Source organism: Limnohabitans sp. INBF003 (assembly GCF_055396645.1).
Window position 1 is genome coordinate 2,319,576 of the sequence record NZ_AP029222.1, and the last position, 111,255, is coordinate 2,430,830.

Consider the following 111,255-nt stretch of genomic DNA (forward strand, 5'->3'; position numbering starts at 1 on the left):
CTGCTGCGCCAGTACATCAAGTACGCCGAGCGCAAAGGCTTCAAAGCCACCGTGGAAGACGAAACCCCGGGTGACACCGCAGGCATCAAGGGTGCCACCATCAAGATCGAAGGCGAATACGCTTTTGGCTTGCTGCGCACCGAAACCGGCGTGCACCGTTTGGTGCGCAAGAGCCCGTTTGACTCGTCGGGCGGTCGCCACACCTCGTTCGCCTCGCTGTTTGTGTACCCTGAGATTGATGATTCGATCGAGATCAACATCAACCCGGCCGATGTGCGCACCGACACCTTCCGTGCCAGCGGCGCGGGCGGCCAGCACATCAACAAGACCGACTCGGCGGTGCGCCTGACGCACATTCCCACCGGCATCGTGGTGCAGTGCCAGGACGGCCGCAGCCAGCACAGCAACCGCGATGTAGCATGGCAACGCCTGCGCTCGCGCCTGTATGACTTCGAGATGCGCAAGCGCCTCGAAGAGCAGCAAAAGCTGGAAGACACCAAGACCGATGTGGGCTGGGGTCACCAGATTCGCAGCTATGTGCTGGACAACAGCCGCATCAAGGATTTGCGCACCAACGTCGAAATCTCGGCCACCCAAAAGGTGCTCGATGGCGACTTGGATGCGTTCATCGAAGCCTCACTGAAACAAGGCCTCTGACCCGGTCAGACCTCAACCAAAACGGAGTTAGTGATGCGTGAAGGACAACCCACCGCGATTCAACGGGCGGCTTATGCCGCCCCGGCTTTCTGGATCGACACGGTCGATCTGACCTTTGATCTGGACCCAGCCAAAACCCGCGTGCTCAACAAGATGCGCCTGCGCCGCAACCCCGACGTGGCGGCCCAGCCCCTGCGCCTGGATGGCGAAGACCTCAATTTGGCACGCGTTCTGGTCAACGGCGGTGGCACCTCGTTCAAGATGGACGGGAACCAGCTGGTGCTTGAGAATTTGCCCGAAGGCACGGATGCCTTCGATCTGGAAATCTTCACCACCTGCAACCCCGAGAAGAACACCCAGTTGATGGGCCTGTACGTCAGCAACGACTCGTTCTTCACCCAGTGCGAGGCCGAGGGTTTTCGCCGCATCACCTACTTCCTGGACCGTCCGGACGTGATGGCCAGCTACACCGTCACGCTGCGTGCCGACAAGGCCAAGTACCCGGTGCTGCTGAGCAACGGCAACCTGGTCGAGCAAGGCGCGCTGGAAGACGGTCCCAACGGTCCGAGACATTTTGCCAAGTGGGTCGATCCGCACAAAAAGCCCTGCTATTTGTTCGCCCTGGTGGCGGGCCAGCTGGTCGCGCGCGAACAACGCATCACCAGCCGCAGCGGCACGGAGCATTTGCTGCAAGTGTTTGTGCGTCCGGGCGATCTGGACAAGACCGAACACGCGATGAACTCGCTCATGGCCAGCGTGGCCTGGGACGAAGCCCGCTTTGGCCTGCCGCTGGACCTGGAGCGCTTCATGATCGTCGCCACCAGCGACTTCAACATGGGCGCGATGGAAAACAAGGGCCTGAACATCTTCAACACCAAATACGTGTTGGCGAATCCGGCCACGGCCACTGACATGGATTTCGGCAACATCGAATCGGTCGTGGGCCACGAGTACTTCCACAACTGGACTGGCAACCGCATCACCTGCCGCGACTGGTTCCAGCTCTCGCTCAAAGAAGGCCTCACAGTCTTCCGCGACCAGGAGTTCAGCCAAGACATGGCCGGTGAGGCCAGTGCCCGCGCGGTCAAGCGCATCGAAGACGTGCGCGTGCTACGCACCGTGCAATTTGCCGAAGACGCAGGCCCCATGGCCCACCCGGTGCGCCCTGACAGCTATGTGGAAATCAACAACTTCTACACCGTCACCATCTACGAAAAAGGCTCCGAAGTCGTCCGCATGATGCAGACCCTGGTGGCCACGCCCACTGACAGCCTAGGTCGCGACGGTTTTGCCAAGGGCATGAAGCTCTACTTTGAGCGCCACGACGGCCAGGCCGTGACCTGCGATGACTTTGCGCAAGCGATTGCCGACGCCAACCCCGGCTCGGCATTGGCCCAAAACCTGGCCGCTTTCAAACACTGGTACAGCCAAGCGGGCACACCGCGCCTGCAAGCGCGTGGCATCTACAACGCGGCAGAACGCAGCTACACCCTCACGCTCAGCCAGAACTGTCCCGCGACACCCGACCAAACCAGCAAACAAGCCTTCGTGATCCCGGTCACGCTGGGCCTGCTCAGCCGCGAAGGCCAGGCACTGCCTTTGCAGTTGGCCGGGGCATCCGATGCGGTGCCACAACAAACCCTGGTGCTGACCGAAGCCAGTGCGAGCTACACCTTCGTCAACATCGACAGCGAACCCGTGCCTTCACTGCTGCGCGGTTTCAGCGCCCCGGTGGTGCTCGAAGACGGCCTGAACGCTGACGACCTGCTGATCTTGCTGGCCCATGACAACGACCCCTTCAACCAGTGGGAAGCTGGCCAGCGCCTGATGCTGCAAAGCGCCATCGACGCCATCCACCAGAACAAAGACCTGACGGGCCAGCTGGTGCTGTCCGACGCGCTGGTGGCTGCCTTGCGCAATGTGTTGCGCCACCCCACGCTGGACGCCGCATTCAAGGACTTGGCACTCACCTTGCCGTCCGAGAACTACATCGCCGACCAGCTGGACGTCGTAGACCCGCAACGCGTGCACGCCCTGCGCGAGAACATGCGTCTGCGACTGGCCACGGCCTTGCAAGCCGACTGGCAATGGGCTTGGGACGCGCACAAAAACAACGGCGCTTATTCGCCCGACGCAAAGTCAAGTGGCCGCCGCGCTCTGGCCGGTCTGGCCATGGGCATGCTGTGCATTGCCGCCGTGCACAGCGGTGACGCGGTGACGCCTGGCCGTGTGTACCAGCAGTTCAAGGACGCCAGCAACATGACCGATCGCTTCAACGCCTTGTCGGCGTTGGTGGTCAGCGGCCATGCACTGGCACAAGACGCGCTGGCCCTGTTCCACAAACTGTTCCAGCACGAAGCCCTGGTGATCGACAAGTGGTTTGCCTTGCAGGCCGGTGCCCCCGACCGCGCAGGCGATGTGCTGCCACGTGTGCGCCAACTCATGCAGCATGCCGACTTCAGCCTGCGCAACCCCAACCGCGCCCGCAGCCTGATCTTCAGCTATTGCAGCGCCAACCCGGCCGGCTTCCACCGCGCCGACGCAGCGGGCTATGTTTATTGGAGCGAGCAGGTGCTGGCCCTGGACGCCATCAACCCGCAAGTGGCCGCCCGCCTGGCGCGCGCCATGGACCGCTGGAGCCGCCTGGCCGAGCCTTACCGCAGTGCCGCCAAAGTCGCCATCGAACGCGTGGCCGCCAAAGCCGACCTGTCCAATGATGTGCGCGAAGTGATCAGCCGCGCCCTGAGCAGTCATTGACAGCCACTGACCGCCCCCCGAACCTGAGGAACGAACATGAGCAGCAAAATTTCCCTGTCCCGCTACCTGGTCGAGCAACAACGCGACAAAGGCCACATCCCGGCTGACCTGCGCTTGTTGCTGGAAGTGGTGGCCCGCGCCTGCAAAAGCATCAGCCATGCCGTGAACAAAGGCGCTTTGGGCGGTGTGTTGGGCAGCGCCGAGAGCGAAAACGTGCAAGGCGAAGTGCAAAAAAAGCTGGACATCATCGCCAACGAAGTGCTGCTCGAAGCCAACGAATGGGGTGGTCACCTGGCTGCCATGGCATCTGAAGAGATGGACAGCATCTACCTGGTGCCCAACCGTTACCCGCAAGGCGAATACCTGTTGCTGTTTGATCCCCTGGACGGCTCGTCGAACATCGACGTCAACGTCAGCATCGGCACCATCTTCAGCGTGCTCAAAAAGCCCGAGGGCAGCCAGGGTGTGACCGAGCAGGACTTCCTGCAGCCCGGCAAACAGCAAGTGGCTGCAGGCTACTGCGTGTACGGCCCACAAACCACGCTGGTGCTCACCGTGGGCGATGGCGTGGCCATGTTCACCCTGGACCGCGAGCAAGGCTCGTTTGTGCTCACGCAAGAAAACGTGCAAGTGCCCGCCGACACCAAAGAGTTCGCCATCAACATGAGCAACATGCGCCACTGGGACGAGCCCGTGCGCCGTTACATCGACGAATGTCTGCAAGGCAAGGAAGGGCCACGCGGCAAAGACTTCAACATGCGCTGGATCGCCAGCATGGTGGCCGACGTGCACCGCATCCTGACCCGAGGCGGCGTCTTCATGTACCCCTGGGACAAGCGCGAGCCGCACAAGCCCGGCAAGCTGCGCCTGATGTACGAAGCCAACCCCATGAGCTGGCTGATCGAACAAGCGGGAGGCGCTTCCACCAACGGCAAAGAGCGCATTCTCGATTTGCAACCCAGCCAGCTGCACGAGCGCGTGAGCGTGGTGCTGGGCTCCAAAAACGAAGTCGAGCGATTGACCCAGTACCACACCAAGGCTTAAGCGCCCAAGGCCCACTTTGTACGGCTTGGCCGTTCAAGAAGTCCAATCAAAAGGCCCCTGACACTGGCATGTCAGGGGCCTTTTGACATTCACGACGGCAAGCCCTTCGCTTGCACCTCGCCTTATTCGTCGCTGTCTGGCGGGAACCCATCTCCCACAGGCGCAGGTGCCGCAGCCACGGCAGGCTCCGAGACCACCGCACGCAATGTTTCACGCAACATTTTCTTCTCGGGCAAGCTCAGGGCGCGGGCAAGGCGCTGGCGCATGCGCAACAAGAGTTGACGGTCCACTTCCTGAGGAATGCCCCGGCTGATCTGCAGTGCATCGCGCAGGTCTTCGCGCAGGTCTTCGGGCTCATCGGCCCACCAAGCTGTGATGACTTCGTGCATCGACTTGCGCAGCTCTTCCACATCTTCCACGGCCAAGCCCATACCGGTGGGCATCTTTCCTTGCAGCATGTCCGCCAGTGCCTGGGAATTGACCACCACGCGGCGATCGCCTTGGGCCAGCAAACGGGCCCAACCTGGGTCGGTGCGCACCATTTGCGGCATGTTGCGCGCCGATTCATCGGCCAGCAAATGCACGCTCAAGCCGCTCAACTGGGCTTCGTCGATGGTGGCCAAAAAACGCTCGTCATCGCTGGCCACCAGCACATGGTCGCAGGCATGGTGTTCTGCCAATTGCTTCAGGTCATGACCCAGAGACCGGAGCAAGGATGCCCCGCCATCGGCATCGTGGGTTTGCACCAGACGCACAATCTGGTCGTCGATGATCAAGCCGTCAGAGCGGTCGCTGTACCAATAAATGCGGCGCAAGTCGACGTCGAGTCCAGCATGCTGCAGTGCTTGCGACAGCAGGCTGAGCAAGCCTTGGCGGTTCACCGACTCGCCCGTGGCCCCCACGGCGCCTTGTTGCGCCATCCAGATCAAAAATCGGCCATCGATCAGCGCCATGCAAGTGCCGGAGCGGTGTTCGCCAAAACGGCGGTCGGACGGGGTGCTTTGAGAAAAATAATCACGCTTCATGGTGTCAACCTAAATCGATAAGAAAAGTAGCGCTGCTAAAAAGTGCAGCATCGTCATTCTAAAGCGGCAGGCGTGTCTGTCGGTTATAAATACCGCCTGTGTCCAGTCCTTTGTCTTTTGACCCCCGCAATGTTCCAGTTTGGCGCATCGATGATGATATGCCGGCGGTGCCGAGTGCGCATTTGTTGCCTGATGCACTGAAAGCCCGATTCGCGCAGCCACCGCTCTGGCAACCCGAGGTCGAGCGGGAGCCCTCTTTTTCCACCCGTGCCCCCGCCCATGCTGCGGTTTTGGTGCCCATCGTGCTGCGTGGGCCTGATTTTTCGGAATCCACGGTTTTGCTCACCCAGCGGGCCGACCACATGTCCACCCATTCGGGCCAAATCGCTTTTCCCGGCGGCAAGGTTGATCCGCAAGACACCAACAGACACGCTACTGCACTGCGAGAGACCTACGAAGAAGTAGGCCTGCACCCTAGGCACGTGGAGATCATTGGCGAATTGCCTGTTTACGTGACGGGCACCGCCTTTTGGGTCACCCCCGTCATTGCCCTGGTTTCGCCTGACTTTGAACTGGCACCGAACGCCGATGAAGTGCAAGACGTTTTTGAGGTGCCTCTGGCCTATTTGATGAACCCGGCACACCACCGGCGGCACCAATTCGAGTGGCAAGGGGCCAGGCGAGAATGGTTTTCAATGCCTTACCAAGATTCCCGCGCCACCGCAAATGGCCGGCTCGACCCGGTGGAACGGTTCATTTGGGGCGCCACAGCCGCTATGCTTCGTAACTTCTATCGGTTTCTAGTGGTTCATCCCGCAAAATGAGAACACCATGAGTTTTTTCGCAATCCTGCTGGCCCTGGTTCTGGAGCAAGCCCGACCGCTTAGCCCGGTCAATTGGCTCTACACCACCGTGTCGCATTGGGTCGCTTGGGTTGCCCGCACGTTTGATGCAGGTGTCAGGCACCAGGCCTGGATCACTTGGGGCATCACGGTGATCGGCCCTGCGCTGTTGACCATGGCAGTGCACTGGTTGCTCGAGTTTGGTTTGGGCTGGGTGTTTGCCGTCGTCTGGAACGTGGCGCTGCTCTACGTCACCTTGGGTTTTCGGCAGTTCAGCCACCACTTCACAGCCATCCGAGAAGCCTTGGAAGACGGCCATGAAACCAAGGCCAGAGAACTGCTGGCCGAGTGGCAACAGGTCCAAGTGGGAAACATACCGCGCAGCGAAATCGTGCGCCACGTGATCGAGTACTCCATGATCGCCGCCCACAGGCATGTGTTCGGCGTGTTCTTTTGGTACGCGATTTTGTCCATCATTGGCTTGGGCCCTGTTGGCGCGGTGGTTTATCGCCTGACCGAGTTGGCGCAGCGCCGTTGGCAAGAGCCCACCGAAGAGGGTTCGGTGGTGAGTGAAGCGCTGCAATCGGTGGCCTCCAGGGCGTGGCAAGCCATGGACTGGCTGCCTTCGCGCATGACCGCTCTTGGATTCGCGATTGTGGGCAGCTTTGAAGATGCCATGGATGGCTGGCGCAACCATGCGCAAAATTTCCCGAACGACAACGATGGCGTGATTCTGGCGGCCACAGCCGGAGCCATCAACATCCGCCTGGGAGGCGCCCCATTGCAGGCCCCGACCGATGACGACGCAGAAAGCAAGGACACCGCAGGCGCAAGCAGCACCCCGGGCCGCACGCCCGAAGTGGCGCACTTTGCCCAGGTGGTGGGCTTGGTCTGGCGCACGGTGATCATGTGGCTGGTGCTGGTGGCCTTGCTCACCATGGCCAACCTGGTGGGCTGACCCCGGCCCCTCACCAGCGCTGCTGGCTCAACTCTTCAAACAACTGCGCGTAAATCCGGTGACGGCGCACGCTGATGCTGCCGGTTTGGTGCGCGTTCTCGACCTGGGCCAGCACGGCACAACCGGGTTCATGCAGGTGCGTGCAGTTGTAGAACTTGCAGCCCCCCACATGGGCTCGCAAATCGGGCATGCAGTCGGCCAAGCGGGTCGGCTCGATGTGGTGCAGGCCAAACTCCTGAAATCCGGGTGAGTCGATCAAGGCCGTTCTAGCGCTGCCCGCAGGGGCCGAATCGTCCAACGCAGGCACCCAATACCAGCGGGTGCTGGTGGTGGTGTGTTTGCCCGAGTTGAGGGCCAGCGAAATTTCGCCGGTCTCCACTTGGGCATCGGGCACCAAGCGGTTGATGAGTGTGCTTTTGCCACTGCCAGAGGGCCCCAGCACCAAGGTGGTCAGACCCTGCAACAACGCGCACAAAGCCTGCACACCGTCATCGGCCACCGGGCTGCGCGGGCTCAGGCTGATGGGCATCACGCTGTAGCCCATGGCGCGGTAAGGGGCCAGGCGCTCCCAAGCTTGGGCAAAGGGCTGCGCCAAGTCGCTTTTGTTGAGCGCGATGATGGGCGTGATGCGCTCGGCCTCTGCGGCGACCAAGGCACGGGACAGCTGGCTTTCCGAATACTCGGGGTCGGCTGCAATCAGGATCAGCACACGGTCCAGGTTGGCTGCAAAGGATTTGGTGCGGATTTCATCCTGGCGGTAAAACAGGTTGCGACGGTCCTGCAGCTTTTCGATGCTGCCCTCATCACCCGCGATTTGCCACAGCACCTGGTCACCCACCACCACCTGGTTCTTTTTGCCCCGAGGGTGGCAAATCAAGCGTCGGCCTTCGGGTGTCTCCACCAAGCAGTGGCGGCCATAGGTGGCCACCACCAGGCCTGGCTCCAGATCAGCCGCCAAAGGAATGGCCAAGCGTTGTTTGGGTTTACTCATGAAGTGTCATGTCGGCAACAAGGTGTCGGTTTGGGTAGCGGCATCAAAATCGAGGCGGCTCAGGCCTCGCACGTCGTGCGTGCGCCAACGCACGACACAGCGGCGGTAAGTCAGTACCAGCTCGGGGTGGTGGTTGAGCTTTTCGGACAACCAACCCACGCTGTTAACGAAGAGCAGTGCATGGCTGTGCTGGTCAAACACAAAGGTTTTTTCAATGGCGATGTGCTCGCCATCGCCCGACAAGGTCCAGCCAGTCACTTGGCTGAGCGCCATGACGACTTCGGTGGGTTGGAGGGCGCGGACTTCTGTCTGGGTCATGCCGTTTTCATCCTCAGCAAGCGCTCACTGGCCGGAGGGTGCGAATAGTAAAACTTCACATACATCGGGTCGGGCGTCAAAGTCGATGCGTTGTCCTGATACAGCTTGAGCAAGGCCGATGACAAGTCCTGGCCGGGGGTTTGAGAAACCGCATACGCATCGGCCTCAAACTCTTGTTGACGCGAACGCCATGACGCCACGGGGGCAAAGAACAAAGTGAACACAGGGGTCACCAGCATGAACAACACCAGCGCCAGCGCGTTGTTGCTGTCCGACAAACTGGGCATGACGCCGAGACCCGTGTAGAACCAGACCTGCTGGGCCAACCAGCCCAAGAGTGCCAGGCCCGCCAAGGTCATGGCGAAGCTTGTCGCCATCATCTTGACGATGTGCTTGTGCTTGAAGTGACCCAGTTCGTGGGCCAGCACCGCCTCCATTTCAGACGGGCTCAGTTGCTTGAGCAAGGTGTCAAAAAACACCACGCGTTTGCTGGCCCCAAAGCCAGTAAAGAAAGCATTCGAATGTGCAGAACGTCGGCTGCCGTCCATCACAAAAAAGCCTTTGGCCGTGAAGCCTGCGCGCTGCATCAGGGCCTGCACACGGCTCTTAAGTGACTCGCCTTCCAAGGGGGTGAACTTGTTGAACAGCGGCATGATCACATTGGGGGCGATGGCCATCAAGAACAGCTGCCACCCCACCAAAACGCCCCAAGCCCAAAGCCACCACCACGACCCACCGGCCTGCATCAACCACAGCACCACCCACAACAGCGGCATGCCCAGTGCCAGGCCCAAGACCAGCCCTTTGGCCATGTCCGCCAGCCAGAGTTTGGGCGTGATTTTGTTAAAGCCAAAACGCTGCTCCACGCCAAAGGTTTGCATCAGCGACAAGGGCAAGCCGATCAAACCACCCAGCAAGCTGAAACCCAACACCAAAGCGATTTGCTGTGCCATGCCCGGCCCCATCCAGTCCAGCAAAACCTGGTTCAGGGCATCCAGCCCACCCAGCAATGTCCAGCCCAGCAGCACGGCCGCATCGAGTGCGATGTCCATTTGCGACAAGCGGGCCTTGGCCAGGGTGTAGTCGGCCGCCTTTTGGTGGTCTGCCAGCGACACCGCATCGGCATAAGCCACGGGCACAGCACTGCGGTGAAGCGCCACATGCCTGACCTGGCGGGCATTGAGCCAGAACTTCAGGGCCACGTGCGCCAGCAAGGCCAACACGAGCGTCAGCGTCAAAGTGAGGGATGCATTCATGGGCGCAAAGTGTAGGGCAGATTGAAATCACGCTCCGGGCCATTGGCTTCAGCGACAATCACGGCATGTCTCAAGTCAATACCCCCTCCACCGCTGCCGAAGCGATTGAATTGCCCAAATCAGACCAGAATCTGGTCTGGATCGACTGCGAAATGACAGGCCTCGATCCGGAAAAAGAACGTTTGCTGGAAATCGCCGTCATCGTGACCGGCCCCCACCTGACACCGCGCATCGAAGGCCCGGTTTTGGTCATTCACCAAAGCGATGAACTGCTGAACAAAATGGACGCCTGGAACAAAGGCACGCATGGCAAAAGCGGTTTGATAGACAAAGTCAAAGCCTCCACCATCAGCGAGGCCGATGCCGAAGCAGAAATTCTCGCCTTCCTGAAGAAATACCTGCCCAAAAGCGCCTCGCCCTTGTGCGGCAACACCATCAGCCAGGACCGCCGCTTTCTGGTCAAGTTCATGCCCAAGCTGGAAGCGTTTTTTCACTACCGCAACCTCGACGTCAGCACCCTCAAGGAGCTGTCACGCCGCTGGAAGCCCGAGGTGTATTCGAGCTTCAAGAAGCAGCAAAAGCACACGGCCCTCGCCGATGTGCATGAATCCATCGATGAATTGGCGCATTACCGCGAGCATTTCATCCAATTGTGAATTTTTCAGGGAAAACCCTAGCGGTTTTTTCTGATCCATGCCATAATTCGCGGCTCGTTGCACATGAGTGTAGCGTTTCATACATCTCCCTTCACGCCTTGACCCAACGATAGGGTCACTCACAGCGGCCAGGCTCCACGCCCAGCGCCTCTCGCGAGCACCGTTTGATGGTTGATGTTTTTTCAACCTTGCGGTGCCTGCGGCCTAAGCAATACCTTGCGGCCGTTGTTCCGTGCGAGTTTTTTTACACACATGACTGACACTTTGAACACAGTGCAGGACGACTTGTCGCCTGCCGAAAACATTTCCATTTCCGCCGAATCGGCCCCCGTGACACCTGCGGCCAACCTGGCCACAGAAATCATGGTCGCAGCAGCCGCTGAAATCACCACCGAAGAAGTGGCTACCGAAGCCATTGCTGAAGTTGAAACCATCGCTGACGTGCCCAACGGTTTCGTCGAACTGGGCCTGGCCCCCGAACTGGTGCAAGCTGTGGCCGACCTGGGCTACACCCAGCCTACCGCCGTGCAACTGCGCGCCATTCCTTTGGCACTGCCCACTGCCGGTGGCTCCAAGGACGGCAAGTCCAATGGTTACACCGACCTGATGGTTTCCAGCCAGACTGGCAGCGGCAAAACCGCCGCCTTCTTGCTGCCCGTGCTGCACACCCTGATTCAGCAAATGGCCGAACAGGAAGCCGCTGAGCGCGCCGAGTTCGACCAAGCCTGTGCCGATGCCGTGGCCAAGGGCGAACCCGCCCCCAAGCGCGCCAAGCGCAAAGACCCGACCAACCCACGCAACTTCAAGGCTCCGACCCCTGGTGCCCTGATCCTGTGCCCTACCCGTGAATTGGCTCAACAGGTGGCGCAAGACGCCATCGAGCTGGTCAAGCACACACGCGGTCTGCGCGTGGCCAACGTGGTCGGCGGCATTCCTTACCAATTGCAAATTGCCAAACTGCAAAACGCCAATTTGGTCGTGGCCACACCCGGCCGCTTGCTCGACCTGCAACGCTCCATGCAAATCAAACTGGACCAAGTGCAGTTTTTGGTGGTGGACGAAGCCGACCGCATGCTCGACCTGGGCTTTTCGGACGACCTGGCCGACATCAACGACATGACCAGCCAGCGCCGCCAGACCATGATGTTCAGTGCAACTTTTGCACCGCGCATTCAGCAACTGGCCATGCGTGTGATGCACGACGGTGGTTCTTCGGTCCAGAAAATCCAGATCGACAACCCGCAAGAAAAGCACAACAACATCAAGCAAGTGCTGTTCTGGGCCGACAACGCCCAACACAAGCGCCAGATGCTCGACCACTGGTTGCGTGACGCCACCATTGACCAAGCCATCGTGTTCTCCAGCACCCAAATCGAGTGCGACGGCCTGGCCGCTGACCTGCAACAAGACGGCTTCTCGGCTGTGGCCCTGCATGGTGCTTTGAGCCAAGGCATGCGCAACCGCCGCCTGATGGCGCTGCGCAATGGCCAAGTCCAGATTTTGGTCGCTACCGACGTCGCAGCTCGCGGCATCGACGTGCCCACCATCACCCACGTGTTCAACTTCGGCTTGCCAATGAAGGCCGAAGACTACACCCACCGCATTGGCCGCACAGGCCGTGCCGGTCGCGATGGTTTGGCCGTGACCTTTGCCGAGATCCGTGACCGTCGCAAGATCGGTGACATCGAGTCCTACACACGCCAGCCCTTCAAGGCCGAAGTCATTCCAGGCCTCGAACCCAAAGTGCGCATGCCCGAAGCACGCAAGCCCATGAGCCGTGGCGGTGACCGCTTTGGTGGCGAACGCAACTACGCCAACGCAGGTGGTGGCTTCCGCGGTGGTCGTCCACCCGCTGGTGGTCGCGACTTTGGCGGCAACCGTGACCGCGATGGCGGTGGTTTCGACAACCGCGCACCCCGTGGCAACTTCCGCGACGAACAGCCCCGTTTTGAGCAGCGCAGCGAACCCCGCTTCGACCAGCGCAAAGAAGGTGGCCGTTTTGACGCCCCCCGTGGCGACAACCGCAATGACAACCGTGGTGGTGACCGCTTTGAGCAGCGTGCTGCACCGGCTCACCCTTGGGACCGCGGTGACAGCCGCCCTGCTCCACGTCAAGACGCTCGCCAGGATGGTCCGCGTCAAGGTGGTGGTCGTTGGGAAGAACGCGGCGGTGACAACCGCAACGCAGCTCGTCCAGCACCTCGCGGCGCTGGCGCTGCGGGTGACAAGTTTGGTCGTGGCCCCAAGCAGTTTGGTGCCAGCAACTTCAAACCCCACGCTGCAGCGGGCGAAGGCCCTGCAGGCAAACGTGGCGGTACCCGCGTGCTGAAAATCACACGCGGTTGATCGTAGCCCAGGGCTCAACCCTGGACTTCAAGAGCCCTGAAAAGGCCTTGCCCTCACCGGCAAGGCCTTTTTTCATGGCTTGAAGCCAAGATGGGTTGGCCAGTTCTGAACCGGCCATAAAAAAACCGCCCTGGGCGCAAACCCGGGCGGTTTTTCGCATGGCCGAAAAGGCTTTACGCTTTGACAGCAGGAGCTGCTTTGCGCTGTGGCAACTTTTCTTTGATACGTGCCGACTTGCCGCTGCGGTCACGCAGGTAGTACAGCTTGGCGCGGCGAACATCACCACGACGTTTGACTTCGATGCTGGCGATCACAGGGCTGTAGGTCTGGAACGTACGTTCCACGCCTTCGCCACTGGAGATCTTGCGCACGGTGAAGCCGCTGTTCAGACCACGGTTACGCTTGGCGATCACAACACCTTCGTAGGCTTGGACACGCTTGCGCGCACCTTCAACCACGTTGACGCTGACGATCACGGTGTCGCCGGGGGCAAATTCAGGAATCACTTTACCCAGACGGGCAATTTCTTCCTGTTCAAGAGTTTGAATCAAATTCATTTTTTGAACTCCGTCCGATCATGCCTCGCTACACAAGGGGCGTTCTGTGCTGTAAAGGCCATACAACAGGTGCATGACTGAGCCAAATCGCGGCGGGTAGAGGATCGAAAAGCCTTTGATTATAGCTTTTTGGAACCCGGTGTGGGATTTTCGATGCCTGCTGAGCCACGGAGCTCTTTCAGACAGGCCTCATCCTGGCGACTCAACTTGCCCGACAGACGGGCTTGCTCCAGCAATTCGGGCCGGTGCTGTGCAGTCAGGCGCAGGCTTTGTTCACGCCGCCAACGCGCAATGTGGGCATGATGGCCTGACATCAACTCAGCCGGAACGGCATGGTCCTGCCAGACCTCTGGGCGTGTGTAGTGCGGGCTGTCCAGCAAACCATCCAGTGCCGGGTTGAAGCTGTCCAACTGGTGGCTGCCTTCGTCATTGAGCACGCCTGGCTGCAAACGCGCCACGGCATCCAGCAAAGCCATGGCCGCAATTTCCCCGCCCGAAAGCACAAAGTCACCCAAGCTGATTTGCTGGTCCACATATTGGTCAATGAAGCGCTGGTCGACGCCTTCATAGCGACCACACAACAACACGGCCCCCGCGCTGTGCGACCACTGCTCGACCGCAGAATGGTTCAGGGTCTGCCCAATGGGAGAAAACAGCACCAGAGGGGCAGGGTTGACCTCCTGACGCTCGGCACGAATGGCCGTGAGGCATTTGAACAATGGCTCGGCCAGCATGACCATGCCGGGACCACCGCCAAAAGAGCGGTCATCAACCCGGCGGTAATTGCCTTCAGCGTGGTCGCGGGGGTTCCACAAACGCACATCGACCAAGCCACTTTCGTAAGCACGGCGCGTGATGCCACTGGTCAAAAGTGGCGCAAACAACTCGGGAAACAGGGTGATGATGTCAAAGCGCATGGGGATGGCCCTCCACGGCCGGGGGCCGCTCAGTAGTCGGGCTGCCAGTCAACCGTGATGCGCTTACTGGGCAAGTCAACCCCATCCACAAACGCCGCAACGAACGGAATCATGCGCTCAACAGGTTTACCGCCTTCGGTCTCAGGCGCGGCTTCGATGACCAGCACGGTTTGTGGCCCGGTGGACATCAGGTCCCGCACCTCACCCAAGTCAACGCCTTCGCGGTTGAGCACCTGCAGACCGATCAGATCGACCCAGTAATACTCGCCATCACCCGCAGTGGGGAAGCTTGAACGGGGCACAAAGATGCGTGCACCACGCAGTGCCTCGGCCGCATTGCGGTCGTTGAGGTCCTGGGCACAAGCGACCACCGTATTGGAATGGTCTTTGACTTCTTTGACGTTCAGCAGCAAAGGCTCGGTCCAGGCCTGTGGCAAAGACGCTGCGGCTGCGGCCTCGGTCGCGCGTTTGGGTTTCATGGGCCGATCGGGCGGCAACAAAAACCAGCGCTTGGAAGAAAAAAGCGCCTCGGGCGAGGCGCTGTGGGGCAAGACCTTGAACCAGCCTTTGATGCCCCAGGCATCGGCGATGCGCCCGATTTCGATGGCGTCAGCCGGCAGTGCGGCTGTTTCCAAAGTGGGACGCATGGCCAAGGCGAGCCGATCAGGCGGCTGCTTTGCCAGCTTGACGGATCAGACGTTCCACGGTGGGGGAAGCCTGGGCTCCAACGCTCTTCCAGTAGGTCAGACGGTCTTGTGCAATGCGCAGACCTTCTTCGCCACCTTTGGCTGTGGGGTTGTAGAAACCGATGCGCTCGAGGAAGCGACCATCGCGACGCACGCGCTTGTCAGCAACGACGATGTTGAAGAAAGGACGTGCTTTAGAGCCGCCGCGGTTCAAACGAATAACAACCATGATTTATCCTTGGGTGGTTGGGTATCTTCGGAACAAATGCCGAGACGCCCGGTATCCTTCAGCGTTTGAGACACGCAACTGGCCACCCGGCCAGTGACACACTGAAAAGCCCACCATTATACAACGGGAGCCCTGCCTTGCCTCTGATCCGCCCGAGCCGCGACGAAGATATCGCCGCCATCACCGCCATTTACCGCCACCACGTGCTCACGGGCACCGGCACTTTCGAGATCGATCCGCCTACAGAGGCCGACATGGCCAGCCGCCGAGCCGACGTGTTGGCCAAAGGACTGCCCTACTTGGTGGTCGAAGACGAAGGCCGCGTGATCGGTTTTGCCTATTGCAATTGGTTCAAGCCCCGTCCGGCCTATCGCTTTTCCGCCGAAGATTCGATCTACATGGCCCCAGACGTGCACCGCAAAGGCATGGGCAAGGCCCTGCTGGCCGAGTTGTGTGCTCAGGCAGAACGCGTTGGTGTGCGCAAATTTCTGGCCGTCATCGGCGACTCGGCCAACGCGGGCTCCATCGGCGTGCACACTTCATTGGGTTTCAGCCATGTGGGCGTTCTCAAGTCATGCGGTTGGAAGTTCGACCGCTGGCTCGACGTCGTGATGATGGAAAAGCCTTTGGGCGCTGGCGACAGCACCGCTCCGCAATAATCGGCACCATGAAAAACAAAACACTCGCGACTTGGTTGACCTTTTGGGGTGGCCCTTTGGGCCTGCACCGCTTTTACCTCAAAGGCTGGGGTGACACCTTGGGCTGGCTGCTGCCGCTGCCCACCGCGCTGGGCATTTACGGTTTTGAGCGCGTTAAAGCACTGGGGCTGGACGACCAGTTGAGCTGGCTGCTCATCCCGTTCCTGGGTTTCACCATTGCAGGCTGCGCCCTCAATGCCATCGTCTACGGGCTGATGTCTCCAGAAAAATGGAACGCCAGATTCAACCCGCAAGCCGAACCTGATGCAGTGCAAGGCCAGACCCACTGGAGCACCGTGATCGGCATCGCTACAGCCCTGCTGATTGGCACTGCCATTCTGATGTCCAGCCTGGCGTTCAGCTTTCAGCGCTATTTTGAATACCAGATTGAAGAAGCCCGTTTGATCAGCCAATGAAAAAAGCCGCCTGATTCAAATATCAGGCGGCTTTGATGACGAAGCCTCGTCAAATCAGCTCAGTGAGCCCCCGTGGGGTCATTCGAAGACCTGAAAACTGACCCAATAAGCGACTGCAGCCACAAAAGCGCTGGCAGGAATGGTCAAGACCCACGCCCAAATGATGTTGCCCGCCACGCCCCAGCGCACAGCGCTGGCACGTTGCGTCGAACCCACCCCCACAATGGCACCCGTGATGGTGTGCGTGGTGGAAACAGGAATGCCGAGCGCCGTCGCCAGGAACAAGGTCATGGCACCACCCGTCTCGGCACAAAACCCGCCGACCGGTTTGAGTTTGGTGATTTTTTGCCCCATGGTTTTCACAATGCGCCAGCCACCGAACATGGTGCCCAAGCCAATGGCCATGTAGCAACTGATGACCGTCCAGGTAGGGGGTGACTTGTCGGCCGTGCTGGCATAGCCTGTGGCAATCAACATCATCCAGATGATGCCGATGGTCTTTTGAGCATCGTTACCGCCATGGCCCAAACTGTATGCACCCGCAGAAACGAGCTGCAAACGACGGAACCATTTGTCCACCTTCGAAGGTCTGGAACGGCGGAAAATATGGGCCACCGCCACCATCATCAAAGAGCCCAGCAAGAACCCGAGCAAAGGTGAAACGAAGATGAAAGCCACTGTTTTCATGATGCCCGTGGACACCAAAGCCCCGGCACCGGCCTTCGCAATCACAGCGCCCACAATGCCGCCGATCAGGGCATGCGAAGAGCTGCTGGGAATGCCGTAGTACCAGGTGATGACGTTCCAGGTGATGGCCCCCACCAAAGCACCAAACACCACATGGGTGTCGACAATGCCAGGCTGAACAATGCCTTTGCCCACCGTGGCCGCCACACTGAGGTGGAAGATGAAAATGGCAACAAAGTTGAAGAAAGCGGCAAACACCACCGCTTGAGCCGGTTTGAGAACGCCCGTGGACACCACGGTCGCAATCGAGTTGGCGGCATCATGAAACCCGTTCATGAAGTCAAAAATCAACGCCAAGGCGACCAGCAAGATCACCACCCACAAGGCGGCTTGTACGGTTTCCATAGTCAGGACGTCCGGTTCTGGATCAAGAATTCTCGAGGACGATGCCCTCGATCTGGTTGGCCACGTCTTCACATTTGTCGGTGATCGTTTCCAACAGTTCGTAAATGGCCTTGAGCTTGATGATTTCGCGCACATCGGGTTCGTCACGGAACAGCTTGCTCATGGCGCTGCGCATCACGCGGTCAGCGTCCGACTCCAGGCGGTCGATTTCTTCGCAGGTCTTGAGTGCGGATTCGGCCACAGCAGGCTCACCGATGCGGGCCAGCAATTTGACGGCGTCTTGCACACGCTCACAGCAACGCACCGACAAATCGGTCAAACGGCTGATTTCTTCGGTCATGTGGCGCACGTCGTACAGCGCCATGGTTTCTGCGGAGTCCTGAATCAGATCGGCCACGTCGTCCATCAAGTTGATGAGGGCGTGGATTTGTTCACGGTCGATGGGGGTGATGAACGTGGTGTGGATCAGGCGGTTGACCTCTTGGGTCACGCGGTCTGCGGCGTGCTCGGCGTTGTCCACATCGCGGTTGTACTTTTCACGCAGGTGAACGTCGTTGTAATTGGCCACCAGGTTCGAGAAAGCCCGAGCCGCCTCCACAATGCGCTCTGCATGTTGGTTGAACAGTTCGAAGAAGTTGCCTTCTTTGGGCAGCAATTTGCCAAACAGCATGGTGAGCTCCTGATAATGAGAAAGTATTTAACGTGACAATTTTGTGACAGCGGCGAGTTTAACCGCTCAGTCTGCATTGGCCAGCGGAGAAATACTTACGCGCTTCGGAAAATGAAATAAACCGCCCCCACCATGCACAAAGCCGCCCACAGGTAATCCAGCTTGAACGGCTCTTTGAGGTAAAAAATCGCAAAGGGCACGAAAACGCTCAAGGTGATCACCTCTTGCATGATCTTGAGCTGGCCCACGCTGAATTGGGTGTGACCGATGCGGTTGGCAGGCACCTGGAACATGTATTCCAGCGAAGCGATGCCCCAGCTCACCAAGGCTGCCGCGTACCAAGGTGCCGTGGCCATATTCCGCAGGTGGCCATACCAGGCAAAAGTCATGAACACATTGCTGGCCAGCAAAAGCAAAATCGTCTGCAAGGAAATCGGCAGGCTGGTGAAAACCGTCATGGTGGGGGCTCCGGCAAAACACCGATGGACTGGCCTGACACGCGCGCCCAATCCTCAGTGGTCACGATGCTGGGCCACAAATCGGCCAAGGGGTACAGCACAAACGCCCGCTCACGCCAACGCGGGTGAGGCAAGGTCAAACGCGGGCTGTTCATCGTCGCCTGCCCATACATCAGCAAATCCAGGTCCAGTGTGCGTGGCGCGTTGACGTAGGGGCGCTCGCGCCCGGCCTGCTGTTCGATTGCCTGCAAGGCGTCCAGCAAAGCGGGCGCGCTCAAGCGGGTTTCGATTTGCGCGACCGCATTGATGAAGTCAGGCCCCTGGGCCTCAAAAGGTGCCGTGCGATAAAGCCGGGAACGCGCCAAGACACGCGTATCGGGCAGCCATGCCAACGCATCAAAGCTCTGCAACACCGTTTGCAGGGCGTTGCCCAAATTGGCCCCCAATGCCACATAAGCGGTCACGGGGTCTCGCAAGTTGGCCTCCATGAGCGGGAAGGCGCAGGCTTATTCAGCGCTGCCCGAATCCCCAGCCTGGTCGCCTGCTGCGCCGGGCTTGCGACGGCGGCGGCGGCGTTTTTTGGGCGCGCCATCATCGCCGGATTCGGGTGATGGGCTCACAGGCTGCGATGCAGCTGGGCCTGCCGCTTGCCGAGGCGCATCAGCGCCCTCAGGCCTTGGCGCACGGCGCACGCGGGGCTTGGCCGCTTGTGAGGCTTGTTGCTCGGCTTTGGCCGCCTGCACCAGGTCTTCGCGTTCCGAATCGCTGGCCATGCTGAACTCTTGCCACCAGTCGGCCAAGCGCACATCCACCTCTTCGATGTCGGCGCGCAAGCGCAAAAAGTCAAATCCGGCCCGAAAGCGCGGTTGCTCCACCAAGCCAAAGGGCGTGCTGCCCACACGCTTTTCAAAGCGCGGTTGCATCATCCAGATCTCGCGCATGTCTGCGGCCAGCTTGCCGCGCCCGGACACATCGCCAATGCGGGCGTCAAACACTTCGTCGATCGCGTCTTGCAAAGCGGGGTGCGGGTGCTCTTTGCGTGCCAGGCGCTTGGCCCAACCCTCACGCACATCGGCCCACAACACACAAGCCAGCAAAAAGCTCGGGGCGACGGGCTTGCCCTCGCCCACGCGGCGGTCGGTATCGGCCAAGGCCACTTGCACAAAAGCACTTTCAGCCCGCTCCACCACGACGTCGAGCAAGGGGTAAATGCCGGTGGCCAGTCCCAGTTTTTTCAGCTGCTCAATGGACGCCAAGGCATGCCCGGTTTGCAGCAGTTTGAGCATCTCGTCAAACAAGCGGCTTTGCGGCACATCGGCCAACAAGGTCGCAGACTGCGTCAGGGGTTTGGCGGTTTTGGCTTCGAGCTTGAAGCCCAAGGGGCTGAGCTTGGCGGCAAAACGCACCGCACGGATGATGCGCACCGGGTCTTCACGGTAACGCGCCACCGGGTCACCAATCATGCGCAACACACGCTTTTTGGCATCTGGGATGCCGCCGTGGTAGTCGACCACGATCTGCGACTCGGGGTCGTAGTACATGGCGTTGACAGTGAAATCACGGCGCGTGGCATCTTCGTCTTGCGGACCCCAGACGTTGTCGCGCAACACACGACCCGTCGAGTCGACCGCGTGGTGCATGCCTTCGAGCTGGCGCTTGCTGGTGCGCTCATTGCCTTTGACCTGCTCGGCTGCGGCATTGTCCAGGTGGGCGCGAAAGGTCGAGACCTCGATCACCTCGTTGTCACGGCCCCGGCCGTACACCACGTGCACGATGCGAAAGCGGCGACCGATGATGAATGCCCGGCGGAACAGGTTTTTGACCTGCTCGGGCGTGGCATCGGTGGCCACGTCAAAGTCTTTGGGCCGCAAGCCCAGCAGCAAGTCGCGCACAGCGCCACCCACGATGCAAGCCTCAAACCCGGCTTGCTGCAGGGTGCGCGTCACATTCACGGCGCGTTCGTCCACCAGGTTCGGGTCGATGCCATGCACCGATGCGGGCACTTCGGTGCGGCGGCCAAAATCTGGTTTGTTGCCTTGGGGCGATTTGCCCATCAGCTTGTTGATGAATTTTTTGATCATTCTTGAAAGAGTTCGAGGATGCGCCAGCCACGCTCTGTGGCCAGTTGACGCAACCGAGCGTCAGGGTTCGTTGCCACCGGATGGTGGGCTTTTTCCAAAAGAGGCAGGTCGTTCATGGAGTCCGAGTAGAAGGTCATCTCCACATCGCCCCAATCCAAGCCTTGCTGACTGAGCCACTGCGCGACCCGGATGACTTTACCTTCTCTGAATGAAGGGGTGCCTTGAATCTCGCCCGTGATCCAGCCTGTGGCATCGCGTTCGAGTTCCACGGCAATCAGCTCACTCACCCCGAAAGCTTGGGCAATCGGGCGGGTCACAAATTCGTTGGTGGCCGTCACGATCATGACCGTGTCACCTGCGTGCTGGTGCGATCGTACCAGCGCCAGCGCCTCGGGCGTGATGCGGGGCCGGATCACTTCGTCCATGTACCGCGCATGGGCCTGGGCTGCGGCCGTCGCACCCCGCTCGCGGGCGGCGCGGGTGGCAAAGCGCACGTAATCGTGAATGTCGAGTGTGCCCGCCTGGTAGTGGGCATAAAACTCGTCGTTGCGCTGGCTGAAAACGGCAGGGTCGTTCCAGCCCATTTCGGTCGTGAAAACACCCCAGGTATGGTCGGAATCCAGCGGCAACAGCGTGTGATCCAAATCGAACAACGCAAGTTTCATTCGTTCTCCAGCATGGCACGCACCAAGGGAATGGTCAGCGCGCGCTGCGTTTGCAAAGCATATTGATCCAGGTTGTCGAGCAATTGCATCAAGCTGCCCAGATCACGTGAAAAGCGGTTGAGCATGTAGGACATGACCTCGTCGCTCAAAAACAGGCCTCGGGCATCGGCCTCTTGGCGCAACACGGCTCGGCGCTCGGGCTCGTCCAGCACCTGTAGGGCGTTGATGTGCCCCCAGCCCAACCGGGTGCGCAAATCGTCGCGCAGTTTCAAATCGGCTGGCGGCAAAGCACCTGCGGCCAATACCCAGCGCGGCAAGCCCGTGCGAGGTGTCAGTGCGTTCACAAACCAGTTGAAGGCCGTGTGCTGCTGCTCGGTGTTGTACAGGTGCACATCGTCCATCAGCACCGCCGTCCAGTCGTCGTTGAACTCGGGTGGATTCAACGTGTAGGCATCCAGCCACCCGACTTGGGCGCCCTGCTCGCGGAGTGCGTGGTGAACCGCGTGCAACAAATGGGTTTTGCCTGAACCGTTCTCGCCCCAGAGGTAGCTGGGCACGGGCGAACGGCTGCTCGATGCCGTCCACAAACGCAAATGGTCCAATGCGGCCACATTGGGGCCTGCAAAAAAATTGTCCAGCGTGGGCGTTGACGCCAGGCCGATGTCCAAAGCCAGTTGCTTCATGCGGCGTCGGGCCCCTGTGCCGCACCCGCAGCAGCGCCAGAACCACTCTTTTGATACAGATCGCTTTGCAGGTATTGACCACGCAAACGGCGCAAGCCCACCAGCAAGACAGCGCTGGCAGGCAAGGCCATCAGCACACCCACAAAACCCAGCACCTGGCCAAATGCCATCAAGGCCAATATGACGGCCAATGGATGCAGGCCAATGCGCTCACCGACCAAGCGAGGCGTGAGCAAAAAACTCTCAATCAGCTGGCCCAGGCCAAACACGACCGCCACCATGACCAAGGCCTGAGAAGATGCAAACTGAAGCAGGCCCGCCAACAAGGCCAGCACCAAACCCAGGCCAAAACCCAGATACGGCACAAACACCGCCAAACCTGTGAAGACACCGATGGGCAAGGCCAGATCCAAGCCAAACAACCTCAAGCCCGCGGCATAAAACACCGCCAAAGCCAGCATGACCAGCAACTGGCCACGCAAATATTCGCCCAGCACCGAGTCGCTTTCCTGCATGAAGCTGTCAAAACCGGCACGCCAGGCAGGCGGCACCAATTCGAGGATGCTGTTCACCAGGCGTGCCCAGTCATTCAACAAATAAAACAAGGCCACGGGCACCAGCACCACATAACCCATCAAAGCCAATGCGGCATTGCCCCCCACCTTCAGTGAAGACATGAGCGGCGCCCACCAGTCTTCGCGGTTGGCCCCAAGGTAAGTGACCAACTGGGTTTTCAAATCACGCAAATCAAGGGAGATGTTCAGCCCCAATGGGCTCAACAAGGGGTTGAGCACATCGCCCAAGCGATCAAGCAACAAGGGCAATTGCTGCTGAAGCAAAGGCCACTCCCGAACCAGAACGGGCACCAACAACAACAAAATACCCAGCAGCGCCAAAATGGCAAAGGCTTCAACCAGCACAACGGCCAGCGCGCGAGGCAATCGGCCCTTGGCCAAAGCTTCCAGCCGAAGCACCAGCGGGTGCAGCACATAGGCCATGACGGCAGCAATCACGAAGGGTGCCAAGACCGGTGCCAGCAACCAGAAAACCAAGGCAGCGACCAAGGCCAAGCCAAGCCAGGCAGCCAGACGGGTCATCAAAAATGGGAGGGGTGCTTGCACGGTGGTCTCGTCTTTTGCGGCAGGTCAGCCGAAGCGGTCAGGGTCAACCCTTAAAATAGACCTTGATTTTAGTCTGCCAACCCGTTTATTGGCCCTCCACCCCCTATTTACATGCCCCATTTGGGCCAAAACCATGAGTCAAACTCCACTTTCCTACAAAGACGCAGGCGTCGACATCGTTGCAGGCGATGCCTTGGTCGAGCGCATCAAGCCATTGGCCAAGAAAACCATGCGCGAAGGCGTGCTGGCGGGTATCGGCGGTTTTGGCGCGCTGTTTGAAGTGCCCAAGCGCTACAAAGAACCGGTGCTGGTGAGCGGCACCGACGGTGTGGGCACCAAGCTGAAGCTGGCATTTGAATGGAACATGCACGACACGGTGGGGATCGACCTGGTGGCCATGAGTGTGAACGACGTGCTGGTGCAAGGCGCCGAGCCCCTGTTCTTCCTCGACTACTTTGCCTGCGGCAAGCTGGATGTGGACACGGCAGCCGCTGTGGTCGGCGGCATTGCCAAAGGCTGTGAGTTGTCGGGTTGTGCCCTGATCGGAGGCGAAACCGCCGAGATGCCTGGCATGTACCCCGCTGGCGAATACGACCTGGCCGGTTTTGCGGTCGGTGCGGTCGAAAAATCGAAAATCCTCACGGGCCAGAACGTCAAGGCCGGTGACGTGGTGCTGGGTTTGGCGTCGAGCGGCGTGCACTCCAACGGCTTCAGCCTGGTGCGCAAGTGCATTGAGCGCGCAGGCAGCAACGCCCCCGCCACACTGGACGGCAAACCTTTCAAGCAAGCCCTGATGGAGCCCACCCGCCTGTACGTGCTGAACGTTCTGGCTGCCTTGGCCAAGCACCCGAACACAGAAGGTGCCTCTGGCATCAAGGCACTGGCCCACATCACGGGCGGCGGTTTGCTCGAAAACATCCCCCGCGTGTTGCCCGAAGGCCTGGCCGCTCACCTGCAAAAAGGCAGCTGGCCCCAGACCGAGCTGTTCGCCTGGCTGCAAAAGACCGCCGGCATCGACGACACCGAGATGAACCGCACCTTCAACAACGGCATTGGCATGGTGGTGGTGGTGGATGCGGCTGATGCTGAGGCCTGCGCCCAAACCCTGCGCGCAGCGGGTGAGCAGGTGTACGTCATCGGCAAGATTGCCCCTCAGGGCAGCGGCGCTCAGGTCGTGGTCGCCTGAGACCGGCAACCCTCAGGTGCTTGAGAGTTCGCTGATGCGGTCTCTCAGCGCATCCTGATCGGGTGCCAAAGGCTCGGCTTGCAAATACATTTGCAAATCCTGCAAGGCCTCGTGCTTGCGCCCCAGCTCTGCCAAGACCAAACCACGGTCACGCCGCTCCGACCAGATCTCGGGCAAGAGCACAACCAATCTGTCGAGCACGCTCAGCATGCGTGGCCAGTCTTCTTGTGAGCGGAAGATTTCTTTCAAGTTGCGCAGCATGCGGGCCAACAAATCACGGGGGGGGCAGGGCTGCAAATAAAGGCCCAAAGGCGTTTCCCCATCGTCCAGATCGGCACCCGACGCGGCATCCATGGCATCACGATAAGGCCCCAAGCGCTCTGCCAGGTTGTCAACACCCAACGAGTCCCCGGTCAAGGGGTCCAGCACCACCAAGCCCCCCTGCAGCGTGACCTTGACCAAAAAATGGCCCGGAAATGAAACCCCTTGGGCATGCAAGCCAAGCCCTTGGGCCAACTCCAGCCAGATCACGGCCAGCGAAATCGGCAGGCCTCTTCGGGTGCGCAGCACTTCGTGCAAATAGCTGTTTTCCGGGGCGTAGTAATTGTTGGCATTGACACCGAAACCCATGTCTTTGTAAAAAACCTGGGTCAAGATGGCCAAGCGCGTCAGATCGTCTGCGTCCGCAGGCAAGCGGGCTTTGGCTTTTTTGAACAAGCGCGCCACATCGTCCAGCACATGCTGCACATCCAGATCAGGCTCTTCGTCTTGTGCCAGGCTGGCTGCGGCCTCCAGCAAGGGAAAATGCGCATCGCTTTGCACCAGACTGGCAAAGTATTCCAAGGGCGTCGGCGCAGCAAAGCTCAAGTTCATGAATCGACGCCTTCAACGCTTCAAAAATGCCTTCAGGCGCAAGCCCGTGACCCACAAAGCACCAAAAAACACCACAGCAGAGGCGGACATGACCAGCACCATCCACCCGATGCGCAAGCCCGCATTTTGCCGCAGCGCCACCCAAGGCAGCTCATGCGCAGCAAAGGCCAGCAGCAAGGTCAGCAGCCCCGTGGCCAGCACCACCTGCAACACAAAACGCAGCCAACCCGGCTGCGGCTTGTAACTGCCTCGGCGCAGCAAGCCCACCAACAGCCAGAGTGCATTGACCAAAGCCCCCAAACCGATCGACAGCGCCAGCCCGGCATGGGCCAGATACGGCACCAGCAACAGATTGAAGACTTGCGTCAAAACCAGCACAAACACCGCAATGCGAACCGGCGTGCGGATGTCCTGGCTGGCGTAATAGCCAGGTGCCAGCACCTTGATGGCCACCAACCCGAGCAAGCCCACGCCATAGCCAGTCAGGGCCAACGTGGTTTGCTGAACATCGCGGTCGGTGAACGCGCCATAGTGGTACAGCACCGACACCAGCGGCTGCGAAAACACCAACAAAGCCGCAGCACAGGGCAAGGTCAACAACAGGACCAGGCGCAAACCCCAATCGAGCATGGCGGCGTAGCGATCGCTGTCGCCTGTGGCTTTGGCTGCGGCCAGTTGCGGCATCAGCACGACGCCCAGCGCCACACCCAGCATGGCGGTGGGGAACTCCATCAAACGATCGGCATAGGTCAGCCAGCTGACGCTTCCCGGCGCCAGGTGCGAAGCAATTTGGGTGTTGATGAGCAAGGAAATTTGCGCCACACCCACACCCAGCAAGGCCGGTGCCATGAGGCGCAAGATGTTGCGTGTGGCCGGATTGGTCCAGGCTTTTTTGATCGCTGCGGGGCCCAGCCCCAAACGCGGCAACAAACCCAGACGGTGCAGTGCCGGAATTTGCACCGCCAGTTGCAGGAAGCCCCCCACCATGACCCCTGCGGGCAGCGCGTAAATGGCTTCAATCCCTTGACGGGCCAGCCAAGGCGACAAAAGCCAGGCGGCGGCAATCACACTCACGTTCAACAGCACCGGCGTGGCAGCTGGCACAGCAAAGCGTCGCCAGGTGTTCAGAACGCCCGCTGACAAAGCCACCATGGACATGAAGGCGATGTAGGGGAACATCCAGCGGGTCATGTTGACGGCAGAGGCGTAGCCCCGGGCGTCTTGCTGCAAACCGCTGGCCAAAGCCCAAACCAGCCAGGGTGACGCCAGCACACCCAAAATAGACACCAGCAGCACCGACCAGGCCAAGGCCGTGGCCACGCTGTCGATCACATCTTTGGTGGCTTCGTCACCGTACTGGGCACGGTTGGCGGCCAAAACAGGCACAAAAGCCTGGCTGAAAGCACCTTCAGCAAACAGCCGACGGAACAAATTGGGAATCCGGAAGGCCACATTGAAGGCATCGGTCAAGGCGCTGGCACCAAAGGCCGACGCAATGAGCAGCTCGCGCACCAAGCCCGTGACCCGGGAGGCCAGGGTGAAAATCGACACGACAGAGGCAGAACGTAGGAGGCTCACAGAGGGCGAGTGTAGCGGCCCTGAGCTTGGCAACGGTTCGCTTGAGGAGATAAATCTCCGGGGAAAGACCGCATATCTGCTAGAATGCTCGGTTCGCTGGACATCATCCTCAGACATTGAAAGAATTTATATATGGCATCCGCTAAACCAAAAAAGAAAAACCCCCGTCTTGCTTCCGGCCGTAAACGCGTCCGTCAAGATGTCAAAATCAACGCCGCGAACTCTTCGCTGCGCTCCAAATACCGCACTGCTGTGAAAAACGTCGAAAAAGCCGTTGCAGCTGGCGACAAGACCAAAGCCACAGAGTTGTTTGCCAAAATGCAAACCGTGGTGGACATCATTGCCGACAAGGGCATCTTCCACAAAAACAAGGCTGCTCGTGACAAGAGCCGTCTGAGCGCCAAAGTCAAGACTTTGGCTCTCGCCGCAGCCTGATCCGCTCCAACAGATCAACAGCCCGGCAGGGCCTAGCCCCTGCCGCCGTTTGAAACGGGTGCGCTGTCCGCGAAAACTGAACCGCCTTGGTGCAAACCTTGGCGGTTTTTTCATGGGCGCTCGGAATCCGCTGGGAGCAGGGCATTGGCGAGTTCCTCATGATTCGCTTCGCTCATAAAATCGTCACCCGCCAATGCCCTGCCCCCAGCTCAACAAGCTGAAAATAAAAAACCGCCCGAAGGCGGTGGGTCATGTGGTCTTATTTTTTGGGAGGTGGGTCGGGCAGCAGACAAGCTTCGGCCACTTGCAAGTGGTTGTCACGGGCGAAGTTCATCACGAAGTCCCAAGCCATCACGTCGTAGTCGCGCAGATCGTGGTGCACCACCACACATTTGACGTTGCCCATCGTGGTGGGAATGCACCAAGGCGAATAGCTCAGATGGCTGCCGGGTATCGCCCCGCCGGGGCGGAATTGGCTCATCACGCCTGCCAAGCGCTCAGCCCAGTCGCTAGGACGGAATGTCTTTCCGTCCTGAGTCAAACCCAGGATAAAGACTTCTTTGGCAGAGTTGGAGACCATCGGATAGAGGGGTTAGTCAAGGGAGCGCAGAGTTCGGGATCGCCGCCCTCTGGTTTACCCGGGTATTGTATCTTATATAAGACTTGAAACCTGCTTGTAACTTGGCAGCACACCCTGAACACCTTTCAAACTGGCTCGGTATTTCTGCCTCTAAAATCTGGTTTCAGCGGCCCTCTTCGTTGGGCCGATTTTTATTTCAGGAGTTCACGCATGTCCGCTTTCATTGAAGCCGCCTCACCGCACACCATGAACACCTATGGCCGACTGCCGATCGCACTCAGCCATGGTCAGGGGTGCCGAGTTTGGGACGTCAATGGCAAGGTGTATCTGGACGCGTTGGCTGGCATCGCAGTGAACACCCTGGGTCACAACCACCCCGACCTGGTGCCTGCCCTGCAAGACCAAATCGGCAAGATGATCCACAGCTGCAACTACTTCCATGTGCCCAACGCCGAAGTGCTGGCAGCCAAGTTGGTCGAGTTGTCGGGCATGACGAATGTGTTTTTCTGCTGCACAGGCCTCGAAGCCAACGAAGCAGCCATCAAACTGGCACGCAAATTCGGTCACGACAAGGGCATCGAGAAGCCCGAAATCGTGGTCTACGAAAAGGCCTTTCATGGCCGCAGCATTGCCACACTGAGCGCCACAGCGAATGAAAAGCTCAAAACCGGCTTTGGCCCCATGCTCGAAGGTTTTGTGCGCGTGCCGGTCAACGACATCGAAGCCCTGAAAAAAGCCACAGAAGGCAACCCCAACGTGGTGGCGGTGTTCATGGAGACCATTCAGGGCGAAGGCGGCGTCAACCCCATGCGCATCGAATACCTGAAACAAGTGCGCGCCCTGTGCGACCAGAAAGACTGGCTGATGATGATCGACGAGGTGCAGTGCGGCATGGGCCGTACCGGCAAATGGTTTGCCCACCAGTGGGCCGGTATCGTCCCTGACGTGATGCCACTGGCCAAAGGCCTGGGTTCGGGCGTGCCAATTGGCGCGGTGGTAGCGGGCCCCAAAGCCGCCAACATCTTCCAGCCCGGCAACCACGGCACCACTTTTGGCGGCAACCCGCTGGCCATGCGTGCAGGAGTCGAGACCATCCGCATCATGGAAAAAGACGGCCTCATGGCCAACGCAGCGCGGGTCGGCGACCATCTGCGCGGCGCCCTTGAAAAAGCCCTCGCTGGCGTTCAAGGCGTCAAGAAAATCCGTGGCCAAGGCCTGATGCTGGGCGTGGAACTTGACCGCCCCTGCGGCGCCATCTGGAGCCGCTCAGCCGAAGCGGGTCTGCTGCTCAGCGTCACCGCAGACAGCGTGATCCGTCTGGTGCCCCCGCTGATCATGACCGAGGCCGAAGCCGACGAAGTGGTGGCCATTCTGGCGCCCTTGATCAAGACCTTTTTGGCAGAAAAACCATGAGTGCATCCGCCCCAGTGCCCGTGCGGCATTATCTGCAGTTCACTGACCTGAGCGCCGACGAGTACACACACGTTTTGACACGTGCCGCCGAAATCAAGCGCAAGTTCAAGGCCTACGAAAAATACCACCCACTGGCTGACCGCACGTTGGCCATGATCTTTGAAAAAGCCAGCACCCGCACCCGCGTGAGCTTTGAAGCGGGCATGTACCAGCTCGGCGGCTCGGTGGTGCACCTGACCACCGGCGACAGCCAGCTGGGCCGTTCCGAGCCGATCGAAGACAGTGCCCGCGTCATCAGCCGCATGACCGACATCGTCATGATCCGCACCTATGGGCAAGACAAGATCGAGCGCTTTGCCTCGCACTCGCGTGTGCCGGTGATCAACGGCCTGACCAACGAATTCCACCCCTGCCAGATCCTGGCCGACCTGTTCACCCTGCTGGAGCACCGGGGTCTGGACGCCCAGGGCCAACCCGACCCGTCTTACCTGAAGGGCAAAGTGGTGGCCTGGGTGGGTGACGGCAACAACATGGCCAACACCTGGCTGCAGGCAGCCGAGTTGCTGGGGTTCACGGTGCACCTGAGCACACCCAGCGGCTACGAAGTGGACCAAGCCGTGGCCGGTTTGCGCAGTGCCGACAGCTACAAAATCTTCAAAGACCCCGAAGACGCCTGCCGTGGCGCCGACCTGGTCACCACCGACGTATGGACCAGCATGGGCTACGAGGCCGAGAACGAAGCGCGCAAAAAAGCCTTTGCCGATTGGTGCGTGGACGAAGCGATGATGAAAGTCGCCAAGCCCGATGCCCTGTTCATGCACTGTCTGCCCGCCCACCGAGGCGAAGAAGTCAGCGCCGAAGTCATCGACGGTCCGCAATCGGTCGTCTGGGACGAGGCCGAAAACCGCATGCATGTGCAAAAAGCACTGATGGAATTTTTGCTGCTCGGCCGTGTGAACGCCTGACCCGCATGAGCCAGTGCACCACCTGCGGCGCTTGCTGCGCCAGCTTCCGGGTGGATTTTTCGGTTTACGAATACGAAGAGGGCGGTGGCGATGTGCCCGTAGGCCTCGCTTCGCCCATCACCGAGCACACCTGCCGCATGCGCGGCACCGACCACAGCCCGCCCCGGTGCGCGGCGCTGTATGGCAAAACCGGCGAAAAAGCCATTTGCGGGATTTACGAATGGCGGCCCTCGCCTTGCCGTGAATTTGAAGAAGGCAGCCCGGCTTGCGAGCAAGCGCGCCGCCGCCATGGCCTGCCTGCGCTGAACGTCTAAAGTCTTTTTGATGGGTGTTGGAAATAACCGACACCATGGTTTTTTAGGGGGTGCTACCTTCGCACACCATGAAAAAACTTTGGGACATTTCTCCACCTGTCGATGCCAGCAGCCCGGTCTTTCCGGGTGACACGCCTTACACCCAGCAATGGGCCGCCACACTGTCTGACGCATGCCCCGTCAACGTGAGCGCCATCAGCCTGTCGCCCCATGTGGGCGCGCACGCCGATGCGCCGCTGCATTACGACCCGCAAGGCGCGGCTGTCGGCGCTTTGGACCTGACGCCCTTTCTGGGCCATTGCCGCGTGATCCACGCGCTGGACGCGGGGCCCTTGATCACCGTCGCGCATTTGCAGCACGCCCTGAACGAGGTGCCTGCGCGGGTGCTGGTGCGCACCTGCCGCCAGTTTCCAAGCCAACACTTCGACACCCAACTCACCGCCTTCCACCCGGACACCGTGCAACACCTGGCCGACTTGGGCGTGCAACTGATCGGCATCGACAGCGCCAGCATCGACCCGGCCGACAGCAAGCAGCTCCCCAGCCACCAGGTGATCCAGCAACGCGGCCTGCGCGTGCTGGAAAACCTGCTGCTCGACGACGTGCCCGAAGGCGATTACGAACTGATCGCCCTGCCCCTGAAACTGATGACCGCCGATGCCAGCCCGGTGCGTGCGGTTTTGCGCGAACTTTAAAAGCCTTTTGAAAGCCCCCCTCATGATGAGCCTCACCCCCACCTTGCAAGACTGCGAACTGCTGGACCTGCAAGACCCGCTGCGCAGTCTGCGCGAACAATTCGATTTGCCCGCTGGCGTGATCTACCTGGATGGCAACTCGCTGGGCGTGATGCCCAAAACCGCCCCAGCCCGCGTGGCCCACGCCGTCACCCAGGAATGGGGGCAAGACCTGATCCAAAGCTGGAACAGCGCAGGCTGGTTCACCCTGCCCCAGCGCGTGGGCGACAAAATCGCCCGCGTCATTGGTGCGAAAGCAGGCGAAGTGGTGGCGGCAGATAGCACCTCCATCAACCTGTTCAAAGTGCTGGCCGCCGCGCTGCACATGGCCGCCGCTGACCACCCAAACAAGAAGAAGATCGTCAGCGAACGCAGCAACTTTCCGACGGACCTTTACATCGCCGAAGCCCTGTGCAAAGAGCGCGGTTTCACCTTGCAACTGGTCGAAGCGGCAGACATTCCTGCCGCGCTGCAGGCCGACGTGGCGGTGCTGATGCTCACGCACGTCAACTACCGCACCGGGGCCATGCACGACATGCAGGCGGTGACGGCACAAGCCCACGCACAAGGCATCTTGACGGTGTGGGACCTGGCGCACAGCGCGGGTGCTGTGCCTGTGGACCTGAACGGCTCGGGTGCCGACTTTGCCGTGGGCTGCGGCTACAAATACCTCAACGGCGGCCCCGGTGCACCGGCTTTTGTGTGGGTGCACCCTCAACATACCGACCGCTTCTGGCAACCACTGGCCGGCTGGTGGGGCCACGCCGCACCGTTCGCCTTCACGCCCGACTACCAACCGGCCAAGGGCATCACGCGCTACCAGTGCGGCACGCAACCCATCTTGAGCCTCACGGCGCTCGACTGCGGTCTGGACACCATGCTGGCCGCCGAGCCCCTGGGCGGCATGGCGGCGCTGCGCCAAAAGTCACTGGCACTCACCGGCTTGTTCATGCAACTGGTGCGCACGCGCCTGCACGGCCATGGCTTTGGCATTGCCACCCCCACACAAGAAGCCCTGCGCGGTTCGCAAGTGAGCCTGACCCGTTCAGAAGGTGCCTACGCCATCGTGCAGGCCCTGATCGCGCGCGGCGTGATCGGTGACTTCCGTGCAGGCGATGGCGGGCAACACGCCGACATCCTGCGCTTTGGCTTCACGCCGCTGTACATCGGCTACGCCGACGTGTGGAACGCTGCCGAGCAGCTGTGCCAAGTCATGGCCAGCGGCGAATGGCAAGACGCCCGCTTTGCCCAAAAACACGCCGTGACCTGAAAGGCCCGCCATGAGTTCCTGCCCTTTCTCCTCCACCCCCAACACGACCCGCTCAGCCCAAGGCGAGCGCATCGTGCACGAAGAAAAAGCCCAACTCGACTTTGACGGTCGCATGAGCTACGGCGATTACCTGCAGCTCGACGCCATCCTGAACGCGCAACAACCGCTCTCGCCCGACCACAACGAGATGCTGTTCATCGTGCAGCACCAAACCAGCGAGCTGTGGATGAAGCTGATGCTGCACGAGCTGCAGGCGGCCATCCGCAACATCGCATCCGACGAACTGCCCGATGCCTTCAAAAAGCTCGCCCGCGTCAGCAAGATCATGGAACAACTGGTGCACGCCTGGGACGTGCTGGCCACCATGACACCGCCTGAGTACAGCGCCATCCGCCCCTACCTGGCGCAATCCAGCGGTTTTCAAAGCTGGCAATACCGCTGCATCGAGTTTTCGATGGGCAACAAGAATGCCGCCATGCTGCAACCGCACGCGCACCGCCCTGACCTGTCGGCCATCGTGCAGGCGGCCTACGAAGCGCCTTCGCTGTACGACGAATGCCTGCGCCTTTTGAAACGACGTGGCTTGGCCGTGCCCGACAGCCACACCCAGCGCGACTGGCGCCAGGCCTACCCCGCCAGCGACGCGGTGGAAAACGCCTGGCTCATGGTCTACCGCGACCCCAAGCAACACTGGGACTTGTACCAACTGGGCGAAGAGCTGACCGATCTGGAAGACGCTTTTCGCTTGTGGCGCTTTCGCCATGTGACCACGGTGGAACGCGTGATTGGCTTCAAACGGGGCACTGGGGGCACCGGCGGTGTGAGCTATCTGCGCAAAATGCTCGATGTGGTGCTCTTCCCCGAAATCTGGACGCTGCGCACGCAACTGTGAAGTGACTGACCCTGCACGGCGCAACAGGTGACAAACAAGTCCATTCATTTGCACTAACATGCCTGCTTCCATCACTGGGGAGACACCGTGCAACTGAACATCAACGGCGAAAGCCGCACCGCCAACGCCGACCCGAGCATGCCCTTGCTGTGGGTACTGCGCGATGAACTGAACCTCACGGGCACCAAATTCGGCTGCGGCGTGGCCGCTTGCGGGGCTTGCACGGTGCATGTGGACGGCCAGCCCGTGCGCTCTTGCGTGATGCCGGTGTCTGCGGCGGCGAATCAAAAAATCCGGACCATTGAATCCCTAGGCACGCCAGACAAACCCCACCCCCTGCAAGCGGCCTGGATCGCCGAGCAAGTGCCGCAATGCGGCTACTGCCAAAGCGGCATGCTGATGGCGGCTGCCACCCTGCTGGACAAAAACCCCAAGCCCTCAGACGCCGACATTGACGCGGCCATGACCAATTTGTGCCGCTGCGGCACTTACCAGCGCGTGCGTGCGGCCATTCACCGGGCTGCAAAAAGCATGCAATCTCCCGCCAACCAGAAAGGCGGTGCCGCATGAAACGCCGTACCTGGATCTTGAGCGCCCTGGGCGCAACCGGCGCACTGGTCGTTGGCTGGGGCGTGATGCCTGCCCGTTCGCGCATGGGCTCACCCGAGCTGATGCTCAAAACCGAAGGCGATGTGGCCCTGAACGGCTGGATCAAGATCGCCAAGGATGGCGGCGTTGTGCTGGCCATGCCCCGCAGCGAGATGGGCCAAGGCGTGCACACCGCGCTGGCCATGCTGGTGGCCGAAGAACTCGATGTGCCTCTGAACCGTGTGCGCCTGGAGCAAGCGGGCGCCGACAGCATTTACGGCAACGTCGCCATGCTGGTGGCCAGCCTGCCCTTTCACCCACTGGACAGCGAAGGCGAGCACAAACCCGTCAAGATCAAAATGGGCGAGTGGCTGGTGGGCAAGATCGCCCGCGAACTGGGCATCAACGCCACCGGGGGCTCTTCCACCATCGCCGACCTGTGGGACCCTCTGCGCATGGCGGCTGCCACTGCACGGGCCAGCCTGATGCAAGCTGCCGCTGCCGCGTGGCAAGTACCCGCCAACGACATCACCATCGCTGACGGCCTGATGAAGCACGTTTCAGGCAAGTCCGCACACTTCGGGGACATGGCCGCAGGCGCTGCAGGCGCCACGCCCCAGGGCATCAGCACCAAAGCCCGCCAGGACTGGAAGCTGATCGGCCAGTCCACCGCGCGCACCGACATCCCGAGCAAGGTCACAGGAAAAGCCCAATTTGGCCTGGATGTGCGCCTGCCCGGCATGTTGTTTGCCGCCGTGCGCATGAACCCTGTGCTGGGCGGCACGGCCACGTCCATGGACACGAAAGCCGCTTTGGCCATCGCCGGGGTGGAAAAAGTCGTGCCGCTGGACGCCTGGGGCGGCGGCACAGGTGGCCTGGCCGTGGTCGGCAAAAGCACCTGGCATGCCCGTCAGGGCGCCCAGGCGGTGCAAGTGCAGTGGCCCGCCACCGGCACCGGGGCTGATTTCGGCGCTGTAGACACCACCCGCATCCAGGCCGATTTGCTCAAGGCCTTGAACACCGAAAGCGGCTTCACCTTCCACGAACAAGGTGTGCCCACCCAGGCCGAAAAAGCCGCCGCCAACCGCATCGACGCGCTCTACCAAGCGCCCTATCTGGCCCACGCCACCATGGAGCCGATGAACTGCACCGCGCAAGTCAAGGACGGCCGGGTGGAGGTCTGGGTGCCCACCCAGGTGCCGCAAATGGCCTGCGCCATGGCGGCCAAAGTCGCGGGCGTGAAAGAAGACCAAGTCACTGTGCATGTGACGCTCTTGGGCGGGGGTTTTGGCCGCAGGCTCGAAGTCGACTTTGTCGGCCAGGCCGTGCAAGTGGCCATGGCCTGCCAAGGCGCACCGGTGCAGCTGAGCTGGTCGCGTGAAGAAGACATGGGGCATGACTTTTACCGCCCCATGCATTTGGCCAAATTCCAGGCTTCCTTGGACGACAAAGGCGAAGTCACCAGCCTGCGCATCAAGTCGGCGGGCGACGCCATCACCCCGCGCTGGATGGCCCGTGCTGCGCCCCATTTGTCCGGCCCCATCGACATGCCCGACAAAACCGCCTCGGAAGGCCTGTTCGATCTGCCCTATGGCTTTGCGAGCCAGCACATGAGCCATGTGGCCACCAAGTCCGGCGTGCCCGTGGGTTTTTGGCGCTCGGTGGGCCATTCACACAACGCCTTCTTCTCGGAAAGCTTCATCGACGAACTGGCCGTGGCCACGAAACAAGACCCATTGGCCTTTCGCCTGAACTGGCTAAAGGACGCACCGCGCTACGCCGCCGTGCTGAAACTCGCTGCCGACAAAGCGGGCTGGGGCAAGCCCTTGCCCGCTGGCCGTGCCCAAGGCATTGCGTTGCACGAATCGTTTGGCTCCATCACGGCGCAAGTCGCCGAGGTGTCGCTGGCCCAAGGTCAGATCCGCGTGCACCACGTGGTCTGCGCGATCGACTGCGGCACCGTGGTCAACCCGGGCACTGTGGCCCAGCAAGTGGAAAGCAGCGTGATCTACGGCCTGAGCGCCGCCCTCTTCGGCAAGATCGACATCGTGGCGGGCGTGGTGCAGCAAAGCAACTTTCCGAGCTACCCCTTGGTCACGCTCAGCCAGGCCCCGTTGGTGGAAACCCACATCGTGCCCAGCACCCGCCACCCCGCTGGCGTGGGCGAACCGGCGGTGCCGCCCGTGGCTCCAGCAGTGGGCAACGCCTTGTTTGCACTCACAGGCAAGCGGCTGAGGGCGTTGCCTTTGGTGGTTTGAGCAGCAAGCTTACAGCTGTGGGCCTTGGCCGTAGAGCCAAGGCACATCCATCAAGCGCTCGCCCATGAGCTGCATCGACAGGTTGCGGCCCATGGCCACCAAGCCTTGGGCGTGGAAGATTTGCCCATTGCGAATCGCCCGGGCTTGGACGCGGGCGTTGCGGGCCCAGCGCTGATCGGCATAGGTCTGCAAGCGCTGCGCCACGCTGCCCGTGCCTTGGGCCAGGCACTGCGCCAGCACCTGCGCGTCTTCGATCGCCATGCCTGCGCCCTGCGCCAGATAGGGTCGCATCGGATGCGCCGCATCGCCAAGCAAAGCCACCCGGCCTTGTGCCATCTGGCTGGCCGCGCTCACAGGGGCACGGTCGTGCAAGGCCCATTGCCGCCAAGACGAAATCGAGCCCAGACGCTCATGCAAATCTTGGCCCACTGCGTCTGAAACTGAACCCATGGCCTGCATCAGCGCTTGGGTATCGCCTGCAGCGTCCCAAGCATCGGTTTGCGTTGGTTTCTCGCCGTGCACGATGGCGATCACATTGAGCCATTCGCCGCCACGCACCGGGTAATGCACCACATGCAGGCGCGGCCCCATCCAGACCGTGACATCCTCCGTGCGCAAATGCGCTGGCAGATCAGCCTGTGCTACCAAGGCCCGGTACGCCAAGTGCCCGGTGAAGCGCGCAGTTTCGTCGGCCAGCAATTGCTGGCGAACAGCGCTCCACACACCATCGGCCCCGACCAGCGCATCGGCCTGCCAGCTGCGCCCATCTGAGGTGCGCACGTCAAGTCTGTCTTTTGATTCGTGCCAGCCCGCCACCGCCTGCCCCAGGCCCACATCGACACCTGCCGACTTCACCGCTTCGTCCAACAAACCCTGCAAATCCGCCCGATGCACCGTAGCGTAAGGCGCGCCATACAGCGCCTGCGCCCTGTCCCCCAAACGCAGCGTGCCCAGCACCTGCCCGGTCTGGGCGTCCCGCGCCTGCAAGCGCTTCGGAAAAGCCGCCACCTGCGCCAGCGCCGCCCCCAAGCCCCAGGACTGCAAGATGCGCGTCACATTCGGCCCGATCTGGATGCCTGCGCCCACCTCACTCAGCTGCGCGGCCCGCTCCAGCAGCTGCACCGGCACGCCCTGCCGCGCGCAGGCCAAAGCCGCCGCCAGCCCGCCAATGCCACCACCTGCGATCACCACCGGATTGCACTCATTTCTTGTCATAGGTCAATTGTGCCCCGGCTTGAAGGACTCAAAAAATTAGAAAATCGAAGGCTATGACGACGATCAAATCCCCCGAACTTTTATTGCCTGCAGGCTCGCTCGACAAAATGCGCGCCGCCTACGACTTTGGTGCCGACGCCATCTATGCAGGCCAACCCCGCTACAGCCTGCGGGCGCGCAACAACGAATTCAAGCTGGAGCAAATCGGCATCGGCATTGCCGAAGCCCACGCCCGGGGCAAAAAGTTTTTCGTCACCAGCAACCTGCTGCCGCACAACGACAAGGTGCGCACCTACCTGCGCGACATCGAACCGGTGATCGCCATGAAGCCCGACGCCCTGATCATGGCCGATCCCGGCCTGATCATGATGGTGCGCGAGAAATGGCCAGAGATGCCCATCCACCTCTCTGTGCAGGCCAACACCGTCAACTGGGCGGCGGTCAAGTTCTGGCAAAAAATGGGCGTGGCCCGCATCATCTTGAGCCGTGAACTGAGCCTGGACGAAGTCGAGAAAATCCGCCAGGAATGCCCCGACATGGAGCTGGAGGTGTTCGTGCACGGCGCGCTGTGCATCGCGTATTCGGGCCGCTGCCTGTTGTCGGGCTACTTCAACCGGCGCGACCCCAACCAAGGCACCTGCACCAACGCCTGCCGCTGGAGCTACGGCACACAAGAAGCCACCGACGAAACCGACTCCGGCGAGGTCAAACCCACCCGCATGGAAGGCGACTTCAGCTTTGAACAAGAACAAGTTGCCGCCGAAAAAAACTTCTCCGCCTGCGGCGACGGCCAGCGCCACCCCGCTGCCGACAAGGTGTACCTGATCGAAGAGGCCAACCGGCCCGGTGCGCTCATGCCCATCATGGAAGACGAGCACGGCACCTACATCATGAACAGCAAAGACCTGCGCGCCGTCGAGCTGATCGAGCGTTTGGTCAAGATCGGGGTGGACTCGCTCAAGATCGAAGGCCGCACCAAGAGCCTGTATTACGTCAGCCGCACCGCGCAGGTGTACCGCCGCGCCATCGACGACGCCGTGGCCGGTCGCCCCTTCAACCCCGAGCTCATCAGCGAACTCGACGGCCTGGCCTCACGCGGCTACACCTCGGGCTTTCTGGAGCGCCGCCCCGCGCAGGACTACCAGAACTACGAAACCGGCCACTCGGTGGGCCACCGCAGCCAGTTCGTGGGCGAAGTGCGCTCGGTGGGCGACGGCTGGGCGCTGGTCGAAACCAAAAACAAATTCTCGGTCGGCGACACCATCGAAATCATCCACCCCAGCGGCAACCGCAAAGTGCCGCTCGCGCAAATGAAAAGCGAAAAAGGCGAAGCGATTGACGTGGCTCCCGGTAGTCCGCTCAAAGTCTGGATTCCCATCGACGGCCCCGCCGAAGGGGCCCTGATCGCGCGGATGTTCTGAGCCCGATTTCAACGCCCGTTCAATGGGTAAGCGGGGTCGTTGTAACCGGGTGTCGAGGGATGCCCCGGTGCCACCAGCGCGTTGACCACCGCTTCGTCTTCGGCAGTGATTTCAACATCCAACGCCGCCGCGTAGTCTTGCCACTGCGCCAGCGTTCGGGGGCCCGCGATGACCGCGCTCACATGGCGATTGGCCAAGACCCAGGCCGTGGCAAAGTGCGCCAGAGACACGCCCTTGCGTTCACAGTGCTGACGCAGGGTTTGCGCCACCTGCAATGACTCTTCTCGGAACTCGGTTTCCATGATGCGTTTGTCAGCCCTGGCCGCCCGACTGCCCTCTGACGGCTCTTGGCCGGGTGCATATTTGCCCGTCAACACACCGCGCGCAATGGGGCTGTAGGGCACCACGCCCAAACCATAATGCCCGCAGGCTTCCAGAATTTCCACCTCGGGCATGCGGTTGAGCAAGTTGTAATAAGGCTGGCACACCACGGGGCCGGGCATGTTCATCTGGCGAGCCATGTTGACCAGTTCGGCGATGCGCCAGCCGCGAAAATTGGAGACGCCCCAGTAGCGAATCTTGCCGTCGCGCAACAAGGTGTCGATGGCCCGCAAAGGCTCCTCCAGATCCATGCCGTTGTAGTCACGGTGCAGGTAATAAATGTCCAGATGGTCTGTGCCCAAGCGGCGAAGACTGCCCTCGCACGCACGCATCACCCAACTGCGCGAGTAACGCCCCTCATTGGGCAAGGACGACATGGGGTTGCCCAATTTGCTGGCCAACACCCATCGGTGACGCTGTGTGGACAGCAACTGCCCCAGCATTTCTTCTGACTTGCCCAGGCTGTACACATCGGCGGTATCGATGAAGTTGCAGCCCAAGGTCAACGCGTGGTCCAGAATGCTTCGGGCCTCATCCAGCGGGGTCTGGTCCGCAAACATCATGGAGCCCACACACAGGCGGGACACTTGCAACGGGCTCTTGCCCAGATTGACGTACTTCATGGCAAAGCCTTGGGTGGAAGTTGTGGCTCACAAAGACTAAACCATTTGCCGTGCCCGAACTGTCACTTGTGCATGAACATGAAAAAGCCCCCGGGCTTTGCAGCGCGAGGGCTTGAGACAGACCGGTCAGGGCCTTATCAGGCGGATCAGGCGGTCACGCCCTTGGCGATGTCCACGTACTCTTCGATCTGGTTGAAGTTCAAGTACTTGTAGATGGCTTCGCCGTCTTTGTTCACCACACCCATGGCTTCGTGGTATTCGGCCACGGTCGGGAATTGGCCCATCTTGGAGGTGATGGCAGCCAACTCGGCAGACGCCAAATACACATTGGTGTTCTTGCCCAAGCGGTTGGGGAAGTTGCGGGTCGAGGTGGACACGACAGTCGCGCCTTCGCGCACTTGGGCCTGGTTGCCCATGCACAACGAGCAGCCAGGCATTTCGGTGCGGGCACCGGCGGTGCCGAATGCGGCGTAGTGGCCTTCCTTGATCAGCTCGCTCTCATCCATCTTGGTCGGTGGGGCGACCCACAACTTGACGGGGATGTCGCGCTGACCGCCGAGCAACTTGGCGGCTGCGCGGAAGTGGCCGATGTTGGTCATGCAAGAACCGATGAAGGCTTCGTCGATCTTGGTGCCCGCGACTTCAGACAAGAACTTCGCATCATCTGGATCGTTGGGGCAGCAGACGATGGGTTCCTTGATGTCGGCCAAATCGATTTCGATGACGTGCGCGTATTCGGCGTCTTTGTCGGCTTCAAGCAGGTTGGGCGCGGCCAGCCAGGCTTCGACTTTCTCAATGCGGCGGGCCAGGGTGCGGGCGTCGGCGTAACCGTCGGCGATCATGTTCTTCATCAGAACCACGTTCGACTTGAGGTATTCCTGCACCGGCTCTTTGTTGAGCTTGATCGTGCAACCGGCGGCAGAACGCTCAGCAGATGCGTCGGACAATTCAAATGCTTGCTCGACCTTGAGGTTGGGCAGGCCTTCGATTTCGAGGATGCGACCCGAGAATTCGTTGATCTTGCCGGCCTTGGCCACAGTCAACAAACCTTTCTTGATCGCGTACAAAGGAATCGCGTGCACCAAGTCGCGCAATGTCACACCAGGTTGCATTTCGCCTTTGAAGCGAACCAGGATGGACTCGGGCATGTCCAAAGGCATCACGCCTGTGGCGGCGCCGAAGGCCACCAAGCCGGAACCAGCGGGGAAGCTGATGCCGATAGGGAAGCGGGTGTGCGAATCGCCACCGGTGCCGACGGTGTCAGGCAACAACAAACGGTTCAACCAAGAGTGAATCACACCGTCGCCTGGACGCAGAGCCACACCGCCACGGTTGCTGATGAACGCTGGCAATTCGCGGTGCGTCTTCACGTCCACCGACTTGGGGTAAGCCGCTGTGTGGCAGAACGATTGCATGACCATGTCGGCCGAGAAGCCCAAGCAAGCCAAGTCTTTCAACTCGTCGCGGGTCATCGGGCCGGTGGTGTCTTGTGAGCCCACGGTGGTCATCTTGGGTTCGCAGTAAGTGCCGGGGCGAACGCCTTGGCCTTCTGGCAAACCCACCGCACGACCGACCATCTTTTGGGCCAATGTGAAACCGGCTTTCGTGGCCACAGGTGCTGTGGGCAAACGGAACAAGGTAGAGGCTGGCAGACCCAAGAACTCGCGGGCCTTGGCTGTCAAGCTGCGACCGATGATCAAGTTGATACGGCCACCGGCGCGCACTTCGTCAAACAACACATCGCTCTTGAGTTTGAACTCGGTCACGGTGGCGCCGTTTTTCATGATCTTGCCGTCGTAGGGCAGGATGTCGATGACGTCGCCCATTTCGAGTTGGGTCACATCGACTTCGATTGGCAGGGAGCCGGAATCTTCTTGCGTGTTGAAGAAGATGGGGGCGATCTTGCCGCCCAAAGTCACGCCACCAAAACGCTTGTTGGGCACAAACGGGATGTCCTGGCCTGTGGCCCAGATCACGCTGTTGGTGGCCGACTTGCGGCTGGAACCGGTACCGACCACGTCACCGACGTAGGCCACCAGGTTGCCTTTTTTCTTCAGGTCTTCGATGAATTGCATCGGGCCGCGCTTGCCGTCTTCTTCGGGCTTGAACGCTGCGCCTTCGCGGGTGTTTTTCAACATCGCCAAGTAGTGCAATGGGATGTCTGGACGGCTCCATGCGTCGGGCGCTGGAGACAAGTCGTCGGTGTTGGTTTCGCCGGGCACCTTGAACACGGTGACGGTGATTTTTTTCTCGACTTCGGGGCGGGTGGTGAACCACTCGGCGTCAGCCCAGCTTTGCATGACTTCTTTGGCTTTGGCGTTGCCGGCCTTGGCTTTTTCTGCAACGTCGTTGAAGAAGTCGAACATCAGCAGGGTTTTCTTGAGGGCTTCAGCGGCCACACCAGCCACTTCGGCGTCGTCGAGCAATTCGATCAGGGGGTGCACGTTGTAGCCGCCCACCATGGTGCCCAGCAGTTCGGTGGCTTTGGCTTTGGAGATCAAGCCCACCTTGACTTCACCGTGTGCCACAGCAGCCAGGAAGGAGGCTTTCACTTTGGCCGCATCGTCCACGCCCGGTGGCACGCGGTGGGTCAACAAGTCCATCAGGAAGGCGTCTTCGCCTGCAGGTGGGTTCTTGATCAACTCGATCAAGTCAGCGACTTGTTTGGCGTCCAAAGGCAGCGCGGGGATGCCAAGGGCAGCGCGTTCGGCTGCGTGTTCACGGTAGGCTTTCAACATGGTTTTTTCTCCGTTCAGTCAAAGTTTCAAGATTTATCGCCCCATGCCTGTCGTGTCGATCAGGCTGGGCGGGGGATTGGTTTTCATGTTCTCGGCAAAGGCCACTTGTTCGGCATTGGCACATTCATCGGCCAAGCGACGGCCTTTGTTCTGGTCCATCAACATGGACTTGTTGGCCAGCTGCAACCACACAGCGCCCGCTTTGCGGTCTTCCAGCCGGATCGCACCAGTGCTGGTGGCCACAGGGTGCATGCGGTAGCGGAAGCCTTTGCCATGCAAGTAGAAATAACCGGGTTGCGACGCATCGGCCTCCAGACGCACTGTGGCGCCCAGCTCGCAAGGCAATTGGCCTTTGTGCACGCGATCGGCAATGGCCAACTCATCCGGCCCCATGGGGGTCTCTGGTTCGGCCTTGGGGGCCGCTTGGGTTTTGGCTGTGCCGGGTTTGGATTTGGCTTGTGCCGACTTGGCTGTCACCGATTTGGATGCGCTTGCCGTCGCTTGCGACCAAGCAGGCAAGGCCGCAAAGGCCAGCACCAGAATGGCGGTCATCTTTTGCATGTCAATTCCCTTCGGATGAATGGACTTCATCATGAAACAAGATCGGCTGTGTTGCCGGAGCCTGTAAAAAACAACTGTATTTCTGAAGGCAAATGGCGACCGGTCTGGTGCGCACGTTCGAGCAATTGCCAGAAAAACCGGTAGCTGGCCCGGTCGTGCAATTGGCCTGCATGGCTGATCGGCGCCCATTGGGCCGCTTGCGCAGCCAAAATGATCTCGCTGGCCTGGTCGATTTGGGCTTCGCTGGGGGCCATGGCCTCCAGAATCGGGCGGATCTGGTCGGGGTGGATGCTCCACATGCGGGTGTAACCCAGCTCACGGGCCGCTTTTTGGGCGGCCATGCGGATGGCATCGGGGTTTTTGAATTCTGTGACGACGCAGTGCGAGGGCACTTTGCCGTGGGCGTGGCAGGCGCTGGCAATGTCGAGCTTGGCGCGCAACACCAGCGGGTGGGTGAACTGTCCCTCGATGCCCATGCCGTCAGCCGGAATCGCACCGCCATGGGCCGAGACAAAGTCCATCAGGCCAAAGCTGAGCGACTGCACGCGGGGGTGGGCGGCAATGTCAAAGGCGCGGTGCACGGCGGCGGGCGATTCGATCAGCACATGCAGGGGCAAATCAGTCGCGCCTGCGGCCAACAAGGCGGCCTGGGCGTGCTCGACATCGGCCACGGTTTCGACTTTGGGCACCATGATGTGCGTCAAAACCCGGCCTGCTCGGCCTGCGATGTGGGCCATGTCGGCTTCAAAACTGGGGTGGTCTACGGGGTGGACGCGCACCGCGATGCGGGCGTCGGGGCTGGCAGCGGTCGTGGCGAGTGCCATTTCGGTGACCAGTGCAGCGTGTTCGGCTTCGCCACCGACGGGCGCACCGTCTTCGCAGTCCAGGGTGACATCAAAGACGCAGGTGCCGAACTCTTGCGTCATCTCGGCCTGCAGTTGCAGGCTTTTGCGCATCCTCGCTTCGACACCGCTGTAATGGTCACAGGCCGGCAGCGAGACGCTACCGGCTTGCGCACCCAACAGGACGTTGCGAGGATGACTCACTTGGATTTCTCGGCCTGAATCAAATCAGGTGAGCCACGCCAGCTTGCTCGTCGGTCAGCTCTTTCAGGGTCTTGTCGATGCAAGATTGGCTGAACGCGTCGATTTCCAAGCCTTCAACGACTTTGTATTCGCCGTTTTCGCAGGTGACTGGGAAACCGAACATGACATCTTTAGGAATGCCATACCAGCCTTGCGATGGGATACCCATGGTGACCCACTTGCCGTTGGTGCCCAGGGCCCAGTCGCGCATGTGGTCGATGGCCGCGTTGGCAGCCGAAGCAGCCGAAGACAGGCCACGGGCTTCGATGATGGCCGCGCCGCGCTTGCCGACGGTGGGCAGGAACACGTTGGCGTTCCATTCCTGGTCGTTGATCATGGCCTTGACGGATTCGCCTTTGATGGTGGCGAAACGGTAGTCGGCGTACATGGTGGGCGAGTGGTTGCCCCAGACGCACAGTTTTTCGATGTCGGCCACGGCTTTGCCGGTCTTGGCAGCGATTTGCGAAGCAGCGCGGTTGTGGTCCAGACGCAGCATGGCGGTGAAGTTGCCGGGCTTCAAATCAGGCGCGGCCTTCATGGCGATGTAGGCGTTGGTGTTGGCGGGGTTGCCCACCACCAGCACTTTGACGTCACGCGAAGCCACAGCGTTCAAGGCCTTGCCCTGTGCTGTGAAGATGGCACCGTTGATGGCCAGCAATTCGGCACGTTCCATGCCGGGGCCACGTGGACGCGAACCGACCAGCAAGGCGTAGTCGGCGTCTTTGAAGGCGGTCATGGGGTCGCCGTGGGCTTCCATACCGACCAGCAAGGGGAATGCGCAATCTTCGAGTTCCATCATCACGCCGCGCAGGGCTTTTTGAGGGCCTTCGACAGGCACTTCGAGCAATTGCAGGATGACGGGCTGGTCTTTGCCCAGCATTTCGCCAGAGGCGATGCGGAACAACAATGCGTAACCGATTTGACCTGCTGCGCCGGTAACGGCAACGCGGACGGGCTTTTTGCTCATGGTGGAAACTCCAGAAGTGTTGAAAACAAGGGTTGCAGTCCCTGGCCGACAACTTTTGTCAGCAGGTCTGTCCGGCACACCGGACCCGCGCATCAATCCCGACCGAAGTTGAGACGACCGCAAGCAAACAGCTTCGGAGTGTACCCGCGAAAACCCTGATTCGTCAATTTGTCTTATGTCTTATATAAGATATGATGGCGCACCTGACGTGCAACTGACCCGCCCGCCAAATTCAAGCCCATGAACAACACTTCCCCACTGGCCGATGGCGGCTTTTCTGCTGCAGACACACCAGCGTCAACGCCCGCATTCAGCCCGTTGTACCAACAAATCAAGGGATTGATCCTACAAAACCTGCAGTCGGGCGAATGGAAGCCCGGCGAATCGATTCCCAGCGAGATGGAGCTGGCCGCCCGCTACCGGGTCAGCCAAGGCACGGTGCGCAAAGCCATCGACGAGCTGGCCGGAGACAACCTGTTGGTCAGGCGGCAGGGTAAAGGCACCTTTGTGGCCACGCATGCCGAGCAGCATGTGCAGTACCGCTTTTTGAAGCTGGTGCCCGACCAGGGCGACCTGAACACCGAGGGCCCGGCCCAACGCCAGATCGTGGACTGCAAGCGCCTGCGCGCTTCGGCCGACATTGCCCGGGCGCTGGCCCTGCGCGCCGGTGACCCGGTGTTGCAGGTGCGCCGCGTGCTGTCGTTTGCGGGCGTGCCCACCATTTTGGAAGACCTGTGGCTGCCCGGCGCACCCTTCAAGGGCCTGACCGCCGAGCGGCTGGCGGCCTACAACGGCCCGATGTATGGCCTGTTTGAGACCGAGTTTGGCGTGCGCATGGTGCGGGCCGACGAAAAGATCCGTGCCGTGCTGCCCGATGCCACCCAAAGCGAGCTGCTGCAACTGCCCCCAGGCACCCCACTCTTGAGCGTGGAGCGCACCGCTTACACCTACAACGACACCCCGATGGAGCTGCGGCGCGGCTTTTACAGGACGGACAGCCACCACTACCACAACGACCTGAACTGACAAAAAAGCACGACCCCACGTTTTTTCAATACGCATCTGCAATGCTCCTGTCAGTTTGCTGCGTTGCAATAGAATCCAACGGTTTGTCATTCAAAATTACATCCGAGTTACCACCCAGAAAGTGCCCACATGACTGAACTCGCCAAAAAGCGGCCAGAATTCCGCAACATCAACGCCCTGACGGATTTGCCGTCTTACCGCTTGCCAGCGGCAGGCATCGTGTCCATCTTGCACCGCATCAGCGGTTTCCTGATGTTTCTGTTGATGCCCCTCATCATTTGGATGTTCGACAACTCCATCTCGTCCGAATACTCGTTTGCCAAGTTCTCGGCTGCCTTCAACGTGGGCCTGGGCTTTGTGCCCGGCTGGTTCATGAAGCTGGTGGCCTTGGCCCTGATCTGGGCTTACCTGCACCACTTCATTGCCGGTCTGCGCCACCTCTACATGGACGTGTGCCACGCCGTGACCAAGGAATTCGGCAAATCGTCTGCCGTCGTGACTTTGACCCTGAGCATCGGCCTGACCGCTGTGCTGGGTGCCAAGTTGTTCGGTCTGTACTGACCCATCACCCATTTACAAGAAGGAAACAGACCTATGTCCGTGAATTACGGCTCCAAACGCATCGTGACCGGTGCTGGCTACGGCTTTCGTGACTGGCTGGCCCAACGCGTGACCGGTTCGCTGATGGCGATTTTCACCGTGGTCCTGCTGGCCGAAGTGATCTTCACCTCCGGCCCCATCGGCTACGAACAATGGGCGGGCATTTTTGCTGGCCAGTGCATGAAGTTCCTGACCTTCGCGGTCATCATCGCCTTGCTGTACCACGTCTGGGTGGGCATGCGCGACATCTGGATGGACTACATCAAGCCCGTGGCCGTGCGCCTGGTCTTGCACGTGTTCACCCTCGTCTGGCTGGTCGGCTGTGCCGGCTGGGCTGTTCAGGCCCTCTGGCGTCTGTGATTGAGCTGACCTCACAACAAGATTGAGAAACCATGAGCTATACCAAAGATCAAATCACCACCCGCAAGTTTGACGTCGTGATCGTCGGCGCCGGTGGTTCGGGCATGCGTGCTTCGCTGCAACTGGCCCGCGCCGGCCTGAACGTGGCTGTGCTGTCCAAAGTGTTCCCCACCCGTTCGCACACTGTGGCGGCCCAAGGCGGCATCGGTGCTTCGCTGGGCAACATGTCCGACGACAACTGGCACTACCACTTCTACGACACCATCAAGGGCTCTGACTGGCTCGGCGACCAGGATGCGATCGAGTTCATGTGCCGTGAAGCGCCCAAGGTCGTGTACGACCTGGAGCACATGGGCATGCCTTTTGACCGCAACCCGGACGGCACGATTTACCAGCGCCCGTTTGGCGGCCACACCGCCAACTACGGCGAAAAGCCCGTGCAACGCGCTTGCGCTGCCGCTGACCGCACCGGTCACGCCATGCTGCACACCCTGTACCAACAAAACGTGGCAGCCAAAACCAGCTTCTTCGTGGAGTGGATGGCGCTCGACCTGATCCGTGATGCCGAAGGCGACGTGGTCGGTGTGACCGCCCTCGAAATGGAAACCGGCGACCTGCACGTCTTGCATGCCAAGACCGTGCTGATGGCCACCGGTGGTGCAGGCCGCATTTTTGCCGCCTCGACCAACGCCTTCATCAACACCGGCGACGGTCTTGGCATGGCTGCACGCGCAGGCATCCCACTCGAAGACATGGAGTTCTGGCAATTCCACCCCACCGGCGTGGCCGGTGCTGGCGTGCTCTTGACCGAAGGCTGCCGTGGCGAAGGCGCGATCTTGCTCAACAGCAACGGCGAACGCTTCATGGAGCGCTATGCGCCCACCCTGAAAGACTTGGCACCGCGCGACTTCGTGTCCCGCTCGATGGACCAGGAAATCAAGGAAGGCCGTGGCTGCGGTCCCAACAAGGACCATGTGCTGCTCAAGCTGGACCACCTGGGTGCCGACACCATCCACAAGCGCCTGCCTTCGGTGTACGAAATCGGCGTCAACTTCGCCAACGTCGACATCACCAAAGAGCCGATCCCTGTCGTGCCCACCATCCACTACCAGATGGGCGGTATCCCGACCAACATCAACGGCCAGGTCGTGACGCAAAACGCCACCGACAACAACGCCGTGGTGAACGGTTTGTATGCTGTGGGCGAATGCTCTTGCGTGTCGGTGCACGGCGCCAACCGCCTGGGCACCAACTCGCTGCTCGACTTGCTGGTGTTCGGCCGCGCTGCGGGTAACCACATTGTTGACTTCGCCTCCAAGACCAAGTCGCACAAGCCATTGCCAGCCGATGCCGTTGACCGCACGCTGGAACGCCTGAACCGCCTTGAAGGCCGTGGCGGCGAATACGCGCAGGACGTGGCCAACGACATGCGTGCCGCCATGCAGCAACACGCTGGCGTGTTCCGCACCCAAGCCAGCATGGACGAAGGCGTTCAGAAGATCGCCGCCATCCGTGACCGCGTCAATGCCATCGGCCTGAAGGACACATCCAAAGTGTTCAACACCGCCCGCATCGAAGCGCTGGAAGTGGAAAACCTGATCGAAGCCGCCCAAGCCACCATGGTGTCTGCCGCTGCCCGCCGCGAGTGCCGCGGTGCCCACACCGTGAACGACTACGAGCGTCCAGCAGACGATCCAGTCGCGCCATTGGGCCGTGACGATGCCAACTGGATGAAACACACCCTGTGGCACAGCGAGTCGAACAGCCTGACTTACAAGCCTGTGAAGCTCAAGCCCCTCACGGTGGACTCCGTGCCACCCAAGGTCCGCACGTTCTAAAGATTGTCTGGACCGCTCGCCCTAGGCCTGCGGTCCACCACCCGAATACAACAGGAGTTCTTTCATGACCCTACGCACTTTCCAGATCTACCGCTACGACCCCGATAAGGACGCCAAGCCGTACATGCAAACCATCCAGGTTGAACTGGACGGCAACGAACGCATGCTGCTCGACGCTCTGATGAAACTCAAGGCCGTGGACCCCACCATCTCCTTCCGCCGCTCTTGCCGCGAAGGTGTGTGCGGTTCGGACGCGATGAACATCAACGGCAAAAACGGTCTGGCCTGTCTCACCAACATGAACACCCTGCCCGGCACCATCGTTTTGAAGCCACTGCCAGGCCTGCCCGTGATCCGCGACGTGATCGTGGACATGACCCAGTTCTTCAAGCAATACCACTCGATCAAGCCTTACTTGATCAACAGCAGCATCCCACCCGAAACCGAGCGCCTGCAAAGCCCGGAAGAGCGTGACGAGCTGAACGGCCTGTACGAGTGCATCTTGTGCGCCAGCTGCTCGACCAGCTGCCCCAGCTTCTGGTGGAACCCCGACAAGTTCGTGGGCCCTGCCGGTTTGCTGCAGGCCTACCGCTTCATCGCCGACAGCCGCGACGAAGCCACAGCCGAGCGCCTGGACAACCTGGAAGACCCTTACCGTCTGTTCCGCTGCCACACCATCATGAACTGCGTCGATGTCTGCCCCAAGGGTCTGAACCCCACCAAGGCGATCGGCAAGATCAAAGAGATGATGGTTCGCCGCGCTGTCTGATGACCGTCACACCGATGCTTGAAGACGCGTCCCTGGCGGGCGCAGACCGCCTCGCTCCCTTGAGCGAGCGGTCGCTGAGCAAACTCCGTTGGCGCAGCCGACGCGGTTTGCTCGAAAACGACCTGTTCATCGAGCGCTTCTTCCATCGGCATGATTCTCGCTTGACCGTAGGACAGGCCCGGGGCATGTATGTGCTGATGGACCTGTCTGACAACGATCTCATGGACTTGCTGTTGCGCCGCAAGGAACTGCAGCCCGAGATCAGCACCGAAGAGGTGCGTGAAGTCCTGGACATGTTGAGAGCGTGACCCCCACTGGATCACACCTGGAATTTTTGAGGAAACCCACCATGAAACTCGCTGATAACAAAGCCACCCTGTCGTTCTCCAATGGCAGCCCCAGCATCGACATGCCCGTTTACTCCGGCAACATCGGTCCAGACGTGATCGACATCCGCAAGCTGTACGCGCAAAGCGGCATGTTCACGTACGACCCGGGCTTCCTGTCCACGGCATCGTGCCAGTCGGCCATCACCTACATCGATGGCGACAAGGGCGAGCTGCTGTACCGCGGCTACCCCATCGAACAACTGGCCAACAAGGCCGACTACCTCGACACCTGCTACCTGCTGCTCAAGGGCGAGCTGCCTGTCGGCCAAGAAAGCAAAGACTTCCACAACCTCGTGAACCAGCACACCATGGTCAACGAGCAGATGCAATTCTTCCTGCGTGGTTTCCGCCGTGACGCACACCCCATGGCTGTGTTGACCGGTCTGGTGGGCGCCTTGTCGGCTTTCTACCACGACAGCACCGACATCAACAACCCAGAGCACCGCCAGATCGCCGCGATCCGCTTGATCGCCAAGATGCCTACCCTGGTCGCCATGGCCTACAAATACGGCGTGGGTCAGCCTTTCATGTACCCCCGCAACGACCTGTCGTACGCGGGCAACTTCCTGCGCATGATGTTCGGCACCCCTTGCGAAGAGTACAAGGTCAACCCCGTGCTCGAGCGCGCCATGGACCGCATCTTCACACTGCACGCTGACCACGAGCAAAACGCCTCCACATCGACGGTGCGCCTGTGCGGTTCGTCCGGCACCAACCCGTTCGCGGCCATCGCTGCGGGCGTGGCCTGCCTGTGGGGCCCTGCCCACGGTGGCGCCAACGAGGCTTGCCTGAACATGCTGGAAGACATCCAGCGCATGGGCGGCATCTCCAAGGTCGGCGAGTTCATGGAAAAAGTCAAAGACAAGAACTCCGGCGTCAAGCTGATGGGCTTCGGTCACCGCGTTTACAAAAACTACGACCCCCGCGCCAAGTTGATGCAAGAAACTTGCGACGAAGTGCTGAAAGAACTGGGCCTGGAAAACGACCCCCTGTTCAAGTTGGCCAAGGCCCTGGAAAAGATCGCCCTGGAAGACGACTACTTCGTCAGCCGCAAGCTCTACCCCAACGTGGACTTCTACTCCGGCATCGTGCAACGCGCCATCGGCATCCCAGTGAACCTGTTCACCGGCATCTTCGCCCTGGCCCGCACCGTCGGCTGGATCGCCCAACTGAACGAAATGATCAGCGACCCCGAGTACAAAATCGGCCGCCCACGTCAGCTGTTCACCGGCTCCCCACGCCGTGACGTGATGCGTTGATCGGTTCACGCCCCAACCCCGAAAGCCCGCCCTGTGCGGGCTTTTTTCATGGTCAAAGCCAAGTCCGTGCGGGTCAGCCGAATTGACCCCGCTGATGCGTCAAGTCACAACAACTTGAGTGGCTGTGGCCCGGGGCTGTCAGGCCGATTTGCTGGCGCGAAGCGACTGATGAGGCCTGGCAGCCCCGGGCCACAGGCGCGCAAGTCCCCACAACGGCCTGGTCTCGTTCAAGCAAGTCCCCACAGAGACCTCAGTCCTTAAATGGCAGGCAGAGATACCGCCCTCACTCCGCATAAAATGGCAGGCTGCATTGAAGGAAGCCCCATGGCACGTACGCTTTACGACAAGATCTGGGACGAACACGTCGTCCACACCGAAGAAGACGGCACTTCCGTCCTCTACATCGACCGCCATCTGGTGCACGAAGTCACCAGCCCCCAGGCCTTTGAAGGCCTGCGCCAAGCCGGCCGCAAAGTCTGGCGCGTCAGCTCCATCGTGGCCACCGCCGACCACAACACGCCCACCACCGGCTGGGAAATGGGCTACGACGGCATCACCGACCCGATCAGCAAAGAACAAATCACCACGCTCGACGCGAACATGAAGGAATACGGCTCGGCCGCGTTCTTCCCCTTCCTATCCAAGCGCCAAGGCATCGTGCACGTCATCGGCCCTGAAAACGGCGCCACCCTGCCCGGCATGACCGTGGTCTGCGGCGACTCGCACACCTCCACACACGGCGCGTTTGGCGCACTGGCCCACGGCATTGGCACCTCCGAAGTCGAGCACGTCATGGCCACGCAAACGCTCTTGGCCAAAAAAGCCAAGAACATGCTCATCAAGGTCGAGGGCACGCTGGCCAAAGGCATCACCGGCAAAGACATCGTGCTGGCCATCATCGGCAAGATCGGCACCGCAGGCGGCACGGGCTACACCATCGAGTTCGCTGGCTCGGCCATCCGCGCCTTGAGCATGGAAGGCCGCATGACGGTCTGCAACATGGCCATCGAAGGCGGCGCACGCGCTGGCTTGGTGGCGGTAGACGACAAGACCATCGAATACGTCAAAGGCCGTTTGCTCTCCCCCACTGGCGTGGAGTGGGACCACGCCGTGGCTTACTGGAAGACCCTGCAGTCCGACCCTGGCGCGCACTTTGACGCCGTGGTGGAGTTGGATGCCAGCGCCATCGTGCCGCAAGTCACCTGGGGCACCTCGCCCGAAATGGTGCTGGGCATCGACGGCCACACGCCCGACCCGGACAAGGAAAAAGACGACGTCAAGCGCGACGCCATTGAGCGTGCGCTGACTTACATGGGCCTGCAGCCCGGCAAGGCGCTGGCCGACATCAGCATCGACAAAGTCTTCATCGGCTCGTGCACCAACAGCCGCATCGAAGACATGCGCGAAGCCGCCGCCGTGGTCAAGAAACTCGGCCAGAAGGTCGCCAAGAACGTCAAGCTGGCCATGGTCGTGCCCGGCTCGGGCTTGGTCAAAGTGCAAGCCGAACAAGAAGGTCTGCACGAGATCTTCAAGGCCGCTGGCTTTGAGTGGCGCGAACCCGGCTGCTCCATGTGCCTGGCCATGAACGCCGACCGCCTCGAGCCCGGCGAGCGCTGTGCATCGACCTCCAACCGCAACTTCGAAGGCCGCCAAGGCGCGGGTGGCCGCACCCACTTGGTGAGCCCCGCCATGGCTGCGGCTGCAGCCATCCACGGTCACTTTGTCGACGTTCGCAAATTCGCCTGAATGAAAGGAACCCTGCCATGAAAAAATGGATCAGTCTGAGCCTTATCGCTGCTTTGTTGGCGCTTGTCGGCTGCAACACCGTGCGCGGTGTGGGTCAAGATATCGAGAAACTGGGCTCCACCATCGAAGGTGCAGCCAAGAAATAACGCCATGCAAAAATTCACACTTCTCAAAGGCCTGGTGGCCCCGATGGACCGCGCCAACGTGGACACCGACGCCATCATCCCCAAGCAATTCCTCAAGTCGATCCGCAAGACCGGCTTTGGCCCCAACCTGTTCGACGAATGGCGTTACCTGGACGTGGGCTTCCCCGGCCAGGACCCGGACAGCCGCAAGCCCAACCCGGACTTCGTGCTGAACCAGCCGCGCTACCAAGGCGCCAGCGTTTTGCTGGCCCGCAAAAACTTTGGCTGCGGATCATCGCGCGAACACGCGCCTTGGGCCATCGACCAATACGGCTTTCGCTGCGTGATCGCGCCCAGCTTTGCCGACATCTTCTTCAACAATTGCTTCAAAAACGGCCTGCTGCCCATCGTGCTGCCAGAAGCCGTGGTGGCGCAGCTGTTTGACGAAGTCGCGGCCTTTCCGGGCTACCAGCTCACCGTCGACCTGGAGCGCCAAGTGATCGTCAAGCCCCAAGGCGAAGAAATCCCGTTCGAGGTGCAAGCCTTCCGCAAATACTGCCTGCTCAATGGTTTGGACGACATCGGCCTGACCTTGCGCCACGCCGACAAGATCAAGGCTTATGAAGCCGAGCGCTTGGCGACCAAGCCTTGGTTGGCCCACACCGCCAACTGAACATCCACACCGAAGCACCCCTTGTGGGAGGCTGCCCCTGCAGCCGAATGCACGCACACATTTCGGCCGCAGGGGCGGCCTCCTACATGCAGACCCGACATCATGAAAATCGCAGTCCTCCCCGGTGATGGCATCGGCACCGAAATCGTCGCCGAAGCCGTCAAAGTCCTGAACACGCTCGACCTGAAGTTTGAGATGGAAACCGCCCTGGTTGGCGGCACCGCTTACGACGCCTTTGGCCACCCCCTGCCCGAAGCCACGCTCAAGCTGGCGATGGACTCCGACGCCGTGTTGTTTGGCGCGGTGGGCGACTGGAAGTACGACACGCTGGACCGCCCGCTGCGCCCCGAGCAAGCCATCTTGGGCTTGCGCAAGAACATGGGCCTGTTCGCCAACTTCCGCCCCGCCATTTGCTACGAGCAGTTGGTGGGCGCATCCAGCCTCAAGCCTGAATTGATTTCAGGCTTGGACATCCTGATCATCCGCGAACTGACGGGTGACATCTACTTTGGCCAGCCACGCGGTCGCCGCGTGGCCACCGACGGTCATTTCCCCGGCTCGGAAGAAGCGTTTGATACCATGCGCTACTCACGGCCCGAGATCGAGCGCATCGCGCACGTCGCCTTCCAGGCCGCCCGCAAGCGTGGCAAGCGCCTGACCAGCGTCGACAAAGCCAACGTGCTGGAAACCTTCCAGTTCTGGAAAGACGTGGTCACCGAAGTCGGCAAAGAGTACCCTGACATTGCCTTGGACCACATGTATGTGGACAACGCCGCAATGCAACTGGTCAAGGAGCCCAAGCGCTTTGACGTGGTGGTGACTGGCAACATGTTCGGCGACATCCTGAGCGACGAAGCCTCCATGCTGACGGGCTCCATCGGCATGCTGCCCTCGGCCAGCTTGAACACCAAGAACCAAGGCCTGTACGAGCCCAGCCACGGCAGCGCCCCCGACATTGCAGGCAAAGGCATCGCCAACCCGCTGGCCACCATCTTGTCCACCGCCATGATGCTGCGCTTCAGCCTGAACCAGCCCGAAGCCGCCCAGCGCATCGAAGCCGCCGTGCAAAAAGTGCTGGCCCAAGGCCTGCGCACCGGCGACATCTGGAGCGAAGGCACCACCAAAGTGGGCACCGCGCAAATGGGCGATGCGGTGGTCAAGGCGCTGGGTTAAGCCACGACGGATGCTGTCAGGCAGCGCTCAGGCAGCATCCATTACAATTTCGGCCATGTTCCACGCCCGCCTGTTCTCCCTGAACTTCGCTTCTGCCGCCACGGCAGAGCTTGGCGCGCGTGCAACTTCCACAAAAACCACGACCATTAAGGGCTGATCCGGCCTGGTTCGTCGTGCGCCCCCCGGCCAGACGAGCCGGGCAAACAGTCTGGTCTGACACTGTTTTAAAAACTGAAAGGGCGTTGAAATGAGCAAGTTAGTAGGTTTGGTCGGCTGGCGCGGCATGGTCGGCTCGGTTCTGATGGACCGCATGGTTCAGGAAAAAGACTTTGACCTGATTGAGCCGTTGTTCTTCTCCACATCCAACGCGGGCGGCAAAGCCCCCTCGATGGCTAAGAACGAAACCACGCTGCAAGACGCTTTCAACATCGAACAGCTCAAGCGCTGCGACATCATCATCACGGCCCAAGGCGGCGACTACACCTCTGAAGTCTTCCCCAAGCTGCGCGCTGCCGGCTGGAACGGCCACTGGATCGACGCGGCATCGACCCTGCGCATGGAAAAAGACGCGGTGATCATTCTGGACCCGGTCAACATGCCGGTGATCAAGAACGCCATGGCCCAGGGTGGCAACAACTGGGTGGGCGGCAACTGCACCGTCTCGTGCATGTTGATGGGTGTGGGTGCCCTGTACAAGGCCGGTCTGGTCGAGTGGATGAGCACCCAGACTTACCAGGCGGCTTCGGGGGGCGGCGCACAGCACATGCGCGAGCTGCTGACCCAATACGGCACGCTGAACGCCGAAGTCAAAGCCCTGCTGGACGACCCCAAGAGCGCCATTCTCGAGATCGACCGCAAGGTGATTGCCAAGCAACGCGCCCTGACCGGTGCCGAGACCGCCAACTTTGGCGTGCCGCTGGGTGGCTCGCTGATCCCCTGGATCGACAAGGACTTGGGCAACGGCATGTCCAAGGAAGAGTGGAAAGGCATGGCCGAAACCAACAAGATTTTGGGGCTAGGCGAAGGCTTCAACTCTGCGGCCATCCCGGTTGACGGTTTCTGCGTGCGTGTGGGTGCCATGCGCTGCCACAGCCAGGCCCTGACCTTCAAGCTCAAAAAAGACGTGCCCGTGGCCGACATCGAAGCCATGATCGCCGCCGACAACGAGTGGGTCAAAGTGGTGCCCAACACCCGCGAAGCCACTGTGAAAGACCTGACGCCTGTCGCCGTGACCGGCACCATGACCATCCCGGTCGGCCGCGTGCGCAAGCTGGCCATGGGGCCTGAATACGTGGGCGCGTTCACCATCGGTGACCAGTTGCTGTGGGGCGCGGCCGAGCCGCTGCGCCGCATGCTGCGCATCTTGTTGGACGCTTGATGCCTGAACGCAGCATGCTTTTGTTCCTGTCCCTCCAGTGAACCAAGACGCCTCGGAAGACATGCTGCGCACACCCCGCCCCTTGTACAAACCCCAAGCCCTGACCAGGGCTTGGGCTGTGGCGTCGCTGCTGGCCTGCGCCAGCTTGTCGGTCAAAGCGCTGACCCTGGGGCAGTTTTCGGTCGAATCGGGTTTGGGCGAACCGCTTCGGGCCGCCATTGAAATCACGCAATACAAGGTCGAAGACCTGCGCAAGCTCAAAGTCCAGCTGGCAGAGCCTGCCAGTTTTGAGCAAGCAGGCATGGCGTTTCATCCGGCCCTGAATGGCTTGCAAACCCGTCTGGAGTTTCGCGGCGACGGCAAGCCTTACATCGCCTTGACCGGGCAAACGCCGGTCAACGAGCACTTTGTGGATGTCATCGTGGAGGCCCAGTGGCCTTCTGGCCGACTGGCCATGAACTACACCGTGCTGGTCTCGCCTGTGGGCGCATTGAAACCCAGACCCGAAAAAGCCCAAGGCGATGCGACGGCCACCCCAGCCATCATCGCCCCCGTGGTCTCCCCGCAAGCCTTGGCGGCCACTGCTGCGCCTGCGGTGGACAGCGCCGTGCGCAAAGCCGAAGACGCCATCACCGTGCGGGCGGGCGACACCGCCTCCAAGCTGGTCTTGCAAAAAATGCCTGCAGGCGTGTCGCTCGACCAAATGCTGCTGGCCATGGTGCGTGCCAACCCCGAGGCTTTCATCGAAGGCAATGTGAACCTGTTGCGTGAAGGCGCTCAAGTGCATCTGCCGAACGCGCAAGAAGCGGCACAAATTTCCGCCGAAGAAGCACGGCAAACCGTGGTCGCGCAAACCGTGGACTTTGTGGCCTATGCCCGGCGTCTGGCGCAATCCACCTTGAAGGCCACCGACACGGCCAGCCGCGAAATGACTGGCCAAGTGGCCTCGGTGCCACTTGCCTCTGCGCCGACACCCGCACAGGACAAATTGACCCTGAGCAAACGGGAAGTCACCACCGACAGCGCCGAAGCCCGTTTGGCGGTGGAGCGCGAAATCCAGGAAAAAACCGAACAACTGGCTGCGCTGAAAAAGAACCTGGAAAGCTTGAAGTCCTTGTCGGCCAGCCCGACTGCTGAACCAACGAGCCCTGCCGAACCCTCGGTGTTGAAGCCCAGCCTGCCCACGGCAGCCGCTGAAGCCGCATCAACCCCTTTGCTGGAAGCCATCAGCCGTACCCCGTCCGTCTGGGGTTGGGTCATGGCGCTGTTGGCGGGCATGGCCGGCTTGGTGTGGTGGGTCAGACGCCGCCCCACAGCCCCGGCAGATTTGTTTGGCACAGTCTCCCAGTCGTCGGCTGAGACCACCGCAACAGCAGTCCCAATGGCACCATTCCCCTCGGGCTTACCGCCTCAATTTGCGGGTCTGGACTTGAACCTGACACCGGCACCCGATGCTGCGCCCGCCCCACAGTTGCCCAAGGCACAGGATCCAGGCCAGTGAGACTCGCGCTCGGCATCTGCTATTCGGGCACGGCTTACCAAGGCTGGCAAAGCCAAAGCACGGGCTTGACCATTCAGGACAAGCTCGAAAAAGCCTTGGCACAGTTTTGCGATGTGCCTCGGGTCAGCACCTTGTGCGCAGGCCGCACCGATGCGGGCGTGCACGGCCTGATGCAGGTGGTGCACTTTGACACCCCGCTGGAGCGCGACGTGTCTTCCTGGGTGCGCGGCACCAACCGGTATTTGCCGTCCGACATCGCGGTGCAATGGGCCCAAGTGGTGCCCGACAGCTTTCACTGCCGCGCCAGTGCCACCGGCAGGCGCTATGTGTATGTGCTGCTCGACTCAGTCGTGCGTCCCAGCCTGGAGGCCGGGCGCGTGGGTTGGGTCTACCGCCCACTGAGCGAAGACGCCATGCGCCAGGCCAGCGTGCACCTGCTGGGCGAACACGATTTTTCATCGTTTCGGGCCAGCATCTGCCAGGCCCTGTCGCCGGTCAAGACGCTGCGGCGCATCCAAATTTCAAAGCACGGTGCTTACTGGCGGTTTGAATTTGAAGGCAACGCCTTTTTGCACCACATGATCCGCAACATCATGGGTTGCCTGGTCACCATTGGCCAGGGCAACCAGCCGCCGGACTGGATGCAAGCGGTGCTGCACGCCAAAAACCGCGATGCGGCAGCCCCCACGTTTTCGCCGGACGGCCTGTACTTCGCCGGGCCGATCTACAGCCCCGAATGGGGTTTGCCCGACACCACCCCCGCTTTTGATTGGTTGCCATGACCCCGCAGCAACGCACCCGCATCAAGATGTGCGGCTTCACCCGCGAAGCCGATGTTCTGGCAGCCTGTGCCGCCGGGGCCGACGCCATTGGCTTTGTGCTGTACCCACCCAGCCCGCGCAGCGTGAGCATCGAACGCGCCGCCACGCTGGCGCGCTTGCTGCCCGCCTTTGTGACGCCCGTGCTGCTGTTTGTGAACGACACGCCCGAGCGCATCCAGGCAGCTTGCGCGGCCGTGCCGGGTGCTTTGCTGCAGTTCCATGGCGACGAATCGCCTGAATTTTGCGAAACCATGAGCCTGGCCACGGGCCGCCCCCACTTGAAAGCGGCCCGAATTCCCTTGTCCGAGGCGGCTGACTTCGACTTGCTAGAATTTGCGTTCCTTCACCACCAAGCCCAAGCCCTCTTGCTCGACGCGCATGTCGACGGATTCGGCGGCGGCGGGAAAACATTCAATTGGTCACTGCTGCCAACAAACGTCAAAGCTCACCTCGTTTTGTCTGGTGGACTCACACCTGCAAACGTGGGCGATGGCATTCGGACGCTGCGCACGCACGGCTTGTCTCTGGCCGTTGACGTGAGCTCGGGCATTGAAGCAGGCAAAGGCCTGAAAGATGCCGAAAAAATCCAGCAATTTGTGGCGGCCGTGCGTGCTGCCGATGCTGACCTCCTTTGAATTTTTGCCGGCTTCAATGCCGCACACCCCTGCCATGTACGACTACCAACAACCCGATGCCAAGGGCCATTTCGGCATTTATGGCGGCAGTTTCATCAGCGAAACCCTGACCCACGCCATCAATGAGCTGAAGGCCGCTTACGCCAAATACCAGCACGACCCCGAGTTCATTGCCGAATTCAAGTCCGAACTGGCGCACTTTGTGGGCCGCCCCTCGCCCGTCTACCACGCGGCCCGCATGAGCCGCGAAATGGGCGGCGCGCAGATCTTCCTCAAGCGCGAAGACCTCAACCACACCGGCGCGCACAAGATCAACAACACCATCGGCCAGGCCATGCTCGCCAAGCGCATGGGCAAGCCGCGCATCATTGCCGAAACCGGCGCAGGCCAACACGGCGTGGCCACCGCCACCATCTGCGCCCGCTACGGACTGGAATGCGTGGTTTACATGGGCGCTGAAGACGTGAAGCGCCAAAGCCCCAACGTCTACCGCATGAAACTGCTGGGCGCCACCGTGGTGCCCGTGGAAAGCGGCAGCCGCACCCTCAAAGACGCCCTCAACGAAGCCATGCGCGACTGGGTGGCCAATGTGGACAACACCTTCTACATCATCGGCACCGTGGCGGGCCCGCACCCCTACCCCATGATGGTGCGCGACTTCCAGAGCGTGATCGGCGAAGAATGCCTCACGCAAATGCCCGAGATGTTCAAGAGCCTGCACATGGCAGAGCAGCAACCCGACGCGGTCATCGCCTGCGTGGGCGGTGGCAGCAACGCGATGGGCATCTTCTACCCCTACATCCAACACGAGAAAACCCGCCTGATCGGCGTGGAAGCGGCGGGTGAAGGCATGGACACGAACAAGCATTCCGCCTCGCTGCAACTGGGCACGCCCGGCGTGCTGCACGGCAACCGCACCTACATCTTGCAAGACGAGAACGGCCAGATCACCGAAACCCACAGCGTGAGCGCTGGTCTGGATTACCCCGGCGTGGGCCCCGAGCACGCCTTCTTGAAGGACATCGGCCGCGCCGAGTACGTGGGCATCACCGACAAGGAAGCGCTCGACGCCTTCCACTACCTGTGCCGCACCGAGGGCATCATCCCCGCGCTGGAATCGAGCCACGCTGTGGCCTACGCCATGAAGCTGGCCAAAACCATGCGCCCCGATCAGTCGATTCTGGTCAACCTGTCGGGCCGTGGCGACAAAGACATCGGCACCGTGGCCGATTTATCGAACGCCGACTTCTATTGCCGCCCCAGCTGCCAAGGCCAGTCGGTCAAGGGCGCTGAGCAGCCCGTGAATTTCGTCAAATAAACCCTCGTGGGAGGCCGCCCCTGCGGCCGAATGGCCAGCCAAAGCTTGTCGTTCATTCGCGAGCAGGGGCTCGCTCCCACACAGATACAAGGTCAGCCATGAGCCGCATCGATTCAACCCTCTCCACCCTGAAAGCCCAGGGCCGCAAAGCCCTGATCCCGTATGTGACGGCAGGTTTCCCCCAAGCCACCACCACCGTGCCGCTGATGCACGCCATGGCCGAAGCCGGGGCCGACATCATCGAGCTGGGGGTGCCGTTCTCGGATCCCTCGGCCGACGGCCCGGTGATCCAGAAAGCGGGCGACAAAGCGCTGGCCTTGGGCATTGGCACCGTGCAGGTGCTGGCCATGGTCCGCGAGTTCCGCCAAACCAACACCAGCACCCCAGTGGTGCTGATGGGTTATGCCAACCCGGTCGAGCGCTACGACCAAAAGCACGGCACCGACAGCTTCATCCGCGACGCTTCGGCAGCCGGTGTGGACGGCGTGCTGATCGTGGACTACCCACCCGAAGAATGCGTGGAATTTGCCGCCAAACTGCGTGCCCACAGCATGGACCTGATCTTTTTGCTGGCCCCCACCTCGACCGAGGAGCGCATGCAGCAAGTGGCCCAGGTGGCCAGCGGCTACGTGTATTACGTGTCGCTCAAGGGCGTCACCGGCTCGGGCACGCTGGACACCGATGCGGTCGAAGCCATGCTGCCGCGCATCCGCCAGCACGTCAGCGTGCCGGTGGGCGTGGGCTTTGGCATCCGTGATGCGGCCACGGCCAAAGCCATCAGCAAAGTCGCCGACGCGGTGGTGATTGGCTCGCGCCTGATCCAGCTGATCGACGCCGCGCCAGCGGACAGCATCAACGCCGTGGCGGGTGAATTCCTCTCGGGTATCCGGCAAGCGCTGGACGCCTGAAGGCTGGGGCCTGCCCCGCGTGCCGGGTGCAGGCCCTCGCCACCTTCGCCATGTGAAACGGCCCCTGCGCCGTATCAACGATAATTCGCCGCTGAAGGAGAACCCTCATGAGTTGGCTAGAAAAATTACTCCCCCCCAAGATCCAGCACACCGACCCGGCGGACCGCCGCCAAGTGCCTGAAGGCTTGTGGGTCAAATGCCCCAGCTGCGAGACCGTGCTCTACAAGACCGACCTCGAAGAAAACCAGAATGTCTGCCCCGGCTGCGCGCACCACCTGCGCATCGGTGCCCGCGCCCGCCTGAACGGCTTTCTGGACGGCGAAGGCCGCTACGAAATCGGCCAGGAAGTGGTTCCGGTCGATGCCCTGAAGTTCAAAGACAGCCGCAAATACCCCGAGCGCCTGAAAGAAGCCATGAACAACACGGGCGAAACCGACGCCCTGGTCGTCATGGGCGGGGCTGTGCTCAGCATTCCCCTGGTCGTGGCCTGCTTCGAGTTCGACTTCATGGGCGGCTCCATGGGCTCCGTGGTGGGTGAACGCTTTGTGCGCGGTGTCGAAACCGCCATCGAACAAAAAGTGCCTTTCGTCTGCTTTACCGCCACGGGTGGTGCCCGCATGCAAGAAGGCCTGCTGTCGCTCATGCAAATGGCCAAGACCAATGCGGCCCTGACCCGTCTGGCCAAAAAAGGCCTGCCCTACATCAGCGTGCTGACCGACCCGACCATGGGTGGCGTGTCGGCTGGTTTTGCCTTTTTGGGCGATGTGGTCATTGCCGAGCCCAAAGCCCTGATCGGCTTTGCAGGCCCCCGCGTGATCGAAAGCACCGTGCGCGTGACCCTGCCCGAAGGCTTCCAGCGCGCCGAGTTCCTGCAAACCAAAGGCGCGGTCGACTTCATCTGTGACCGCCGCGAACTGCGCAAAACCATCGCCAGCACCTTGGCCATGCTGCAGCGCCAGCCCGCCGATGCTGTGAGCTGACCTGCGGCTCTACCCCCCCAAAATACAAAGGCCCTCTTCGGAGGGCCTTTGTATTTTCAAGAGCAATTTAATTGGCTCAATTTCAGCGGCTCAGTACATCCAGCTCATTTGCAGCTGAGCCAACAGCATGCCCGCCAGTTGCAGCACCAGCAACAAGGCCACAGGCGACAAATCCACCCCGCCAACCAGGGGCACGCAACGCTGAAAAGGCCTCAAAAATGGCTGACTCAAGCGCGCCACCAAGCTGTACATGGGCGAGCCCGGGTTGACCCACGACAACACAGCCAACACCAGCACCAACGCACTCAGGGCCGAGACCACCAGCTGGGCCATGCCCACCAAGCTCACCAGCGGCAGCAAACCCAAAGCGCCCTGCCCGCCTGCCACCAGCCACAGCAGCGTGTACTGCACCAGCTTGATGAGAAACGCGCCCACCAGACTCGACAAATCCCAAGCCGACCATGGTGGAACGACCCGGCGCAGCGGCAACAGCAGCCAGTCGGTCACCGCAAACACAAATTGGCCCAAGGGCTGGTGAAAGGAAATGCGCTGCCACTGCATCAAAAAGCGCAGCAAACAGGTGCCTGCGATCAGGCCCGCCACCACATCCAACACCAAGCTCACCATCTGGAACAACATCGATTTTTCTCCTGCTCGTGCGATGATACCCAGATGCCCGAACGCGATGCCCCATCTCCCGCCGCCTTGACGGAATTGCCCCTTTTCCCCTTGGGCACCGTGCTGTTTCCTGGCGCTTTGTTGCCCTTGCAATTGTTTGAGCTGCGTTACCTGCAGATGATCGGCGAATGCGAACGGCAAGGCACCGGCTTTGGCGTGGTCACGCTGACGCAGGGCCGCGAAGTACACCGCCCTGGCGAAGCCGCCGAGCAGTTTGAGGCCATGGGCACCCGCGTGCAGATCGAGCGCATCGAGCGGCCTCAGCCGGGTTTGGTCATGGTTTGGTGCCGGGGCGTGGAAAAGTTTCGCATCGAGGCCACGCAACAACGCAGTGATGGCCTGTGGCTGGGCCAGGTACAAGCCTTGCTGCCAGAGCCCGCCGTGCCAGTGCCCGAAGATCTGCAGCACCTGTCGGTGCAAATGCACGAGGCCCTGACCCAGCTGAGCGCCCAGCCCAGCGTGGTGCTACCTTGGAACGAGGCTTGGCGGCTGCAAGACTGCAGCTGGCTGTCTCACCGCTGGGGCGAGTTGCTGCCCCTGCCTTTGCAAATGAAATACCGGCTATTTGCCCTGCAAGAGCCCCTGATGCGCCTGGAGTTGGTGGGCGATCTGGTGGCCCCGGTTGCCCCGTCCGCAAAGAACCCCACCGGCTCCGGTCAAAAGCCCCCGGCAAACTCTTAAAATAGACGGCTTTGCGCCTTCGCGCAGTCCCAGTTCCCCGAAACCCCGGTTCAGGTGCCCCGTGCACCCAGCCCAACCACCGCCCGCCATGTCCGACACGAACGCCAACGCCCAAACGGCACCAGCACCTGCGCCAGCCCCACAAGATGAAAACCAGCTGATCGCCGAGCGCCGCGAAAAACTCAAGGCCATGCGCCAGGCGCAGGCTGAAGGCAAAGGCGTGGCATTCCCCAACGACTTCAAGCCCGAGCACCATGCCGCCAACCTGCACCAGGCCCATGGCGAAAAAGCCGCTGAAGAACTGAACGGCGAAGGCGTGGCCAAAACCACGGCCAAAGTCGCTGGCCGCATGATGCTCAAGCGCGTCATGGGCAAGGCCAGCTTTGCCACCTTGCAAGACGCCACCGGCCGCATCCAGGTCTATGTGACCCGCGACGACGTGGGCGAAGACCTCTATGCCCTCTTCAAACACTGGGATCTGGGCGACATCGTGGGGGTGGAAGGCCATTTGTTCAAAACCCGCACCGGCGAGCTGTCAATCCATGCCACATCGATCCGCATGCTCACCAAGAGCCTGCGCCCCATGCCCGACAAGTTCCACGGCGTGGCCGACCAGGAAGTCAAATACCGCCAGCGCTATGTGGACCTGATGACCGACGAAGCCGCCCGCAAGCGCTTTGTGGCCCGCAGCAAGGCCGTGAGCGGCATCCGCGAGTTCATGGTCAAGCACGGCTTTTTGGAAGTCGAAACGCCCATGCTGCACCCCATTCCCGGTGGTGCCAACGCCAAGCCCTTCATCACGCACCACAACGCGCTGGAACAAGAAATGTTCTTGCGCATCGCGCCCGAGCTGTACCTCAAGCGCTTGCTGGTGGGTGGCTTTGAGCGCGTGTTTGAGATCAACCGCAACTTCCGCAACGAAGGCATCTCGGTGCGCCACAACCCCGAGTTCACCATGATGGAGTTCTACGCGGCCTACTGGAACTACCAGGACCTGATGGGTTTTACCGAAAGCCTGATCCGCGATGCGGCCATGACGGCGGCGGGCACTTTGGACTTGACTTACAACGGCAAGCCGGTCGACCTGAACAAGCCGTTCGCCCGCATGACCATCCGCGAAGCCATCGTGAAACACACCGAAGCCGGTGACAACGTGGACAACGCCGAGTGGCTGATCAATGCCCTGAAAAAGCTGGGCATGAGCGAAGCCAAAGACAAACTGTCCACTCGCAGCCTGGCCAGCCTGCAGGTGTTCTATTTCGAAGAAACCGTGGAAGACAAGCTCTGGGAGCCGACCTTCATCATGGAACACCCGACCGAGATCAGCCCGCTGGCCCGCGCCAACGACACCCGCCCCGAAGTGACCGAGCGCTTTGAGCTGTACATCACCGGCCGCGAATTTGGCAACGGCTTTTCCGAGCTGAACGACGCCGAAGACCAGGCCGCACGCTTTCATGCGCAAGTGGCCGCCAAGGACGACGGTGACGACGAAGCCATGTACTACGACCACGACTTCGTGCGCGCCCTCGAATACGGCATGCCCCCTGCAGGCGGCTGCGGCATTGGCATTGACCGCCTGATGATGCTGCTGACCGACAGCGCCAGCATCCGCGACGTGATCCTGTTCCCCGCCCTGCGCCACGTGCAGGAATAAGCGATCCAAGCTCCAAAAACAAACCCGGCCAAGGCCGGGTTTGTTGTTTCATGCAGGCAAGTCGTCAGCCCTGCTGGCGAGGCGGCAGACGGGGAGCATCGTCCACCACCTCGCGCACTTCCACATCGACGATGTCGTCCTGGCGTCGCACTTCAGAATCTGAGCCGAAACCGCGCTGACCGCCAAAGCGCGCGCCCTTGCGCAACTCGCTGAACTGTTGCCAGACCATCACCACCTGGGGCTTGCGGCCAGTGAGCAACCAGCGCACGGTGGCGAACACGATGTAGAGGCCCAGCGCCGCCAGCAGGCCCGCCAGAAACGCGAGACCCAGAAGCCCCGTGAACAGGCCCATCACGATGCGTGCAATCGAGTTCATTCCAGTGTCCTGTTCAGTTCAAGGCAAGCGGTCGAGCGCCTGCATGTAGTCGGCAGAGCGCACCAGCTCGTCCCAGGGGCGGGCGGGTGACCGGGGCAAGAGGTTCAAGCGCCGCTCTTCGCTGATCTCGCTGGGTGTCCAGTGGCCCTTGAGTTGGGCTTCGGCCAGCTGGTCCAGCACCTCGTCCAGCTCGGCGCCGTCGTTCACCGCCGAGCGGTTGCACAGCAGGGCCAGGTCGCAGCCGGCTTGCAGCGCGGTGATCACCGCTTCGGTGTAGCTGAGGGTGCGCCCGTCCATCTGGCGTGCGGCAGCCATCGACAGATCGTCTGTGCAGACCACACCCTGAAAGCCCAGCTGGGCACGCAAGATGTCTTGCAGCCAACGCGGCGAAAAGCCTGCCGGGCGGCTGTCGACCTTGCTGTAGATCACATGGGCGGGCATGACGGCGGTGAGCACGCTGGTGAGCCAGCGGTAAGGCTGCGCGTCGTCGGCCAGGATGGTTTTGAGGCCGCGTTTGTCCACGGGCAGCGCCACGTGCGAGTCGGCCTTGACAGCGCCGTGTCCTGGGAAATGCTTGCCGCAGTTGCCCATGCCCGCTTGCAGCAGGCCTTGCATCAGGCTGCGGGCCAAGAGGCTCACCACACGTGGGTCGCGGGCGAAGGCGCGGTCGCCGATGACGCCGCTCTCGCCGTGGTCCAGATCCAGCACGGGCGTGAAGCTGAAGTCCACGCCGCAAGCGCGCAGCTCGCTGGCCAACACAAAGCCCGCCGAGGTGGCCGCTTCGCAGGCCTTGAGCACGCCAGAGCCGGGTTGGCCCTTGTCGTCTTGCGCCCAAAGCTCGCCCAAGGCGCGCATGGGCGGCAAATGGGTGAAGCCATCGGTGCGAAAGCGCTGCACGCGACCGCCTTCGTGGTCCACCGCGATCAAGAGGTCGGGTCGGAGGTTTTTGATGTCGGCGCACAGCTCCGTGAGTTGCGCCCGGCTTTGCCAGTTGCGGCCAAACAAAATCATGCCCCCCACCAGCGGGTGTGCCAAGCGGCGGCGGTCCACGTCGGTCAATGTGGTGCCAGCAATGTCAATGATGAGTGGGGCGTGGATGCTCATGGGTGTTTCAAGTTCAAAAGGCAGTTCGGGGTGAACCACCCCATATCAAGGGGCAGCGCTGACGGAAACTGGCAAAGGCGCAGGGTGAACGGTCTCGACCACGCAAAAGCTGGCGGCGTATTCGGATTCGTCGGTCACCGTGATGTAGGCGCTGAGGTTTTTGGCTTCAAACCATTCCTTCAGCACCCCATGCAACACGATGACCGGCTGGCCGCTGGGCAGTTTGCCGATCTCGCACAGACGCCAGGTCATGGGCATGCGCATGCCCAGACCAATGGCCTTGCTGAAAGCCTCTTTGGCCGAAAAGCGGGTGGCGAGATAACGCACACCGCGCTCAGGCCAGCGGGCGCTGCGGGCTTTCCAGGTGACCATCTCGGCATCGCTCAGCACCTTGGCGGCAAAGCGCTCGCCGTGCCGCGCCAGGCTGGCCTTGACGCGGCGGATGTCGCAGATGTCGGTGCCGATGCCGTAGATCATTTTTTCAGGCAATCCAGATACGCCTGCACCGTGGCGGCGTAGCCCAGCTCCAGCGCGTCGGCCATGAAAGCGTGGCCAATCGAGACTTCTTGCAGGCCCTTCACCGCCGCCACAAAGGCGGGCAGGTTGTCTCGGTTGAGGTCGTGACCTGCGTTCAGGCCCAGGCCTGCTTGCAGCGCGGCCTCGGCCGCATCGGCGTAACGCTGCAACTGGGCCGCGTTCTCTGGCGTGCCCCAAGTGGCTGCATAAGGCTCGGTGTACAGCTCCACCCGGTCAGCGCCCACGGCGCGGGCGGCGGCCATTTGCTCAGGGATCGGGTCCATGAACAGGCTCACCCGCACGCCCAAGGCCTTGCACTCGTCGATCAAGGGTTGCAGTCGTTCGGCGTCTTGCGGGAAAGTCCAGCCATGGTCGCTGGTGAACTGGCCTTCGCTGTCGGGCACGAAAGTCACCTGGTGCGGGCGCACGGCACGCACATGCTGAATCAGGTTGTGAAAAGGGTTGCCTTCGATGTTGAACTCGCGGTCGGGCCAGGCTTGCATCAGGGCGTGCAGCTCGGGCACGTCGCTGGCGCGGATGTGGCGCTCGTCGGGCCGGGGGTGGATGGTGATGCCCTGCGCACCCGCTTGCAGGCACAGCTGGGCGGCACGCGTGACGCTGGGAATGCCCAGGTGGCGGGAATTGCGCAGCAAGGCAACTTTGTTGACGTTGACCGACAGGGCAACGCGATCAGAAGAGGTGGTCATAAGGTTTGCAAGTCCAGCATCATTTGGCGGGTGCGCAATGCGCCCACACCGCAATGGTAGTTGAGCATCAAGCGCAAGGGGCGCTGCAGCGGCCCCAGCAAGTCGGCACATTCGCGCAGCAAGGCGGCGAGTGGACTGGGGTCGTCGAGTGCGGCTTGCAGCGCCAGCCATTGCGCACCGCGCAAAGCGTGGCGACTGTCCTCGGGCACCCATTGCAAGCCGGCCTCAGGCACCAAGGTGTAAAAGCCTTCGGGCTCCAGCGGCTTGAGCGTCAGAGTTTGCAAGTTGAGCGCGGGCAGCAAACCCATCTCTTTGAGCAGCAGCAATTCAAACCCACGCAAGGCCCATTGCAAGGCATCGGGGTCGCCACTGGCAAGCAAGCGGACGGCGGCGGCATACACCTCAAACAAAAGCGGATGGGGGTCGTCTCGCGCGGTCAGGCGCATGAGCAATTCATTGAGGTAATAGCCCGACAGCAGCGCCTCGCCTGTGGGCATGACGTGGCCGCCCACCCATTCGGCCGACTTAAGGGTGCGAATGTCGCCGTCGCCCCCGAAGGCCAGCGACAAAGGCTGCAAAGGCAGTAGCACTGGGCGAAAGCTCGATGTCGGCCGCTTGGCCCCCTTGGCCACCAAAGCCACCCGCCCGTGGTGGCGGGTGAAGACCTCCAGGATCAGGCTGGTCTCGCTCCAGTCGTAGCGGTGCAGCACATAGGCTGGCTCGTCTGCGATCCGCTTGGTGGCCATTGACGGTGGGGTTACTCGTAGCCGAAGCTGCGCACGCGGGCTTCGTCGTCGGCCCAACCCGAACGCACTTTGACCCACAGCTCGATGAAGACCTTGGCGTCCAGCAGCTTTTCCAGCTCAACACGGGTTTCGGTGCCGATGCGCTTGAGCTTTTCGCCCTTGTCACCGATCACCATGGCCTTGTGGCCTTCGCGCTCGACCACGATGGTGGCGGCAATGCGCAGCATGCGCTTGGACGTGCGGCCCGCTTCTTCTTCGAACTTGTCGATCACCACCGTGGAGGTGTAAGGCAACTCGTCACCAGTGAGGCGGAAGAGTTTTTCGCGCACCATTTCGCTGGCGAGGAACTTCTCGCTGCGGTCGGTCAGCTCGTCTTCGGCATGCCACCAAGGCTGCTCGGGCAGGTATTTTTCGCAGATGTCCAGCAAGCGCACGATGTCTTTGGGCTGCTTGGCCGACATGGGCACAAACTCGGTGAAGGCATGGCGCTCTTGCATGCTTTGCAACCAGGGCGCGATGTCGCCACGGCGGTGCACGTTGTCGAGCTTGTTGGCCACCAGCAAAACCGGAATGCCGGGCTTGAGCAACGCCAGCACCTTGGCGTCGGCCGTGGTGAAGCTGCCCGCCTCGACCACAAACAGCACCAGGTCCACATCGCTGACCGCACCGACCACGGTTTTGTTCAGCGATTTGTTGAGCGCTGTGCCGTGAATGGTCTGGAAACCGGGCGTATCGACAAACACATACTGGGCAGCGCCCTGGGTGCGGATGCCGGTGATGCGGTGGCGCGTGGTTTGCGCTTTGCGCGAGGTGATGCTGATTTTTTGGCCGACCAAGGCGTTGAGCAAGGTCGATTTGCCCACGTTGGGCTTGCCCACAATGGCCACCAGGCCGCAGCGCTGGCCGGCCACGGGGACTGGCGCAGGTGCAGCCGCCACAGGGGGCAAGGCGGCGTCTTCTGAGGCATCGCGTGGCTGGATGGTCACGCCCGCAATTTGAACGGGGCGGCGCATGGCTTGCTCTTGCGGCATGCGTTCGGGTTCAGAGGGGGTGGATTTTTTGTCGGTGCTCATGCGGCGCTTTCGGATTTCAGGGTCTGCAGCATGGCGGCGGCCGCTGCTTGTTCGGCGGCGCGACGCGATGCGCCCGAGCCTTGTTGTGTTTGTCGCAATTCGGTCACTTCGCACGAGACCTCGAATTGCTGGCGGTGCGCGGCGCCAGAGGTGCCGACCACGGTGTATTTGGGCAGCGCGAGCTTGCGCCCTTGCAACCACTCCTGCAATTCGGTCTTGGGGTCTTTGCCCACGGCCTGCATGTCGGGCTTGATGTCGACCTTGGCAAACAGGCGCTCGACCAGCGCTTGTGCGTCCTTGTAGCCACCATCCAGATAGACGGCACCAATGATGGCTTCCAGCGCGTCGGCCAGGATCGAGGGGCGTCCTTGCCCACCGGAGCGCATTTCGCCCTCGCCCAACCGCATCACGGCAGACAAGTCCAGGGTTTTAGCCAATTGATGCAAGGTGTCTTGCTTGACCAGGTTGGCCCGCACGCGAGACAAATCGCCTTCAGGCAAGCTGGCCAGCTGCGCATACAGCATGTGCGCCACCGACAGGTTGAGCACCGAGTCGCCCAAAAACTCCAGGCGCTCGTTGTGGTCGGCGCTGAAGCTGCGGTGGGTGACGGCTTGCTGAAGCAGCCCCGCTTGGCGAAAGGCGTAGCCCAAGCGGATTTGCAGCTCGGACAAGGCTGGTGATACAGCGGAAGATGTGGCCACGCTCACCTCAGTCAAAAGCGCCAATGCGCTTGAGATTGCCAAAGTTCATCCAGACGAAAAAAGCTTTGCCCACGATGTTGGCGTCCGGCACAAAACCCCAATAGCGCGAATCCAAGGAGTTGTCGCGGTTGTCGCCCATCATGAAATAGTGACCCGCAGGCACCTTGCAGGTCACACCTTCAACGGTGTAGTTGCAGTTTTCACGGCCGACAAACTGGTCAGCACCTGGCACAAAGGCTGGACGGTCATCGTCTTGAATGGTCTGGTGCGGCTTGGCACCCAGCGTCTCGCTGCGGTGCTTGAAATACCGCATGGTCGACTCGTCAAAAAAGTCAGGCAAGGCCTGGGTTGGCAACACTTTGCCATTGATACTGAGCTTCTTGTTCAGATAAGCCACTTCGTCACCCGGCACCCCCACCACGCGCTTGATGTAGTCGACCGTGGGCTTGGGCGGGTAGCGAAACACCATCACATCACCGCGCTGAACAGGTGTGCCTTCGGTGAGCTTGATGTTGGCCACAGGCAAACGAATGCCGTAATGGAATTTGTTCACCAAAATCAGATCGCCAATGTGCAGGGTCGGGATCATGGAGCCCGATGGAATCTTGAAGGGTTCAAACAGGAACGAACGCAAGATGAAGACCACCACGATGACCGGGAACAGGCCAGCGGTCCAGTCGAGCCACCAAGGCTGCATCAGCAGTTTTTCGCGGGCCTCCTGGATGTCGGTGTCGACCTTGTCGATGCCCATCTTGGTCAATTCGGCACGGCGCTGTGCGGTTTCGGCCTCCAGTTGGGCTGCCGATTTTTGGCGCTGAGGCAAAAACACAAAGCGCTCGGCCAGCCAATAAATGCCTGTGACCACGGTGGCCAGCAACAAGAGCAGCGCAAAGTTGCCCTCGATGAAACCCGTATACCAAGCACCGGCATAAGCGACAAAAGCGGCCAACACCAAAGACGTTAAAAACTGCATCAATCCTCCACCTGCAAAATGGCCAGAAACGCCTCTTGAGGCACCTCGACCGAACCAATCTGTTTCATGCGCTTTTTACCCGCTTTTTGCTTTTCAAGCAGCTTGCGTTTGCGCGAAATATCGCCACCGTAACACTTGGCCAGCACGTTCTTGCGCAAGGCCTTGATGCTTTCACGGGCAATGATGTTGGCACCAATGGCCGCCTGGATTGCCACATCAAACATCTGGCGGCTGATGATCTCGCGCATCTTGGCCACCACGGCGCGACCGCGGTACTGCGACTGCGAACGGTGCACGATGATGGACAGCGCATCGACCTTCTCGCCGTTGAGCAAAATGTCGACCTTCACCACGTCGGAAGCGCGGAACTCCTTGAACTCATAGTCCATCGACGCGTAGCCTCGGCTGACCGATTTGAGCTTGTCAAAGAAGTCGAGCACGATCTCGCCCAGCGGCATCTCATAGGTCAGCATGACCTGACGACCGTGGTAGGCCATGTTGATCTGCACGCCACGCTTCAAATTGGCCAGCGTCATGACCGGGCCCACATAGTCTTGCGGCATGTACAAATGCACGGTGACGATGGGCTCGCGGATTTCCTGCAACTTGCCCTGGTCGGGCATTTTGGAGGGGTTTTCCACCATGACCACTTCGCCCCCTGGCTGGACCACTTGGTAAACCACGCTGGGCGCGGTGGTGATCAGGTCCTGATCGAATTCACGCTCAAGGCGCTCCTGCACGATTTCCATGTGCAGCAAACCCAAAAAGCCACAACGAAAACCAAAACCCAGCGCTTGCGAGACTTCAGGTTCGTAATGCAGCGACGCATCGTTGAGTTTGAGTTTTTCCAGTGCATCGCGCAGCCCGTCGTACTGGTTGGCTTCGGTCGGGTACAGACCGGCAAACACCTGAGGCTGAATTTCCTTGAAGCCCGGCAAGGCTTCGGTGGCGGGGCCTTGGTTGTTGGGCAACTTCTTTTCCAAGGTGACGGTATCGCCGACCTTGGCCGCCTGCAACTCTTTGATGCCTGCAATGATGTAACCCACCTCACCGGCCTTGAGCGACTGGCGCGGCTCGTTGGCCGGGGTGAACACACCCAGGCTGCCTGCTTCGTAAACCGCATTGCTGGCCATCATCCGGATGCGCTCACCCTTGATCAGCTGGCCATCGACCACACGCACCAACATGACCACGCCGACATAGCTGTCAAACCAGCTGTCAATGATCATGGCGCGCAAAGGTGCATCGGGGTTGCCCTTGGGCGGCGGAATGCGGGCCACCACGGCTTCGAGGATTTCTTCGATGCCCATGCCGGTTTTGGCCGAGCAGGGAATCGCGTCGGTGGCGTCAATGCCAATCACGTCTTCGACTTCGCTGCGGGCGTTGTCCGGGTCGGCGTTGGGCAGGTCCATCTTATTGAGCACGGGCACCACTTCCACACCCAGGTCGAGCGCGGTGTAGCAGTTGGCCACGGTCTGTGCTTCCACACCCTGGCTGGCGTCCACAACCAGCAAGGCGCCTTCGCAGGCCGACAGCGAACGCGAGACTTCATAAGAGAAGTCCACATGGCCGGGGGTGTCGATCAGGTTGAGGTTGTAAACCTGTCCGTCTTTGGCTTTGTAGTGCAGCGCAGCGGTCTGCGCCTTGATGGTGATGCCGCGCTCTTTCTCGATGTCCATCGAGTCCAGAACCTGGGCTTCCATGTCACGCGCTTCGAGACCCCCACACCGTTGAATCAAGCGATCGGCCAGCGTGGATTTGCCATGGTCAATGTGGGCAATGATCGAAAAATTTCTGATGTGATTCATCAAGCAACGTCTGCAAGTGTTTGTGGATCAAGGATCCGTAAAAGAAAAAAGGGCGCGTCTGGTGGTGACGCGCCCTGAACCAACAATCTATGGCAACTGCGATAGTTGGGACTTCATTGTAGGCAAATTGGCCCACGCGCACAGCCCCAAAAACACGTTTGACAGGTCGTTGCTGCTTTGCAACATGGACTTTATGCACACGTTATCCACAATCAACTGAATATCTGACTGAACAACTTGTGGGTCATCTGTGGATCACCGGTGGACTCCTGTGTGGAATCTCGCATCGTGAATTCACCCCTGCGCTTTATGCCATCAATCAATGGTCAAGACCCCTCATTTTAGCCAAATTCGTTATGAGAGCCCAGAAAAGTTAGTTGGCGCAAACTTTAAAAATCTTTTTAAAGATGCTCAAAATTTCTGGAGAGAGACCTGTGAAAGGCCTTAATTGAGCCCAATGCCCTGCCGGGCACTGTGGGCTCTTGACAAGTCTGCGCCTTCATTTGCCAGGTCGGATCAGCACATATTGCGCCCCATCGCCACGGCGTATGAGCACACTGATGGGCCGATTTTTGTCAACACGCGACATGATCAAGTCAAACTCCTTGAGTGATGTCACCTCGGCATTGGCAATGGCCAAGATCAGATCCCCTTCGCGGATGCCGGCGCGGGCAGCCATCTCCGTGGCAGCGTCTACACGCACACCACCGCGCACGCGAAACTCTTTCTTTTGCGCCTCGGTCAAATCACTCACCGCCAAACCCCAAGGCTGGCCGGTGGTTGCTGGTGTTTTTTTCTCAGCCGATGCTGCAACGACTTTTTCAGGCTCAATTTCAGCCACCGTGATGTTCAAGTCCTTGTGGCCACCACGACGGAACACCGTGATGCCCACTTTGCTGCCAGGCTTGGTGTTGCCGACCGCGCGCGGCAAATCGGCAGGCTTGTCAATCAACTTGCCATCAAAGCGCGTGATGATGTCGCCCGCTTCCAAGCCCGCTTTTTCTGCTGGTGAGCCTTCTTCGACACCACGCACCAGGACACCTTGCGCCTTGCCCAAACCAATGGACTCTGCCACCTCTTTGGTCACCGGCGCAATCTGAACCCCGATGCGTCCACGGCTGACACGGCCACTGGCGCGCAGTTGCTCACTGACGCGCATCGCCTCGTCCATGGGAATGGCAAACGAGATGCCCATGAAGCCCCCTGAACGGGAATAAATCTGGCTGTTGATGCCCACCACCTCACCACGCATGTTGATCAAGGGGCCTCCAGAGTTGCCGGGGTTGATCGCCACATCGGTCTGGATGAATGACAAGTAGTCGCCTGTGTCCCGCTGCTTGGCGCTGACGATGCCCGCAGTGACCGTGTTTTCCAGGCCGAAGGGCGAACCGATCGCCATGACCCATTCCCCCACACGCAAACGGCCCACATCGCCGACCTTCACGGCAGGCAAACCGGTCGCCTGAATCTTCACCACAGCCACATCGGTGCGCTTGTCGGCACCCACGATGCGGGCTTTGAACTCGCGTTTGTCGGTCAAGGTCACCAACACTTCGTCTGCGCCATCCACCACGTGCGCATTGGTCATGATGAAACCATCGGCGCTCAAGATGAAACCTGAGCCCACCCCTTTCGGCTGAGCCTCTTCTTGGGGTCTGTTTTGACGCGGCACTTGGCGCGGCGCATTGGGAATGGGCACCCCAAAAAAGCGCCGAAACAACTCCTGCATCTCTTCATCCGTGCCGCCGGGGTTGGTTTCAGTTGGGCGTGCTTTCTCAAGCGTGCGGATGTTCACCACCGAAGGCCCCACCTGCTCCACCAGCTCGGTGAAATCCGGTAAACCCCGCACCACAGCGCCCGGCCCTTGCGCCATGACGGCGCCAGGAACACCGAGGCCCAATGCGCCAACCAAGCCAGCCGTCATGACCACAGCGGCTGTACTTTTATTCCAAATGACTTTGAACACACCTGCCTCCTTGGGCTTTTAAAACCATCCGCTCAATCGCACACAAATGGTGGCAACATTTTCGACTTCAAGTCTTCAAAATGGATCACCGGCCTGATTGGCCCGCGTTTGGTCGGCCTTTGATCGCGAATATACCGCGCACCGCATACCGTGCCACATCTGAGGTGCATCGCGCCCATGCAACCAGGCAAAGCGGTGGGGCAAATGCCAAGGCGCATCGACAGGGAGAAGAACCAAGCCGAGAGCCGACCCGACATCCAGCAGCACCCGCAGCTGCGTCTCCACTTCCCCGCCTTTGGCATCACGCCACAGCCAGACCTCGCCCGTCCAGACCAAGCTGCCCGCAGTCAAAATGTCTCTTGTATTGGCGAACAGGGCAGCCGCAACAGAAAGGCCCCATGCCGCCCACGCCCACTTGAACCCCAAAGCGTCCGCGTGCGTCTGCCAGAACCCCAAACCCAATGCCCCACACAAAGCCAGCACCCACACCACTCGATGGCCCCAAACAAAACGCCCCACCGGGAAAACCACAGGTGGGGCGTTGTGCATGGTGGTGACCTTGCAAAAAGGCGGATCAGATGCGTTTGAACACCAGAGAACCGTTGGTGCCGCCAAAACCGAAGTTGTTTTTCAGGGCCACGTCGATTTTCATGTCGCGTGCCGTGTTGGCACAGTAGTCCAGATCACACTCGGGGTCGGGGTTGACCAGATTGATGGTCGGCGGCACTTTTTGGTGGTGCAGCGCCAACACGGTGAACACGCTCTCAATGCCGCCCGCGCCACCCAAGAGGTGACCGGTCATCGACTTGGTCGAGCTGACCACGGTTTTGTACGCGTGATCGCCCAAAGCCGCCTTGATGGCATTGGTTTCGTTGATGTCTCCCAGCGGCGTAGAGGTGCCGTGGGCGTTCAGGTAGTTGATCTGGTCGGCATTGACACCGGCATTGCGCATGGCGTTGACCATGGCACGGCGTGGGCCGTCCATGCTCGGCGCGGTCATGTGACCGGCGTCGGCGCTCATGCCATAACCACCCAGTTCGGCGTAAATCTTCGCGCCCCGGGCTTTGGCGTGTTCGTACTCTTCGAGCACCATCACACCAGCACCTTCGCCCAACACAAAACCATCACGGTCCTTGTCCCAGGGGCGAGACGCTGCTGTGGGATCGTCATTTCGGGTCGACAAAGCGCGCATGGCGGCAAAGCCACCCACACCCAGAGGCGACACACAAGCTTCAGAGCCGCCAGCGACCATCACATCCGCATCGCCGTATTCGATCAAACGACCGGCTTCGCCAATGGAGTGCAACCCTGTGGTGCAAGCAGTCACAACGGCCAAATTAGGGCCTTTGAAACCACTGCGCATCGACACATGGCCCGAGATCATGTTGATGATCGAGGCCGGGACGAAAAATGGGGAAATGCGACGCGCACCACGCGCCGTGTATTCGGTATGGGTGTCTTCGATCAGCGGCAAGCCGCCGATGCCCGAGCCAATCACCACACCCATGCGGCAAGCTTCATCTTCGGTCAGGGCATCGCCCGTGGGCAACCCGGAATCCTGAATGGCTTGGGCTGCAGCAGCCACGCCGTAGTGGATGAATCGGTCCATGGTTCTCGCCTCTTTGGCAGAGATGTAGGACTCGAGATCAAAGTTTTTGACTTCACCCGCAAACCGGCAGGCAATGGCTGAAGCATCAAAACGAGTGATCGGACCAATGCCGGACTGACCGGCAAGCAGGTTGGACCATGCATCAGCGACCGTGTTGCCCACGGGGCTGATACATCCCAAACCCGTGACAACAACGCGGCGCCGGGTCATCGTCGATCAGGCCTTCTTGCTTTGGGCGTAGTCGATCGCAGCTTGCACCGTGGTGATTTTTTCTGCGTCTTCGTCAGGAATCTCGATGCCGAACTCGTCTTCGAGTGCCATCACCAGTTCCACCGTGTCCAGGGAGTCGGCACCCAGATCGGCCACGAAGGCTTTTTCGTTGGTGACTTGTGACTCTTCAACGCCGAGTTGTTCGGCAATGATTTTCTTGACACGTGCTTCGATATCGCTCATGGGGTCCCTCTGAGGGTTGTGAAAAATGAAGATTTTACCTGTCCGGAAGGGGTTTCCGAAAATCAGGCCATGAACATGCCACCATTGACATGCAATTCTTGTCCGGTGACATAGCCTGCGTGCGTTCCGGCCAGGTAGGCCACCGCATGGGCGATGTCGTCGGGTTTGCCCAGATGACCCAGAGGAATCTGGCCCAGCAAGGCTTTTTGTTGTTCTTCGGGCAGGCTGGCGGTCATGTCGGTTTCGATGAAACCGGGGGCCACGCAGTTCACGGTGATGTTGCGGCTGCCCAGCTCGCGGGCCAGCGCACGGGTCATGCCCGCCACACCGGCCTTGGCCGCCGCGTAGTTGGCCTGGCCAGGGTTGCCCGAGGCACCCACCACGCTGGTGATGCTGATGATGCGGCCGTAGCGCTGCTTCATCATCGGGCGGATCACGGCACGGCTCATGCGGAACACCGCCTTGAGGTTGGTGTCGAGCACCGCGTCCCAGTCGTCGTCTTTCATGCGCATGGCCAGCGTGTCACGGGTGATGCCCGCGTTGTTGACCAGCACCTGCAAGCCGCCGTGCTCTTTGACAATGGCGTCGATCAGGGCTTCGCCTGCGGCAGCGTCATTGACATTCAGGTTGGCCCCCCGGCTGCCCGGGAAGGCCGACAGGGCTTGGCTGATTTTGGCGGCACCGTCGTCGCTGGTGGCGGTGCCAATGACCACATAACCGGCTTTGGCCAAATGCAATGCAATCGCTGCACCAATGCCTCGGGACGCGCCTGTGACCAGTGCAATCTGTTTTTGTGCTTCGCTCATGCCAACATTCCTTTCACTTCGGCCAAGGTGGCGGGGTCGTACAGCGCCACGCCGTTCAATTCCGCGTCAATCCGCTTGGTCATGCCCGCCAACACCTTGCCGGGGCCGCACTCGACCAGGGTGGTCACACCACGGGCCTTGATGGCCTGCACGCATTCGACCCAGCGCACCGGGCCAAAGGCCTGACGGTACAGCGCATCGCGGATGCGGTCGGCGTCGGTTTCGATGGCCACGTCGATGTTGTTGAGCACCGGAATCTGCGGCACACCCAAAGTCAGGGTGGCCAGCTTCTCGCGCAGCTTCTCGGCGGCGGGCTTCATCAGGCTCGAATGGAACGGTGCCGACACTGGCAGCAGCAATGCACGCTTGGCCCCCATGCCCTTGAGCACTTCGCAGGCTTTGTCCACGGCGGCCTTGCTGCCCGCAATCACGGTTTGCGCCGCGTCGTTGAAATTCACGGCTTCCACCACTTCAACGCTGTCAGCGGCGAATGTGGCTTGCGCTGCTTTGCAGCCTTCGATGACTTTGTCAGAGGCCAAACCCAAAATGGCGGCCATGGCACCCACGCCCACGGGCACGGCTTCCTGCATGGCGGCAGCGCGCAGGCGCACCAGCGGCGCGGCTTGTGTGAGCGTCAAAACGCCCGAGGCCACCAAAGCGGTGTATTCGCCCAGCGAGTGACCAGCCACCACGGAGGGCTTGGCACCGCCTTCGGCCAGCCAGGCACGGTAAGCAGCCACGGCCGACACCAGCATCACGGGCTGGGTGTTGGTGGTCATGGCCAGCGCTTCCTTGGGGCCTTCGTGGATCAGTTGGGCCACGTCTTCGCCCAGGGCGTCCGAGGCTTCTTTCAGGGTTTCAAGCACCACGGGGTGGTCACCCCAAGCGTCAAGCATGCCCACCGATTGGGAGCCCTGACCGGGAAAAACAAAAGCAAATGAGGTCATGTGCAAATTTTTTGTATCTGGAAAGAATCCGGGAAAGTCAGAAGGGGTGTACCGCGCATCACTGACCCGGGCCTGTCAAATCAAGCGCAAATCAATAACGCAGGAGCACCGAGCCCCAGGTGAAGCCGCCGCCCACGCCTTCGAGCATGAGGGTCTGCCCGCGCTGGATGCGCCCGTCGCGCACGGCGGTGTCCAGCGCCAGCGGAATCGAGGCGGCCGAGGTGTTGCCGTGCTGATCGACGGTCACCACCACTTTGTCCGAAGACATCTTCAACTTCTTGGCCGTGCTTTGCATGATGCGGATGTTGGCCTGGTGCGGGATCAGCCAATCGATGTCGGCATCGGTCAGGTTGGCCTTGGCCAAGCTGGCGCGGGCGGTTTCTTCGAGCACGCCCACGGCCAGTTTGAACACGGCCTGGCCGTCCATCTTGAGGACCGGGTCGCCCAGAATGCCGCCCTTGTTGACGTGACCGGGCACACACAGGATGTCCTTGTGCTTGCCGTCGGCATGCAAGTCGGTGGCCAAAATGCCGGGTTGGTCAGACGCTTCGAGGATGACCGCGCCAGCGCCGTCGCCGAACAGCACGCAGGTCGTGCGGTCCTTGAAGTCGAGGATGCGGCTGAACACTTCCGAGCCGATCACCAAAGCGCGTTTGGCCGAACCCGACTGGATCATCGAATCGGCGATCGTCAGTGCATAAATGAAGCCGCTGCACACAGCTTGCACGTCAAACGCCGGGCAGCCCGCAGTGCCCAGCTTGTGCTGCACCATGGTGGCCACCGACGGGAACACCATGTCGGGCGTGGAGGTGGCCACGATGATCAGGTCAAGATCATCGGCACCGATGCCTGCGGCGGCCAGCGCATGACGGGCGGCTTCGGTGGCCAAATCGCTGCAGCCTTGGTGGTCAGCGGCAAAGTGGCGGGCACGGATGCCGGTGCGCTCAACGATCCAGTCGTCAGAGGTTTCAACGCCCTGCTGCGCCAGTTGGGCAGCCAGATCGGCATTGGTCAGGCGGTTATCCGGCAGGTAGCTGCCGGTGCCCAGAATGCGGGAATAAATTCTCATGGTGTGGTGACCGCTTCTGAGCGCTCGGCCTGCGCACCCATCAACAAGGGGGCGGCATGCGCGATGCGTTCACGAACGCGATCCAGCAATTGGTTTCGGCCTGCATCATAAGCCCGGTTCAGGGCGGTCTCGAAAGCGATCTCGTCGGCCGAGCCATGGCTTTTGAACACCAGACCGCGCAAACCCAGCAAGGCCGCGCCGTTGTAACGGCGGTGATCGACGCGGTGTTTGAATGCGGTTAGCACCGGATAAGCCAAAAGCGCTGCAATTTTCGTGAAGATATTGCGAGAAAACTCGTTTTTCAGAAAACCACCAATCATCGTGGCCAGGCCTTCGCTGGCCTTGAGCGCCACATTGCCGACAAAACCATCACAGACCACGATGTCCACCGTGCCCTTGAAAATGTCATTGCCTTCGACGTTGCCGTGGAAGTTCAGATCGCCCGAACTGGCCGCAGAACGCAGCAGTTCGCCCGATTTTTTGATGATGTCATTGCCCTTGATGGCTTCTTCGCCAATGTTGAGCAGGCCCACCGTGGGGTTTTGCTTGTCTTGCAAAACCGAGACCAGCGCAGAGCCCATGACCGCAAACTGCAACAAATGCTCGGGCGTGCAGTCCACATTGGCCCCCAGATCAAGCATGGTGGTGCCGCCGCCCTTAAAGTTGGGCATTTGGCCCGCAATGGCCGGGCGGTCAATGCCGTCCATGGTTTTGAGCACATAGCGGGCAATCGCCATCAGAGCACCGGTGTTGCCCGCCGAGACAGCGGCCGCGGCTTTGCCATCACGAACCTGCTCAATGGCCACGCGCATGGACGAGTCTTTTTTCTTGCGCAGCGCCACCTCGAGCGGATCGTCCATCTCCACCACTTCGGTGGCGGCCACCACTTCAGCGCGGGGATCGGCAAAACCTGCCAGTGCCTCTGCACGCCCCACCAGCAACAGCCGGGCATCGGGGTGGGTCGACAAAAAGCAGCGGCAAGCCGCCAGCGTGATGCGGGGGCCGTGGTCGCCGCCCATGCAATCGACAGCCAGAGTGATCGGGGTGGGCGAAGTCATGGAATCCTTGGGCTCAAAACCGGGCAATACAAAGCGAAAGCCACAAAAACAAAAGCCCGATGCTACTTACAAAGTAGCGCCGGGCCTCTTGAGGCTTGAGGGCTGACGCCGATCAGGCTTCTGACTTGTTTTTCAGCACTTGGCGACCACGGTAGAAACCGTTGGGGCTGATGTGGTGACGCAGGTGTGTTTCGCCAGTGGTTGGCTCGACAGCGATGCCCGGCACATTCAGGGCATTGTGCGAACGGTGCATACCGCGCTTGGAAGGCGACTTTTTGTTTTGCTGAACAGCCATGATGGCTCCTTGGAAGCTTGGAGGCCGCGCAAATGAAGACGCAGCGTCTGGTTAATGAGAATGTCACCCAGCAGAACTGGGCGAAGCCGCTAATTATAGCCTAAGCCGAGTCCTTTTGGAAGAGCCTCGTTTTGCACTCACTTGAGTTTGCCCGTTTTAAGGCCTGCCAAAACACCAAACGGGTTAGGACGCTCAGCCGCCACTTCAAACTCGGGGTCGACTGCGGACATGGGCACGGTTTCGGGGCAAACTTCGTGCAAAGGGACCAAAGGCAAGGACAAAATCAACTCGTCCTCGACCAATGCCAAAGCATCAAAGTCACGGCTGATCACCAAAATATCTTCTTCCGCTTCGTCATCCAGGGCTGCTGCCGTGGCCTCATCGACCACAAAACGGAACGAACGCTCCGCATGCACCGTTTCCAGCACGGGCGTCAGGCAGCGCTGGCATTGGATGGGCAAGTTCACCGAAGCCCGCAAGTCCAGCCAAATTTGGTCAACACCACCCGACTGAGGCACCAAACGGCCTTGCAAAGCCCAAACCACTGGGCCAGCGGGCATGGCTGTGCCCCATTGCTCTTGCGCCAAGCGCACCCAATCGACCAAAAGGCCCTCGCCCTTCAGGCTGATGGCATCGCGGGCAAAAGACAACACATCCAAGTGTTGAGGGTCTAATTTTTTTTCCATGGCTGCAGTGTAAGAGAATCACCCATCCGAATTTCACCTTGGGTTTGCGTTTTGACACCGACTTCCGCCCCTGCACCCTCCAGCGCCCCTTCCAGCCGACAAGTCGTGCTGGGCTCCACCTCGCGCTACCGTCGCGAGCTGCTCACACGCCTGCGCATCCCGTTCAGTGTGACCGCACCCGACGTGGACGAAACCCCTGCGCCCGGCGAATCTCCGCGCGAACTTGCGCTGCGTCTGGCTTTGGCCAAAGCCCAGGCTGTGGCTGCGTTGCATCCCGAGGCGGTGGTCATCGGCTCGGACCAAGTGGCCGATTTGGCAGGCCAGCCTTTGGGCAAACCCGGTGAACACGACCGTGCTGTGCAGCAACTGCGCCAAATGCGGGGGCAAACCGTCATTTTTCAAACTGCGCTGGCCGTGGTCTGCCTGGCCACCGGCTTTGAACAAGTCGATCTGGCCGAAGTGAAGGTGGTGTTTCGCGACCTGAGTGACGACGAAATTGAAAACTACTTGCAAGCAGAAAAACCCTACGACTGCGCAGGCAGCGCCAAAAGCGAAGGCTTGGGCATTGCCTTGCTGGAATCCATCGAGAACGACGATCCGACCGCCTTGGTCGGTTTGCCCCTCATCCGCACAGCCCGCCTGCTGCGCCAAGCTGGAGTGAAGCTGCTGTGAACACCCCCAAGCCACTCAAAGGTCGCCTGTTTTTGGTGCCAACCCCCCTGGACTTTGGCTGCACCGAACAAGCGCCCATCACCGATGTGCTGCCCAGCAACACCTTGGCCACTGCGGCCAGCATCCAGCATTGGGTCTGCGAAAACGCCAAAACCACCCGCGCATTCCTCAAACGCGTGGGTGAAACCCACCCGCTGATCGCCCCCTTGCCCGAGCAAACGATCACCGAACTGCCGCGCCATGTGCACAAAAAAGGCGATCACCAATCCGGCTTTGACGGCAAACCCTTGCTGGCCGCCGCTTTGCAAGGACACGATGTGGGCCTGATCAGCGAAGCGGGCATGCCTGCCGTGGCCGACCCCGGCAGCTCGGTGGTGCGCGCGGCGCATGATCTGGGCTTGACCGTGGTGCCCTTGGTCGGCCCGGTGTCTTTGTTGCTGGCCTTGGCCGCCAGTGGGCTCAACGGCCAAAACTTTGCGTTTGTGGGCTACCTGCCGCAAGACGCCGCCGAACGCGCCGCACGCCTGAAACAGCTGGAATCGCTGGCGCTGAAAACCGGTCAGACCCAGCTGTGGATCGAAACGCCCTACCGCAACGCCGCCATGCTCAGCGGCCTGCTGCAAAGCCTGCAGGCCAACACGCGCTTGGCGATTGCCAGCGGACTGACACTGCCGTCAGCCCAGATTCAAAGCCACACGGTGGCGCAATGGAAAAAGGGCCTGAAAGGCCCGGACGGTCACACGCCAGCGGTCTACGCCATCGGCCCCTGAAAAACCAAGGGACCCGAAGGGGCCCCTTTGAATCGGTGTCAATCGAAAGTTTCAGCGCAGGCTGGCACCCATGCGCAAGGCGTGCACAGCCCCCTCGCCCACCGCAGCACCAAAGCGCTTGGCCAGACGCTCGGCCACATTTTCACGCTGGGTGTAGTCCACCACATCGGGGGACTTGACCACGTCACGGGCGACGCCATCCAGGCTGCCCAACGCATCGGCCAGGCCCATGTCCACCGCCTGTTGGCCACTCCAGAACAGGCCACTGAACATCTCGGGCGTTTCTTTCAAGCGATCGCCACGCCCTTTTTTGACCACCTCAATGAACTGGGCGTGAATTTGGTCCAACATGGCCTGGGCGTGTTTGCGCTGGGCCTCGGTCTGCGGGCTGAACGGGTCCAGAAAACCCTTGTTGGCCCCGGCCGTCATCAGGCGGCGCTCAATGCCCAGCTTGTCCATCAGGCCCGTGAAACCGAACCCGTCCATCAGCACCCCGATGCTGCCCACGATGCTGGCCTTGTCCACATAAATCTTGTCGGCTGCCGCAGCAATGTAATAAGCCGCCGAGGCGCAAGACTCTTCCACCACCACATAAATCGGCTTGTTGTGCAAGGCCTTCAGGCGGCGAATCTCGTCGTTGATGAGGCCCGCTTGAACCGGGCTGCCGCCGGGCGAGTTGATCAGCAGCACCAAGGCCTGTGAGCCCGAGTCTTCCAGCGCACTGCGCATGGCCGCCATGACGTTCTCGGCACTGCCTTCGCCTTCGGAGCCGATTTCACCCCGGATCGACACCATGGCCGTGTGCGGCAAACTGGGGTTGGTGGTGGGGGTGTTGAAGCTGAAAATCTGCCAAAACAACACCGACAGAAACACCAACCAAACCACACGCAAACCGTTTTTCCAGCGGCGTGCCGATTGCTGCTCACGCAAGGCGGCAAACGCCAATTGCTCCAAGGCCTGTCGCTCCCAACCCGGTTGATCGGACACGGAAGACGGGGTGGAGGAAGCTGGGGCGGACGCGTTGTCCTGAGGGTCTTGCATGGTCAAAATTCAAGGGGTTTCAAGTTGTAGGCAGTATGCCAGTGAACCACACCGTCCCGCTCTGAAAGGTCTATTTTCACAAGGCCGCCGCGGCAAGGCCCGCCAGAGCATGCCCCTGTATCGGGCTGGTAAGTGGCGCCGTGTGTGGCACACATCAACCAGCGGCCGGTGCCGTCAAAAAATCGGTCTGGCTGGTAGTCCATCTCCATGGCCACATGGGTGCAGCGGTTCAGGTAGGCATGCACCTGGCCCTGGTAACGGATGGCAAAGGCCCGGCAGGTCTGTCCGGCATAAACGATGTCAAACGGCACAGCGCGGCCACCATTGACCAAATCTGCACTGTTGCACAAAGGGACCATCGGCTCCATGAAGGGCTCCTCGTTCAGGCGTTTTGCAACAACCAATCGTGCAAATCACGCACGCTGTGCGCCACATGGCGCGGGTTCAACGCATGAAAGGCGTCAGGTTCGTGCGCACCATAACTGACACCCACGCTGGCACAACCTGCATTCACGGCCATTTGCAAATCGTGCGTCGTGTCCCCGATCATCAAGGTGCGCTCAGGGTCCACGCCAAACTCGCGCATCAGTTCATGCAACATCAATGGATGGGGCTTGCCTGCTGTCTCGTCTGCCGTGCGCGAACCGTCAAACCGGTGGCGCAACTCCACCGCCTGCAAGGCCTCGTTCAAGCCCTGACGGCTTTTGCCCGTGGCCACCGTCACCCAATGGTGCCTGGCTTTCAGGTCATCCAGCAAATCGAGCACGCCGTCAAACAGGCTGATGTCGTTTTGGTGCTGGATGTAATGGTGGCGGTAACGCTCACCCAACGCCGGGTACTTGTCTTTCGGCACATCGGGCGCGGCGTGGGCCAAGGCGGGCATGAGCGCCATGCCGATCACATAAGAAGCGGCTTCACGCGTGGGCTCCTGCCCACCCACATCGACCACCGCCCGCTGAATGCAGCGGGTGATGATGGCGGTGGAGTCGAACAGCGTGCCATCCCAATCGAAGGCAATCAGGTCAAACTGGCGGGGTCTTGCGTTGGGCATGGTCTACGTACGCTTTCAATTCAGAGGGTAAATCGGCTTGCAGGGCGACGCGCTCGGCCGTCACCGGGTGGTTGAACTGCAAACGCCAGGCATGCAAAAACATGCGTTTCAGGCCCGGGTTGGCACCGGGCTTTTGCAACTGGCGATTCCATTCGAAGTCGCCGTATTTGTCGTCGCCCGCAATCGGGTGGCCTTGCGAAGACAAATGCACCCGGATCTGGTGGGTGCGACCTGTCTTGATGGTCACTTCCAGCAAAGTGGCTCCCGGCAAACGCTGGGACACCTTGACCAAGGTGATGGACCGCATGCCTTCCGGGTCTTCCGGCGTGGTCACCCGCACACGGCGTTCGCCATCGGGCAGCAAAAATTTGTGCAGCGGCTGGTCGATCACCTTGAGTTTGGGGGGCCAGTCGCCCTTGACCAGGGCCAGATAGGTCTTGCCGGTTTCGCGCTCGCGGAACTGGTCTTGCAGGTGCTTCAAGGCGCTGCGCTTTTTGGCCACCAGCAAAATCCCGCTGGTGTCGCGGTCCAGCCGGTGCACCAGCTCCAGCAATTTGGCCTCTGGGCGGGCCTGGCGCAATTGCTCGATCACGCCAAAGCTGACCCCCGAGCCACCGTGCACCGCAACGCCAGACGGCTTGTTAATCGCCATCAGACTGTCATCTTCCAGCAAGAGCGGAAATTCACGACCCGGCGCAGGATGTGCGGCCTTTTCGGCTACTTTTTCAGAAACCCGTACCGGCGGCAAACGCACCTCATCACCGGTTACAACCCGGGTCTCGGCCGAGGCTCGGCCCTTGTTGATGCGCACTTCGCCGCTGCGGATGATGCGGTAGACGTGGGTTTTGGGCACGCCTTTGAGGTGGCGCATCAAAAAGTTGTCCAAACGCTGACCGGCCGACTCTTCGTCCACCAACAACCATTTGACGGCAGGCGTTGTAGTGGCGGACTTGGCCCCTATAATGTGATTCACTGGCAATTGGCTGTAAGTGGTTGATTCAAATGGAAATGAATTCCTGAAGACAGGAGTTTAGTCCACCACCACCGCGCCAAACCAGATGGTCGATGCCACCCTCGGCACGATTTGCAGACTGAAGGCCAACGCCAACAGTGGCCAATCGCCCCGGAGGTTGGGCCGACGCCCAGAAACCCAGATACGGAATACCCCAAGTTCAGCAGCCCTTCAGGCTGTTGGACGGATCAAAGCGAGATGGTTGTGTTGTTCGGAACTTTGCTGATGTGGTTGGAGTGGCTCACGAAGCCAGGCTCCACTGTCACGCCTTGTGCCCGGCAGTTTGTCTTGGACACCGGGGGAAGCCCCCGGCAGTGGACGAATCTTTGCACGCCTTTTGCCTCGCCCCATCCACGCGCCACGATCCCCATTCCTGTGCTCACGCACGGCTGAATGTCGATCACCTTCGGCAATTCCCTTCGTTTCAGGCGTCAGCTCCGGCAACGGAGGCTTTGAGATTCCCAGGAATCCAGAGCCAGTTGTGTAAACAGGTTCCAGACAGCAGGCATTTTTCTGCACTGGGGCCAACGCTGACAAGAGAAGGAACGCATCATGAAACGGATGCTGATCAACGCCACGCAAGCTGAAGAGCGCCGCCTGGCCATCGTCGATGGACAAAAACTCCTCGACTACGAAATCGAAATCGAAGGCCGCGAACAGCGCAAGGGCAACATCTACCAAGCGGTGGTGACCCGAGTCGAGCCCTCGCTCGAAGCCTGCTTTGTGGACTACGGCGAAGACCGCCACGGCTTTTTGCCTTTCAAGGAAATCTCGCGCCAATATTTTGCTGAAGGCGTGTCCGTCAGCCAGGCCCGCATCCAGGACGTCATCAAAGAAGGCCAGTCCCTTTTGGTGCAGGTCGAAAAGGAAGAGCGCGGCAACAAGGGCGCGGCCCTGACCACCTTCGTCAGCCTGGCTGGTCGTTATGTGGTGCTCATGCCCAACAACCCCCGTGGCGGTGGCGTCAGCCGCCGCATCGAGGGCGACGACCGGGCCGAGCTCAAAGAAGCCATGGACCAGCTGGAATATCCAAAAGGCATGTCCATCATCGCGCGCACCGCAGGCATTGGCCGCTCCGCGCCCGAACTGCAGTGGGACCTGAACTACTTGCTCAAACTCTGGACCGCCATCGACGGCGCCTCCAAAGGCGGCAAGGGTGCTTTCCTGATTTACCAAGAATCGTCGCTGGTCATCCGCGCGATTCGCGACTATTTCAACAACGACATCGGCGACATCCTCATCGACACCGATGACATCTATGACCAGGCTCAGCAGTTCATGAGTCACGTCATGCCCGAGTTTGCGAACCGCGTGAAGCGCTACCGCGACGACGCGCCGCTGTTCAGCCGCTTCCAGATCGAGCACCAGATCGAGTCAGCCTACGCCCGTACCGTGCAACTGCCTTCGGGCGGCGCCATTGTGATCGACCACACCGAAGCTTTGGTGTCGGTGGACGTCAACTCAGCCCGCGCCATCAAGGGCGGTGACATCGAAGAAACCGCGACCCGCACCAACCTGGAAGCCGCTGACGAAGTGGCCCGCCAAATGCGTTTGCGCGACTTGGGTGGCCTGATCGTGATCGACTTCATCGACATGGAAGAGTCGAAGAACCGTCGCGAAGTGGAAAACCGCCTGCGCGACGCCCTGCGCCAGGACCGCGCCCGCGTGCAGTTTGGCACCATCAGCAAATTCGGCCTCATGGAAATGAGCCGCCAGCGCTTGAAGCCCGCCTTGTCCGAAGGTGCGTCCATCCCCTGCCCACGTTGCGGCGGCGCTGGCCACATCCGCGACACCGAAAGCTCGGCGCTGCAAATTTTGCGCATCATCCAGGAAGAGTCCATGAAGGACAACAGCGCCGCTGTGCACGCCCAAGTGCCCGTCGAAGTCGCGTCTTTCCTGCTGAACGAAAAGCGCTCCGAGATCGCCAAGATCGAACTGCAGCAACGCATCAACGTGCTGCTGGTGCCCAACAAGTCGCTGGAAACACCGCACTACAAGCTGGAGCGCCTGAAGCACGACGATCCACGCCTGGACCGCATCGAAGCCAGCTACAAGATGGCCGAAGAGATCGAAGACGCGACCACCGTGACACGCCGCTCGCAAGAGCCCACCAACAAGCAAACGCCCGTCATCAAGGGCGTGTTGCCTGATGCACCCGCGCCGATTGCACCGGTCAAGCCCGAAGCCCCGGTGGCAGCAGCCAAGCCTGCTCGCAAAGCTGCAGCAGCCCCCGTGGTCGCTCCGGCAGCCACAGGTGGTTTCTTTGGCTGGTTGAAAAACCTGTTCGGTGGCAGCGCCACTGAAGCAGCGCCAGCATCGGTTGGCAAGAAAGACGAGAAAGCACGCGAAGGCCGTGAAGGCCGCAATGGCGAGCGCCGCAATGAAGGCCGTGATGGTGAACGCCGTGAAGGCGGTCGCGATGGTCGCCGTGGTGGTCGTGATGGCCGCCGTGGTGAACGCAGCGAAGGTGCTACCGGTGAAATCCGTGCACCCCGCGAAGGTGGTCGCCGCGGTGAAGGCCGTGGAGAAAGCCGCGCAGAAGGCCGCAACGAATTGCGTGAAGGCGAAGCCCGCCCCGCACGCGGCGAACGTGCTGAGCGTGGTGAACGCACAGAGCGTCCTGCAGGCGAGCGCGCCCCGCGTGAAGGCCGTCGCGATGGTCGTGGCGAGAACCGCCATGAAGGCAGAAACGAAGGCCGCAGCGATGCAACACCCGAGTTGAACGCCGATGGCACTGAAGTGCGCAACGAACGCGCACCCCGTGGCGAAGGCCGTGGCGAGGGTCGCCGTGAACGCGGCGAGCGCGGTGGCGAAGGCCGTCGCGAACGTGGTGAGCGTGGTGGCGAACGCCGCCAGGCTGACAACGCCTCCAGCGAAAACAACGCCCCTGAAACAGAGCTGATCGTCGCCGAAGGACAAGAAGCCCAAGCCACCCCAGAAGGCGGTACACCGTCTGACAACAACGGTGAACGCCGTGAGCGCCGCTCGCGTGACCGTTACGGCCGTGACCGCCGCGAACGTGCAGGTGAACCGCGCCAAGACAACGCAGGCGAAGAAAGCCAAGCCGATGTGAACGCAACACCCGTTGCTGCCGAAGCCAACAGCGAAGACCGCCCTGCGCCACGCTCTTACTTTGAGCGTGCGCAGCAAGCATCGGCCGCACCAGCAGCCGAAGTGCCAGCCGAAGCACCTGTTGCTGTGGCCGCTGAAGCCGTGTCCGCACCGACGCCTGAAGCGGCTCCTGCACCCGCACCTGCCGCTGTGGCAGAAGCGCCTGTGGCCACAAGCCCGGCAGCCCCTGTCGCCGTGGCCCCTGTGGTGCACGCACCCGTGGCCGCGCCAACAGCACCCGCCCCCGCAGCAGCGCGCGCAGGCTTGCCTTCCGTGGCCAGCTACACGCTGCAAATCGACAGCCTGCACCAGGTGGCGCAAGGCTCCGGCCTGGTCTGGGTGAACTCGGATGCCGACAAGGTGGCCGCCGTCCAGGCCGCCATCGCTGCCGAACCCAAGCCAGTCCGCGTGCCGCGTGAGCGTCCACCAGCGGTGGTGCTGGATGACGGCCCATTGGTTCTGGTGGAAACACGCAAAGACCTGAAACAGCTGAACGTGCCGTTCTGACCCTCCAGGTCAAGCGCTCATGGCGCTTCGAAAAACCGGGCTACTCGCCCGGTTTTTTTTCGCCTGAAGTCCATCGCCATAAAGAGCGGAGCGCGCCACAGTTTGATTTGAGGACAACGAAAAGAACCCAGCCTTCGCCTGGCCGAGGCTGGTCACGAAACAGGATTCAGTGGAATAGCACGAACTTGTTCATGCCCCGCACCATGAAACGCCATGGAGCGCCTTGGGTCACCTTGCCCGCACAAGTCTGACAGCACCATCACACAAACACTGCCCCCAAAAGCAGGAATGGCTCAGTTCGAGGAAACCAGTGCAGCTTGCTTCCAGGCCGCTGCAGCGGCGACAGGCTCTTGGCTCTGCTCAGCCAACTCGGCCAAGGCGCACCAGGCTTTGCGCTTCAATGCCGGGCTCTGCAAACCCTTGACCGCTTGGGCCAACAGGCTTTGCGCCTTGCCCCACAGCTGGTGACGCAAGCACACCATGCCCGCCAAATACTGCAAGCGTGCATCTTGGGGTTGGGCTTGTTGCGCGACCTCGACCCGGGCCAGCCACTGCCGGGCATCGGCAGCCTGTGTATCTGCCAAGCAGACTTCCATGGCTTGCACCATGCGCGCCAACTGATCGGGTGTCCAGTTCCGTTGCGGCGATTGCAAAGGGGCCCACAAAGGCTGAAGCCAAGGCTGTGCCATGGCACCGGCCCCACCCAAAGCCACAAAGCGCAAAGCGACCTCTGCGGCCAAGTCAGGCATCGCCCGTTGCGCCGAGGTCAGATGGAGCCACATGCGCTGAACAGCCTGCGCATCGTGCAAATGCGACAGCCATTCCAAAATAAGGCCGCGTACCAGACTGTCAGCGGTTGCAGGCGTGAAAGCACGGTGTTTGGCCAGCAAAACTGCCGTGTCCAGCGCCTGTGCGGGCTGGCCAGCCAACCGGGCCGCCTTGAGCTGCAGGCGCATGGCCACCATGCGGCGCCCCAAGGCCGAAGGCAAACTCGTCAAAAGGCTCAGGCTGCCTGCGGCATCCCGGTCATCCAGCAGCCAGCGCGCAGCACGCAGCTGAGCGCCTTCGGTCAAAGCCTGGCGTTCAGAAGACTGACCCTGCTTGGCCGCCTCCAGGGCTTCTTGCAAATGGGTTTGCCGCACATCGCGGTCTTGCAAAGCATGCGCCGATTCGGCCACCATGATGTGCGCCACCGTGCGCAAAGCCACCGCATGGTCGAGCTGGAGACCGGCATCTTTCAGGCGTGCTTCTTTGTCAAGGGCCGACTGCGCGGCTTTGCGGGCACGCAAAAAACGCCCAGCCATGAAGTTGCTGATCGATTCGAGCAAGGCCGCATGAGCAGCCCGTTCTTTTTGCTGCAAGCGCCAGCGCTGGGCTTGCTTAGGCAAAGACAGCAAGGCCGACAAAGCCTGCTGGGCCAACACCACCACCAGCACCACCAAACCCAGCATCAACAGCACCAGATTGAGTGAGAAGTCGACCCGGTAAGGCATCAGGAAAAACGCCACCGTGCCGTTGTTGTGCCAAGCCAGCCAGGCCGCGGCCACAGCCAAAGAAAACAAACTGATGAGCCAAAGTGCTGCGCGCATGGGGTTCTTACCTTCCTGCTGCTGCGGTGGCCAAGGCGGTCAATGAGCCGTCCAAGCGGGGGCTCTCACTGGCTTTCAATTGCACCCCAGATTGCTCCAGCAACTGAAGCAGCTGGACGGTCTTGCGCGACGACGCATCGGCATAGCGGCGCACGACCACAGAGGCCGAAGCCAGGTCGGCACGGGCCGCGTCTTTTTGACGGGCCAGCAAGCCCAAACGGGCATTGAGCAATTTGAGCTTGAGGTTTTCACGCAAGAAAAACCCCTGCTCCGGCGACAGCAAAGCCGCCTCTGGGGACTCGATGCGGCTCACACGCACCAAGCCCTTGAGTTGGTCGGCAAACTGCATCAAGCCCGCCATCCACCACGATGGCGGGGTCGCGGCGCTGCCAGCTTCGGTCAAAGACCGGTTCATGGCCGCAGTGGGCAGATCCTGGTTAGCGAGCACCAAGCCATCGACCAAAGCGACGCCTTCGTCCAGCTTGATCAGCAAGCCGGGCAAATCGAACGCTGGCGTCGTGTTGAGCCGGTCCAGGTCTTTTTCGATGGCCCGCAGCACCGGGGCCAGACGCGGCTGCGCGGCCCGCTTGACACGCACCTGGGCCGACTTGAGGGCTGCCAACAAGGGCTCCATGCTGCCGGTCAATTGCGCTTGCTGCTGGGCCATGCGCAAAGCCGCTTCAATGTCGACCACCAAATTTTCATCCCGCGAGCGGGACAGGCTTTGGATCAACTCTTCCAGCTGCCCACGCTGCAAGGCCACCTCTCCCAAACGGGCCTCCATCAGCGTCAGACGTGCGGCACTGTCTTTGACGGTTTCCTGCGCTTGTTTGGCCCAGGCTTTGGCCTCGAGAGATTGCTGCCCGGCATCGGCACTTTGGCGGGCCAATTGCTCTTGAATGCGTGACAGCTTTTGCCAGAGCAACACCGACACCAGCAAAGCCAGACTGGCCACCCCCAAAGGCACCCACAGGCTCCAGGCGCGTCGGCGCACAGCTTGGCTGGTCGCCACAGAAGATGATGGTGTTTCGGGCGTGGAGGTCATGTCAGCGATTTTATAGACACCGCTTGAGCCTCCAGGCCAGCGGGCACTGTCTCCACCCGCCCCCAGCCAGACTGGCGCAAGCGCTGGGCAATGCGCGGGTGTGTGGCCAGGGCTCTGGCACGCCCCACATCCAGGCCGGGGCAGGCCTGCAACAGGTGCTGGGCCGCCTCGGAACTGCTGAACAGCCACCAGCTGCCATCGGTCATGGCCTGCGCCGCCCTTTGCTTCTGGCTGGGCGACAGCACCGGGGCATGGCGCACATACGCCACAGCCTGCGTCACCTGAACCCCAGCATCTGCCAACTTTTGCGCCAACCAGTCACGCCCCGCCATCTGCCCTTGGGCATCGGCACCGCGAACAATCAGCACCGAAGCCCGCTCCATCGATGGCACGCGTGCGGCCACCAAGGACCACAAGGCCTCAGAGTCAAACTGATGTGAATCGGCATCTGGCGAGTCGATCTGATCGGCTGGCCAGCCGCAAGCCAACAAAGCCGCGTGGGTGCCAGGGCCTGTGGACCATGCACGGCAAGCCCGCAGATCCAGCCCCTCGGGTCTTGCGGCCATGAAAAACCGCACCGCATTGGCGCTGACAAACATCACCGCCAAATGCTGCGGTACCTGCTGCCACACCGCCTGCATGGCAGACACATCGGGCAACGGCTCGATCTGAATCAGGGGAAGCGTTTCTGTGCGAACGCCTTGGCCCTGCAAGGCTTCGGCCCAAGCCCCCGCCTCACGCTCGGGCCGGGTGACGATCACCACAGGGGCTTCAGCCATGCCAAGCCTGAAAAATCAATGCGCGCCAGCCTGGCGCAAAGCTTGAGCCACGCTCAGGCCCAAAGCCTCTGCCGCCTGCAGGTCAGCCACCAACTCCTGGTCATGGGCCGTGACCAGTGATGCCGAGCCCTCCGGGTCTCCCCAGGCGGCACGCAACTTGAGCACGCCATCCTCGATGATGGCGTGCGCCGCCAAAGGCATGGAGCAACTGCCCCCCATGGCACGGCTCACTGCTCGCTCGGCCGCCACCCGTCGCCACGATGGCGCATCGGCCAGCGGTGCCAACAAGGCCCGCAAATCGGCGCGGTCGCTGCGAATTTCAATGCCCAAAGCGCCCTGGCCTGCTGCGGGCAGCATTTGGTCGGTTTCAAAAATATGGCGAATACGCTCCGACAAGCCCAGCCGCTTGAGGCCCGCAGCCGCCAGCACAATGCCCGCATACTGGCCCTCGTCGAGTTTGCGCAATCGGGTGTCCAGGTTGCCGCGCAAAGGCTCGATCTTCAAATCGGGACGCAAGGCGCGCAGCAACACCGTTCGGCGCAGGCTGGATGTGCCCACCACCGCGCCTTGCGGCAGGTCTTCCAGCCGTGCATAAGCCGCCGACACCCAGGCGTCGCGCGGGTCTTCGCGTTCCATCACGCAAGCCAGCTCAAAACCTTCAGGCATGTCCATCGGCACATCCTTGAGCGAATGCACCGCAATGTCGGCACGGCCTTCGTGCAGCGCGACTTCGAGTTCCTTCACAAACAGCCCCTTGCCACCGACCTTGGACAGGCTGCGGTCCAGGATCTGGTCACCCTGGGTGGTCATGCCCAGCAATTGCACGGTGCAGCCCAGGCCTTCAAGCAAGGCTTTGACGTGTTCAGCCTGCCACAGCGCCAGACGGCTTTCACGGGTGGCGATGACGATGTGGGGGGCAGTGGTCGCGGGCACGTTGAATTTCTCTGAAGAAAGGCTTCATCAAGATGAAACCAGTTGGTAATTAACAGGGTCCGGGCGATGCTAGCATGAGGAAACGAGGCCACAAGCCTCGGCACGCCTCAGTCAAACCACCCTTCACCGAATCGATTCCGATGAAACAGGCATCCCCAGACACCCTCGTCACCGCCAAACCAAGCCGCACCAGCCAACGCACGGAAAAACGCGACAGCGAACGTCCTTTGGTTGAAGACATCCGCTTGCTGGGCCGCATCCTGGGCGATGTGATCCGGGTGCAGGAAGGCCCTGAAGCCTTCGAGCTGGTCGAGCAAATCCGCAAGCTGTCGGTGGCCTTTCGGCGCGATGCCGACCACGAGGCCGACAAGGCCCTGAAAAAGCTGCTCAAAGGCTTGCCCGGTGACCGCGCCGTGAGCGTGATCCGCGCCTTCACTTACTTCAGTCACCTGGCCAACCTGGCCGAAGACCGCCACCACATCCGCCGCCGCGCCATCCACGAGCGCGCAGGCCACACGCAAGAAGGCAGCATCGATGTGGCGCTGCAGCGCCTGCGCTGGGCGGGCATCACACCCAAAAGCATCTCGGACATGCTGGCCACCAGCTACGTCTCGCCTGTGCTCACGGCCCACCCGACCGAAGTGCAGCGCAAAAGCATTCTGGATGCCGAGCGCGACATCGCCCATTTGCTGACCGAGCGCGACGCCATCAAGGCCCGCGCCGCCGCCGTCAATGCTGCCAAGGACGCGCTGACCCCCAGAGAACTGGCGGCCAACGAGCAACAAATGCGTGCCCGCGTGATGCAGCTGTGGCAAACCCGCCTGCTGCGCTTCAGCAAACTCACCGTGGCCGACGAGATTGAAAACGCGCTGAGCTATTACGAAGCCACCTTCCTGCGCGAAATCCCCAAGCTCTATGCCGAGCTGGAACAAGCCCTGCCGGGCCAGCCGATTGCCAGCTTTTTGCGCATGGGCCAGTGGATCGGCGGCGACCGCGACGGCAACCCCAATGTGACCGCCCAGACGCTCGAGCACGCCCTGACCCGCCAAAGCAATGTGGCGCTGCGCCACTACCTGACCGAAGTGCACTACCTGGGGAGTGAGTTGTCGCTGTCGGCCATGCTGGTGCCCTTTGGCCCCGAAATGCAGGCCCTGGCGGCGCAATCGCCCGACACCAACGAACACCGCCAGGACGAGCCGTACCGACGCGCCCTGACCGGCATGTACGCCCGACTGGCCGCCACACTGACCCAGTTGACCGGTGGCGAAGCTGCCCGCCATGCTGTGGCCCCGCAAAACCCCTACGCCAGCGCCGAAGCGTTTTTGGCCGACCTGCGCGTGATCGAAGCCTCGCTGTGCAGCCACCACGCCGAAGCCGTGGCCGCCCAGCGGCTGCACCCGCTGATCCGTGCCGTGGAGGTGTTCGGCTTTCACCTGGCCACGGTGGACCTGCGCCAAAGCTCGGACAAGCACGAAGAAGTGGTGGCCGAGCTGCTGACCACGGCCCGCGTGGAAAAGCACTACAGCCAGCTCGACGAACACGCCAAACAGGCCCTGCTGATCGGCCTGCTCAACGATGCCCGCCCGCTGCGCGTGCCCGGTGCGGACTACAGCGAACACACGATGTCGGAGCTGGCGATCTTCGAGACCGCCCGCCGCATGCTGGCCAGCTTTGGCCGCCAGGCGATCCGCCACTACATCATCAGCCACACCGAAACCGTGAGCGATTTGCTGGAGGTGCTGCTGCTGCAAAAGGAAGTGGGCCTGCTGCGCGGCACGCTGGACACGGAGGCGCACAACGACCTGATCGTGGTGCCGCTGTTCGAGACCATCGAAGACCTGCGTAACGCCGCGCCCATCATGCGTGACTTCTACGCCCTGCCCGGCGTGGCGGGCTTGATCCAGCGATCGGGGGCCGAGCAAGACATCATGCTGGGCTATTCGGACAGCAACAAGGACGGCGGCATCTTCACCAGCAATTGGGAGCTGTACCGCGCCGAAATCGCGCTGGTCGAGCTGTTTGACAAGCTGCAAGGCAGCCACGGCATCACCCTGCGCATGTTCCACGGCCGCGGTGGCACCGTGGGCCGAGGTGGTGGCCCGAGCTACCAGGCCATCCTGGCCCAGCCACCGGGCACCGTGCGCGGCCAGATCCGCCTGACCGAGCAAGGCGAAGTGATCGGGGCCAAATTCGCCAACCCCGAAATCGGCCGCCGCAACCTGGAAACCCTGGTCGCTGCCACACTCGAAGCCACCTTGCTGCAACCCACCAAACCCGCCACAAGGGCCTTTCTGGACGCCGCCGCCGAGTTGTCCGAAGCCAGCATGGACGCCTACCGCGGGCTGGTCTATGACACCCCCGGCTTCACCGACTATTTCTTTGGTGCCACGCCCCTGAAAGAGCTGGCACAGCTGAACATCGGCTCACGCCCCGCATCGCGCAAGGCGCTGCAAAAGATCGAAGACCTGCGCGCCATTCCCTGGGGTTTCAGCTGGGGTCAGTGTCGCCTGACGCTGCCCGGCTGGCTGGGCTTTGGCTCAGCGGTGCAAGCCTTCCTGGACAAACCCGACGCAGAGGAGCGCAAAGCCGCGCTGGCCTTGCTGCAAAAGATGTACCGCCAGTGGCCCTTCTTTCGCACCCTGCTGTCCAACATGGACATGGTGCTGGCCAAAAGCGACCTGGCCCTGGCCTCGCGTTACGCCGAGCTGGTTGGCGACAGCCGTCTGCGCAAGAAAATCTTCACCGCGATCGAAGCCGAATGGCACCGCACGGCGGACGCGCTGGCCCAGATCACGGGGGAAAAGAACCGCCTGGAGAGCAACCCGGCTTTGGCCCGCTCGATCCGCCACCGCTTTCCGTACATCGACCCGCTGCATCACCTGCAAGTCGAGCTGATCCGCCGCTACCGCGAAGGCAAAGCCGACGAGCGCGTGCAGCGCGGCATCCACATCTCGATCAACGGGATTGCGGCAGGCTTGCGCAACACGGGTTGAACAATCGCGAACAGGGGGGTGCTTTGGCCCTAACATGGCGGCATGAAACGTCCTTTGTTCACTGTCCTGCGTCAAATCAAGGCGCGCATCCGCCTGGTCAGTGCCACCCTGTTTGGCGTGGCACTGCACCTGGCGCTGCCGCCAGCATGGCCCACGCTGACCACCACCCGGGTTTTGCTGTGCTGGAACGCGGCGGTGGCGCTGTACCTGTTGATGGCGCTTTGGGTCATGCGGCAGTCCGATGTCGAGCACATGCGCCAACGGGCTTACAGGCAAGACGAGGGACAAAAAACCATTCTGCTTTTGACCATCGGGGCCGTGCTGGCCAGCTTGGTCGCCATCGTGGCCGAGCTGTCGACCATCAAATCACTCAGCGGCAGCGACAAGCTGCTGCACATCGCCCTCACGGGCGCGACGGTGGCCAGTTCGTGGGTGTTCATGCACCTGATGTTTGCCATGCACTACGCCCACGACTACTACCTGAGCGGTCGCCACGGGCGCGAGCCCGGTCTGTCTTTCCCGCAGGAGCCCATGCCGGACTACTGGGACTTTCTGTACTTTTCGGCCGTGATCGGCACCTCGGGCCAGACGGCGGACGTGTCTTTCACCTCCAAGGCCATGCGCCGCACGGGCCTGGTGCACTGCGTGCTGGCCTACTTCTACAACACCACGGTGCTGGCCCTGACGATCAACATTGCCGCCAGTTTGATGTGAACCGGCGTGGGCAGCGGCCCGTGCCCGATAAAATCGGGGCTTATGACAAACCAACTCGACAAAAAATCCCAAGCCTGGTCCGCGCTCTTTTCTGAACCCATGAGCGAGTTGGTCAAGCGCTACACCGCCAGCGTGTTCTTTGACAAGCGCCTGTGGCAAGCCGACATCCAGGGCTCGCTGGCCCACGCCGACATGCTGGCCGCACAAAAGATCATCGGCGCCAGCGACTTGGCCGACATCCAGCGCGGCATGGCGCAGATCACGCAAGAGATCGAATCCGGCGCTTTTGAGTGGAAGCTGGACCTGGAAGACGTGCACCTGAACATCGAAGCGCGCCTGACCCAATTGGTGGGCGACGCGGGCAAGCGCCTGCACACCGGCCGCAGCCGCAACGACCAGGTGGCCACCGATGTGCGCCTGTGGCTGCGCAGTGAAATGGACCTGATCATCGACTTGCTGGTGGACCTGCAAAAGTCGCTGGTCGATGTGGCCGAGCAAAACGTCGAAGTGATCCTGCCCGGCTTCACCCACCTGCAAGTGGCCCAGCCCGTGAGCTTTGCGCACCACCTGCTGGCCTATGTGGAAATGTTTGCCCGCGATGCCGAACGCATGAGCGACGTGCGCCGCCGCACCAACCGCCTGCCCCTGGGCAGCGCCGCCTTGGCGGGCACCACCTACCCGCTGGACCGCGAGCGCGTGGCGCGGAGCCTGGGCATGGTCGATGCCGATGGCAACGCACAGGTCTGCCAAAACAGCCTGGACGGCGTGAGCGACCGTGACTTTGCGATCGAATTCACCGCTGCGGCCAGCCTGTGCATGGTGCACATCAGCCGATTCTCTGAAGAGTTGATCTTGTGGATGAGCCAGAACTTCGGCTTTGTGCGCATTGCCGACCGCTTCACTACCGGCTCCAGCATCATGCCGCAGAAGAAAAACCCCGACGTGCCCGAGCTGGCACGCGGCAAGACCGGTCGCGTGGTCGGCCACCTGATGGGCCTGATCACCCTCATGAAAGGCCAGCCCCTAGCCTACAACAAAGACAACCAGGAAGACAAAGAGCCGCTGTTTGACACGGTGGACACGCTCAAGGACACCTTGCGCATCTTCAGCGAAATGGTCGGCGGCCAGGTCAACCCAGCCACAGGCCAAAAAGAAGGCGGCATCACCGTCAACGCTGCAGCCATGGAAGCCGCTGTGAAAAAGGGCTACGCCACCGCCACTGATTTGGCTGACTATTTGGTCAAAAAGGGCCTGCCCTTCCGCGACGCCCACGAAGTGGTGGCCCACGCGGTCAAAACCGCCCAGGGCCTGGGTGTGGATTTGTCCGAGTTGCCACTGGAAACCCTGCAAAAGTTCGACAGCCGCATCGAAGCCGATGTGTTCGGCCCGCTGAGCCTGCAAGGCTCGCTCAACGCCCGCAACACCTTGGGCGGCACCGCGCCAGCGCAGGTGCGGTTGCAGATCGCACGGCATCGCGGCCGTTTGGTCTGAAGCACGCAGAACGGCCCCCTCCGGGGTCCGTTCTTCACACACTAGATCAACAAGCTCGCGCCAAGCCCCAAGGCCAGCAAGATCGCCACCAAGACCACCGCACCCCATTTGTGCTGCAGGTGGTCCAGCGCTTCAAATTGGAGCCAGTCGCCTGAATCGACCGCTTTGGCACGCCGAAAGACCAGGCGAACGCAATAGATGTTGGCTGCAATGGCCACCAAACCCAACATGATTTTGGCTTGCAAAGTTGAACTCCAAGCTGCATGGCTCAGCAAAAAACCACCGCTGATCAAAACACCCACAAACGCCGAAATCTCGATCCACACATCCACGCGTTTGTGCAGACCCACCAATATTCGCTCTTGCTCGCGCCCTTGCCCTAACAACGCCCGCTCAAACAGTGCCTCGGTGAGCACACAACCCAGCCAAACACCCACGAACAGCAAGTGCACGAGCAAAAGAGTGGTTTTCATAAAAACGCCATTTTCATAAGAACCATAAGATCACAGTCGGCCAGCGCTCACGGCACGCCGCACCATGAATGGCGCAATGAACCGGTGGAATGGCGTCACGACGAACATGTAAAAACGGCCGAGCGTGTTGTGAATTTCGACCACCGTGGAGATGGTGATGAACGCCCGTCCACCAGACATGCTCTTGAGGCATGAAATACGGAAATTCAGGTGCTTGTCGTCATCGCCCACGATCACCTCGTGCGCCGACACAGATTGCACGGTGAATGGCCCCACTCTCACGCCTGGCTGAAATGTGGGCACCCGATCTGCACTCGCTGTGGATGTGTCAAACGGGTGCGTCAAGCCTAGGCGAGTCGCGATATGGCCACGCAAGCCCATCAGCCAACGAACCCATAGGGGTGCCACGCCAAATACAGCCCAGTAAGCGGCCGACGCATCCAGTTGATGCTTGCTGAGTGGGACTTCATAAGCATCGGCAAAGTCAATGCGCTTCAATGCCGTCAACACATCGCTGCCCACAGGAACAGGAACAACACGCACGCGAACACGTCGGTCAGTCATGACGAATCACCCCCACTCCCGCCCCAGCCTCGGGGCGGACACGCCTTTGTGCAAGCGGATCACCGGCACCGCCATGCTGATGACGCGGGGCTTTTCATCCTTGAGCAACACCACGTTCAAAAACAAGGTGCCCAGCCCCTTTTCGGTCTTGAAAATGCCCCAACGCCGCTTGGGTGCGATGGCGGCCAGCAGCGCTTGTTCGTCCCAATCATCGGCCAAAGGCAAATAGCTGTAGGCCTGTTCGCGGTGGCGCAGCATCACATGGGTGTAGCTGTAGCCGGGGATCGCCTGGCCATCGGTGCCAATCGGGCGGAACTTGATTTCATAGTCGCCCGTGGCGGTGTTGCCGTGGGCATAGCGGCCTGCGTGGATGCCTTTGGCGAACTTGAAGTTGGGACGGCCAATCACCAGTGGCGCGTCCATCAGGTTGCGCAGCTCGATGTTGAGAACATTGGGGTAGTTTTTATGCCCTGTGGCCAGCGAGTAGCTCAGGTGCACTGAAAACTCGGGGATTTTCTTTTTGTTTCCGCCCAACACAAAGGCCGAAATCAGCAAACCCGAGCCTGCCGTGATGAAGTCCCACAGGCCTTGGTCTTTGGCCCATTTGATCCAAGTCAGGGGCATTTGGAGCAGTGTCCAGAAATCGTCGGTCAAGATCATTGGACCATTTTAATAACATCTAAGTATCCAAAAATTCAAGATCTCACGAATCAGGCCAGTGGGTGAGGCCGCACACAGACCCCGGCGCACCAACGCGCAAGACTGACGCCTTTGACGCGCCAAAGCGCAAACCACATCTATCGGGGTGAGAAGCCAGATGCGGCCACAAGGAGACACCGCCATGCAGTTCCGCACGCACTCAAGCTTGATTGACAACCTGACGGGGGTACCACGCACCCTGCTGTTGCCCTTGGTGGCCCGTGCGCAAGGCGGGGCGGTATTTCCAGCGCTCGATCCGCAAGACCGGTATGCCCAGGAATGGCTGTCTGCCGTGGGGGCAGAAGCCGAAACCTCCATCAGCGATGCCCCGATCGTGGTCAATGTGCTTTGGCGGACCGGGTTGATCAAACAACTGGGCCACGGTTTTTTCACTCGCCACCCCAAAAGTCTGGGCATCAACCTCGGCGCGGGTCTGGCCCATTACTTTCAGTGGCTGGGCAATGGCAACAACGAATGGCTGGATGTTGACCTGAAAGAGGTGATTGACTTGCGCCAGTCGCTCGTTCCGCAAACATCTTCCCTCTGCGTCAATCAAGCCATGGACATCACCGAGCCAGGCTGGTGGAACAGGTTGTTGCTGCACGAACGCGATGGAAGACAACCCGTCTTGGTGGTTTGCGAAGGGATTCTGATGTATTTGCAGCCCGTACAGGTGAAACGCATCATTCAAGAGATCGGAGAAAACGCACCAGAAGGCTCCGAGCTGCTGCTCGATTTCGTATCGCCACTGGCTGTGGGGCCTACCGCCTTGTGCCTGCACAAAGCAGAACCCGATGCCCCGTTCGCTTGGGGCGTGCACAACGGCCAAGAAGTTGGTCATTTACACCCCCGACTGGAATTGCTCTCGCAACACAGCGTGTCAGAGGCCTATGGCTGGGGGGCCATCTGGGCTGAAATGTTCTGGGGGCCGCTCACGGGCGGGCCACTTTACGGCATGGCCCACCTGCGGGTGACCGAGCCCTGACCCCACACAACACAAAGCGCTTTTGACAGTGGCATCCCGTCCGGGGCGGCGATCCGCCATAATTTGGGCCAATCGCTTTTACCCCTTCAGACCATGACCACTGCCACCCCCACCCTGATGCCCTGGACCGACTCGCTCAACACGGGTGATGAACGGATGGACGAAACCCATCAGGAGTTTGTGGACATGATCAACAAAATCCTGGCCACCCCTGAAGACGAGCAACTGCCGGTTTACAAAGAGTTTTTGAACCACACAGTGGAACACTTTGCGCAAGAAGAGCGCTGGATGCTGGCCACCGGCTTTTCGGCCGACAACTGCCACGCCGAGCACCACGCCACCATTTTGGAAACCATGCGCGTGGTCGAAGCCCACTACCTGGACACCGACAAGCAAATCATCACCCGCCTGGCCGAAGCGCTGGCCGAGTGGTTCCCGGGCCATGCCGCCAGCATGGACGCCGGACTGGCCGCGCACCTGAAATCGGTCGGTTTTGACAGCGTGACCGAAACCCTGGCCGACCCGTCCGCCATCAAAAACGTGACCATGTCGGGCTGCGGCAGCGTCAGCTGCACCAGCTGAAGCCGCGTCCGCCCTGCTGGCGATGGGGCGGGTTAAGGCCAACGCCTGACAAACCACCCCAAGAAATTTCAAAACGACTGTCTCAAGTTTCACAAGCTGCGCGGCAGGGGTCGACTACGATCTGAGCCATTCAGATAGGCGTCCAAACCCCGGAGACAAACCATGCCCGTGATCACCAACATCGAAGACCTGCGCGTTCTGGCTGAAAAGCGTGTGCCGCGCATGTTTTATGACTACGCCGACAGCGGCTCCTGGACCGAGGGCACCTACCGCGCCAACGAAAGCGACTTCCACAAGATCAAGCTGCGCCAACGCGTAGCCGTGAACATGGAAAACCGCACCACCGCCACCCAAATGGTCGGCATCGACACGAAAATGCCCGTGTGCATCGCCCCCGTGGGCCTGACCGGCATGCAACACGCCGACGGCGAAATGCACGCGGCCATGGCGGCCAAGAAGTTCGGCATCCCCTTCACCTTGTCGACCATGAGCATCTGCTCCATCGAAGACATTGCGGCCCACACGCAAGCGCCCTTCTGGTTCCAGCTGTACATGATGCGCGACCGGGACGCCATGGTCCGCATGATCGACCGCTGCAAAGCCGCCAACGTGAGCGCCCTGGTGCTCACGCTCGACCTGCAGGTGATCGGCCAACGCCACAAAGACCTCAAGAACGGCCTGACCGCGCCACCCCGCCCCACCATTGCCAACATCATCAACCTGATGACCAAGCCCCGCTGGTGCTTAGGGATGGCGGGCACCAAACGCCACAGCTTTGGCAACCTGGTCGGCCATGTGAAAGCCGTGACCAACATGAAGTCGCTGGCCTCGTGGACCAACGAGCAGTTTGACCCGACGCTGAACTGGGAAGACGTGGCTTGGGTCAAAAAGCAATGGGGCGGCAAGCTGATCCTCAAAGGCATCATGGACGTGGAAGACGCCCAACTGGCCGTGGCCAGCGGTGCCGACGCCATCGTGGTCAGCAACCACGGCGGCCGCCAGCTCGACGGCGCACCCAGCAGCATCGAAGCCCTGCCTGCCATCGTGGCAGCCGTGGGCGACAAGATCGAGGTCTGGATGGACGGCGGCATCCGCAGCGGCCAAGACGTGCTCAAGGCCTGGGCGCTGGGCGCCAAGGGCGTCATGATCGGCCGCGCCATGGTCTATGGCCTGGGCGCCATGGGCGAAGAAGGCGTGACCAAGGCCCTGCAGATCATCCACAAAGAGCTGGACGTGACCATGGCCTTTTGCGGTCGCACCGACATTCAGACCGTGGACAAAAGCATCCTGCTGCCGGGCACCTTTCCAACGGCATAAAAAGCAGCGCCAAGGACACTTGCGCAGCGTGAAGGGCCTTGGCCCCGCGCTATGCTTCAAGGGTGACCGAACCCGCCCCCTCCAACCCGCTGACCCGGCGCATCGCCCACCTCGACATGGACGCGTTTTACGCGTCTTGTGAGTTGCTGCGCTACCCGCAGCTCAAGGGCTTGCCAGTGGTCATTGGCGGTGGCCGCCGCAAGGAAGATGACCTGCTGGGCAAGCTGCAGGCGGCCTACCCCGAAGGCGAATGGACAGAAGAGACTTTTGCCGAGCGGCTGGACCGCATTCCGGTGGACTTTTTCCCGCGCATCGAGGGCTACACCGGGCGCGGCGTGATCACCACCGCCACCTATGCGGCACGGCAATTCGGCATCGGCTCCGCCATGGGCCTGATGAAAGCCGCCAAGCTCTGCCCGCAAGCGCTCTTGCTGCCCGTGGACTTTGACCGATACCGGCATTACTCGCGCACCTTCAAAAGCATTATCACCGACATCGCGCCCGTCATGCAGGACCGGGGCGTGGACGAGGTCTACATCGACTTCACCGAGGTGCCCGGGGGCCAGCGCGAAGGCGGGCGCGTGCTGGCGCGGCTGATCCAGAAAAGCATCTTTGACGCCACCGGCCTGACCTGCTCGATCGGCGTAGCGCCCAACAAGTTGATTGCCAAGATGGCCAGCGAGTTCAACAAACCCAACGGCATCTCCATCGTGCACGAGGCCGACCTGCAAACCCAGATCTGGCCGCTGGCCTGTCGCAAGATCAACGGCGTGGGCCCCAAGGCCGATGAAAAGCTCAAGGGCTTTGGCATCCACACCATTGGCGAGTTGGCGGCGCGTGAGCTGCATTGGCTGGTAGACAACTTTGGCAAAAGCTACGGCGCTTGGCTGCACGAAGCGGCTTGGGGGCGTGACGACCGCCCACTCGAAACCGAAAGCGAGCCTGTCAGCATGAGCCGCGAAACCACATTCGAGCGCGACCTGCACGCCGTGCGCGACCGGGCCGAACTGGGGGCCGTTTTCACGCGCCTGTGCGAACAGGTGGCGGCGGATTTGCAGCGCAAAGGCTACGAAGGCAAAACCATTGGCATCAAGCTGCGCTATGACAACTTCCAGGCCGTGACCCGAGACCAAAGCCTGACCGACTACACAGCCGACGCCAAACGCATCCGCCAGGTGGCCGGGCAATGCCTGAAACGGGTGGACCTGTCACGCAGCCTGCGCCTGCTGGGTGTGCGGGTGGGCTCGCTGGTCAAGGCGGGGACAGCACCTGCCCCCGGCGCCTCTTACAGTGAAGCCATTGCCAACCCACCACCCCAAGTGAATGACCATGGACAAACTCAACTGCTTTTCTTTGACGACTGAAGGGAACGTTGCCCACCTGGTGATGAACCGCCCCGAGGCGATGAACACCATGCACCCCACCTTCTGGCGCGAGCTGCACGAGGTGCTGACCGACATCCACAAGGCGGGCACTGCCCGGGCGCTGGTGATCTCCAGCACGGGCAAACACTTCAGCGCGGGCATGGACCTGCAAACCTTTGGCAGCGCCATCCAGATGGACGACAGCAGCGCCGAAGGCCGCTCGGCCGTGTACGACCTGCTGACCGACATGCAGCACACCTTCACCCTGCTCGAAGAACTGCGCATCCCGGTGATCGCAGCCATCCACGGCGGCTGCATTGGCGGCGCGGTGGACATGGTGACCGCTTGCTGCATGCGCTATGCCTCGGCGGATGCGTTCTTCTGCATCCAGGAAATCAACATCGGCATGGTGGCCGATGTGGGCACCCTGCAGCGGCTGCCCAAGCTGCTGCCCATGGCGCTGGTCAAAGAACTGGCCTACACCGGCCGCCGCCTGGGTGCTGACAAGGCACTGGCCTACGGCCTGGTGAACGATGTGCTGCCCACCCACGAAGCTGCTGTGGCCGCTGCATTGCAAGCGGCCAAAGAAATCGCCAGCAAACCACCTGTGGCCATCTGGGGCACCAAACAAGTGCTGCACTACGCCCGCGACCACAGCACCGAAGACAGCCTGCGCCACATGGGCTGGCTGCAAGGCGCGATCTGGAGCAATGCCAATGTGCGCGAGGCCATCAGCGCATTTCAGCAAAAGCGCGAGGCGAACTTTGCGCCGCTGCCAGCGCTGAAGGGGTTTCGGGAGTTTGGTTAAACAGCCCTCATGAAAATCTTCCACAACACCCAACACGTACAACACGCTGGCCGCCAGGAAATGTTCCGTGGCCGCTTGGTCGATTGCCACGAGGTGCCACAGCGGCTGCAGCATGTGCTGGACGAGCTGGCCAAGCGACCGGTGGGCAGCTTGTTGCAACCTGCGGCCGACTTGCCGCTGGACGCCGCTTTACGGCGCGTTCACAGCGCCGACTATCTGGACTTTTTGACCCGTGCGTGGGACGACTGGGTGGCGATGGACCCGGCCAATGCGGCGGTGGACGCCCTGCCCTCGGTCTGGCCGCTGGTGTCAAAGCACGGCTTTCGCACCGATGTGCCGCCGATCAACTTTGCGGCGCGGCTGGGGCAATACGCGTTTGACTCGGGCACGCCTTTGATGGCGGGCAGCTGGGCCGCCGCACGCGAGGGCGCGGCCTGCGCAATGGCTGCCGCGCAGGCGGTGCTGGGTGGCGAGCACTTTGCCATGGCGCTAACCCGCCCGCCCGGGCACCATGCAGGCCCCAATTACATGGGTGGCTATTGCTTCATCAACAACGCGGCGGTGGCGGCGCAAGCCCTGCGCGACGGCGGGCTAGAGCGCGTGGCCGTGCTGGATGTGGACTACCACCACGGCAATGGCACGCAGACCATCTTCTATGAGCGCAGCGATGTGTTCACCACATCGATCCACGGCGATCCACGCACCGAATACCCGTTCTTTTTAGGCCATGCCGACGAACGTGGTTATGGGGCTGGCGAGGGCTTCAACCTGAACCTGCCGCTGCCACGCGGCACCGGGTTTGAAGTCTGGTGGGCCACGCTGCAAACAGCCATGCAGGCGGTGAGTGACTTTGCACCGCAGGCACTGGTGGTGCCGCTGGGGCTGGACACGTTTGAGGGCGACCCGATCTCGGGCTTCAAGTTGCACAGTGCCGACTACCTGCAGCTGGGCCGGACACTAAGACAACTGGACTTGCCTACGGTACTGACCTTTGAAGGGGGCTACGCGGTGGCCGAGGTGGGCGTGAACACGGTCAATGTGTTGGAAGGCTTGACACGCTGAAGGCTAGCCTGAAGCGCCAGCAAGCCGCATAGGCCTGCTGACTCACTGCCGCGCTGTGCGCACATTCGGCGGCAATGCGCCTGGATGGCTGGTGCGCCAGGGGTTGATGTCCAGCCCGCCGCGCCGGGTGTAGCGGGCGTACACCGTCAAAGTGGTCGGTTTGCAGCGCGCCCAGATGTCCATGAAGATGCGCTCGACGCATTGTTCATGGAATTCGTTGTGGTTGCGAAAACTCACGATGTATTGCAGCAAGCCAGCTTGGTCGATCTGTGGGCCGCTGTAGGTGATCTGCACGCTGCCCCAGTCGGGCTGCCCAGTCACCAAGCAATTGCTTTTGAGCAAGTGGCTGACCAGAGTTTCGGTCACGGGCAGCTCTTCGGTTTGGGCCGTGAGCAAATCGGGTGCAGGCTGGTAACGCGTGCACTCAATGTCCATGCGGTCCAGGTTCAAGCCGTCCAGCTCGTGCACGGGCTCAGCGTCAAATTGTTCTTGCAGCAATAGCTTCACGCCCACGCTGGCTTGCACCACGCCGCCGTGCCAGATGGCCGCGCTGATGTCGCGGCGGATCATGTCGCGCACCACGTCGGCGCTTTCCAGCCGAGTGTTATTGAAGCTGTTCAGATACAGCTTGAAGGACTTGCTCTCAACGATGTGGGTGCTTTCGACGGGCACCGTGATGTGCGCCAGCGCCACCTGCGGCTTGCCCTTGGGGTTGAGCCAGGACAGCTCAAACGCGGTCCACAAGTCGGCCCCAAAAAACACGGGTTGTCCGGTGACACCGATCTCGGCCCGCTTGGTGGCGCGGGGAATGGGGAACAGCAAACTGGCGTCGTACTGGTCCACATAGGCGCTGGATTTGCCCAGCTGAGACTGCTCTGGGGTGTGTTCTGGGGAGTTCATGCTCATGCTTGCACCTTGCGACGAAAAACCAAGCGGTCAGGCTCGGACACCTGCGGGTCGTAGGCATAGCCTTCCAGGTCAAAGCCCAGAAGGCCTTCCGGGTGACTGATCTTGTTTTGGATGGCAAACCGCGCCATCAGGCCTCGCGCCCGCTTGGCGTTGAAGCTGATGATCTTGTATTTGCCGCCTTTGAAGTCTTCAAACACGCACTCGATCACGCGGGCACTGAGGGTTTTGCGGTCGACCGACTTGAAATATTCTTGCGAAGCCAGATTCACGATGACCGGGGTTTTGTCCTTGGCCAACTGGGCATTCAGGTACTCGGCAATTTGCGGACCCCAGAACTTGTAGAGGTTGCTGCCCTTGTCGGTCTGGAGCGTGGTGCCCATTTCCAGGCGGTAGGGTTGCATCCAGTCCAGGGGCCGCAACACGCCATAAAGGCCACTCAAAATACCCACATGGGTCTGCGCCCAGTCCAACTCGGCCGGGCTCAGGGTTTTGGCGTCCAGGCCTTCGTACACATCGCCGTTGAAGGCCAGCACGGCCTGCTTGGCATTTTTGGCGGTGAACTTCGGGCTCCAAGCCTCGTAGCGGGCCACGTTCAGGGCAGACAGCGTGTCCGACAAGTCCATCAACTCGGCGATTTGCTGGGGCGACTTTTGGCGCAGCACCTCGATCAGGGCCTGCGATTGCGGCACGAACTGGGGCAGCGTGTGCGGCACATCGCCGGCGGGGGTTTCGTAGTCCAGAGATTTAGCGGGTGACAATAAGAACAACATGCTCGACATCCTTTACCTGGACGATTATCTCGCCATCGTGCACAAGCCCGCGGGTTGGCTGGTGCATCGCACCCCTTTGGACAAGGGTGAAACCCGCTTTGTGCTGCAAGCGCTGCGCGACCAGATCGGCCAACACGTCTGGCCCGTGCACCGGCTCGACAAAGGCACCAGTGGCGTGCTGGTCTTTGCCTTGAGCGCCGAGGTGGCACGCACGCTGGGGCAGGCTTTTGAAAGCGGTGAAGGGCTGCACAAGCAATATCGGGCCATCGTGCGCGGCTGGCCTTCTGAACAAGGCCTGATCGACCACCCCTTGAAGCGCATGCCCGACGACATGCGCAGCGAGCGCGAAGAAATCCAACCCGCCCAGACACGCTACGAAACCCTGCGCCGGGGCGAGCTGCCCATTGCGCAAGGCGAATTCCCAAACCTGCGCTGGGCCGAAGTGGCGCTGCAGCCCCTGACCGGCCGCCGCCACCAGTTGCGCCGCCATATGAAGCACATCGCCCACCCGATCATCGGCGACGCCACCCATGGCAAAGGGCCGCTCAACCGGGCCGTGGCTGAGCACTTGGGGGTGCAGCGGCTGTGGCTGCACGCGCTGCGCCTGGACATGAGCCACCCGGTGAGCGGGCAGGCGCTGACGATTAACGCCCCTTGCGGGCCGGAATGGTCACTTTGGCCAAACACGCCCACCTGAAGGCCAAACGCCGCGAAGCCCCTGCCACTGAGCGGGTAAACCGCCGCAGGCATTTGCCTAAGACGCGGCATGAGCTTGCTTTTCACGCCCGCTCCCTGCCCAACGGCATCCGTTTCCCGCTGGAAGTGTTCAAAGCCGTGCGCGAGGCCTTTGGCGGCACGCTGGGGATGCGCTGAGGTCGCAATATATAAAATATATATTCACTCAAAAGGGACATATGCCCACCTTGCGTTTCACCCTCGCTTGTGCAGCCACATTGCCGTTGTTCACCCCGATCCAATCGGCGATGGCACAAACCACCACGCCCATCAAAAATTTGATCGTGGTGGTCGGAGAGAACACCAGTTTTGACACCTTGTTTGCAACCTACAAACCTGCCCAAGGCAGCAGTGTTCGTAACTTGCTATCGGCGGGCATTGTCGATGCGCAAGGCAACCCCGGTCCGGCTTATGCCAAAGCGCTGCAAAAGTTCCCGTCAACCGATGGCAAGTTCGATGTCGACTACAAGCAAGCCACGCCTTACAAAGTGCTGCCCAAGCCCTATGCCAGAGCTGAAAAAGGCGGACCCAAACGCATCGACGAAAAAATCCCCGCTGACTTGCCAGCAGGACCATTCCCCATCACCAAATACCGGGCCTACTCCGACTACACAGACAGCAATCCGGTGCATCGCTTCTTTCAGATGTGGCAGCAAATCAATGGCGGTCGAAAT

113 protein-coding genes (2 of these 113 running past the window's edge) are annotated in these 111,255 nt (G+C 60.9%); 55 read left to right on the plus strand and 58 right to left on the minus strand.

Annotation, left to right across the window (positions count from 1 at the left end; translation table 11 throughout):
• From prfB to ACZ5VE_RS10545, 3 genes are all read left to right on the plus strand, one after another.
• Positions 1-657, plus strand: a protein-coding gene (gene prfB, locus ACZ5VE_RS10535) for a peptide chain release factor 2 (protein ID WP_464455127.1); it begins 448 nt to the left of the window's first position. Within the gene, positions 1-657 belong to an annotated coding region that runs on past the window's edge; the region does not span the whole gene.
• Positions 658-690: 33 nt separating this feature from the next.
• Positions 691-3,414 carry an aminopeptidase N gene (gene pepN, locus ACZ5VE_RS10540; RefSeq protein WP_464455128.1) on the plus strand — a complete coding sequence of 908 codons (2,724 nt, stop codon included), beginning with the start codon at positions 691-693 and terminating at the stop codon, positions 3,412-3,414.
• Between the two features lie 36 nt (positions 3,415-3,450).
• Positions 3,451-4,458 carry a class 1 fructose-bisphosphatase gene (locus ACZ5VE_RS10545; RefSeq protein ID WP_464455129.1) on the plus strand — a complete coding sequence of 336 codons (1,008 nt, stop codon included), beginning with the start codon at positions 3,451-3,453 and terminating at the stop codon, positions 4,456-4,458.
• A 122-nt stretch (positions 4,459-4,580) separates the two neighbouring features.
• Here ACZ5VE_RS10545 and ACZ5VE_RS10550 read toward each other — a convergent pair whose 3' ends face one another.
• Positions 4,581-5,483 (minus strand): hypothetical protein, encoded by a 903-nt coding sequence (locus tag ACZ5VE_RS10550; protein ID WP_464455130.1) that lies wholly within the window; start codon positions 5,481-5,483, stop codon positions 4,581-4,583.
• A gap of 158 nt (positions 5,484-5,641) precedes the next feature.
• Here ACZ5VE_RS10550 and ACZ5VE_RS10555 point away from each other — a divergent pair, with 158 nt between their 5' ends.
• Positions 5,642-6,307: a CoA pyrophosphatase gene (locus ACZ5VE_RS10555; RefSeq protein ID WP_464455131.1), complete on the plus strand. Its 666-nt coding sequence runs from the start codon at positions 5,642-5,644 to the stop codon at positions 6,305-6,307.
• A gap of 7 nt (positions 6,308-6,314) precedes the next feature.
• Entirely contained in the window at positions 6,315-7,283 is a 969-nt protein-coding gene (locus tag ACZ5VE_RS10560) for a CobD/CbiB family protein (protein WP_464455132.1), read from the plus strand.
• A 10-nt stretch (positions 7,284-7,293) separates the two neighbouring features.
• On the opposite strand, the gene rsgA is transcribed toward ACZ5VE_RS10560, so the two are convergent.
• Genes rsgA through ACZ5VE_RS10575 form a run of 3 tightly spaced genes read right to left on the minus strand, consistent with a single transcriptional unit; the run spans position 7,294 to position 9,848 of the window.
• The gene (rsgA, locus tag ACZ5VE_RS10565; protein ID WP_464455133.1) at positions 7,294-8,274 is read right to left on the minus strand and encodes a ribosome small subunit-dependent GTPase A; all 981 of its coding nucleotides are present in this window, start codon (positions 8,272-8,274) and stop codon (positions 7,294-7,296) included.
• 6 nt (positions 8,275-8,280) lie between these two features.
• Positions 8,281-8,592, minus strand: a complete 312-nt coding sequence (locus ACZ5VE_RS10570) for a 4a-hydroxytetrahydrobiopterin dehydratase (RefSeq protein ID WP_464455134.1) — start codon at positions 8,590-8,592, stop codon at positions 8,281-8,283.
• Positions 8,589-9,848, minus strand: a complete 1,260-nt coding sequence (locus tag ACZ5VE_RS10575; RefSeq protein WP_464455135.1) for a M48 family metallopeptidase — start codon at positions 9,846-9,848, stop codon at positions 8,589-8,591. Before ACZ5VE_RS10575 ends, ACZ5VE_RS10570 begins: the two co-directional genes overlap by 4 nt.
• Before the next feature lie 65 nt (positions 9,849-9,913).
• On the opposite strand from ACZ5VE_RS10575, the gene orn reads away from it, so the two are divergent.
• Together orn and ACZ5VE_RS10585 are read left to right on the plus strand one after the other, a co-directional pair.
• Positions 9,914-10,504 carry an oligoribonuclease gene (orn, locus tag ACZ5VE_RS10580; protein ID WP_464455136.1) on the plus strand — a complete coding sequence of 197 codons (591 nt, stop codon included), beginning with the start codon at positions 9,914-9,916 and terminating at the stop codon, positions 10,502-10,504.
• Positions 10,505-10,756: 252 nt separating this feature from the next.
• The gene (locus ACZ5VE_RS10585; protein ID WP_464455137.1) at positions 10,757-12,850 is read left to right on the plus strand and encodes a DEAD/DEAH box helicase; all 2,094 of its coding nucleotides are present in this window, start codon (positions 10,757-10,759) and stop codon (positions 12,848-12,850) included.
• A 173-nt stretch (positions 12,851-13,023) separates the two neighbouring features.
• Here ACZ5VE_RS10585 and rplS read toward each other — a convergent pair whose 3' ends face one another.
• The 4 genes from rplS to rpsP form a co-directional block, all read right to left on the minus strand.
• The gene (gene rplS, locus ACZ5VE_RS10590) at positions 13,024-13,407 is read right to left on the minus strand and encodes a 50S ribosomal protein L19 (protein WP_464455138.1); all 384 of its coding nucleotides are present in this window, start codon (positions 13,405-13,407) and stop codon (positions 13,024-13,026) included.
• 119 nt (positions 13,408-13,526) lie between these two features.
• Positions 13,527-14,324, minus strand: coding sequence for a tRNA (guanosine(37)-N1)-methyltransferase TrmD (gene trmD, locus ACZ5VE_RS10595; RefSeq protein ID WP_464455139.1), 798 nt, complete (start codon positions 14,322-14,324; stop codon positions 13,527-13,529).
• A gap of 29 nt (positions 14,325-14,353) precedes the next feature.
• A complete protein-coding gene (rimM, locus tag ACZ5VE_RS10600; RefSeq protein WP_464455140.1) occupies positions 14,354-14,971 on the minus strand; it encodes a ribosome maturation factor RimM in 618 nt (205 codons plus the stop codon).
• A 16-nt stretch (positions 14,972-14,987) separates the two neighbouring features.
• Positions 14,988-15,239 carry a 30S ribosomal protein S16 gene (rpsP, locus tag ACZ5VE_RS10605; protein WP_019430383.1) on the minus strand — a complete coding sequence of 84 codons (252 nt, stop codon included), beginning with the start codon at positions 15,237-15,239 and terminating at the stop codon, positions 14,988-14,990.
• A gap of 137 nt (positions 15,240-15,376) precedes the next feature.
• Between rpsP and ACZ5VE_RS10610 the strand changes: the two genes are divergently transcribed.
• Together ACZ5VE_RS10610 and ACZ5VE_RS10615 are read left to right on the plus strand one after the other, a co-directional pair.
• A complete protein-coding gene (locus ACZ5VE_RS10610; RefSeq protein WP_464455141.1) occupies positions 15,377-15,898 on the plus strand; it encodes an N-acetyltransferase family protein in 522 nt (173 codons plus the stop codon).
• 8 nt (positions 15,899-15,906) lie between these two features.
• Positions 15,907-16,353 carry a TM2 domain-containing protein gene (locus tag ACZ5VE_RS10615; RefSeq protein ID WP_464455142.1) on the plus strand — a complete coding sequence of 149 codons (447 nt, stop codon included), beginning with the start codon at positions 15,907-15,909 and terminating at the stop codon, positions 16,351-16,353.
• 78 nt (positions 16,354-16,431) lie between these two features.
• On the opposite strand, the gene ACZ5VE_RS10620 is transcribed toward ACZ5VE_RS10615, so the two are convergent.
• The 8 genes from ACZ5VE_RS10620 to ACZ5VE_RS10655 form a co-directional block, all read right to left on the minus strand.
• Positions 16,432-17,445: an anion permease gene (locus ACZ5VE_RS10620; protein ID WP_464455143.1), complete on the minus strand. Its 1,014-nt coding sequence runs from the start codon at positions 17,443-17,445 to the stop codon at positions 16,432-16,434.
• 22 nt (positions 17,446-17,467) lie between these two features.
• The gene (locus ACZ5VE_RS10625; RefSeq protein ID WP_019430387.1) at positions 17,468-18,115 is read right to left on the minus strand and encodes a DUF47 domain-containing protein; all 648 of its coding nucleotides are present in this window, start codon (positions 18,113-18,115) and stop codon (positions 17,468-17,470) included.
• Positions 18,116-18,210: 95 nt separating this feature from the next.
• Positions 18,211-18,573, minus strand: coding sequence for a DMT family protein (locus tag ACZ5VE_RS10630; protein WP_464455144.1), 363 nt, complete (start codon positions 18,571-18,573; stop codon positions 18,211-18,213).
• Complete coding sequence (gene folK, locus ACZ5VE_RS10635) at positions 18,570-19,061, minus strand: 2-amino-4-hydroxy-6-hydroxymethyldihydropteridine diphosphokinase (protein WP_464455145.1); 492 nt, start codon at positions 19,059-19,061, stop codon at positions 18,570-18,572. The genes ACZ5VE_RS10630 and folK overlap by 4 nt, the downstream gene beginning before the upstream one ends.
• A gap of 18 nt (positions 19,062-19,079) precedes the next feature.
• The gene (gene pcnB / locus ACZ5VE_RS10640) at positions 19,080-20,654 is read right to left on the minus strand and encodes a polynucleotide adenylyltransferase PcnB (RefSeq protein WP_464455146.1); all 1,575 of its coding nucleotides are present in this window, start codon (positions 20,652-20,654) and stop codon (positions 19,080-19,082) included.
• Positions 20,651-21,319 carry a histidinol-phosphatase gene (locus ACZ5VE_RS10645; RefSeq protein ID WP_464455147.1) on the minus strand — a complete coding sequence of 223 codons (669 nt, stop codon included), beginning with the start codon at positions 21,317-21,319 and terminating at the stop codon, positions 20,651-20,653. Before ACZ5VE_RS10645 ends, pcnB begins: the two co-directional genes overlap by 4 nt.
• On the minus strand, positions 21,316-22,002 hold the full coding sequence (hda, locus tag ACZ5VE_RS10650) for a DnaA regulatory inactivator Hda (RefSeq protein WP_464455148.1): 687 nt from the start codon (positions 22,000-22,002) through the stop codon (positions 21,316-21,318). Before hda ends, ACZ5VE_RS10645 begins: the two co-directional genes overlap by 4 nt.
• Entirely contained in the window at positions 21,999-23,099 is a 1,101-nt protein-coding gene (locus tag ACZ5VE_RS10655; protein WP_464457479.1) for an AI-2E family transporter, read from the minus strand. The genes hda and ACZ5VE_RS10655 overlap by 4 nt, the downstream gene beginning before the upstream one ends.
• Positions 23,100-23,256: 157 nt before the next feature.
• Here ACZ5VE_RS10655 and purM point away from each other — a divergent pair, with 157 nt between their 5' ends.
• Positions 23,257-24,309, plus strand: coding sequence for a phosphoribosylformylglycinamidine cyclo-ligase (purM, locus tag ACZ5VE_RS10660; protein ID WP_464455149.1), 1,053 nt, complete (start codon positions 23,257-23,259; stop codon positions 24,307-24,309).
• 12 nt (positions 24,310-24,321) lie between these two features.
• Here purM and ACZ5VE_RS10665 read toward each other — a convergent pair whose 3' ends face one another.
• Together ACZ5VE_RS10665 and murJ are read right to left on the minus strand one after the other, a co-directional pair.
• Positions 24,322-25,182: a SirB1 family protein gene (locus tag ACZ5VE_RS10665; RefSeq protein ID WP_464455150.1), complete on the minus strand. Its 861-nt coding sequence runs from the start codon at positions 25,180-25,182 to the stop codon at positions 24,322-24,324.
• A 12-nt stretch (positions 25,183-25,194) separates the two neighbouring features.
• Complete coding sequence (gene murJ, locus ACZ5VE_RS10670; RefSeq protein WP_464455151.1) at positions 25,195-26,760, minus strand: murein biosynthesis integral membrane protein MurJ; 1,566 nt, start codon at positions 26,758-26,760, stop codon at positions 25,195-25,197.
• A gap of 132 nt (positions 26,761-26,892) precedes the next feature.
• On the opposite strand from murJ, the gene rpsT reads away from it, so the two are divergent.
• Complete coding sequence (rpsT, locus tag ACZ5VE_RS10675) at positions 26,893-27,195, plus strand: 30S ribosomal protein S20 (RefSeq protein ID WP_019430397.1); 303 nt, start codon at positions 26,893-26,895, stop codon at positions 27,193-27,195.
• A gap of 259 nt (positions 27,196-27,454) precedes the next feature.
• Here rpsT and ACZ5VE_RS10680 read toward each other — a convergent pair whose 3' ends face one another.
• Complete coding sequence (locus tag ACZ5VE_RS10680) at positions 27,455-27,775, minus strand: DUF3579 domain-containing protein (protein ID WP_464455152.1); 321 nt, start codon at positions 27,773-27,775, stop codon at positions 27,455-27,457.
• Between the two features lie 210 nt (positions 27,776-27,985).
• Between ACZ5VE_RS10680 and ACZ5VE_RS10685 the strand changes: the two genes are divergently transcribed.
• From ACZ5VE_RS10685 to ACZ5VE_RS10720, 8 genes are all read left to right on the plus strand, one after another.
• The gene (locus ACZ5VE_RS10685) at positions 27,986-29,188 is read left to right on the plus strand and encodes an acetylornithine/succinylornithine family transaminase (protein WP_464455153.1); all 1,203 of its coding nucleotides are present in this window, start codon (positions 27,986-27,988) and stop codon (positions 29,186-29,188) included.
• A complete protein-coding gene (argF, locus tag ACZ5VE_RS10690; protein ID WP_464455154.1) occupies positions 29,185-30,153 on the plus strand; it encodes an ornithine carbamoyltransferase in 969 nt (322 codons plus the stop codon). The genes ACZ5VE_RS10685 and argF overlap by 4 nt, the downstream gene beginning before the upstream one ends.
• A 5-nt stretch (positions 30,154-30,158) precedes the next feature.
• Positions 30,159-30,467 carry a YkgJ family cysteine cluster protein gene (locus ACZ5VE_RS10695; protein WP_464455155.1) on the plus strand — a complete coding sequence of 103 codons (309 nt, stop codon included), beginning with the start codon at positions 30,159-30,161 and terminating at the stop codon, positions 30,465-30,467.
• A 68-nt stretch (positions 30,468-30,535) separates the two neighbouring features.
• Positions 30,536-31,162 (plus strand): arylformamidase, encoded by a 627-nt coding sequence (kynB, locus tag ACZ5VE_RS10700; protein WP_464455156.1) that lies wholly within the window; start codon positions 30,536-30,538, stop codon positions 31,160-31,162.
• 22 nt (positions 31,163-31,184) lie between these two features.
• Positions 31,185-32,471, plus strand: a complete 1,287-nt coding sequence (gene kynU, locus ACZ5VE_RS10705) for a kynureninase (RefSeq protein WP_464455157.1) — start codon at positions 31,185-31,187, stop codon at positions 32,469-32,471.
• A gap of 10 nt (positions 32,472-32,481) precedes the next feature.
• Positions 32,482-33,363, plus strand: coding sequence for a tryptophan 2,3-dioxygenase (gene kynA, locus ACZ5VE_RS10710; RefSeq protein ID WP_464455158.1), 882 nt, complete (start codon positions 32,482-32,484; stop codon positions 33,361-33,363).
• 87 nt (positions 33,364-33,450) lie between these two features.
• Positions 33,451-33,933 (plus strand): (2Fe-2S)-binding protein, encoded by a 483-nt coding sequence (locus ACZ5VE_RS10715; protein WP_464455159.1) that lies wholly within the window; start codon positions 33,451-33,453, stop codon positions 33,931-33,933.
• Positions 33,930-36,209 (plus strand): xanthine dehydrogenase family protein molybdopterin-binding subunit, encoded by a 2,280-nt coding sequence (locus ACZ5VE_RS10720; protein WP_464455160.1) that lies wholly within the window; start codon positions 33,930-33,932, stop codon positions 36,207-36,209. The genes ACZ5VE_RS10715 and ACZ5VE_RS10720 overlap by 4 nt, the downstream gene beginning before the upstream one ends.
• A 9-nt stretch (positions 36,210-36,218) precedes the next feature.
• Here ACZ5VE_RS10720 and ACZ5VE_RS10725 read toward each other — a convergent pair whose 3' ends face one another.
• Positions 36,219-37,424: an FAD-dependent monooxygenase gene (locus ACZ5VE_RS10725; RefSeq protein ID WP_464455161.1), complete on the minus strand. Its 1,206-nt coding sequence runs from the start codon at positions 37,422-37,424 to the stop codon at positions 36,219-36,221.
• A gap of 53 nt (positions 37,425-37,477) precedes the next feature.
• On the opposite strand from ACZ5VE_RS10725, the gene trhP reads away from it, so the two are divergent.
• Positions 37,478-38,845, plus strand: a complete 1,368-nt coding sequence (gene trhP, locus ACZ5VE_RS10730; RefSeq protein ID WP_464455162.1) for a prephenate-dependent tRNA uridine(34) hydroxylase TrhP — start codon at positions 37,478-37,480, stop codon at positions 38,843-38,845.
• A gap of 8 nt (positions 38,846-38,853) precedes the next feature.
• On the opposite strand, the gene ACZ5VE_RS10735 is transcribed toward trhP, so the two are convergent.
• From ACZ5VE_RS10735 to ACZ5VE_RS10755, 5 genes are all read right to left on the minus strand, one after another.
• Positions 38,854-39,849, minus strand: coding sequence for an aldo/keto reductase (locus ACZ5VE_RS10735; RefSeq protein ID WP_464455163.1), 996 nt, complete (start codon positions 39,847-39,849; stop codon positions 38,854-38,856).
• Between the two features lie 146 nt (positions 39,850-39,995).
• Positions 39,996-42,587: a bifunctional aconitate hydratase 2/2-methylisocitrate dehydratase gene (gene acnB / locus ACZ5VE_RS10740; protein ID WP_464455164.1), complete on the minus strand. Its 2,592-nt coding sequence runs from the start codon at positions 42,585-42,587 to the stop codon at positions 39,996-39,998.
• A gap of 33 nt (positions 42,588-42,620) precedes the next feature.
• The gene (locus ACZ5VE_RS10745; protein ID WP_464455165.1) at positions 42,621-43,148 is read right to left on the minus strand and encodes a hypothetical protein; all 528 of its coding nucleotides are present in this window, start codon (positions 43,146-43,148) and stop codon (positions 42,621-42,623) included.
• 29 nt (positions 43,149-43,177) lie between these two features.
• On the minus strand, positions 43,178-44,104 hold the full coding sequence (locus tag ACZ5VE_RS10750) for an HpcH/HpaI aldolase/citrate lyase family protein (RefSeq protein ID WP_464457480.1): 927 nt from the start codon (positions 44,102-44,104) through the stop codon (positions 43,178-43,180).
• A gap of 109 nt (positions 44,105-44,213) precedes the next feature.
• Entirely contained in the window at positions 44,214-45,200 is a 987-nt protein-coding gene (locus ACZ5VE_RS10755) for a malate dehydrogenase (RefSeq protein ID WP_464455166.1), read from the minus strand.
• A 240-nt stretch (positions 45,201-45,440) separates the two neighbouring features.
• On the opposite strand from ACZ5VE_RS10755, the gene ACZ5VE_RS10760 reads away from it, so the two are divergent.
• The 18 genes from ACZ5VE_RS10760 (at position 45,441) to accD (ending at position 62,699) form a co-directional block, all read left to right on the plus strand.
• A complete protein-coding gene (locus ACZ5VE_RS10760) occupies positions 45,441-46,226 on the plus strand; it encodes a GntR family transcriptional regulator (protein ID WP_464455167.1) in 786 nt (261 codons plus the stop codon).
• Between the two features lie 129 nt (positions 46,227-46,355).
• A complete protein-coding gene (sdhC, locus tag ACZ5VE_RS10765) occupies positions 46,356-46,787 on the plus strand; it encodes a succinate dehydrogenase, cytochrome b556 subunit (protein WP_464455168.1) in 432 nt (143 codons plus the stop codon).
• 33 nt (positions 46,788-46,820) lie between these two features.
• A complete protein-coding gene (gene sdhD, locus ACZ5VE_RS10770; protein WP_464455169.1) occupies positions 46,821-47,186 on the plus strand; it encodes a succinate dehydrogenase, hydrophobic membrane anchor protein in 366 nt (121 codons plus the stop codon).
• A gap of 32 nt (positions 47,187-47,218) precedes the next feature.
• Positions 47,219-49,024: a succinate dehydrogenase flavoprotein subunit gene (sdhA, locus tag ACZ5VE_RS10775; protein ID WP_464455170.1), complete on the plus strand. Its 1,806-nt coding sequence runs from the start codon at positions 47,219-47,221 to the stop codon at positions 49,022-49,024.
• A gap of 64 nt (positions 49,025-49,088) precedes the next feature.
• The gene (locus tag ACZ5VE_RS10780; RefSeq protein ID WP_464455171.1) at positions 49,089-49,793 is read left to right on the plus strand and encodes a succinate dehydrogenase iron-sulfur subunit; all 705 of its coding nucleotides are present in this window, start codon (positions 49,089-49,091) and stop codon (positions 49,791-49,793) included.
• Positions 49,793-50,101, plus strand: coding sequence for an FAD assembly factor SdhE (locus ACZ5VE_RS10785; RefSeq protein WP_464455172.1), 309 nt, complete (start codon positions 49,793-49,795; stop codon positions 50,099-50,101). Before ACZ5VE_RS10780 ends, ACZ5VE_RS10785 begins: the two co-directional genes overlap by 1 nt.
• Before the next feature lie 41 nt (positions 50,102-50,142).
• On the plus strand, positions 50,143-51,441 hold the full coding sequence (gene gltA, locus ACZ5VE_RS10790) for a citrate synthase (protein WP_464455173.1): 1,299 nt from the start codon (positions 50,143-50,145) through the stop codon (positions 51,439-51,441).
• Between the two features lie 324 nt (positions 51,442-51,765).
• Positions 51,766-53,187, plus strand: a complete 1,422-nt coding sequence (gene leuC / locus ACZ5VE_RS10795; RefSeq protein WP_464455174.1) for a 3-isopropylmalate dehydratase large subunit — start codon at positions 51,766-51,768, stop codon at positions 53,185-53,187.
• A 17-nt stretch (positions 53,188-53,204) separates the two neighbouring features.
• Positions 53,205-53,333, plus strand: a complete 129-nt coding sequence (locus ACZ5VE_RS10800; protein ID WP_464455175.1) for an entericidin A/B family lipoprotein — start codon at positions 53,205-53,207, stop codon at positions 53,331-53,333.
• Positions 53,334-53,337: 4 nt separating this feature from the next.
• Positions 53,338-53,985 carry a 3-isopropylmalate dehydratase small subunit gene (gene leuD / locus ACZ5VE_RS10805; protein WP_464455176.1) on the plus strand — a complete coding sequence of 216 codons (648 nt, stop codon included), beginning with the start codon at positions 53,338-53,340 and terminating at the stop codon, positions 53,983-53,985.
• Positions 53,986-54,087: 102 nt separating this feature from the next.
• Positions 54,088-55,158 (plus strand): 3-isopropylmalate dehydrogenase, encoded by a 1,071-nt coding sequence (gene leuB / locus ACZ5VE_RS10810; protein ID WP_464455177.1) that lies wholly within the window; start codon positions 54,088-54,090, stop codon positions 55,156-55,158.
• A 247-nt stretch (positions 55,159-55,405) separates the two neighbouring features.
• Positions 55,406-56,536, plus strand: coding sequence for an aspartate-semialdehyde dehydrogenase (gene asd, locus ACZ5VE_RS10815; RefSeq protein ID WP_464455178.1), 1,131 nt, complete (start codon positions 55,406-55,408; stop codon positions 56,534-56,536).
• A gap of 61 nt (positions 56,537-56,597) precedes the next feature.
• Positions 56,598-58,037 (plus strand): type IV pilus assembly protein FimV, encoded by a 1,440-nt coding sequence (locus ACZ5VE_RS10820; protein ID WP_464455179.1) that lies wholly within the window; start codon positions 56,598-56,600, stop codon positions 58,035-58,037.
• A complete protein-coding gene (truA, locus tag ACZ5VE_RS10825) occupies positions 58,034-58,819 on the plus strand; it encodes a tRNA pseudouridine(38-40) synthase TruA (RefSeq protein ID WP_464455180.1) in 786 nt (261 codons plus the stop codon). The genes ACZ5VE_RS10820 and truA overlap by 4 nt, the downstream gene beginning before the upstream one ends.
• Positions 58,816-59,493 (plus strand): phosphoribosylanthranilate isomerase, encoded by a 678-nt coding sequence (locus ACZ5VE_RS10830; protein WP_464455181.1) that lies wholly within the window; start codon positions 58,816-58,818, stop codon positions 59,491-59,493. Before truA ends, ACZ5VE_RS10830 begins: the two co-directional genes overlap by 4 nt.
• A gap of 34 nt (positions 59,494-59,527) precedes the next feature.
• A complete protein-coding gene (trpB, locus tag ACZ5VE_RS10835) occupies positions 59,528-60,811 on the plus strand; it encodes a tryptophan synthase subunit beta (protein WP_464457481.1) in 1,284 nt (427 codons plus the stop codon).
• Between the two features lie 98 nt (positions 60,812-60,909).
• The gene (gene trpA / locus ACZ5VE_RS10840) at positions 60,910-61,719 is read left to right on the plus strand and encodes a tryptophan synthase subunit alpha (protein WP_464455182.1); all 810 of its coding nucleotides are present in this window, start codon (positions 60,910-60,912) and stop codon (positions 61,717-61,719) included.
• 107 nt (positions 61,720-61,826) lie between these two features.
• Positions 61,827-62,699 (plus strand): acetyl-CoA carboxylase, carboxyltransferase subunit beta, encoded by an 873-nt coding sequence (gene accD / locus ACZ5VE_RS10845; protein WP_464455183.1) that lies wholly within the window; start codon positions 61,827-61,829, stop codon positions 62,697-62,699.
• A gap of 90 nt (positions 62,700-62,789) precedes the next feature.
• Here the strand turns inward: accD and ACZ5VE_RS10850 are convergent, their stop codons facing one another.
• A complete protein-coding gene (locus tag ACZ5VE_RS10850) occupies positions 62,790-63,338 on the minus strand; it encodes a YggT family protein (RefSeq protein ID WP_464455184.1) in 549 nt (182 codons plus the stop codon).
• 33 nt (positions 63,339-63,371) lie between these two features.
• On the opposite strand from ACZ5VE_RS10850, the gene ACZ5VE_RS10855 reads away from it, so the two are divergent.
• Positions 63,372-64,058 (plus strand): LON peptidase substrate-binding domain-containing protein, encoded by a 687-nt coding sequence (locus tag ACZ5VE_RS10855; protein WP_464455185.1) that lies wholly within the window; start codon positions 63,372-63,374, stop codon positions 64,056-64,058.
• A gap of 88 nt (positions 64,059-64,146) precedes the next feature.
• On the plus strand, positions 64,147-65,712 hold the full coding sequence (gene lysS, locus ACZ5VE_RS10860; RefSeq protein ID WP_464455186.1) for a lysine--tRNA ligase: 1,566 nt from the start codon (positions 64,147-64,149) through the stop codon (positions 65,710-65,712).
• Positions 65,713-65,776: 64 nt separating this feature from the next.
• Here the strand turns inward: lysS and ACZ5VE_RS10865 are convergent, their stop codons facing one another.
• The 19 genes from ACZ5VE_RS10865 to ACZ5VE_RS10955 form a co-directional block, all read right to left on the minus strand.
• Positions 65,777-66,088, minus strand: a complete 312-nt coding sequence (locus tag ACZ5VE_RS10865) for a hypothetical protein (protein WP_464455187.1) — start codon at positions 66,086-66,088, stop codon at positions 65,777-65,779.
• A gap of 18 nt (positions 66,089-66,106) precedes the next feature.
• Positions 66,107-67,192 carry a beta-N-acetylhexosaminidase gene (gene nagZ / locus ACZ5VE_RS10870; protein WP_464455188.1) on the minus strand — a complete coding sequence of 362 codons (1,086 nt, stop codon included), beginning with the start codon at positions 67,190-67,192 and terminating at the stop codon, positions 66,107-66,109.
• Between the two features lie 45 nt (positions 67,193-67,237).
• Positions 67,238-67,669, minus strand: a complete 432-nt coding sequence (gene acpS / locus ACZ5VE_RS10875; RefSeq protein WP_464455189.1) for a holo-ACP synthase — start codon at positions 67,667-67,669, stop codon at positions 67,238-67,240.
• A complete protein-coding gene (locus ACZ5VE_RS10880; RefSeq protein ID WP_464455190.1) occupies positions 67,666-68,415 on the minus strand; it encodes a pyridoxine 5'-phosphate synthase in 750 nt (249 codons plus the stop codon). Before ACZ5VE_RS10880 ends, acpS begins: the two co-directional genes overlap by 4 nt.
• Complete coding sequence (gene recO, locus ACZ5VE_RS10885; protein ID WP_464455191.1) at positions 68,412-69,161, minus strand: DNA repair protein RecO; 750 nt, start codon at positions 69,159-69,161, stop codon at positions 68,412-68,414. The genes ACZ5VE_RS10880 and recO overlap by 4 nt, the downstream gene beginning before the upstream one ends.
• Before the next feature lie 11 nt (positions 69,162-69,172).
• Positions 69,173-70,234, minus strand: a complete 1,062-nt coding sequence (gene era, locus ACZ5VE_RS10890) for a GTPase Era (RefSeq protein ID WP_464455192.1) — start codon at positions 70,232-70,234, stop codon at positions 69,173-69,175.
• Positions 70,231-70,941 carry a ribonuclease III gene (rnc, locus tag ACZ5VE_RS10895; RefSeq protein ID WP_464457482.1) on the minus strand — a complete coding sequence of 237 codons (711 nt, stop codon included), beginning with the start codon at positions 70,939-70,941 and terminating at the stop codon, positions 70,231-70,233. Before rnc ends, era begins: the two co-directional genes overlap by 4 nt.
• Before the next feature lies 1 nt (position 70,942).
• A complete protein-coding gene (gene lepB, locus ACZ5VE_RS10900; protein WP_464455193.1) occupies positions 70,943-71,908 on the minus strand; it encodes a signal peptidase I in 966 nt (321 codons plus the stop codon).
• On the minus strand, positions 71,908-73,716 hold the full coding sequence (gene lepA, locus ACZ5VE_RS10905; protein ID WP_464455194.1) for a translation elongation factor 4: 1,809 nt from the start codon (positions 73,714-73,716) through the stop codon (positions 71,908-71,910). The genes lepB and lepA overlap by 1 nt, the downstream gene beginning before the upstream one ends.
• A gap of 499 nt (positions 73,717-74,215) precedes the next feature.
• On the minus strand, positions 74,216-75,640 hold the full coding sequence (locus tag ACZ5VE_RS10910; protein WP_464457483.1) for a DegQ family serine endoprotease: 1,425 nt from the start codon (positions 75,638-75,640) through the stop codon (positions 74,216-74,218).
• Positions 75,641-75,757: 117 nt separating this feature from the next.
• Complete coding sequence (locus ACZ5VE_RS10915; RefSeq protein WP_464455195.1) at positions 75,758-76,231, minus strand: hypothetical protein; 474 nt, start codon at positions 76,229-76,231, stop codon at positions 75,758-75,760.
• Positions 76,232-76,256: 25 nt separating this feature from the next.
• Positions 76,257-77,501: a beta-ketoacyl-ACP synthase II gene (gene fabF, locus ACZ5VE_RS10920; protein WP_464455196.1), complete on the minus strand. Its 1,245-nt coding sequence runs from the start codon at positions 77,499-77,501 to the stop codon at positions 76,257-76,259.
• A gap of 6 nt (positions 77,502-77,507) precedes the next feature.
• Complete coding sequence (gene acpP / locus ACZ5VE_RS10925) at positions 77,508-77,744, minus strand: acyl carrier protein (RefSeq protein ID WP_019427049.1); 237 nt, start codon at positions 77,742-77,744, stop codon at positions 77,508-77,510.
• A 62-nt stretch (positions 77,745-77,806) separates the two neighbouring features.
• Positions 77,807-78,550: a 3-oxoacyl-ACP reductase FabG gene (fabG, locus tag ACZ5VE_RS10930; RefSeq protein ID WP_108332085.1), complete on the minus strand. Its 744-nt coding sequence runs from the start codon at positions 78,548-78,550 to the stop codon at positions 77,807-77,809.
• Positions 78,547-79,497, minus strand: coding sequence for an ACP S-malonyltransferase (gene fabD / locus ACZ5VE_RS10935; protein WP_464455197.1), 951 nt, complete (start codon positions 79,495-79,497; stop codon positions 78,547-78,549). The genes fabG and fabD overlap by 4 nt, the downstream gene beginning before the upstream one ends.
• A gap of 91 nt (positions 79,498-79,588) precedes the next feature.
• Positions 79,589-80,566, minus strand: a complete 978-nt coding sequence (locus ACZ5VE_RS10940) for a beta-ketoacyl-ACP synthase III (protein WP_464455198.1) — start codon at positions 80,564-80,566, stop codon at positions 79,589-79,591.
• Positions 80,563-81,624: a phosphate acyltransferase PlsX gene (plsX, locus tag ACZ5VE_RS10945; RefSeq protein WP_464455199.1), complete on the minus strand. Its 1,062-nt coding sequence runs from the start codon at positions 81,622-81,624 to the stop codon at positions 80,563-80,565. The genes ACZ5VE_RS10940 and plsX overlap by 4 nt, the downstream gene beginning before the upstream one ends.
• A gap of 112 nt (positions 81,625-81,736) precedes the next feature.
• Positions 81,737-81,919, minus strand: a complete 183-nt coding sequence (gene rpmF / locus ACZ5VE_RS10950; RefSeq protein ID WP_005794249.1) for a 50S ribosomal protein L32 — start codon at positions 81,917-81,919, stop codon at positions 81,737-81,739.
• A 137-nt stretch (positions 81,920-82,056) separates the two neighbouring features.
• Entirely contained in the window at positions 82,057-82,605 is a 549-nt protein-coding gene (locus ACZ5VE_RS10955; protein ID WP_464455200.1) for a YceD family protein, read from the minus strand.
• A gap of 105 nt (positions 82,606-82,710) precedes the next feature.
• Here ACZ5VE_RS10955 and ACZ5VE_RS10960 point away from each other — a divergent pair, with 105 nt between their 5' ends.
• Positions 82,711-83,277, plus strand: coding sequence for a Maf family nucleotide pyrophosphatase (locus ACZ5VE_RS10960; protein WP_464457484.1), 567 nt, complete (start codon positions 82,711-82,713; stop codon positions 83,275-83,277).
• Positions 83,274-84,047 carry an SAM-dependent methyltransferase gene (locus tag ACZ5VE_RS10965; RefSeq protein WP_464455201.1) on the plus strand — a complete coding sequence of 258 codons (774 nt, stop codon included), beginning with the start codon at positions 83,274-83,276 and terminating at the stop codon, positions 84,045-84,047. The genes ACZ5VE_RS10960 and ACZ5VE_RS10965 overlap by 4 nt, the downstream gene beginning before the upstream one ends.
• Before the next feature lie 51 nt (positions 84,048-84,098).
• Here the strand turns inward: ACZ5VE_RS10965 and ACZ5VE_RS10970 are convergent, their stop codons facing one another.
• From ACZ5VE_RS10970 to ACZ5VE_RS10985, 4 genes are read right to left on the minus strand one after another with little or no spacing between them, the layout of a single operon-like run.
• Entirely contained in the window at positions 84,099-85,088 is a 990-nt protein-coding gene (locus tag ACZ5VE_RS10970; protein WP_464455202.1) for a S49 family peptidase, read from the minus strand.
• A 2-nt stretch (positions 85,089-85,090) separates the two neighbouring features.
• The gene (locus ACZ5VE_RS10975) at positions 85,091-85,456 is read right to left on the minus strand and encodes a Rieske (2Fe-2S) protein (protein WP_464455203.1); all 366 of its coding nucleotides are present in this window, start codon (positions 85,454-85,456) and stop codon (positions 85,091-85,093) included.
• Between the two features lie 14 nt (positions 85,457-85,470).
• A complete protein-coding gene (locus ACZ5VE_RS10980; RefSeq protein WP_464455204.1) occupies positions 85,471-86,139 on the minus strand; it encodes an HAD family hydrolase in 669 nt (222 codons plus the stop codon).
• Positions 86,111-87,112 (minus strand): RluA family pseudouridine synthase, encoded by a 1,002-nt coding sequence (locus ACZ5VE_RS10985; RefSeq protein ID WP_464455205.1) that lies wholly within the window; start codon positions 87,110-87,112, stop codon positions 86,111-86,113. The genes ACZ5VE_RS10980 and ACZ5VE_RS10985 overlap by 29 nt, the downstream gene beginning before the upstream one ends.
• A 591-nt stretch (positions 87,113-87,703) precedes the next feature.
• On the opposite strand from ACZ5VE_RS10985, the gene ACZ5VE_RS10990 reads away from it, so the two are divergent.
• Entirely contained in the window at positions 87,704-90,769 is a 3,066-nt protein-coding gene (locus tag ACZ5VE_RS10990; RefSeq protein ID WP_464455206.1) for an Rne/Rng family ribonuclease, read from the plus strand.
• A 293-nt stretch (positions 90,770-91,062) separates the two neighbouring features.
• On the opposite strand, the gene ACZ5VE_RS10995 is transcribed toward ACZ5VE_RS10990, so the two are convergent.
• From ACZ5VE_RS10995 to hemC, 4 genes are read right to left on the minus strand one after another with little or no spacing between them, the layout of a single operon-like run.
• A complete protein-coding gene (locus ACZ5VE_RS10995) occupies positions 91,063-92,358 on the minus strand; it encodes a heme biosynthesis HemY N-terminal domain-containing protein (protein ID WP_464455207.1) in 1,296 nt (431 codons plus the stop codon).
• Between the two features lie 7 nt (positions 92,359-92,365).
• Positions 92,366-93,403 (minus strand): uroporphyrinogen-III C-methyltransferase, encoded by a 1,038-nt coding sequence (locus tag ACZ5VE_RS11000; RefSeq protein ID WP_464455208.1) that lies wholly within the window; start codon positions 93,401-93,403, stop codon positions 92,366-92,368.
• Positions 93,400-94,182 (minus strand): uroporphyrinogen-III synthase, encoded by a 783-nt coding sequence (locus tag ACZ5VE_RS11005; RefSeq protein ID WP_464455209.1) that lies wholly within the window; start codon positions 94,180-94,182, stop codon positions 93,400-93,402. The genes ACZ5VE_RS11000 and ACZ5VE_RS11005 overlap by 4 nt, the downstream gene beginning before the upstream one ends.
• 15 nt (positions 94,183-94,197) lie before the next feature.
• Complete coding sequence (gene hemC, locus ACZ5VE_RS11010; RefSeq protein WP_464455210.1) at positions 94,198-95,115, minus strand: hydroxymethylbilane synthase; 918 nt, start codon at positions 95,113-95,115, stop codon at positions 94,198-94,200.
• A gap of 140 nt (positions 95,116-95,255) precedes the next feature.
• Between hemC and ppc the strand changes: the two genes are divergently transcribed.
• Genes ppc through argH form a run of 3 tightly spaced genes read left to right on the plus strand, consistent with a single transcriptional unit; the run spans position 95,256 to position 100,313 of the window.
• Positions 95,256-98,108, plus strand: a complete 2,853-nt coding sequence (gene ppc / locus ACZ5VE_RS11015; protein WP_464455211.1) for a phosphoenolpyruvate carboxylase — start codon at positions 95,256-95,258, stop codon at positions 98,106-98,108.
• A 42-nt stretch (positions 98,109-98,150) separates the two neighbouring features.
• Complete coding sequence (locus tag ACZ5VE_RS11020; protein WP_464455212.1) at positions 98,151-98,822, plus strand: DUF1345 domain-containing protein; 672 nt, start codon at positions 98,151-98,153, stop codon at positions 98,820-98,822.
• Between the two features lie 42 nt (positions 98,823-98,864).
• Positions 98,865-100,313: an argininosuccinate lyase gene (gene argH, locus ACZ5VE_RS11025; protein WP_464455213.1), complete on the plus strand. Its 1,449-nt coding sequence runs from the start codon at positions 98,865-98,867 to the stop codon at positions 100,311-100,313.
• Between the two features lie 41 nt (positions 100,314-100,354).
• Here argH and ACZ5VE_RS11030 read toward each other — a convergent pair whose 3' ends face one another.
• The 3 genes from ACZ5VE_RS11030 to ACZ5VE_RS11040 are packed head-to-tail and all read right to left on the minus strand — an operon-like array spanning position 100,355 to position 102,010.
• Entirely contained in the window at positions 100,355-100,786 is a 432-nt protein-coding gene (locus tag ACZ5VE_RS11030; protein WP_464455214.1) for a hypothetical protein, read from the minus strand.
• A 30-nt stretch (positions 100,787-100,816) separates the two neighbouring features.
• Positions 100,817-101,350 carry a DUF2867 domain-containing protein gene (locus tag ACZ5VE_RS11035; protein WP_464455215.1) on the minus strand — a complete coding sequence of 178 codons (534 nt, stop codon included), beginning with the start codon at positions 101,348-101,350 and terminating at the stop codon, positions 100,817-100,819.
• Positions 101,351-101,356: 6 nt separating this feature from the next.
• On the minus strand, positions 101,357-102,010 hold the full coding sequence (locus ACZ5VE_RS11040) for a hypothetical protein (protein WP_464455216.1): 654 nt from the start codon (positions 102,008-102,010) through the stop codon (positions 101,357-101,359).
• A 181-nt stretch (positions 102,011-102,191) separates the two neighbouring features.
• On the opposite strand from ACZ5VE_RS11040, the gene ACZ5VE_RS11045 reads away from it, so the two are divergent.
• From ACZ5VE_RS11045 to ACZ5VE_RS11070, 6 genes are all read left to right on the plus strand, one after another.
• A complete protein-coding gene (locus tag ACZ5VE_RS11045; protein ID WP_464455217.1) occupies positions 102,192-103,034 on the plus strand; it encodes a class I SAM-dependent methyltransferase in 843 nt (280 codons plus the stop codon).
• Between the two features lie 93 nt (positions 103,035-103,127).
• On the plus strand, positions 103,128-103,616 hold the full coding sequence (locus ACZ5VE_RS11050; protein WP_464455218.1) for a bacteriohemerythrin: 489 nt from the start codon (positions 103,128-103,130) through the stop codon (positions 103,614-103,616).
• A gap of 162 nt (positions 103,617-103,778) precedes the next feature.
• On the plus strand, positions 103,779-104,933 hold the full coding sequence (locus tag ACZ5VE_RS11055; RefSeq protein ID WP_464455219.1) for an alpha-hydroxy acid oxidase: 1,155 nt from the start codon (positions 103,779-103,781) through the stop codon (positions 104,931-104,933).
• 116 nt (positions 104,934-105,049) lie between these two features.
• A complete protein-coding gene (locus ACZ5VE_RS11060) occupies positions 105,050-106,297 on the plus strand; it encodes a Y-family DNA polymerase (RefSeq protein WP_464457485.1) in 1,248 nt (415 codons plus the stop codon).
• A complete protein-coding gene (locus ACZ5VE_RS11065; protein WP_464455220.1) occupies positions 106,263-107,105 on the plus strand; it encodes an enoyl-CoA hydratase-related protein in 843 nt (280 codons plus the stop codon). The genes ACZ5VE_RS11060 and ACZ5VE_RS11065 overlap by 35 nt, the downstream gene beginning before the upstream one ends.
• Before the next feature lie 9 nt (positions 107,106-107,114).
• Positions 107,115-108,167, plus strand: coding sequence for a histone deacetylase family protein (locus ACZ5VE_RS11070; protein WP_464455221.1), 1,053 nt, complete (start codon positions 107,115-107,117; stop codon positions 108,165-108,167).
• A gap of 42 nt (positions 108,168-108,209) precedes the next feature.
• Here ACZ5VE_RS11070 and queF read toward each other — a convergent pair whose 3' ends face one another.
• The gene (queF, locus tag ACZ5VE_RS11075; protein ID WP_464455222.1) at positions 108,210-109,067 is read right to left on the minus strand and encodes an NADPH-dependent 7-cyano-7-deazaguanine reductase QueF; all 858 of its coding nucleotides are present in this window, start codon (positions 109,065-109,067) and stop codon (positions 108,210-108,212) included.
• Positions 109,068-109,069: 2 nt separating this feature from the next.
• Positions 109,070-109,846, minus strand: a complete 777-nt coding sequence (gene yaaA / locus ACZ5VE_RS11080) for a peroxide stress protein YaaA (RefSeq protein WP_464455223.1) — start codon at positions 109,844-109,846, stop codon at positions 109,070-109,072.
• Here yaaA and ACZ5VE_RS11085 point away from each other — a divergent pair.
• The 3 genes in view from ACZ5VE_RS11085 to ACZ5VE_RS11095 are tightly spaced (at most 41 nt apart) and all read left to right on the plus strand, a layout consistent with a single transcriptional unit that may run on beyond the window.
• A complete protein-coding gene (locus tag ACZ5VE_RS11085) occupies positions 109,845-110,543 on the plus strand; it encodes a pseudouridine synthase (protein WP_464455224.1) in 699 nt (232 codons plus the stop codon). The genes yaaA and ACZ5VE_RS11085 overlap by 2 nt on opposite strands.
• Positions 110,522-110,719: a hypothetical protein gene (locus ACZ5VE_RS11090; RefSeq protein ID WP_464455225.1), complete on the plus strand. Its 198-nt coding sequence runs from the start codon at positions 110,522-110,524 to the stop codon at positions 110,717-110,719. Before ACZ5VE_RS11085 ends, ACZ5VE_RS11090 begins: the two co-directional genes overlap by 22 nt.
• Positions 110,720-110,760: 41 nt before the next feature.
• A protein-coding gene (locus ACZ5VE_RS11095) for an alkaline phosphatase family protein (protein ID WP_464455226.1) crosses the window boundary here: on the plus strand, positions 110,761-111,255 show its start. The gene runs 1,203 nt beyond the window's last position; the window shows 495 of its 1,698 coding nt (coding positions 1-495); the start codon lies at positions 110,761-110,763; its stop codon lies beyond the right edge, outside the window.

What these genes read in the sequence shown, in the direction of transcription:
- pepN (WP_464455128.1), top strand. Translation starts at nt 691, where the DNA reads ATGCGTGAAGGACAACCCACCGCGATTCAACGGGCGGCTTATGCCGCC.
- ACZ5VE_RS10545 (WP_464455129.1), top strand. Translation starts at nt 3,451, where the DNA reads ATGAGCAGCAAAATTTCCCTGTCCCGCTACCTGGTCGAGCAACAACGC.
- ACZ5VE_RS10550 (WP_464455130.1), bottom strand. Translation starts at nt 5,483, where the DNA reads ATGAAGCGTGATTATTTTTCTCAAAGCACCCCGTCCGACCGCCGTTTT.
- ACZ5VE_RS10555 (WP_464455131.1), top strand. Translation starts at nt 5,642, where the DNA reads ATGCCGGCGGTGCCGAGTGCGCATTTGTTGCCTGATGCACTGAAAGCC.
- ACZ5VE_RS10560 (WP_464455132.1), top strand. Translation starts at nt 6,315, where the DNA reads ATGAGTTTTTTCGCAATCCTGCTGGCCCTGGTTCTGGAGCAAGCCCGA.
- rsgA (WP_464455133.1), bottom strand. Translation starts at nt 8,274, where the DNA reads ATGAGTAAACCCAAACAACGCTTGGCCATTCCTTTGGCGGCTGATCTG.
- ACZ5VE_RS10570 (WP_464455134.1), bottom strand. Translation starts at nt 8,592, where the DNA reads ATGACCCAGACAGAAGTCCGCGCCCTCCAACCCACCGAAGTCGTCATG.
- ACZ5VE_RS10575 (WP_464455135.1), bottom strand. Translation starts at nt 9,848, where the DNA reads ATGAATGCATCCCTCACTTTGACGCTGACGCTCGTGTTGGCCTTGCTG.
- orn (WP_464455136.1), top strand. Translation starts at nt 9,914, where the DNA reads ATGTCTCAAGTCAATACCCCCTCCACCGCTGCCGAAGCGATTGAATTG.
- ACZ5VE_RS10585 (WP_464455137.1), top strand. Translation starts at nt 10,757, where the DNA reads ATGACTGACACTTTGAACACAGTGCAGGACGACTTGTCGCCTGCCGAA.
- rplS (WP_464455138.1), bottom strand. Translation starts at nt 13,407, where the DNA reads ATGAATTTGATTCAAACTCTTGAACAGGAAGAAATTGCCCGTCTGGGT.
- trmD (WP_464455139.1), bottom strand. Translation starts at nt 14,324, where the DNA reads ATGCGCTTTGACATCATCACCCTGTTTCCCGAGTTGTTTGCGCCACTT.
- rimM (WP_464455140.1), bottom strand. Translation starts at nt 14,971, where the DNA reads ATGCGTCCCACTTTGGAAACAGCCGCACTGCCGGCTGACGCCATCGAA.
- rpsP (WP_019430383.1), bottom strand. Translation starts at nt 15,239, where the DNA reads ATGGTTGTTATTCGTTTGAACCGCGGCGGCTCTAAAGCACGTCCTTTC.
- ACZ5VE_RS10615 (WP_464455142.1), top strand. Translation starts at nt 15,907, where the DNA reads ATGAAAAACAAAACACTCGCGACTTGGTTGACCTTTTGGGGTGGCCCT.
- ACZ5VE_RS10620 (WP_464455143.1), bottom strand. Translation starts at nt 17,445, where the DNA reads ATGGAAACCGTACAAGCCGCCTTGTGGGTGGTGATCTTGCTGGTCGCC.
- ACZ5VE_RS10625 (WP_019430387.1), bottom strand. Translation starts at nt 18,115, where the DNA reads ATGCTGTTTGGCAAATTGCTGCCCAAAGAAGGCAACTTCTTCGAACTG.
- ACZ5VE_RS10630 (WP_464455144.1), bottom strand. Translation starts at nt 18,573, where the DNA reads ATGACGGTTTTCACCAGCCTGCCGATTTCCTTGCAGACGATTTTGCTT.
- folK (WP_464455145.1), bottom strand. Translation starts at nt 19,061, where the DNA reads ATGGAGGCCAACTTGCGAGACCCCGTGACCGCTTATGTGGCATTGGGG.
- pcnB (WP_464455146.1), bottom strand. Translation starts at nt 20,654, where the DNA reads ATGATCAAAAAATTCATCAACAAGCTGATGGGCAAATCGCCCCAAGGC.
- ACZ5VE_RS10645 (WP_464455147.1), bottom strand. Translation starts at nt 21,319, where the DNA reads ATGAAACTTGCGTTGTTCGATTTGGATCACACGCTGTTGCCGCTGGAT.
- hda (WP_464455148.1), bottom strand. Translation starts at nt 22,002, where the DNA reads ATGAAGCAACTGGCTTTGGACATCGGCCTGGCGTCAACGCCCACGCTG.
- ACZ5VE_RS10655 (WP_464457479.1), bottom strand. Translation starts at nt 23,099, where the DNA reads ATGACCCGTCTGGCTGCCTGGCTTGGCTTGGCCTTGGTCGCTGCCTTG.
- purM (WP_464455149.1), top strand. Translation starts at nt 23,257, where the DNA reads ATGAGTCAAACTCCACTTTCCTACAAAGACGCAGGCGTCGACATCGTT.
- ACZ5VE_RS10665 (WP_464455150.1), bottom strand. Translation starts at nt 25,182, where the DNA reads ATGAACTTGAGCTTTGCTGCGCCGACGCCCTTGGAATACTTTGCCAGT.
- rpsT (WP_019430397.1), top strand. Translation starts at nt 26,893, where the DNA reads ATGGCATCCGCTAAACCAAAAAAGAAAAACCCCCGTCTTGCTTCCGGC.
- ACZ5VE_RS10680 (WP_464455152.1), bottom strand. Translation starts at nt 27,775, where the DNA reads ATGGTCTCCAACTCTGCCAAAGAAGTCTTTATCCTGGGTTTGACTCAG.
- ACZ5VE_RS10685 (WP_464455153.1), top strand. Translation starts at nt 27,986, where the DNA reads ATGTCCGCTTTCATTGAAGCCGCCTCACCGCACACCATGAACACCTAT.
- argF (WP_464455154.1), top strand. Translation starts at nt 29,185, where the DNA reads ATGAGTGCATCCGCCCCAGTGCCCGTGCGGCATTATCTGCAGTTCACT.
- ACZ5VE_RS10695 (WP_464455155.1), top strand. Translation starts at nt 30,159, where the DNA reads ATGAGCCAGTGCACCACCTGCGGCGCTTGCTGCGCCAGCTTCCGGGTG.
- kynB (WP_464455156.1), top strand. Translation starts at nt 30,536, where the DNA reads ATGAAAAAACTTTGGGACATTTCTCCACCTGTCGATGCCAGCAGCCCG.
- kynU (WP_464455157.1), top strand. Translation starts at nt 31,185, where the DNA reads ATGATGAGCCTCACCCCCACCTTGCAAGACTGCGAACTGCTGGACCTG.
- kynA (WP_464455158.1), top strand. Translation starts at nt 32,482, where the DNA reads ATGAGTTCCTGCCCTTTCTCCTCCACCCCCAACACGACCCGCTCAGCC.
- ACZ5VE_RS10720 (WP_464455160.1), top strand. Translation starts at nt 33,930, where the DNA reads ATGAAACGCCGTACCTGGATCTTGAGCGCCCTGGGCGCAACCGGCGCA.
- ACZ5VE_RS10725 (WP_464455161.1), bottom strand. Translation starts at nt 37,424, where the DNA reads ATGACAAGAAATGAGTGCAATCCGGTGGTGATCGCAGGTGGTGGCATT.
- trhP (WP_464455162.1), top strand. Translation starts at nt 37,478, where the DNA reads ATGACGACGATCAAATCCCCCGAACTTTTATTGCCTGCAGGCTCGCTC.
- ACZ5VE_RS10735 (WP_464455163.1), bottom strand. Translation starts at nt 39,849, where the DNA reads ATGAAGTACGTCAATCTGGGCAAGAGCCCGTTGCAAGTGTCCCGCCTG.
- acnB (WP_464455164.1), bottom strand. Translation starts at nt 42,587, where the DNA reads ATGTTGAAAGCCTACCGTGAACACGCAGCCGAACGCGCTGCCCTTGGC.
- ACZ5VE_RS10745 (WP_464455165.1), bottom strand. Translation starts at nt 43,148, where the DNA reads ATGCAAAAGATGACCGCCATTCTGGTGCTGGCCTTTGCGGCCTTGCCT.
- ACZ5VE_RS10750 (WP_464457480.1), bottom strand. Translation starts at nt 44,104, where the DNA reads ATGCGCAAAAGCCTGCAACTGCAGGCCGAGATGACGCAAGAGTTCGGC.
- ACZ5VE_RS10755 (WP_464455166.1), bottom strand. Translation starts at nt 45,200, where the DNA reads ATGAGCAAAAAGCCCGTCCGCGTTGCCGTTACCGGCGCAGCAGGTCAA.
- ACZ5VE_RS10760 (WP_464455167.1), top strand. Translation starts at nt 45,441, where the DNA reads ATGAACAACACTTCCCCACTGGCCGATGGCGGCTTTTCTGCTGCAGAC.
- sdhC (WP_464455168.1), top strand. Translation starts at nt 46,356, where the DNA reads ATGACTGAACTCGCCAAAAAGCGGCCAGAATTCCGCAACATCAACGCC.
- sdhD (WP_464455169.1), top strand. Translation starts at nt 46,821, where the DNA reads ATGTCCGTGAATTACGGCTCCAAACGCATCGTGACCGGTGCTGGCTAC.
- sdhA (WP_464455170.1), top strand. Translation starts at nt 47,219, where the DNA reads ATGAGCTATACCAAAGATCAAATCACCACCCGCAAGTTTGACGTCGTG.
- ACZ5VE_RS10780 (WP_464455171.1), top strand. Translation starts at nt 49,089, where the DNA reads ATGACCCTACGCACTTTCCAGATCTACCGCTACGACCCCGATAAGGAC.
- ACZ5VE_RS10785 (WP_464455172.1), top strand. Translation starts at nt 49,793, where the DNA reads ATGACCGTCACACCGATGCTTGAAGACGCGTCCCTGGCGGGCGCAGAC.
- gltA (WP_464455173.1), top strand. Translation starts at nt 50,143, where the DNA reads ATGAAACTCGCTGATAACAAAGCCACCCTGTCGTTCTCCAATGGCAGC.
- leuC (WP_464455174.1), top strand. Translation starts at nt 51,766, where the DNA reads ATGGCACGTACGCTTTACGACAAGATCTGGGACGAACACGTCGTCCAC.
- ACZ5VE_RS10800 (WP_464455175.1), top strand. Translation starts at nt 53,205, where the DNA reads ATGAAAAAATGGATCAGTCTGAGCCTTATCGCTGCTTTGTTGGCGCTT.
- leuD (WP_464455176.1), top strand. Translation starts at nt 53,338, where the DNA reads ATGCAAAAATTCACACTTCTCAAAGGCCTGGTGGCCCCGATGGACCGC.
- leuB (WP_464455177.1), top strand. Translation starts at nt 54,088, where the DNA reads ATGAAAATCGCAGTCCTCCCCGGTGATGGCATCGGCACCGAAATCGTC.
- asd (WP_464455178.1), top strand. Translation starts at nt 55,406, where the DNA reads ATGAGCAAGTTAGTAGGTTTGGTCGGCTGGCGCGGCATGGTCGGCTCG.
- ACZ5VE_RS10820 (WP_464455179.1), top strand. Translation starts at nt 56,598, where the DNA reads ATGCTGCGCACACCCCGCCCCTTGTACAAACCCCAAGCCCTGACCAGG.
- ACZ5VE_RS10830 (WP_464455181.1), top strand. Translation starts at nt 58,816, where the DNA reads ATGACCCCGCAGCAACGCACCCGCATCAAGATGTGCGGCTTCACCCGC.
- trpB (WP_464457481.1), top strand. Translation starts at nt 59,528, where the DNA reads ATGTACGACTACCAACAACCCGATGCCAAGGGCCATTTCGGCATTTAT.
- trpA (WP_464455182.1), top strand. Translation starts at nt 60,910, where the DNA reads ATGAGCCGCATCGATTCAACCCTCTCCACCCTGAAAGCCCAGGGCCGC.
- accD (WP_464455183.1), top strand. Translation starts at nt 61,827, where the DNA reads ATGAGTTGGCTAGAAAAATTACTCCCCCCCAAGATCCAGCACACCGAC.
- ACZ5VE_RS10850 (WP_464455184.1), bottom strand. Translation starts at nt 63,338, where the DNA reads ATGTTGTTCCAGATGGTGAGCTTGGTGTTGGATGTGGTGGCGGGCCTG.
- ACZ5VE_RS10855 (WP_464455185.1), top strand. Translation starts at nt 63,372, where the DNA reads ATGCCCGAACGCGATGCCCCATCTCCCGCCGCCTTGACGGAATTGCCC.
- lysS (WP_464455186.1), top strand. Translation starts at nt 64,147, where the DNA reads ATGTCCGACACGAACGCCAACGCCCAAACGGCACCAGCACCTGCGCCA.
- ACZ5VE_RS10865 (WP_464455187.1), bottom strand. Translation starts at nt 66,088, where the DNA reads ATGAACTCGATTGCACGCATCGTGATGGGCCTGTTCACGGGGCTTCTG.
- nagZ (WP_464455188.1), bottom strand. Translation starts at nt 67,192, where the DNA reads ATGAGCATCCACGCCCCACTCATCATTGACATTGCTGGCACCACATTG.
- acpS (WP_464455189.1), bottom strand. Translation starts at nt 67,669, where the DNA reads ATGATCTACGGCATCGGCACCGACATCTGCGACATCCGCCGCGTCAAG.
- ACZ5VE_RS10880 (WP_464455190.1), bottom strand. Translation starts at nt 68,415, where the DNA reads ATGACCACCTCTTCTGATCGCGTTGCCCTGTCGGTCAACGTCAACAAA.
- recO (WP_464455191.1), bottom strand. Translation starts at nt 69,161, where the DNA reads ATGGCCACCAAGCGGATCGCAGACGAGCCAGCCTATGTGCTGCACCGC.
- era (WP_464455192.1), bottom strand. Translation starts at nt 70,234, where the DNA reads ATGAGCACCGACAAAAAATCCACCCCCTCTGAACCCGAACGCATGCCG.
- lepB (WP_464455193.1), bottom strand. Translation starts at nt 71,908, where the DNA reads ATGCAGTTTTTAACGTCTTTGGTGTTGGCCGCTTTTGTCGCTTATGCC.
- lepA (WP_464455194.1), bottom strand. Translation starts at nt 73,716, where the DNA reads ATGAATCACATCAGAAATTTTTCGATCATTGCCCACATTGACCATGGC.
- ACZ5VE_RS10910 (WP_464457483.1), bottom strand. Translation starts at nt 75,640, where the DNA reads ATGACGGCTGGCTTGGTTGGCGCATTGGGCCTCGGTGTTCCTGGCGCC.
- ACZ5VE_RS10915 (WP_464455195.1), bottom strand. Translation starts at nt 76,231, where the DNA reads ATGCACAACGCCCCACCTGTGGTTTTCCCGGTGGGGCGTTTTGTTTGG.
- fabF (WP_464455196.1), bottom strand. Translation starts at nt 77,501, where the DNA reads ATGACCCGGCGCCGCGTTGTTGTCACGGGTTTGGGATGTATCAGCCCC.
- acpP (WP_019427049.1), bottom strand. Translation starts at nt 77,744, where the DNA reads ATGAGCGATATCGAAGCACGTGTCAAGAAAATCATTGCCGAACAACTC.
- fabG (WP_108332085.1), bottom strand. Translation starts at nt 78,550, where the DNA reads ATGAGCGAAGCACAAAAACAGATTGCACTGGTCACAGGCGCGTCCCGA.
- fabD (WP_464455197.1), bottom strand. Translation starts at nt 79,497, where the DNA reads ATGACCTCATTTGCTTTTGTTTTTCCCGGTCAGGGCTCCCAATCGGTG.
- ACZ5VE_RS10940 (WP_464455198.1), bottom strand. Translation starts at nt 80,566, where the DNA reads ATGAGAATTTATTCCCGCATTCTGGGCACCGGCAGCTACCTGCCGGAT.
- plsX (WP_464455199.1), bottom strand. Translation starts at nt 81,624, where the DNA reads ATGACTTCGCCCACCCCGATCACTCTGGCTGTCGATTGCATGGGCGGC.
- rpmF (WP_005794249.1), bottom strand. Translation starts at nt 81,919, where the DNA reads ATGGCTGTTCAGCAAAACAAAAAGTCGCCTTCCAAGCGCGGTATGCAC.
- ACZ5VE_RS10955 (WP_464455200.1), bottom strand. Translation starts at nt 82,605, where the DNA reads ATGGAAAAAAAATTAGACCCTCAACACTTGGATGTGTTGTCTTTTGCC.
- ACZ5VE_RS10970 (WP_464455202.1), bottom strand. Translation starts at nt 85,088, where the DNA reads ATGCAAGACCCTCAGGACAACGCGTCCGCCCCAGCTTCCTCCACCCCG.
- ACZ5VE_RS10975 (WP_464455203.1), bottom strand. Translation starts at nt 85,456, where the DNA reads ATGGAGCCGATGGTCCCTTTGTGCAACAGTGCAGATTTGGTCAATGGT.
- ACZ5VE_RS10980 (WP_464455204.1), bottom strand. Translation starts at nt 86,139, where the DNA reads ATGCCCAACGCAAGACCCCGCCAGTTTGACCTGATTGCCTTCGATTGG.
- ACZ5VE_RS10990 (WP_464455206.1), top strand. Translation starts at nt 87,704, where the DNA reads ATGAAACGGATGCTGATCAACGCCACGCAAGCTGAAGAGCGCCGCCTG.
- ACZ5VE_RS10995 (WP_464455207.1), bottom strand. Translation starts at nt 92,358, where the DNA reads ATGCGCGCAGCACTTTGGCTCATCAGTTTGTTTTCTTTGGCTGTGGCC.
- ACZ5VE_RS11000 (WP_464455208.1), bottom strand. Translation starts at nt 93,403, where the DNA reads ATGACCTCCACGCCCGAAACACCATCATCTTCTGTGGCGACCAGCCAA.
- ACZ5VE_RS11005 (WP_464455209.1), bottom strand. Translation starts at nt 94,182, where the DNA reads ATGGCTGAAGCCCCTGTGGTGATCGTCACCCGGCCCGAGCGTGAGGCG.
- ppc (WP_464455211.1), top strand. Translation starts at nt 95,256, where the DNA reads ATGAAACAGGCATCCCCAGACACCCTCGTCACCGCCAAACCAAGCCGC.
- ACZ5VE_RS11020 (WP_464455212.1), top strand. Translation starts at nt 98,151, where the DNA reads ATGAAACGTCCTTTGTTCACTGTCCTGCGTCAAATCAAGGCGCGCATC.
- argH (WP_464455213.1), top strand. Translation starts at nt 98,865, where the DNA reads ATGACAAACCAACTCGACAAAAAATCCCAAGCCTGGTCCGCGCTCTTT.
- ACZ5VE_RS11030 (WP_464455214.1), bottom strand. Translation starts at nt 100,786, where the DNA reads ATGAAAACCACTCTTTTGCTCGTGCACTTGCTGTTCGTGGGTGTTTGG.
- ACZ5VE_RS11035 (WP_464455215.1), bottom strand. Translation starts at nt 101,350, where the DNA reads ATGACTGACCGACGTGTTCGCGTGCGTGTTGTTCCTGTTCCTGTGGGC.
- ACZ5VE_RS11040 (WP_464455216.1), bottom strand. Translation starts at nt 102,010, where the DNA reads ATGATCTTGACCGACGATTTCTGGACACTGCTCCAAATGCCCCTGACT.
- ACZ5VE_RS11045 (WP_464455217.1), top strand. Translation starts at nt 102,192, where the DNA reads ATGCAGTTCCGCACGCACTCAAGCTTGATTGACAACCTGACGGGGGTA.
- ACZ5VE_RS11050 (WP_464455218.1), top strand. Translation starts at nt 103,128, where the DNA reads ATGACCACTGCCACCCCCACCCTGATGCCCTGGACCGACTCGCTCAAC.
- ACZ5VE_RS11055 (WP_464455219.1), top strand. Translation starts at nt 103,779, where the DNA reads ATGCCCGTGATCACCAACATCGAAGACCTGCGCGTTCTGGCTGAAAAG.
- ACZ5VE_RS11060 (WP_464457485.1), top strand. Translation starts at nt 105,050, where the DNA reads ATGGACGCGTTTTACGCGTCTTGTGAGTTGCTGCGCTACCCGCAGCTC.
- ACZ5VE_RS11065 (WP_464455220.1), top strand. Translation starts at nt 106,263, where the DNA reads ATGGACAAACTCAACTGCTTTTCTTTGACGACTGAAGGGAACGTTGCC.
- ACZ5VE_RS11070 (WP_464455221.1), top strand. Translation starts at nt 107,115, where the DNA reads ATGAAAATCTTCCACAACACCCAACACGTACAACACGCTGGCCGCCAG.
- queF (WP_464455222.1), bottom strand. Translation starts at nt 109,067, where the DNA reads ATGAACTCCCCAGAACACACCCCAGAGCAGTCTCAGCTGGGCAAATCC.
- ACZ5VE_RS11085 (WP_464455224.1), top strand. Translation starts at nt 109,845, where the DNA reads ATGCTCGACATCCTTTACCTGGACGATTATCTCGCCATCGTGCACAAG.
- yaaA (WP_464455223.1), bottom strand. Translation starts at nt 109,846, where the DNA reads ATGTTGTTCTTATTGTCACCCGCTAAATCTCTGGACTACGAAACCCCC.